This window comes from Allobosea sp. GW821-FHT03A12, assembly GCF_058986765.1.
In genome coordinates this window covers 439,589-543,499 of sequence record NZ_JBYSVZ010000007.1, presented here as the reverse complement: position 1 = coordinate 543,499, position 103,911 = coordinate 439,589, and the positions used below count along the sequence as shown (strand labels likewise).

Sequence of the window (103,911 nt, the reverse complement as noted above, 5' to 3'; positions counted from 1 at the left end):
GGCCTGCCGCCGGAGATGCTCTCGGTGGTCACCGGCAATCCCTCGACCATGGGCGATGCGATGATCACCGATCCCGACGCGGATCTGGTGACCTTCACCGGCTCGGTCCGGGTCGGCAAGCACATCGCCGCGACCGCCGGCTACAAGCGCATCGTGCTCGAACTCGGTGGCAACGACCCGCTGATCGTCATGGAGGACGCCGATCTCGACAAGGCGGCCGAGCTTGCCGTCACCGGCGCGACCAAGAACTCCGGCCAGCGCTGCACCGCGGTGAAGCGCATCCTGGTGGTCGAGAACGTCGCCGAAGCCTTCGCCAGGCTCGTCGTCGAGAAGGCCAGGAAGCTCAGATGCGGCGATCCGATGGACCCGGCGACCGATGTCGGCACCGTCATCAACGCCCGCTCGGCCGCGCTCTTCCAGGCCCGTGTCGACGACGCCGTGACGAAGGGCGCGCAGGTCCTCTACGGCAAGCGGGCGGAAGGGGCGCTGTTCCACCCGACCGTGGTCGACAGGATCCCCTACACCTGCGAGCTCGTGCACGAGGAGACCTTCGGCCCGGTCATCCCGATCATCCGCGTGCCGAACGACATCGCCGAGGTCATCCGCATCTCGAATTCGACCGCCTATGGCCTGTCGTCCGGCATCTGCACCAACCGCTACGACTACATCCAGCGCTTCGTCGCCGAGCTGGAGGTCGGTACCGTCAATCTCTGGGAGGTCCCGGGCTACCGGATCGAGATGTCGCCCTTCGGCGGCATCAAGGACTCCGGCCTCGGCTACAAGGAGGGCGTCGTCGAGGCCATGAAGTCCTTCACTAACGTCAAGACATGGTCAATGCCATGGAACGCGTGACCTAAGAAGATCAACGCAGGCGGAGCGATCCGCCTGCGTTTTTTGCATGTGAAAACAAAGAAACGTCGAAAGAGCGTTCAAACCGATCTCAACGAGGGGATGAGAACATGAAGAACTGGCTTGCTACCTGCCTCGTCGGCGCCTTTGCGCTGGCGCTTCCTGGCGTCGCCCAGGCGCAGAAGACGAAGGTCACGGTCTACACCGCCCTGGAGAACGACCAGCTCGCGCCGTTCAAGGCGTCGATCGAGAAGGCCGTGCCCGAGGCCGATGTGGTCTGGGTCCGCGATTCCACCGGCGTCATCACCGCCCGCTTCCTGGCCGAGAAGGACAATCCGCGGGCCGACATGGTGATGGGCCTGGCGGCGTCGAGCCTCCTGATGTTCGAGAAGGCCGGGCTGCTCGAAGCCTACAAGCCCGCCGGCGCCGACGCGCTGAAGCCGGTCTTCCGCGACGCCAACGAGCCCTACACCTGGACCGGCATGGACGCCTATCTCGGCGTCGTCTGCTTCAACACCGCCGAGGCCAAGGGCGTTGCGGTACCGACCTCCTGGAAGGACCTGCTCAACCCGGCGCTCAAGGGCAAGATCGTGATGCCGCATCCGGCCTCGTCCGGCACCGGCTATCTGATGGTCGCCGGCTGGCTGCAGAGCATGGGCGAGGCCGAGGGCTGGAAGTTCATGGACGGCCTGCACGAGAATATCGCCGCCTATCTGCACTCCGGCTCGGCGCCCTGCGTCCAGGCGGCGCGCGGCGAGCGCACCGTCGGCCTGGCGCTCGACATGCGCGGCGCCTCCGAGAAGAGCAAGGGCGCGCCGATCGAGGTGGTGATCCCGAAGGAAGGTGTCGGCTGGGAGATGGAGGCGAGCGCCATCGTCAAGGGCAGCAAGAACCTCGCCGTTGCCAAGAAGATCGCCGACTGGTCGGCGACGAAGGACGCCAACGAGCTCTATTCGAAGACCTATGCCATCGTTGCCGCGCGGGGGGTCGAGAACAAGCCGGCCAACTATCCCGCCAACGCCGAAGCCGGGATGATCCGGAACGACCTGTCCTGGATGGCGGATAATCGCGACCGTGTCCTTGCCGAGTGGTCGAAGCGCTACGAGTCCAAGGCGGCGCCGAAGAACTGACGCCATGGCGCCGGCCTGGCCCGCTGCGGCGGGCCAGGCCGGCGCGTTTCATGCAGGCCCCGAAGTTGTCGCTGCGCGTTCAGATGAAGGTCGGCAAGATGAGCACGAACACGGCTCCGTTTATCTCGATCCGCAAGCTCGCCAAGAGCTTCGGCGCCTTCCAGGCCCTGCGCAGCATCGATCTCGACATCCACCGCGGCGAGTTCGTCTGCTTCCTCGGCCCGTCGGGCTGCGGCAAGACCACCTTGCTGCGCGCCATCGCCGGCCTCGACTTGCAGGATAGCGGCAGCATCCAGATGGGCGGGCGCGACGTCTCCCGCGCGAGCCCTGCCGAGCGCGATTTCGGCATCGTCTTCCAGTCCTATGCGCTGTTCCCGAACCTGACCGTCGCCGACAATGTCGGCTATGGCCTGGTCAACCGCCGCCGCCCGTCGGCCGAGATCACCCGGCGCGTCGAGGAACTGCTTGCGCTCGTCGGCCTGCCCGAGCAGAGCAAGAAATACCCGATCCAGCTTTCGGGCGGCCAGCAGCAGCGCGTCGCCCTGGCCCGCGCACTCGCGACCGCGCCGGAGCTCCTGCTGCTCGACGAGCCGCTCTCGGCGCTCGACGCCAAGGTCAGGATCAGGCTGCGCGACGAGATGCGCTCCCTGCAGCAGCGCCTGGGCGTGACCACGATCATGGTCACGCACGACCAGGAGGAAGCGCTCGCCATGGCCGACCGCATCGTCGTGATGAGCGACGGCGCCGTCGAGCAGGTCGGCACGCCCGAGGAGATCTATCGCCGCCCAGGCACGCCCTTCGTCGCCGACTTCGTCGGCCACATGACCTTCCTCGACGCCATCGTCACCGGGCCGGGCCGGGTGCGGGTCGGCGAACTCGACCTGCTCGTCGCCAATGCCGCGTCCTTCACCGCGGGTACGCCGGTGCGGCTCGCCATGCGTCCCGAGGAGGTGCGAACCCGCTCGATCACGGCCGAGACGCCCAACCGCTTCGATGCGACGATCGGCGACCTCTCCTTCCTCGGTTCCTATTGCCGGGCGCATCTGGAGCCGACGAATTCGCGCTCGACCCGGATCGCCGCCGATTTCTCGACCAATGCGATGCGCGACCTCGGCATCCTGCCGGGGCAGGTGCGCACGGTCGCCTTCCCGCCGGAGTCGCTGCACGTCTTTGCCGGGGGTGGTCGATGAGCCATGCCGCGACACCGCTGACGATGACCGACGCCACCGTGAAGATCTCGCCGCCGCGGCTCAGCGAACGCCATGTCGCCGGCGTGCTGATCCTGGCGCTCTGCGCGGCGCTCATCCTGATCATCGCCTTGCCGCTCTGGGCGCTGCTCTCCAAGAGCCTCGAGGATACCCAGGGCCGTTTCGTCGGGCTGGCGAACTTCGTCAGCTATGCGACGACGCCGACGCTGCTCTCCTCGCTGACCAACAGCGTGCTCGTCGCCAGCGTGACCACGGGAATCGTGCTGCCACTCGCCTTCCTCTACGCTTATGCCTTGCGCCGCAGCTGCATTCCCGGCCGGGGCCTGTTCTATGCCGCGGCGATGGTGCCGGTCTTCGCGCCCTCGCTGCTCTCGGGCTTGGCGCTGATCTACATCTTCGGCAATCAGGGCCTGCTCAAATCCTGGATGATGGGCGCCTCGCTGTACGGGCCGGTCGGCATCATCGGGGCCGAGGCGCTCTACAGCTTTCCCCATGCCGTGCTGATCCTGGTGACGGCGCTCAGCCTCTCCGACGGGCGGCTGCGCGAGGCAGCCGAGGCGATGGGCACGACGCGCTGGCGCATCTTCCACACGATCACGCTGCCGGGTGCGCGCTATGGCGTGATCAGCGCGGCCTTCGTGGTCTTCACCCTGGTGATCACCGATTTCGGCATTCCCAAGGTGATCGGCGGGCAGTTCAGCGTGCTCGCGACAGATGCCTATCGCCAGGTCGTCGGCCAGCAGAACTTCCCGATGGGCGCCGTCGTCGGCATCATCCTCTTGGTGCCGGCCGTGCTCGCCTTCTTCGTCGACCGCGCCGTCCAACGCCGCCAGAGCGCCATGCTCTCGGCCCGCGCCGTGCCGTATTCGCCGCGGCCCGAGCGGCGCCGGGACCTTGCGCTCCTTACCTTCGTCAGCGTGATGGCGCTCGCCATCGTCGGCCCCTACGGCATCGCGATCTGGGGCTCCTTCGTCAAATACTGGCCCTATAACCTGTCGCTGACGCTGAACAATTACGATTTCGCCGCCGTCGACCCCGAAGGCTGGACGACCTATGGCAATTCGCTGCTGCTGGCCTCGCTGACGGCGGTGATCGGCACCGCGCTGATCTTCACCGGGGCCTATCTGATCGAGAAGCTGAAGCTGTTCCCGCGCCTGCGCGCCTTCGCCCAGTTCCTGGCGATGCTGCCGATGGCGGTGCCCGGGCTCGTGCTTGGTCTCGGCTATGTCTTCTTCTTCAATGCCGGCTGGAACCCGCTCAACGTTCTCTACGGGACGCTGACGATCCTGGTGATCAACACCATCGCCCATTTCTACACGGTCGGGCACATCACCGCCCTGACCAGCCTGAAGCAGATCGACGGCGAGTTCGAATCGGTTTCCGCCTCGCTCAAGGTGCCGTTCTGGTCGACCTTTCGCCGCGTCACCGCGCCGATCTGCCTGCCGGCGATCCTCGACATCGCCGTCTATGTCTTCGTCAACGCGCTGACCACGGTCTCGGCCGTGATCTTCCTCTACGGGGCCGACACCAAGCTCGCCTCGATCGCCATCGTCCACATGGACGAGGCCGGCGCCATCGCCTCGGCCGCCGGCATGGCGAGCGTGATCATGCTGACCGCCATCGCCGTCAAGCTCGCCCATGTCGGGCTCGACCGGCTGGTGTTCGGCCGCCTGCAGCGCTGGCGGCAGCGCTAGCTCTTCCGGACGCGTCGCCATGACCGGACAGACGCCGACCCAGATCCTGCTCGCGCTCGCCGGCGAGGTCGCGCTGCTGCTCTGGAGCGTGCAGATGGTGACGGCGGGCATCTCCGCCGCCTTCGGCAGCCGCCTGCGCGCCGTATTGGCGACTGGCCTCGACAGCCGCTGGCGTGCCTTCGGGGCCGGGGTGCTGGTGACGGCCGGCCTGCAGTCCAGCACCGCCACGGCGATGATGATCGCGTCCTTCTCGGGAGCGGGGCTGATCGCCTTGGCGCCGGCGCTGGCGATGATGCTCGGCGCCAATGTCGGCACGACGCTGATCGTCCAGTTCGTCAGCTTCGACACGAGCACGCTCGTGCCGCTGCTGATCCTGGCGGGCTATGCCGGCATGCGGCGCTTCGGGCGGCTGCCGGCCCGGGAAACGGCGAAGGCGCTCTTCGGCATCGGTCTGATGCTGCTGTCGCTGCGGCTGATGCAGGGCACGATGGGGCCGGTCGAGCATTCGCAGGTGCTGCGCACCGTACTCGGCTCGCTGTCCGACGACCCGCTGATCGCCCTGCTGCTGGCGGCTGCCCTAAGCTTCGCCGCCCATTCCTCGCTCGCAGCGATCCTGATCGTGATGAGCCTTGCCGCCACCGGCGTGATCGGCACGCCGACCATGCTGGCGATGGTGCTGGGCTGCAATCTGGGCACGGCTCTGAACCCGCTCGTCCAGGCGCTGAAGGGCAATGCCGCGGCGCGCCGGGTGCCGCTTGGCAATATCGCCAACCGGGTCCTGGGCTGCCTGCTCGGGCTGGCGCTATTGCCCTTGCTGACAAAGCTCGTCGGGCAGCTCGGCCTTGCACCGGCGCAGGCGGCGGCCCTGTTCCATCTTGCCTTCAACCTTGCGATGGCGGCGCTCTTCCTGGTGCCGCTGCCTGCGATCGCGCGGCTGCTGATGCGCCTCCTGCCCGAGCCTGCCCCTGAGGCCGACCCGTCGCGCTCGCGCTATCTCGACAAATCCGCTTTGGCGACGCCGACCATCGCGCTCTCCAATGCCACCCGCGAGGTGCTGCGCATGGTCGATGTCGTCGACGACATGCTCAAGACCTCGCTCGCCGCCTTTGAAGGCGACGATCTCGCCAGGGTTGCTGCGGTGAGCCGCGCCGACGATGTGCTCGACAGCCTGTTCAACCACATCCAGCTCTATGTCGGCGCGATCGCCGAGACGGCCCTGTCGGAAGCGGATGAGCGCCGGCTCTCGGCGGTGCTGGTGCTGGCGATCAACCTTGAGCATATCGGCGACATCGTCGAGAAGAACCTGATGCAGATGGCCGGCAAGCGCATCCGCGACCAGCGCCGGCTGCCGCCCGAGGCGCTGGAGCGCATCGCCGACATGCACCAGCGGCTGCGCGATCACCTGCGCCTCGCGATCACCGTCTTCATCTCCGAGGACGAGCCGACGGCGCGCCGGATCGTGCGCGAGAAGGAGACCTTCCGCGGGCTGGAGCGCGAGGCGATCGAGTCGCATCTCGCCGAGATGCGCACCGGCCAGCGCGAGGCCGTCATCGTCAGCGCGCTGCAGCTCGACATCACGCGCGACCTCAAGCGGATCGACGCCCATATCGCCGCGACCGTGCACGGGCTGCTGGAGCAGAAGGGAGCCCTGATCGGCAGCCGGCTCCTGCGCGCGGCGGAGTGAGGCGATCGCGCTAGGCGACCGCGGGCTGATCGGATCGACCGCGCAGCGCCCTCGCGGTCGCGAAGAAGGCCTGAATCGCCTTGCTGTTGCGGCGCTCGTGCAGGCAGATCAGCGCCTCCCGCATCAGGAGCGGCGGGCCGTCGAGCGGAATGCGAACAAGGCGCGGATCGTCCTCGCCGAACTCCGCTGCGGAGACGAAGCCGATACCGCCTCCCGCTGCCACGATCGCCCGGACGGCCTCGCGACCCTCCGCTTCGACCGCGTAGCTGAGCGCGATGCCACTGTCCGTCGCTCGCTGCTCCAGCATCTGGCGGGTGCGCGAGCCTGGCTCGCGCATGATCAGCGGCCAGTCGCTCAGTTCAGCCAGCGAGAGGTTCGCTCGAGTGGCAGCCGGGTGATTGCGGGCGGCGAAGGCGATGATCGGCGAGACGTTGAGCGGCAGGACCTCGAAGGGGCGCTCGTCGCCGAGTTCGCCGAGCACGCCGATATCGGCCTCGTAGCCGGTCAGCATCTCGACGATGCTGCCGGTATTGCCGCGCGCGACGCTGACCTGGATGCCGGGATGGCGCTCACGAAAGGCTGTCAGCACGTCGAGCACATGCTGGACGGAATCGGCGACGATGCGCAGCGCGCCCGTCCGCAGCGAGCGCTCCTCCTGCAGCAGCTCCAGCGCCTCGCCTTCGGCGCCGAACAGGCGGTGTGTGACGGCGAGAAGGCGGTGGCCCGCCGGGGTCAGGACGATCTGGCGATGGCGCCGGCTGAACAAAGCGACGTCGTATTCCTCCTCCAGCCGCCGGACCTGATCGGAGATCGCCGGCTGGGTGAGATGCAGCGCCTGCGCCGCCTTGGAGAAGCCGCCGGTCAGCGCGACCTGGTGGAAGGCGCGGAGCTGGACATAGCGCATGAGAACACGACCCCGTTCGGAGTGAGTTAGCATGATATCGCTGAAATTTATCAGAGGATATGAATTAACGATTTTTCAGATCGATGAGCTGCTGCCATTCTTCGTTCCAAAGCGCCGGGCAGGCGCATGAAACGGGACCTTGTCATGCGCGCCGAAGCATCTGCGATCGTTCACACTGAGGGCGAGTCCAACACCTCGCCTGCACGCGGCGACTGGAACGCCGGCATCGGCGACGCGGCGACGCGCGAGCTGCTGGCGCGCGATTCCGCAGCCTTCCTGCACCAGAGCCTGTCGAGCCCCTGCCTCACCGCCATCGCCAAAGCGGAGGGCATCTGGATCGAGGACACGATGGGGCGCCGCTACATGGATTTCCATGGCAACAGCGTCCACCATATCGGCTACGGCCATCCGCGCCTCAAGGCGGCGATCAAGCAGCAGCTCGACGATCTCTGCTTTTCGCCGCGCCGCTTCACCTGCGAGCCCGCGGTCGAGCTCGCCGAGACGCTCGGGCGATTGGCGCCGGGCGATCTCGGCAAGGTGCTCTTCACCACCGGCGGCTCGGATGCGATCGAGGTCGCGCTGCGGCTCGCGCGCGCCGCGACCGGCCGGTTCAAGACCCTGTCTTTCTGGGACGCCTTCCATGGCGCCGGCTTCGGCGCCTCGAGCGTCGGTGGCGAAGCGACCTTCCGCTCTGGCATCGCCGGCCCGCTTCTGCCCGGCGCCGAGCATGTCGCGCCCTGGGGCACGCGCAACTGCGCCTATGGCCACGACAATCTCGAAGATTCGGCCCGCGCCTGCGCCAGGATGATCTCCTATGTGCTGGCGAAAGAAGGGGACATCGCCGCCGTCGTCGCCGAGCCGATGCGGGCGACGCCCTATCCGCCGGCGCCCGGCTTCTGGAAGAGCGTGCGCGAAGCCTGCGACCGGCACGGCACGCTGCTGATCTTCGACGAGATCCCGACCGGGCTCGGCAAGACTGGGCGCTTCTTCGCCCATGAGCATGACGGGGTGCAGCCGGACATGGTCGTGCTCGGCAAGGCGCTGGGTGGCGGCATCCTGCCGATCGCTGCGGTGATCGCCCGTCGCGATCTCGACGTCGCCGGCGGCTACGCCATCGGCCACTACACCCATGAGAAGAACCCGGTCACCACCCGTGCGGCGCTGACGACGATCGAGATCATCCGCGAGGAGGGGCTGACCGAACGGGCGGCCGAGCTCGGCGCCCATGCGATGGAGCGCCTGCGGAGTTTTAGCGAGCGCTGCCCGTCGGTCGGCGATGTCCGCGGGCGCGGCCTGCTGTTCGGGGTCGAGCTGGTCAAGGACCGCGCCAATTTCACGCCGGACAATGCTCTGGCCGAGCGGGTCTATTATCGCTGCCTGGAGGGCGGGCTGAGCTTCAAGATCAGCCAGGGCAATGTGCTCACCTTGTCGCCGCCGATGGTGATCACGCAAGCTGAGCTCGACCAAGCGCTCGACATCGTCGAGCAGGCGATCCTGGCGGGCTAAGGGGCGGTGATGAAGGCTGTCCGCACAGACCGGGAACTGGAATGCCCTGAGATCGACGCTGGCCTGCGCGCCCGCGGCGTCGAGCTCGTCACGCTGCCCGACGGGATTTCCGAGGAGGCGCTGGCGCGGGAGGTCACTGAGGCCGACCTCCTGCTGATGTGCTACACGCCGATCACGGCGCGGGTGATCGCCGCGGCCGGCAGGCTCAAGGGCATCGTCAAATACGGCGTCGGCATCGACGCGATCGATATCCCGGCGGCGATGGCTCGCGGCATTCCGGTCGTCAACGTGCCCGAATATGCCGAGGAGACGGTCGCGGAAGGCGCGTTCGCCCTGATGATCGCGCTCGCCAGGCGGATGCCCGAGATCGGCCGCGCCATGCAGAGCGAGGGCTGGATCTGGCCGGCGCAGCGCTGGCTCGGCCGCGACATCGCCGGCGCAACGCTCGGGCTGGTCGGCACCGGCAAGATCGGGCGCAGCATGGCGCGGATGGCGGGGCTGGGCTTCCGGGCCAGCGTCCTCGGGTACGATCCGCATGTCGGCGCCGACGCCATGGCTGCTTCGGGAATCGAGAAGGTCGACGACCTCCACGCGATGTTGCGGCAATGCGACTTCATTTCGCTGCATAGCGTCCTGAACGACGCGACCCGTCATATCCTCGGCCGGGCGGAACTGGCTTGCCTCAAGCCCGGCGCCATCCTCGTCAACGTCTCGCGCGGCGCGCTGATCGACGAGGCGGCACTGGTCGAGACAGTGCTGGCCGGCCGGCTCGGCGGGGTCGGCCTCGATGTCTACAGTCAGGAGCCGCTCGCCCGGCAGGGGCATCTGCTCAGCCCGCTCTTCGGGCGCGACGACGTCATCCTGTTCCCGCACCTGACCTTCTTCACCGTTGAGGCGATGCAGCGGCTCTCCGACGACACCCTGGCGCGCTGCTTCGAGGTCCTGGACGACAAGCCGGTGCAGATCCGCTCGCACGATCCGCGCCTGCGGGCGCAGAGGCGGAACGTCGTGTTTGCCTGATCAGATATGACAGAGGCGCGGGGAACCCTCTCCTGGAAGGAGAGGGCAGGGTGAGGTGTCGGCCGCTAAACCAGTTCCGCGAACGCTCACCGCGCGGCCGGGTTCAGGCCGACAATTTCCCTTCCGAACACCTCACCCCTGCCCCTCTCCTTCCAGGAGAGGGGTTCCCCGCGCCTATTCGGCCGGACCTCGGCATGGAATGATGGGAAAGGTCGACCCAAAGTGTGCTATGAGCCGCGGTCCAGCGGCGCCGCGAGGCTGGCAGTGACGGGAACCGTGGTCCCGGCGAGGTCGATCGCCCAGCTGCGGGCATCGAGCCAGGCCTGGTCGATCGCCTCGTCGCCCTGCGCCCAGCCGAGCGCGACGATGCCGTCGAGACTCGCGCCGAACGCTGCTGAGGTGATCTCGCCGACCGGCTGGCCGTCGGCCAGGATCGCCTCGCCGCCCCAGGCCATCTGCCCGTCCGGGCAGGGCCCGACCAAAGCGATGAGACGCTTGCTCCGCGGCGCCGCGCGCGCAGCCACCAGCGCCTCGCGGCCGATGAAGTCGCCCTTGTTCAGCTTCACCGCGAAGCCGAGCCCGGCCTCATAAGGGTTGACGTCGGGAGTCAGCTCGCGCCCCCAGGCGCGGAAGCCCTTCTCGATGCGTAGCGAGTCGACCGCGTAGTAGCCGACATCACGGAGGCCGAGATCGGCACCCGCCTCGTGCAGCGCCTCGTAGATCGCGGCTGTGAACTCGGCGGGCACATAGAGCTCGAAGCCATCGCCGAGATAAGAGCGGCGGCAGGCCCATGTCGTGGCATAGCCGATCGTGATCTGGCGGATGGCGTTGGCCGGGAAGTCGGCGAGGTCGAACGAGACCGGGCTGACGCGGCTGAGGATTTCCGCCGCCTTCGGCCCGGCGAGCGAGAGCACGGCATAGGCGGAGGTCACGTCCGTCAGCGTCGCGCCGTCCGGCAGTTGCCGCCTGATCCAATGCGCGTCGCGCGTCGCCTGGGCGGTGCCGGTCAGGAGCAGATAGGCATCGGGCGCGATGCGGGCGGCGGTGAGATCGCTCTCGAAGGTGCCGCGCCCGTTGAGCAAGGCGGTGTAGACGGAGGTGCCGACCGGCACGGCGACGTCGTTGGCGGCAAGGCGCTGCAGTGCGGCCTCGGCCTGCGGTCCCTGCAGCAGGAACTTGGCGAAGCTGCTCATGTCGACGAGCCCGGCGGCCTCGCGGCAGGCACGATGCTCGGCAGTCACCGTCTCGAACCAGTTCTGCGGCCCGAAGGAGTAGCGGATCGTGCGCTCGTCTGCGCTGCGGGCAAAATAGTTGGCGCGCTCCCAGCCCATCTTCGAGCCGAAGACGGCGCCCTTGGCGGCGAGGCGATCATAGAGCGGCGAGCGTCGGAAGGGCCTTGCGGTATCGAGCTCGCGGTTCGGCCAGGGCATGGCGTAGTGCAGGCCGAGCGTCTCCTTGATGCGGTCCTTCAGCCAGGCCGGATTGTTGTTGAAATCGGCGAAGCGGCGGATGTCGACCGGCCAGAGATCGCTGGTCGCCTCGCCCGCGACGATCCATTCGGCCAGCGCGCGGCCGGCGCCGCCGGCCGAGGCGATGCCCATCGAGTTGAAGCCCGCGCCGACATAGACGCCGGCGACCTCCGGGGCCTCGCCGAGCAGGAAGTTGTTGTCGGGCGTGAAGCTCTCGGGGCCGTTGAGGAAGGTCTTGATCTGCGCCGTCTCCAGAGCCGGCACGCGCTGCAGCGCGTTCTCCATCAGGATAGCGAACTGGTCCCAGTCGTCGGACAGGAGCTGGAATTCGAACGGGTAGGGGATGCCGTCCATGCCCCAGGGCTTGGCGTCCGGCTCGAAGCCGCCCATGACGAGGCCGCCGACCTCCTCCTTGTAGTAGGTGTAGCCGTCGGGATCGCGCATCACCGGCAGGTCGGGCGTCACGCCCTCGATCTTGCCGGTGACGATGTACATGTGCTCGGCCGAGTGCAGCGGCACCGAGACGCCGCACATCCGCCCGACCTCGCGCGACCACTGCCCGGCGCAGATCGCCAGCACCTCGCACTCGACGCGGCCCTGGTCGGTGAGCACGGCCTTGACCCGGCCCTTCTCCGTTTCCACGCCGGTGACGCGGACGCCCTCGCGCACGATCGCGCCGCCATTGCGGGCGCCGCGCGCCAGCGCCTGAGTGATGTCGGATGGATTGGCCTTGCCGTCGCCGGGAAGCCAGACGCCGCCGACGAGATCGTCGGTGCGCATCACCGGCCATTTGTCGCCGGCCTCCTTCGGGCTGAGCTCCTCGATCTCGACGCCCTGGGCGCGGGCCGCCGAGATCGTGCGGCGCAGCTGGGTCATGCGCTCGGGCGTGCGGGCGACCGAGACCGAGCCGCAGCGCTTCCAGCCGGTAGCGAGCTCGGTCTCGCTTTCGAGCGAGGCATAGAGTTCGGTCGAGTAGCGGATCAGCCGGGTCATGCTGGACTGGCTGCGCAGTTGGCCGACGAGGCCGGCCGCATGCCAGGTGGTGCCGCAGGACAGGCGTCCCTGCTCCAGCAGCAGCACGTCGCGCCAGCCGAGCTTGGTCAGGTGATAGGCCAGCGAGCAGCCGATGATGCCGCCGCCGATGATGACGACACGGGACTGGGTGGGAATGGACATGGAATGCCTCCGCGATGGAGGACAGTCTAGCGGGCTAGACTCATAAAACAACAAAAAACCACAAAAACGGGCAAATCAAGAAATCCGCACCGCGGCCCCTCGTTCCGCCAGTTTTGCGGCGATGGCCGCGGGTGGAGCCTGGTCGACGAGGAGGCCGGCGCAGGGTTCGTCGCCGCCGATGCGGCTGGGCAGGACGAGCCCGAACTTGCTGGCGTCGGCCATCAGGAAGCCCTGCTCGGCTGCACCCAGCAGCGCGCTGCGGATCGCCGCGCCGGCGCGGGTGTAGTCGGTCAGGCGCCCATCGGGATCGACGCCGCCGACGCTGACGAAGGCGATGTCGGCGGAGAGACGGGCGATCGCCCGCAGGGTCTCGGCGCCGCTGGTCGCGTCCTCGTTGCGGTCGAATTCGCCGCCGATCAGGAAGACGCGGGCGCCGGCCAGCCGGCTGATCAGCCGCGCGTTCTCGAGCGAGGTGGTGTGCACGATCAGCCGCTTGCGGTCCGAGCGCGCGATAGCGCGGGCGAGGGCCTCGGTCGTGGTGCCGGAATCGAGCAGGACGGTCATACCGTCGCCGAGCAGCGAGACGGCGAGATCGGCGATCTTCTCCTTGCCCGTGCGGTTCACCGTCCGGCGGCTGGCGAAGGACGCCTCCGAACGCTCATGCCGGACTGCGCCGCCATGGACGACCGAGAGCAGGCCGCCCGCTGACAGCGCCTTGAGGTCGCGCCGGACCGTCTCGCGCGAGACGTTGAGCGCCTGGGCCAGCTCCTCGACGGTCACCGAGCCCTGCTGGTCGAGAGTGGCCAGGATGGCCTGATGCCGCCGCGCAGCGATGTCGCGTGTCATGGAAGCGAGACCGGGAGTCCTGGCCAGCGGAAGTCCTGGCCAGCGAGGGAATAGACCCGATCGGACATATGGAGTTGCCACGCGCTTGGCAATCGAACCGGCGCGGGGCGGCATACGCGCTCCGCCTATCTCAATTTTACGCATCGATTACGATTTAACCGTATAAGTTGCATAAGGCGAGATCATCCAACCAAGCAGATGCGTCCGCGGTCTCGCCCGATGCCCGGAGCTTAGATGTCACTGCTCGAACCGCCGACAGCCGTTCACGCGCGCCTTTCGCGCAAGGGTGTGGTCCGGCCGATGACCGGGGCGGATGTGCCCGCAGTCGCCCGGTTGTTCCTGAAGATCTTCAGGGGTGCGGACAGGCCGGCGGATCAAGAGCTTCAGCACTATCTATGCACCCTGGCCCTGACCTCTCCGTCCCATGACGAGAGGCTGGGCACGCAGGTCTATGAGCAGCAGGATGGGCGCATCCGCAGCGCACTGCTGGCCGTGCCGATGCGATTCGTCGCTTGCGGAAACGTTCTGCCGGGTCGGCTTCTCGGCGTCTTCATGGCCGATGCCGAGGCCGCCGGGGCGGCGCAGCTCATCCTCGCCTTGCGGCCGCGGCGCGCTGATTTCGCTTTCTGCGACAGCGCCTCGCCGACGAGCCGCGACCATCTCCTCGCGATCGGCGGCAAGCCGATCCCGGTGCAGAACCTGGAATGGGTGCGCAGCTTCCGTCCCGTGGGGGCCCTGGTCGGGCGCTTCGCCAAGCGCTTCCTGGGCGGCCGGCGCTTCGGCCTTTCCATCCTCGCGCGTCCTCTCGACGGGCTGCTGCGGCGTCGGTCGCCTGATGCGGGCACCCCGGAGCCTGGTGGCGCCGAGGTCGTCGAGATGTCCGTTCGCGATTTCCTCGTGCACGCGCCGCGGCTCGTCGCCCATTACGCGGTGCGCCCGCTCTGGAGCGAGGAGGAGCTCTCCTGGCTGGTCGCGCTGGCGGCGCAGAACACCGGGATCGGCGCCTTCACGATCCGCGCCGTCGTCGATCGCACCGGGGCGGTGATCGGCAGCATCGTCTACTACGCGGCGCCGGGGCGCACCGCCCATATCCTCAACGTCCTGTCGCTGCCCGGCCAAGAGCAAGCCGTGCTCGGCGCGATGTTCCGCCATCTCGACGAGACCGGCCATGTCGAGGCGCGCGGCCGGGCGCAGTTCGCCCTGATGGCCGGGCTCTCCTCGCAGCGCTGGCTCGTTTTCCGGCACCGGGCCTTTGCCGTCGCGCTGACGCGGGTTCCGGAGATCAATGACGCGGTCGCGCGCGGCGATGTCTATGTCGGCGGCCTCGCCGGCGAGGACTGGAGCCGGCTCCTCGGCGACTTCAACTGAGGCGGGGCGATGACGGTCTCGGTCATCCTCAAGACGCTGAACGAGGAAGCGCGGATCGGCGCCGCGATCGAAAGCGTGCTGGCGGCGCTGGAGGGGATTGGCGGCGAGGTGATCGTTGCCGATGGCGGCTCGCGCGACGGAACGCTCGCCATTGCGGCGCGCTATCCCATCCAGGTCGTCCAGCTCGAGCCGAGCATTCGGCCAAGCTGCGGCATCGGCCCCCAGCTCGGCTTCCAGTACAGCCGCGAGCCGTTCATCTGCCTGATGGACGGCGACATGCTGCTCGATCCCGGCTTCCTGCCCGAAGCGCTGTCATATCTCAGCGCCAATCCCCGCGCCGCCGGCGTGACCGGTCATGTCGAGGAGATGAACGACACCAGCCTCGAATATGTCAGGCGCGGGCGCCGGGTCTCGCCGGAGAACCGGATCGGCACGATCGACCGCATGAATGGCGGCGGCCTCTATCGCCGGGCGTCCATCGAGCTGGCCGGCTACCTGTCGGATCGCAATCTGCACGGCTATGAGGAATTCGACCTCGGCCTGCGCCTGCGGGCGCGCGGCTGGAGCCTGCATCGTCTCGACCGACGCTTCGTCCGCCATTTCGGCCACGCGATCAACGCCTATGCGCTGCTGCTGCGGCGCTGGAGATCAGGCTATCTGCGCGGCATCGGCGAAGTGCTGCGCGCCGCGCTCGGCCAGCCGCAATGGCAGCGGCTGGTCGACGAGCTGCCCGAGCTGAAGCTCTGGGGAATCGTCTATCTCTGGCTGGTGGCGATGATCGCGCTGCCCTTCGTGCTGCCGAGCCCGGCCCTAGGACTTGCGATCGATCTCGCCCTGACCGCCGGCATCATCGGCTTGATGAGCCTGCGGCAGAGGAGCCTGTCGCTCGGCCTCTATGCGGTCGTCGCCTGGCTGTTCCACGCCGCCGCCTTGCCGCTCGGTTTTATCCAGGCGCGCAAGGCGCCGGGGGCCTGGATCGAGAGCCGGGTCGTCAGCGAGGGGTCATGAGGGCAGGGGGCTGTCCCCTGCGGGCTGGGTCGTCCGCAGCCGGCTCTGCCGAGCGAGGCGGAGCAGCACCAGCCAGGCCGCGATGACGATGGCGCCGTCGATCACATAGAGCGCGACGAAGGTGCCGATCGGGGCGGCCAATGCGGTCGCGGCTGCGATCAGCACGCTGCCGGCGAGGTTGGCGCTGTTGAGGATCCAGGCCCGCATATCCTGCCGGCCCGAGGCGCCGAGCAGGTCAACCGCCGCAGCCCAGGCGCCGACGAGGATGATGGTGCCGCAGAGGCAGCGCAGGAAGAATGGCAGATCGTGGTAGTCGCGGCCGAACAGGGTCGGTAGCCAGGGCGCCAGCATGAACAGCGTTAGCGCCGTCGCACCGCCGAGGGCGAGCGCCGCGAGCAAAGCTCGCTTGGCCGTGGGCAAGGCGAGATGCAGGCCGTCGCGGCTCTCGCGCGCCAGGCGCGGATAGAGCAGCCGGTTGAGCGCATCGATCGAAAGATAGCTGGCGTCCATGATCCGTCTCGCGACGCCATAGCTGCCGACCGTCTCGATCGGGGTGAACAGGCCGATCACCAGTAGGTCGACATTGGAACGGATGGCCCGCCCGACGAATTGCGATGCGAACAGCAGGCCGGCGCGCAATTCCTCGCGCAGGATCGCGAGCCGGGGCCGGCGGAACGGCAAGAGCGATACGGCTGCGAGCAGGGCGTAGAGCAGGTTTCCGCCGCACTGCCAGAGCGCCCAGTCCGACAGGCTCGAGACCTTGAACAGCAGGCAGGCGAGGGCGGCTGTGGCCGTACGCGCGACGGCGAAGCCGACGACAGAACGGTTGGCGGCATGAACCCGGCCGAGCCCGAGGAAGGCGGTCTCCACGAGCAGGATCAACCGCACGAGAACGACATTGCCGAAGAACAACAGCGCCAGGGTCGGAATGTCGACGGAGGGGCCTGAACCCAGGCGGGTCCAGAACGACATCGCTGCGACGCCGCCGATGACGAGCACGGCTCCGCTGAGGCCGATCAGCAGGAGGTTGTGGCCGAGCAGGCTCGGATAGCTCTCGGGCTCGCGCGAGACCCGGCGAAGCAGGCAGTCGGACGCGCCCAGGCCGCAAAACTGGACCGCGATCGCAGTCACGGCAGAGATCTGCACAAACAGGCCGAATTCGGCCGGTCCGAGCGCGCGCGCCAGGATGGTGAAGGTCAGCAGTTGCGAGATTCCGGCCGATGCCAGCGATCCGCTCGACAGAAAGTAGTTGACGAAGCTGGGGCGAGCGATTCGAAGGCTCTGGCCGATATCCTTCGCGATTTTCACCAAATAATTCTCCGTGAGTTTGGTTTGGTAATCGCCTTCTGTCTCACTTCGCTCACGTTGTTTATATCTGAAATTATGTAATCAAACCATCGCATTCGATAGAATTATTGCCAGGTAATCGAATATTTATTTCATGTTTACCCGCTTTTTCTTCTGAAAACGTACAAGGCGCAGCCGGCGCTGCCTCCTCGTTAAGGTAAACATTTAATTGAGAAATCTACCTAAGGTTGTCTTTCCTTGATCAAATCTGGATTGTCACAACCTATAAGTGCAGTCGTGAAAAAATCGCGAATACGGGGAGTTCCATGATCACGATCGCGGCCGCTGGCCCTGTCCCGGTCATCGCTATTGCTGGTGAGGCAAGGTCAGCGCGGGCAAGGCACGTCTTCGAAGGTCTCGGGACCTGGTCGGCAGGGCTGAAGCGCAGCTCCGCGATCTCCAAGACGTGCATGCCCTCTCGTTGAGGCAGGTCGCCATGTACCTTACGACCGACAGCAGCAGGATGCGGTCCGGGGACGACGTCCCTTATCGCCCGGCCACCGAACCAGCCTCTTCGCCCGTCCGCACGATCACGCTTCTCCAGATGCTGGGCTGGCTGCGGCGCGGCTGGCTCTGGATGCTGGTCGCGGCGCTCGTCGGCGCGGTCGCGGCGGTCGGCGTCAGCCGCCTGCTGACGCCGCGCTTCACCGCGACGACGGAGCTGACGATCGCGCCATCCAACCTGCTGGTCACTCCGAACGACCTCTATTCGGCGAATGTGCAGAGCGACAGCCAGATCCTGGATGTCGAGAGCAAGATGCGGATGATTTCCTCCGGCAATGTCCTGCGCCGGGTCGTCGACCAGCTCCAGCTGAAGAGCGATCCGGAGTTCGCGGCCAAGCCGGCACTGTTCGGCCTTCTGGGCGCATCCGATCAACAGCTGGCCGATGGCGCCGATCTCGCCGCCACTCTGGCGCGGCGTATCACCGTAACCCGGCAGGAACGCTCCTATGTCGTCTCCCTCTCGGTCTGGGCGAGCGACGCGGCGTTGGCGGCCCGGCTGGCGAACGCCGTCGCCGAGACTTTCCGCGACGAGGTCGTGCGGGCCGATGCGGAGCGGGTGGGGCGTGCGGCGCAGGGGCTGACCGCCCGACTCGGCGAGATCAAGGCCGCCGCGACCGAGGCGGAAGACCGGGTCGAGGCCTTCCGCCGCGAGCATGGCCTGCAGCAGAACGCCTCCAGGCAGCCGCTTAGCGCCGAAGCTCTGGAACGGATGAGTGGCAAGCTGACCGACGCCAAGGCGCGGCTTGCCGAGGCGGAGGCGCGCTATGCCGAGGTTTCGCGCGCAGTTTCCCAGCATGGCGTGCAGGGCGGCGGCGTCCAGTCGCAGATCCTGGCCGGGTTGCTCGCCGACGAGGCGGCCCTGCGCCGGCAGGTCGCGGTGCTCTCCAAGACGCTGGGCCCGCGCCATCCCTCGCTGACAAGCGTGCTGACCGAGGCTGATGCGCTGGCCAAGGCACTCAAGGCCGAGACCGAGCGGCTGCGGCGCACGGCCCGCATCGAGGTCGACCAGGCCCGGAAGGCGCTCGACGCACTGAGCGGCGAGACGCGCCTGCTGCGCGGCAGCGTCTCGGTCGACGACCAGGCCCAGGTGAAGCTGCGCGAGCTGGAGCGCGAGGCGGCCGCCAAGACCGCGCTCTACCAGACCTTCCTGACCCGGGCGGGCGAGGCCGCCCAGCGCCAGCAGATCGACGCCACGGATGTCCGCGTGATCACCGCCGCGACCGCCCCTTCGCGCGCGACCTGGCCGCCCCGGCCGATCGTCGCGGCGGCCGCCGGGCTGGTGCTCGGCCTGCTGCTCTCGGCGGGCGCGCTGCTGGGGCGCGGCTATCTCGATGAATTCCGGTCCGGGAGGAGCGCAACGCCATGACACAGGCCATCGAGAGGCGCGCGTATTCGACCGCCGGCACCCTTGGGCCAGTGCTCTTCACGGCGACGCTGCTGTTCTACCTGGTCACGCTGACGCCGTTCATCGACCTTTCCGCTGCCGGTTCGAGCGACGCCGCGACGGCCAAGTCGAACACGATCAACCAGATCATCTATCTCGGCCTGACCGCGGCACTGTGGCTGACGGTGTTCAAATCGCCGGCGCGCCATCTGGTGGCGCGGCCACGCGGCCTCCTGATCGTGCTGCTGCTCTGGTTCGCGGTGGTTTCGGCGGTCTCGGCCCAGCCTGACCTCGCGCTCAAGCGCGTCTTCCTGGCGACGCTGACCATCGTGAACGGCAGCATAGTCCTGCTGCTGCCGCGCTCCGAGCGCCAGTTCGCCGGCATGCTCGCATTCTGCTGCCTCGGGGCGCTCGGGCTCGCCTATGCCGGCGTCGCGCTGATGCCGCAGCTGGCGATCCACCAGGCCAGCGAAGTCCGCGAGCCGATGAATGCCGGGTTCTGGCGCGGCCATTTCGCCCACAAGAACGTCGCAGCCGCGGCCATGGTGATCATCAGCTTCGCCGGGCTCTATCTGTTCGGCACCGGCCGGCGGCTGCTCGGCGCGGCGGTGGTGCTGCTGGCGCTCGTCTTCCTGACCCGCACCGGCGGAAAGTCGGCCGCTATGGCGCTGCCGGGCATCCTCGCCGTTGCCTGGGTCTTCGAGCGCTGGCGGGCCGTCCGCACCCCGATGGTCGTGCTGGGCATCGCCGCGGTCAACATCCTGACGATCGGCTGCTCGGTATCGCCGGCCATGCGCGAGCTGGTCGCCCAGCTCGGCATCGATCCCAGCTTCACCAACCGCACCGACATCTGGAAGATCGGCGCCGGCGCTGCCATGGACAACCCGCTGACCGGCTACGGCTTCCAGCTGTTCTGGCAGACCGATGCGATGGTCCACAAGGGCGGCGCCGCGGCGAGCTGGGCCTTCGCCGCTTTCAACGGCCACAACGCCTATCTCGACATGGCGATCACCACGGGCCTTCCCGGCCTAGCCTTGACGCTGGTGCTGCTGGTCTGGCTGCCGCTGCGCGACATCGCCCGGGCCGAGGCGACGGCGAACGATCCCGCCCTGACGCGCTTTTTCGTGCGGATATGGCTCTACGGCATCTTCGTCGCCTGCGTCGAGAGCCTGTTCTTCCAGTCGGGCAGCCTGATCTGGTTCATGCTGGTCGTCGCGATCTTCGGCCTCCACCTCCAGGCCAACGCGCACGAGATCCGCGAGCCGGCCCAGCATCGCCGCGGCATGGAGCCGGCCCATGCGTAGTGCGTTCACGCTTCCGTTCCAGCCGGAGCGCATCGCCCGTCTGCCGGCCCTGATCGACCGCTTCGCCGGCCGCCTGGAAAACCGGCTGCTGCGGGCCGCGCCCTGGCAGCTCATGCAGGTGCCGACCCGGGAGCCGATCGTCTCCTTCACCTTCGACGACGTGCCTGCATCCGCCCTCGACAAGGGCGCGGCGATCCTCGAAGCGGACGGCGTGCGCGGCACCTTCTACATTTCCGGGGGCCTCGCCGGGCGTGTAGAACCGGGCCGCACGCTGATCGACCAGGCGGGCTGCCGGGAGCTCGCCGCTCGCGGCCACGAGATCGGCTGCCACACCCACGCGCATCGCGACCTGCGCCATGTCGACGGCGAGGCCCTGGCCGAGGATCTCGCCCGCAATGCCCGCTATCTCAACGCGATCGATCCCAGGTCCGGCCGGCGCAATTTCGCTTACCCCTACAATAGCGGCTCGTTCGGAACGCGGGCGATCCTCGCCGACACCTTCCGCAGCTGCCGGGCCGGCGGGGAGGGGATCAATCGGGGGCCGACGGACCCGAGCTTCCTGCGCGCGGTCGAGATCAGGCAGCCGCAGCGGCATGTGCTCGGGCTGGCGCGCTGGATCGACACCGTGGTCGCCAATCCCGGCTGGCTGATCTTCTTCACGCACGACATCGCGCCGCGGCCGACACCCCATGGCTGCACGGCTCCCGGCTTCCGGCTGCTGGTCGGCTATGCGCTGGCGCGCGGCTGCCGGGTGCTGACCGTCGACGGCGCGCTCGACCGCATGGGCTTGCGGGAGCAGGCGAAATGACAAGCTCTCCGCGGCTCCTCGCCATCAACAACTACTTCTATCGCCGCGGCGGCGCCGAGAGCGTCTTCCTGGACCAGATCGAGCTGTTCGCGGCGGCGGGCTGGGAGGTCGTGCCCTTCGCGATGCAGCATCCCGCCAATCTGCCGAGTGCCTGGTCCGAATATTTCGTCTCCGAGATCGAATATGGCGGGGCGGGCGGGCCGCTCACCAAGGCGAAGCAGGCCGCCAAGGTCGTCTTCTCGCTGGAGGCGCGCCGGAACATCCGGGCCCTGATCGGGCGGGCGCCGCCGACGATCGCGCATGCCCACAACGTCTATCACCACATCTCGCCGTCGATCTTCGGCGCTCTCAAGGCCGAGGGCGTGCCGCTGGTGATGACGGCACACGACCTGAAAATCGCCTGCCCGGCCTACAAGATGCTGAGCCAGGGCCGTGTCTGCGAGCGCTGCCAGGGCGGGCGCATCCATAACGTCCTGCTCCGTCGCTGCGTCAAGGATTCGGCTCTGGTCAGCGGGCTCGTCCTGCTGGAGACGCTGGTCCACCGCAGCTTCGGCCTCTATCGCGACACGATCGACTGCCTGGTTGCCCCGAGCCGCTTCTATCGCGACAAGCTCATCGCATGGGGCTGGGACGCGGGCCGCATCGCCTACATTCCGAACTGCATCGATACCGGTCGGTATCCGCTGACGCAGTATGAAGGCGACTACTTCGTCTATGCGGGACGGCTCGCGCCGGAGAAGGGACTGACAACGCTGGTGCGCGCCGCGGCGCTGTCGCGCCAGCGGCTGGTCCTCGCGGGTAGCGGACCGGAGGAGCCGGCCTTGCGCAAGCTCGCCGAGGAGCTCGGCGCCGAGGTCGCCTTTACCGGCCATCTCGAAAAGCCGGCGTTGCAGCGGCTTGTCGGCGAGGCGCGGGCGCTGGTCCTACCCTCCGAATGGTATGAGAACGCGCCGATCAGCGTCCTCGAAGCCTACGCCCTCGGGCGCCCGGTCATCGGCACGCGGATCGGCGGCATTCCGGAGCTGGTTGTCGATGGGCAGACCGGCGCGCTGGTCGAGCCGGGCAATGCCGAGATGCTGGCCGAGGCGCTGGCCACGCTCGCGAGCCTTTCCTCCAGTGCACGCGCCAGCCTCGGCGCGGCCGGCCGTGCTTGGATCGCCTGGGAGTTCTCGCCCGACCGCTACCGCGACCGCACCCTGGCTCTCTATGAGGCGCTGCGCTGATGTACACACTGATGCCGCCCATCGGCGCAAGGCCGCCCGAACGCAGCGTGATCTTCGTCGGCCTGCGCGGCGTCCCCGAGATCCAGGGCGGGGTCGAGACCCATGTCGCGGCGATCGCGGCGCGTTTGGCGGAGCGCGGCTGGCGGGTCGAGGTGCTCGGCCGGGCGCCCTATCTGCCGTCGCGACGGCCCTATGCCTGGAAGGGTGTCACCGTCACGCCGGTCTGGGCGCCGCGCTCGCGCAGCTTCGAGGCGCTGGCGCATACGGCGCTCGGCTTGATCGTTGCGGCCGGGCGCAACCCGGATCTCGTCCACATCCATGCGATCGGGCCGGCCCTGCTGACGCCGCTCGCGCGTCTGCTCGGCCTGCATGTCGTGGTGACGCATCACGGCTTCGACTATGAGCGCCAGAAATGGGGGCGCCTGGCGAAATCCGTCCTGCGGGTTGGCGAGGCGCTGGGCATGCTGTTCTCCCACGCCAATATCGGCGTGTCGAAGGGGATCGTCGACAGCGTCCGCCGCAGGTTCAGCGTCGGCGCGACCTTCATCCCGAACGGCGTCGAGAATCCGTTCCCGCAGCAGGATGCGTCCTATCTCGACCAGATCGAGGTCGCCCCGTACCGCTATGTGCTGAGCGTCGGCCGGATCGTCGAGGAGAAGCGGCATCTCGACCTGATCCAGGCCTTCGCGCGCCTCGGCGATCCCGCGCTCAAGCTCGTCATCGCCGGCACGGCCGACCATGCCGGGCGCTATCAGCGCGCCGTCGAGGCGGCCGCCGCGACGACGCCCGGCGTGGTGATGGCGGGCTTCCAGCGCGGCGAGGCGCTGTCCCAGCTCTACCGGCATGCCGGGCTGTTCGTCCTCCCGTCGAGCCATGAAGGCATGCCGATGGTGCTGCTGGAGGCCCTGAGCTACGGCGCGCCCTGCCTCGCCAGCGACATCGACGCCAATCTCGCGCTCGACCTCGGGCCGGGCAGTTACTTCCCCCTCGGCGACGTCGATGCGCTCGTGGGGGCGATGCAGGTGAAGCTCGCTGCGCCCAACCCGGCCGAGGGCGCGGAGCGCGCCGCCCGGGTGCTCGATTCCTTCGGCTGGGGCGCGATCGTCGACCGCACCACCGACGTCTACGAGAGCGCGCTGCTCGGCTGGGGAGTGGGCAAAGCCCGCCATGGCGGAGCCGACTTCCGGCCGCGCATCGAATTCGGAGGCCGATGATGCTGCCTGCCCTGCGCAATCTCGAAATGACGATCCTCGGCCTCGGCTTCCTCGGCCTCGCCTGGGGCAAGAGCAGGCTCAGCGGCTACACCACGCCGAACGGCGTGGCGAAAGCCGACGAGGAGGGCAAGATCGCCTATCTCCTCGACATCTTCGCCTCGCTGCGCCGCGTCCTGCCGCCGCACTTCGACCTGCGCGGGCGCGACGTGCTGGAGCTCAGCCCCGGCTCCTCGCGAGGAAACGGCGTGCTTTTCCTGGCGCTCGGCGCGCGCTCCTACCACGCCATCGACGTCTTCGATCTCGCCGGCGACGAGGACCCGGTCTTCTACGACCGACTGCTCGATCGCTTCCCTGAAGGCCGCAGGGCCGCTCGGGAGCGTGCCCGGGCCATCGCCCGTGGCGCCGGTGCGCGTGAGTTCGGCTATGCCGTCGGCCGGGATTTCGACATTCGCCGCCTCGCCGGCCAGCGCAGCTTCGACCTGATCGTCAGTTGCGCGGCCTTCGAGCATTACGATGATCCGGCGCAGGCGATTGCGAGCCTGACGCAGGTCGCCCGGCCGGGCTGCGTCAGCGTCCACATCATCGACCTGCAGACGCATTCGCGCTGGATCCGCGAGCACGACCCGAACAACATCTATCGCTATCCCGAGCGGCTCTATCGCCTCTTCCGCTTCCCCGGGCAGCCCAACCGGCGCCGTCCCGCCGATTATGTCGGCAGTTTCGCGGCCGAGGGCTGGAGCGATGTCCGTTTCGTGCCGTCGCGGACCATCGACCCCGCGCTGCGCGAGGCTTCGCTGCAGGGCCTCGCCGCGCCCTTTGCCGGCCGGGACGACATGAGCATCCTCGATGGCGCCCTGACGGCGCGCTATCCCGGGCCGGGCGGCAATCGGGGGCTGGCGTCATGACCAGCCGCCGCTCGGTTCTCGGAGGTCTCGCCGGCATCACGGCACTCGCTTCCTTCGGGACGATGCGCGCCGCAAGCGAGCCCGGCGGCGACATCCCGCTGTTCCGCCGCGGCATCGGCGTCTCGCATGCGCTGGGCTGGGCCGAGGTCGAGGCCGACGGCTCCTATGGCGAGGCGCCGTTCTCAGGCCCGCGCTTCCGCTTCGACAAGGCTCAGCGCCGGGCGATCCGCGCCGCGGGCTTCGATTTCGTGCGGCTTGCCGTCGATGTCGGGCCTTTCCTGGCGTTCACTGGGGTGGCGCGCGACAGGCTCGACGAACTCCTCATCGGCACGGTCCGCGACCTCGTCGATGCCGATCTCGGCGTGATCGTCGATCTGCATCCGAGCGCGATGAAACAGGCCTACCGGCCTGCCGCGCTGACCGCGGGCGTCGAGACGCCGAATTTCCAGGCCGTGCTCGGCTTGCTGCAGCGCCTGGCCGGGCAGCTGGAACAGCTCGGGCGGGGCAGGGCGGCGAGGCTCGCATTGGAGCTGATGAACGAACCGGAGCTGCCGCAGACGGCCTGGCAACCCATGCTCGAAGCCGCCTACCGGGCGGCGCGCAACGGCTCGGCGACGCTGCCGCTGGTGCTGGGTGGTGGTTCGATGAACGCGCCGGCGGCGCTCACCGCGTTCGACATGCGCCTATTCGCTGGGGATGCCCGCCTGATCTACACCTATCACGACTATTCGCCCTGGCAGTTCACGCATCAGGGCGTGCGCGGAAGCCCCGCTTTTGCTCTGGATGCGATCGCCTATCCGGTGCCGCCCTCGGCAGCGGCGATGATGGCCGCGACCCGGCGGCGCACCGTCAATCTCGGACTCGACGGCGCAGCCCTGGAGCAGGCAGAGCAGGCGAAGCGGACGCTCGCGCGCTATGCCGGCTTCGATCGCTCCGACCTCGAACGAACCTTCCGGCAAGTGAGCGCCTGGCGCAGCGCGCAGCGCCTGCCGGCCCATGCCATCCTGCTCGGCGAATTCGGGGTGCACAGGACTCCTTATCTGGAGACGCTCGAGGGGGCGGCGGCGCGCGAGCGCTGGCTGCGTGACATGCGCGAGCTCGCCGAGGCGCATGGCTTCGCCTGGGCTTGCTGGACCTATGCCGGAGCAGGTGGGTTCGCGCTGGCACAGGACGAGACCGGCCCGGGCTTCAATGAACCGACCCGTCGCGCATTGGGGCTGCGATCGCCATGAACCCCGCCATGCCCTGCCAGCGCTATGCCCATCTCGACGCGCTGCGGGCGGTCGCGGCGCTCGCCGTGATGGTCGAGCACCTGTTCGGCGACCTGCTCCGGCAGGCTCCGGCCGCGACGGGGCCGATGAGCGCGCTCGCTCGGTCAGTCGTTGAAAACCTCAGTCTCGGCCGGTTCGGCGTGGTGCTGTTCTTCCTGATCAGTGGCTTCGTCGTGCCCTTCAGCATCACCGGCGAGCGCCCGCTCCGGCATTTTGCGATCTCGCGCCTGTTCCGGCTCTATCCGGCGTTCTGGCTGGCGCTGGCGGTGCTCGCGGCGATGGGCTGGCTCTCCGGCGACGTGCTGGGGACGGCGACCGTGCTCGCCAACCTGACCATGGCGCCGCCGCTCTTCGGCCAGCCCTGGCTCTCGCCGATCCACTGGACCCTGTTCGTCGAGCTCTTGTTCTACGGCCTCGTCGCGCTGCTGTTCGCGGTGGGGGCGCTGCGACAGATCGGCGTCCTGCTTGCCTTGAGCCTTGCCTTGATCGCCGCGACAGTGCTTCCGGTGCAACTGCGCACGCATGGTGTCGCCAACCTCCCGGTCCAGTATCTCGGCCTGCACCTGTCCTTCCTGCTCCTCGGCCTGCTGCTGCGGCTCTGGCTGGTCGAGGAGAGGCGGAGAGCGCGGCTCGCGGCGCTGGTTCTCGTGCTCGCGCAGCTCGCGGGGGTGCTCTCGGTCGCGCAGTTCTCGCTGGCGCGCGGCGACAATTTCATCATGGAGGGGATGAAGCCGGTCCTGGCGGCCTATGTGCTCGCCCTGGCTGTCTTCCTCGCCGCGATCCGGCTGGAGCGGCCGCGCTCCCTCCTGCTCGCGCGGATCGGGCTGACCAGCTATTCGATGTATCTGTTCCACGGCAGCGTCAACGCGCTGGTCTATCGCGTCCGGCCTCTGACCGGCGAGTTCGGCGACATCGCGACGATACTCGCCTGCATCGGCCTGACCCTGGCACTGTCCTGGCTCGTCTATCTGATGGTCGAGCGCCCGATGATCAGGCTCGGGCGCCGGATCGCGTCGCCGCGCGCGGTCCCGCCCTTGCCCGACATCGCCGTCGCGGCCGTTCCTGAACACCGGGGCGGCGACAAGCTCGTCAGCGCGGTCCTCGGCATGGCCATCGCCGCTGTGACGCTGAGCTGGTTCGCGCTGCTCGGTTATCTCGGCTGGACGATCGCCGAGTCACTGTGATCGCTCGCAGTTGCGTTCGGAGCAGCTTGCTTCCGTGCGCGGAAACCGAGGCGATCGAGCGAACCGCCTCGGCCAAGTCATCGCGTGGACCGTGCCGGCGAAAAGCGCCTACCGGCTCGGCTCACAAGGTCTTGCAGGGCGCGGCGTTGATCGCGACCTTGCGTTGCTCCACCGCCGGCAGGAACTTGCTGGTGAAGGTCTCGTCGACCGTGGGCTGCCGCGGCAGCTTGCGCTGCTCGGCGGTGAGCTTCAGCACCGCCTCCATGCGGGCCTTGTCGATGTCGCCGACGCCGCTCGCGAGCGTCGCCTTGCCACCCATGTCCTCCATGACGGTGTCGACCAGCCGGCCGCGCTCGTTGACGGGGTCGCTCTTCGGGCTGCGCTTCATCACCGCGGCGATCGCCTCGTCGGGCTGGCAGACAGCCGCCATCACGCCGCGGTTGACCGCGTTGACGAAGCGTTTGGCCAGTTCCGGATCACGCGCGACCGCGGGTGAGACCATCACCGCATTGCCGAGCAGTTCGGGCGCGACGTCCGGATAGCGGAGGAAGCGGATTTCCGAGGCGACCTGCTTGCCGGCGGCGCGGACGCCGACCGAGATGGTCGAGTAGTAGCCGAACAGGGCGTCGGCCTTGCCCTCGGCGATGACGCCGAGCAGCGTCTTCCAGTCACCGTCGTTCTTGACGATGCGGACCGACGACCCGTCGATCCCCGCCCGTTTCGCATATTGCTCGAAGGTGTTGAGGGCGACGTCGGTGGTGTGGCCGGTGATGGTCAGCTTTTCGAGGTCGCCCGGCGTCTTGACCTTGGAGCTTACCGGCACCGCGACCACCGAAGGCGAGCGGTCCATCAGCATGTAGACGCCGATCGGAGCGGTCTTGGGATCGGCGGCGGCCTGCTCGATCAGGGCCTGCATGTCGCCATAGCCGACATCGAAGCCCTCGCTCGCCATGCGGGGCGCCGCCGTGAAGGCGCCGCGTCCGTCGACGAACTCGATCTCGAGACCCTCATCGCGGAAATAGCCGCGATCATCGGCGAGCAGGAACCAGGCATTGGCGCCGGTATAGCCGGAGTTCAGCAGGAATTTGAGCTTGCGCAGCGGTTTGGCGGCATCGCCCGCCGGTTGTGATTGGGCCTTCGCCTCGGTGAGGACGAGACCCGTTTCGTGCATGTTCAGAAATCCCGCCAGCAGTGCAAGCAGTGCGGTGTGCTTTTTCATGTTCTGTTTCCCCCCAAACATGAAAATTTCAAGGATGTCGACGGCTGTCGCAAAGGTTCAGCCGATCGCTGCGATAGGTTCGCCTCGCCTGTTCTCCTTTCCTGTTGTGTCGTGGGGAGCGATCGAAGCAGAGTTCACGGCACCCGCCAATGCTCAGGATGCGGGAGCAGGCGGCGATCCGCACGGACTGGTAGATTGATCGGTCGCGGGAGTGGTCGTCGTCCGGCGGCATTCGACGCCGCCGGGAGGTGGCAATGTGGGCCTCCGCCGTAGTCAGCCGGCTGGCGTCTGCGGCAGCATGAAAGCGGCGAAAAACGCGGCCAGGCCGGCGTGATCGTCGAGCGGCAGGACGTTCGCGACGTATTGGTCGGGACGCACGATCACCAGGCAGCCGCGCTCGCGGTCGATGCCGCGCAGGTCGAAGATGTCCTGGCCGCTTTTGAGGTCGGGGCAGAACACCTTTTCGTAATCGATCAGGCCGAGGCGGCCCTTGCGCGGCAGGAGCAGGCTCGGAAGGGCTTCGACGGCGACCTCGCGATGGGGCTGCTGCAGGATCGCGCGCAGGTCGATGACCACGTCGATGTCGTCGCCCGGCTTGGTGTAGCGGTGCAGAGGAGAGGCGGGAGAATCCGCCAGGACATCGCAGAGCGCGCGCAGACGTGATGTCGGCGAGGACGGGTCGGCCTTGTCGGCGAAGGCGTAGAGGCGCCAGCGGCCGTCGGCCTGCGCGACATGGCCGAGCTCGACCGGCTTGGCGTCGCCGAGGCGGATCACCGGGGCGGACTGGAAGCGCGCGCCGATCGGCAATCCTGTCGCCAGATGCGCATGAGTGGACTCGCCCGTCAGGGCTGAGGGCGCGTAGCGGGTCGCGGTCCCCGCCGTGTAGCGCCCATGCTTGACGAAATAGGCTTCGACCTCCTTGGGATCGACGCCGTCACTGGTCTCCGAGGTCTTCAGGGGGGCGCTCAGCATCTTCGCCCATTCCCGGTCGAAATCGATCAGCTCCTTGGCGATCGCCTGGCGCTCGGCCGAGTAGCTGTGCAGCAGCTCCGGCGGGCATTGCCTGCCCAGGACCGCGGCCAGCTTCCAGCCGAGGTTGAAGGCGTCCTGCATCGAGACGTTCATGCCCTGGCCGGCCTTCGGGCTATGGGTATGGCAGGCATCGCCGGCGATGAAGACGGAGGGCAGGCGCTGTCCGACCTCGGCCTCCGGCACGTCGTCGAACTTGTCGCAGAGGCGCTGGCCGATCTCGTAGACCGACCACCATGCGACCTCCTTCACCTCGAAGCTGTAGGGACGCAGGATGCGCTGCGCCGCGGCGATCAGGTGCTCGACGCCGATATTACGGCTGGCGACGCGCTCGTTCTGCGCGAGCTTGTCGAGCTCGACATAAATGCGGATCAGATAGCCGCCCTCGCGCGGAATGATCAGGATGGTGCCTTCGCCGGCTGACTGGATAAGCGCCTTCAGCCGGACATCCGGGAAATCGGTGACCGCGAGGACGTCCATGACGCCCCAGGCCTGGTTGGCGGAATCGCCCTGCAGCGTGCGGCCGATCGACTTGCGTACGGCGCTGCGGGCGCCGTCACAGCCGACGACATAGCGGGCCCGGACGGTCTCGATCTCGCCTTCATGAGAGGGATCGACACGCTCCAGCCGCACCGTCACCGGGTGCGACGCGGCGTTGTCGATCTGGAGATCGACGAGGCGCCGGGAATAGTTGGGCTCCAGCCGGCTCGGCGAGTTACGCATCACATCGAGGAAGAAGTCGTGAATCCGCGCCTGGTTCAGGATGACATGCGGGAATTCGGAGAGCCCATCCTCGACGTCCTGGATACGGCCGCTGCGGGTGATCGCCTCCGGCCGGACTGCATCCGGCTTCCAGAACACCGTCTCGTTGACCCAGTAGCTCTCCTTCAGCACCCGTTCCGAGAAGCCGAAGGCGTTGAACATCTCGATGGTGCGGCAGGCGATGCCGTCAGCCTGCCCCAACTCCAGCGGCCCGGGCTTCCGCTCGACGATCCGGGTGGTGATCCCGGGGAAGGCCGAGAGCTGGGCTGCCAGCGTCAGGCCGGCCGGGCCGCAGCCGACGATCAGGACGTCGACCTCCTGCGGCAGGGTAACGCTGGCCGCGGATGCGGCGGGGCCGTTGGCGGGCTCGGACATGGCGGGATCGCCGACCCGGAAGCCGTTGAGATGGAATTGCATGGCAGCCACCTTCAGCGAGGCAGGATGATCATGGAGAAAGGGATGCGGACCGCGCCTCAGCGCCGGCGGGTGCGGGCCTGTTCGAGCCACATCTCCCAGGGACGGTGGACCTGCGCCTCGATGCTGGCGACGCAGGCGCGGCTTTCGCCCTCGGTGAGATAGGTGACCTCGCCGAGCTGCATCGCCTGGAGCTGGTAGCGCGCATTGAGCTCGGCATAGACGGCGCGATAGACCGCCTGCTTGATCGAATAGCCGACCACGGTCGAGCCATGGCCGCGCATCAGCACGATGTCGTGCCCGTCGAAATGCTCGGCCAGCGCCCGGCCGAGATGGTTGTTGCTGATCAGGAGATCGGTGGCATCGCCGCCGGCCTCGCGGATCTCGAAGACCGGCGCGCCCTGGCCGACGAAGCCGGCCATGTGGAACATCGCCCGAAGCCGCGTGCCCTTGACGACGCTGAGCGGCACGATCGAATGCGAGTGGCTGTGGATCACGGCCATCACGTCCGGGCGCTTGCGGAAGATCTCGGCGTGGATGAAGCGCTCGAGATAGACCTTGCGGCCATTGGCGTTGACCGCCTCGCCATCGAGCGTGAACTCGACGATGTCCTCGGCCGCGACCCGGCTCGGCGCCATGTTGCGCGCCAGCAGGAAGCGGTCGGGCCGCTTGTCATGACGTACGCTGACATGGCCGAACGCGTCGACGACGCCCTGGTCGAACAGGATGTGGTTGGCGGCGACGAGCTCTTCGACGACCTCCGGCGAGGGGGCGACCGAAGCGGCGGCCGTATCGGCCACATCGACGGCGATGGGTTGATTGCCATGGTCCGCGGTGCACATTGCTCGCTCTCTCCGAAATCGCCTTGATCGAAACGTTATGGGCCAGCCCTTGCCGGCAAGGCGGCCTGACCGCCGAGCCGGGCAGATGATCAGAGAGGCGGACGAGCGCGCAAGCTGCTTGCAGCCGCATGTGCGGCTCCCGGCTTCCAGCCGCTGGAAACCGCAAGCACCAACCTCCCATCCGGCGATCTCCGATAGATCGTCCGTATACTGATTAACAGGATACTCACATATTTTCCGGTGTCAACCAGAAGTGGGGCGGTTTGACCGCTTACGGACTGAAAGCATACGATCTATAGCGGAGACGCAGCGGTCGAGCCGGGCACTATCGGCAGACGAAGAGCCGGCGGCGCAGACATTCGAGCGGCGAAATCCATCTGCCGCCCCAGCAAGGCAAAGCGATGATGTCGATGGACGATATCTACCATATGCCCGGTCATCTCATCCGGCGCGCCCAGCAGATCGCGGTTTCGATCTTTCTCGAGGAGTGCGCGCCGGTCGATCTCACCCCTGTCCAGTTCGCGGCCCTGGTCACGGTACGCGACAATCCCGGCATCGATGCGACCCGCCTGTCGGCCCTCGTCGCCTTCGACCGCTCGACGCTCGGCAATGTGCTGGAGCGGATGGAAGCGAAGGAGCTGATCGAGCGCTCGGGCAGCAAGGACGACAAGCGCGTCAAGGTGCTGCACCTCTCGCCCAAGGGCGAGCGCATCCTGAAGGAAGCCGAGCCGCTGGCGCAGCGGGCTCAGGAGCGCATCCTGGCGCCGCTGGCGCCGGAAGATCGCGAGGCCTTCATGCGCATGCTGGCGCAGCTGGTCGAGCTCAACAACGAAGCTTCGCGCGTGCCGCTGCGGCTCGCGGCGGGGCGTTCGACCGAGGCCGCCTGACGGCCTGACATTCTCTTTCTGCGAAAGGCCGATCGTCTTGGCTCCTCCCTTCCCCCTTGTGGGGAAGGGCTGGGGATGGGGGTGGTTCCGCCTGGTGATGGTTGGCAGGAAGAGGAGCTTGGCAGTTACGACAGCGCCACGGCGATCTTCCGCCCGCTCCGGCTTTACGACCCCCACCCCTACCCCTCCCCACAAGGGGGAGGGGGCTCGCCCGTCACGCCTTTCGCGGATCAAGTCTGTCCGACTTGCGATCATAGTCGTTGCCCGCCGCGCCAAGCGACGCAGGCCGGATTTGACAGCTTCAAGATGTAATGCATACTGATAATAAGTATGCGTTCTTATCTTGCTGAACAGTCTGGCGGAGCTGCCGGTGACGTCGCTCCGACGCGTGATCAGGACCGCAGACGGCCATTCGAGACGAATGAGACCGCGGGCAACGCGGCCCCATCCGGAGGAAACCAGGTGATCATCACACGACGTGCCGCCTTGACGGGGCTCGCGGGCGCTGCGCTCGCGCCCCATGCCGCCTTCGCCCAGCGCAAGATCGTCAGGCTGATCGTGCCGGCCGCCGCGGGCGGGGCGATCGACGTGATCGGCCGGCTCTATGCCCAGCGTGTCGCCCCGGCGCTCGATGAATCCTGGGTGGTCGAGAACAAGGCCGGCGCCAGCAACACGCTCGGCGCGGCCGAGGTCGCGCGGGCTGCTCCGGATGGGACGACCTATCTGACCAATGCCGACATCCACATCATGGCCAGGCATGTGATGCGCAGCGTGTCCTATGACCCGCTCGCCGATTTCACGCCGATCTCGCGCTTCGCGACCTCGCCGATGGTGCTGATCGGCTCGACCAAGACGCCGGAGACCATGTCGGCGTTGATCGCGCAGATGAAGGCGAAGCCCGGCGAGTTCACCTTCGCCAATTCTGGGCTGGGCAGCATGGGCCATCTCGCCACCGAGAGCTTCAAGCTCCGCACCGCCACGAGCGCGGAACTGGTCAACTACCGGGGCACGGCCCCGGCGATCACCGATGTCGTCGCCGGCCAGGTGCCGCTGATGGTGGCCCCGCTCGGCTCGGCCCTCTCCTTCATCACCGACGGCAAGGTCCGGGCGTTCGCGATCATGGGCGCGCAGCGCAGTGCGCTCCTGCCGAGCGTGCCGACCGCCGGCGAGCAGGGGCTGTCCGATCTCAACTTTACGCTCTGGTACGGGCTGTGGGGGCCGAAGGGGCTGCCGGCCGAGACGGTGCAGCGCGTCAACGCGACGGTGCAAGCGGCCTCGAAGGACCGTGAGATCGTCGAGAAGCTGACGGCGCTCGGCGCGGAAGCCGTGACCGAGGACCCGGCGAGCTTCGCCAAGTTCATCGAGGCCGAGATCCAGCGTGCCAACCGCGTGGTCGAGGAAGCCGGTATCAAGCCGGGCTGACGGCCGCTATTCCCCGACCAGTCAGCCTATTCACGCCGCCGTGCCGGCCAGTTCCTTCTGCCGGATGCAGGCGACGCTGTGGCCGGGTCCGACCTCCTCGATCGCCGGGATCGCGCTGGCGCAGGCGTCGATGACATGCGGGCAGCGGGTGCGAAAGACGCAGCCCGAGGGTGGGTTCAGCGGGCTCGGAATGTCGCCCTTGAGGATCACGCGCTCGCGCTTGACGCTCGGATCGGGCACCGGCGCGGCCGAGAGCAGCACCTTGGTGTAGGGATGGCGCGGATTGGCATAGACCTCCTGCGCCGGGCCCTTCTCCATGATCCGGCCGAGATAGAGCACGACGATGTCGTCGCAGAGATACTCGACCACCGACAGGTCATGACTGATGAAGACCATGGTCAGGCCGAGCTCGCGCTGGAGCTCCTGGATCAGGTTGAGCACCTGGGCCTGGACGGAGACGTCGAGCGCCGAGACTGGCTCGTCGGCGATGATCAGCTCCGGCTCGACCGCGAGCGCCCGGGCGATGCCGATGCGCTGGCGCTGGCCACCCGAGAACTCATGCGGGTAGCGCCTGGCATGGTCGGGATTGAGCCCGACCCGGCCGAGCAGTTCGGCGATGCGCGCCTCGCGGGCCTTGCCCTTGGCGAGGCCATGCGTGTCGATCGCCTCGCCGATGATCTCGCCAACGCGCATGCGCGGGTTGAGGCTGGAATAGGGGTCCTGGAAGATGATCTGCAGGCGGCGGCGATAGCCGCGCAGGGCCTTCTCCGGCAGGCCGAACAGGTCGGTGCCGTCGAAGACCGCTTCGCCCCCGGAGGGCTCGACCAGACGCAAGATGCAGCGCCCGACCGTGGTCTTGCCCGAGCCGGATTCGCCGACGATGCCGACGATGCTGCCGCGGCGGACCTCGAAGGAGACGTCCGAGACGGCGCGGACATCGCCGCCGCGGGTCGAGAAGACCTTCTGGAGATTGCGGACGGAGAGCAGCGGCGCTTCCGCCTGGACATTGCTTGCGGCGGTCATAGCGCGTCATGCCTCCAGCAGCGGGTGAGATGGGCGGCCGCAACGTCGATCAGCGGCGGCGTGTCCTTGGTGCAGCGCTCCTCGACCAGCGGGCAGCGCGGCGCATAGGAGCAGCCGGGCGGCAAGGCCAGCGGGCTCGGGACATTGCCGGGGATGGCGTTGAGCAGGGCCCGGCCCTGGCCGGGGATACGGTCGCGGCGCGCATCGGGGATGCAGGCGAGGAGGCCGCGCGTATAGGGGTGGCGCTGGCGGGCGAACAGATCAACCACCGGCCCCTGCTCGACGACGCGGCCGGCATACATCACCGCGACCTCATGGGCGATCTCGGCAACGACGCCGAGATTATGGGTGATGAACAGGATGCTCATGCCGATGTCGGCCTGGAGCCGGCGCAGCAGATCGAGGATCTGCGCCTGGATGGTGACGTCGAGCGCCGTGGTCGGCTCGTCGGCGATCAGCAGCGAGGGATTGCAGGACAGAGCAAGCGCGATCATCACGCGCTGACGCATGCCGCCCGACATCTCGTGCGGATACTGCGCGAGGCGTCGCTCGGCGGCGGGGATCTCGACCAGCTCGAGCATCTGCTTGGCCCTCACCCGCGCCTGGCTGCGCGACATATTCTCGTGCAGCAGGATCATCTCCATGATCTGGTCGCCGACGGTGAAGAGCGGATTGAGGCTCGTCATCGGCTCCTGGAAGATCATGGCGATCTCGCTGCCGCGGATGGCGCGCATGCGCTTCTCCGGCACCTGCGCGAGATCGACTGTCTCGCCGCTGCGTTGGCGGTAGAGGATGCGCCCGCCGACGATCCGGCCGGGATGGGCGAGCAGCCGCATGATGGTGAGGCTGGTCACCGACTTGCCGGAGCCGGATTCGCCGACCACCGCCAGCGTCTGGCCGCGGCGCAGCGAGAAGCTGACGCCGTCGACCGACTTGATCGCGCTCGAGCCGATCAGGAAGTGGGTCTGCAGGTCCTCGACCTTGAGCAGGATGTCGTCGTCGGTGCGGGCTGCGGCGACGGCGGCTTGTTCCATGGTCGCCATCGTCACAGATCCTTTCGCAGGCGCGGATCGAGCAGGTCGCGCAGGCCGTCGCCGACGAGCTGCAGCGACAGCACGGTCAGCACGATCGCGGCGCCGGGGAAGAGCATCATCCAGTCGGCCTGGCCGATATACTGGCGTCCGCCGGCGATCATCGTGCCCCAGGTCGGGATCTCCGGGCTGACGCCGACGCCGAGGAAGGACAGGCTCGCCTCTGCCAGCATCGCATAGGCGAAGATGAAGGTGGCCTGGACCAAGATCGGCGAGACCAGGTTGCGCAGGACATGGCGGGTCATGATCCGCCATGTCGGCACGCCAAGCGCCCGCGCCGCCTCGACATAGGGCAGCTCGCGGATGATCAGCGTCGAGGCGCGCACGATGCGGGCGAGGCGCGGCGCATAGACGATGCCGAGCGCGACGATGACGGTCGCGAGCGAGGGGCCGAGCGCCGCGACCAGCGAGATCGCCAAGAGGATGTCGGGGAAGGCCATCATCGCGTCGATGATGCGGGCGATGACGCCGTCGGCCTTGCGGAAGAAGCCGGCCATGAGGCCGAGCGTGATGCCGAGCACCGCAGCGAGCACGGTCGCCGCAGCACCGACCAGCAGCGAGAGCTGGCCGGCATAGATGGTGCGGCTGAAGATGTCGCGGCCGAATTCGTCGGTGCCGAAGAACCAGCGCTCGCTCGGCGGCTTCAGGCGATTGACCACCGAGAGCCGGCTCGGCGAGTACGGCGCGATCAGCGGCGCCAGGATCGCCAGCAGCGCGATGACGGTGAGGACGATGAGGCCGATCAGCAGCGTCTTGCGCTGCAGGATCAGGCTGGCGAGCCGGGGGCGGCCAGCGGGAGCGGAGGAGGCGGCCATCAGTAGCGCACCCTTGGATCGATCGCGAGGTAGAGCATGTCGATCAGGAAGTTGATCAGCACGTAGAGGGCGGCGATCACTAGGAGCGCGCCCTGGATGACCGGATAGTCGCGGCGCAGCACCGCGGAGACGACGAGGTTGCCGATGCCGGGCAGGCTGAACACCGTCTCCGTCACCACCGCGCCCGAGATCAGCAGCGCCGCGGTCAGGCCGATCACGGTCAGCACCGGGATCAGCGCGTTCTTGAAGGCGTGCTTCATCACCACGCCCCATTCGCCCATGCCCTTGGAGCGGGCGGTGCGGACATAGTCGTCATTGAGCACGTCGAGCATCGAGGCCCGGGTGAAGCGGGTGATCAGCGCCGAGGAGACGATGCCCAGCGCCAGGGCCGGCAGGACGAGATGGCGCAGCCGCTCCAGGAAGGAGGCGTCGGGGCCGCCATAGCCGGAGGCCGGCATCCAGCCATAGCGCACGGCGAAGACCTGGATCAGGATCAGGCCGAGCCAGAAGCTCGGAATGCTCGCGGCGAACATGGCGAAGGTGGTCGCGACCTGGTCGAACAGCGTGCCGCGCTTGTAGGCTGAGAGGATACCGACCGGCAGTGCGATCGCGCTGGCGATCAGGATCGAGAACAGGGTCAGGAAGAAGGTCGGCTCGGCCCGCTCGGCGAGGGCGCTGAGCACGGGCATGTTGAGGAAGATCGACTGGCCGAGATCGCCGCGCAGCAGCTGGCCGAGGAAGAGCACATATTGCGTCGGCAGCGACTGGTCGAGGCCGAGCCGGGCGCGCAGGCCGGCGATGTCGGCGGCCGTGGCGTCAGGGCCGAGCATAACGGCTGCGGGATCGCCCGGCGCGACGCGGACGATGACGAAGACGATCGTCACGACGGTGAACATCACCGCCAGCATGCCGAGGATGCGCTGCATCACATATCGCGTCATCGCCTGCCCCCCTTTTCGTGTTTCTTGAAGCGTTTCTCGCTTGCCCGCGGCGGCGCGTTTGGCGCGGCCGCGGGTATCTCGCGAGCGGCCTGGCGGCCGCGTCAGCCGCTCAGGGCTTGAGCGAGGCGTTCCAGAAATACGGCCAGGGCGAGGCCGTGTAGCCGGCAAGGCGCGGGGCCTTGGCGCTGAGGGCGGCGAAGTCGCCGACCTTGTAGAAGGGCGCCTCGTCGAAGATCAGCTTCTGCAGATCGGCGAAGATGGCGATGCGCTTCTTCTCGTCCGACTCGGCGTTGAGGGCCGAGAGCAGCTTGTTCTTGGCTTCGCTCGCCCACCAGCCGGGATAGCTGTCCGGCAGCGGCGCGATCAGGGCGGGCTCGGCGAGGAACGGGCTGTGGGTGATGAAGATGTCCCACAGGGCCGGCTCGGCCCGGCGCTGCACCAGGGTTGCCCAGTCGACGACCTGCAGGTCGACCTTGAGGCCGGCGGCCTTCAGATACTCGGCGGCGACCTGCGCCATCTTGTAGTGGAACTCGTATTGCCGGCTGGTCAGGATGCGGATCGGCGCGCCGTCGTATTTGGCGGTCTTGGCGAGGGCCTTGGCCTTGTCGGCATCGCCCTGGTTGTAGGCCTTGATGCCGGCGTCGCTGCGCCAGGCATAGCCCTCCGGGTACATGGCGCCGTCGAGCTTGTAGAATTCGGGTTTGCCGAAGGCTGCGGCCAGCATGTCCTCGGCGTTGAGCGCCGTCTGGACAGCCTTGCGCATGTCCTTGTTGGTCATCATGCCCTGCTTGTTGTTCATGATGAACATCGGCCAGCCGAAGCCCTGCATCAGCACCGGCTCGGTCTTGGCCTGGCCCTTCAGCCGGTCATAGGCCTCGACCGGGATCAGGTCGGCGAAGTCGAACTGGCCGGCGAGCGCACCCTCGACGCGGGTGTTGGCATCCGGCACCGGCACGAAGCGGATCTCGTCGAGATACTGCTTGCGCGCGCCGCCGAAACCGTCGGGCTCGCCCTGGCGCTGCTTGTAGCCGTCGAAGCGGGTCAGCTGGATGTACTGGTCGGGCTTGCGCTCCTTGAGCTGGTAGGGCCCGGTGCCGATCACCTCCTTGATCGGGTTCTCCATCTTGTCGGCCGGCATGATCACCGCGGCCGAGTTGTTGAAGGCGAGCAGCGCGACGAGCGGCGCGAACGGGGCCTTCAGCGTGATCTTGACCGTCTTCTCGTCGGCGGCCTCGATCGCAGCGATGTTGTCGGCGACGAGCTTGCCGCGCGAGGCCAGCTCGGTCCAGCGCTTCAGCGAGGCGACGACGTCCTGCGCGGTCATCGCCTTGCCGTTGTGGAAGGTGACGCCCTGGCGCAGCGGGATGGTGTAGACCTTGCCGCCGTCGCTGATCTGCGGAAGCGTCTCGGCCAGCAGCGGCGTCAGCGCCCAGTTCTTGTCGAAGGTGTAGAGCGTCTCGTAGAAGTGCTGGGTGATCATGCCCAAGAGGTCGCCGGCGGCGACCATCGGGTCGAGCGTGTTGGGCTCGCCGATCGTGGCGACGTTGATCGCGCCGCCCTTCTGCTGGGCGAGAGCCGGTGCTCCGGCGACTGCAACGGCGAGCGCCGCTGCGCCAATTCGGGCCAATTTCTGCAACATCTCAAGTCCTCCCAGTTTTCTTGGCTGTTGGTCTTCGGAAAATTGCGCGTGGTTTGTCAGCGTCGGCTGATCGTCTCCACGACATGGGTCAGTTGCTCGACCACGGCGGCGGTGATGGCCTGCCCCTTCTCGCGGGTGGCCAGCGAGGGATCGCCGACGACCCCGGTGCCGCCGGACATCTCGTGCATCGAGCGGAAGAGGGCGCCGCGGGCCGGCAAGATCATGTCGGCATTGGCCCAGTCATGGGTCTCGACATAGCTCATGCCCGAGACCAGCTTGGTGCGGACGCTTTCGGGCGCGCCGAGCAGCATCAGCGAGGTCTCGAACTCGCAGGCATGGTTGACGCCGGCGAAGGCGCTTTCGCGGATGGCGCCGAGCTCCTTGGCGGCGAGCCGCCACCAGGTCAGGAAGGCGACGCGGCAGTCGCGGTGCCTGGTGCCGAAGCTCTCCAGCAGCACCTGGCCGATCGCCTGATTGCCGCCATGGCTGTTGAACAGCACGATGTTGCGGAAGCCGTGGCGGGCGACGCTTTCGAGGATATCTCCGACATAGGCCAGGAAGGTCTCGTGGCGAACGCTGAGCGTGCCGGCGAAATCCATATGGTGCTCGGAGCAGCAGACTTTCACCTGCGGCAGGATCAGGACCCGATCGCCGAGGCGCTGCTCCAGCGCCTGTAGAAAGTGGTCGCCGATGACGGCGTCGGTCTCCAGCGGCAGATGCGGGCCGTGCTGCTCGATCGCAGCCACGTTCAGCACGACCGGAATGTCGCGATCGAGCGCGGCGACCTCGTTGGTCGTCAGGGTTTCCCAACGCATGGATCTGAGCTCGCTATTCAGGAGATGGTGCGGCCGCCGACGCGGAAGCGGGCGATGGCGGCTTCGTCGAGGGTGATGCCGAGGCCCGCTCCCTCATCGGGGATGCGCACATGCGGCGGCTCGAAGGTCAGCGGCTTGGCGAGCAGATCGTGGCTGCGGATCATCCGGCCGAAGATGTCGCTCGGCCAGACGCAGCTCTTCGCCGCCGCGGCCTGATGCACATACATCGCTTCGAGGATGCCGAGATCGACCTCGGAGCCGTGCCAGCAATAGACGCCGGCGGTCGAGGCGATGTGGTCGAGCGTCTGGAACTTGGCGAGGCCGCAATTGAAGTTGAAGCCGTCCACCGCGCCGTGGGCGATGGCGTTGATGGCGTCATGCGGGCGCTGGCCCTGATAGACGTAAGGCAGGGAGACGTGCAGCACGATCGGGATCGAGGAGAAGCGGCGGAGTTCCGCGAAGTCCTGCAGCATCCAGCGCGGCAGCGGGTCTTCCAGCAAGAGGACGTTGCCGACCTTCTCCAGCTCCTGGATGATCGGGCGGGCATTGCCGGAATTCTCCCAGCGCTGGTTGGGATCGAAGATCACCTTCATCCCGGGTGCGTATTCCTTGATGCGCCCGCACCAGCCGGCGACGTCGTCCTCGAGGTCGCATTTGAACTTGATGACCTTGTAGCCCTGCTCGAAATAGCGCTTCACCCAGGGGCCGACCTCGTCCTGGGTGCGATGGCTCGACCAGGCGCTGACATTGACGTGGTCGCGGATGGCGCCGCCGAGCAGGCGATGCATCGGCACGCCGAGCGTCTTGGCATAGGCGTCCCAGATCACGCATTCGAAGCCGTCATATTCGCGGCAGAGCGGCAGCGGCAGGTCCTGGAGCGGCAGGTCGAACACCGACTGGCCGAGAAGGTTGGCGCAGATCGCCTCGATGCGCGGCCATTCATGGTCCCGGTAGAACTCGCCGATGCCGACGACGCCGTTCTTCAGCGTCATCCGGACGATGAGCTTGGGCAATTCGTCGAACTGCACGCTCCAGCTCGCCTTGCCGCCGACGGGCAACATGTGCAGGGGCTTGGCCAGGCTGTCCGAGTTGATCACGCCGGGATGGGCGGGAACCACGACCTCATCGAACTGGAAGGAAACGATCGTTCCATCGGCAGATTGCATGGCTTGGCTCGTCTTCTATCGTTGGCACATGACGCGGCGCCCGGCTATGTAGCTAAATTACATTTATTGTCAATCGAGAAGATGAAAGCCTGTGCAATCTGCTCATCCGTGCCTTGTCGGGCGAGCTTTCGTGCTGCCGCTCAGGGCGCCGCCAAGGGCTCGCGCTTTGGCAAGGCGGCCTGGTTTATCCTATTGATATAGTTTATTTCTGGCGTGTGTTTTCGCGCGGAGGGATCGCGCCTGGCTGTCGTGTTCCATTCACTGGAACTGAAAATGTAGTAAAACTACTAAACCCGAGTCAATCGCCGATTGGTTGGCCCTCGGTGCTGCCGTGCAGGGCGATCAGGGTGGCGCGGGCACGCCAGAGCTTCTTCGAGACGATCTTCATGCGGCGGGCGCCCAGCAGCGTCGCCATGCAGTCGAGCAGGAAGAGCTGTCCGTAGCGGCCGCGATTGGGCATGTAGAAGAACTTCTCCTCGTCGAACGCCTGAAGCGGCACCAGGACGCTGGCGAGCGCGGCAAGCGGACTCGGCGGATCGGTGACGGCGACGACCCCGGCGCCCTGGCTGCGGGCGATCTCGGCGCTGTCGAGCAACGAGCGCGGCTTGCCGGTGACCGAGAAGATCAGGAGGACGTCCTCCGGCCCGCAGGTCGCGGCCATGACGCGCTGCTGGTAGGGATCGGCGGTCGAGGAGGCCGCGACATCGAGGCGGAACAGCCGGTTCTCCGCCTCGGCGGCGACATTGGCCGAGCTGCCGCCGACACCGAAACAGAACACCCGGCGCGCCTTGTCGAGCACGTCGACGGCCGCTTCGATCGCCTGTGGGTCGTGGTCGTTGAAGGCCATGGCCAAGGCCTGCACGGTCGCATTGTAGACGTGCTCGGCGACCTGGTTGCCGGTGTCTGCCGGCTGCTGGCGCTCGGCGGCGAGATACATCCGGCCGATCGCATATTCCTGAGCCAGCCGGATCTTGAAGTCGGTGAAGCCGTCGCAGCCCATGCGGCGGGCGAAGCGGACCACGGTCGGCTCGCTGACCTGCGCCTGGGCGGAGAGGTCGCGTGTGCTGATCCGTGTCGCGCCGTCGATATCCGCCAGAATGATCTCGGCGACGCTGCGGTCGGCCCGGTTCATCTCGGGCGCTTCGAGCCGCATGCGATCGATCAGGCTGGTCACGTGGCGCATCGTCCTGTTCCCGGCGCTCGCAACCGCGGCGCGACGCACGTCTTGATCTGCGTGTCTTGGCATGTGTGGGCGGATTCGGCCAAGCCAAGGCCTTCGACACGCTATCGTACGCGCTTGTTCTGCCGCTTGTCAGTCAGGCTGGATCTCGTCCGATCCGGTTCTGACCAGGTAGGCCACGGCCCCTGCACTCATCAAGGCCAGGCAGAACCAGGTCAGCGCATAGATCAGATGGGTGTTGCGGAAGCCGACCTGGGTCATGCCGCCCTGCGGCAGCGGGCCGGGCTCGGCGGTGGCGTCGGCGTCGACGAAATAGGGAGCGACCGGGCCAAGCTGCCGCGCCAGCGCGATCGCCGCGACGTCGCGGGAATACCAGCGCCCCGCCGCGGGATCGTTGGCGCGCAGGAAGCCGCCGCCCGGCTCGCTCAGCCGCAGAAGCCCGACCAGTTTCGCCTCGCTTCCGGCAGCCATGCGTCTCGCCTCCGGCGTGCGCTGGTCTTCCGGCACGAAGCCGCGATTGACGAGGACGGTGAAGCCGGCATCGGCCCGGAACGGCGCCAGCACCCAGAAGCCGGGGCCGCGTTCGGTCACAGCCATGGTCAGCGTCTCCGCCGCGTCGAGGTAACGGCCTTGCAGGGCGACGCGGCGATACTCGTCCGTCCGGGCGGTGATCGCCGGCCAGTCCGCCGGACCGGGGGCGGTGACCGGCGCGGCCCGCAGGCGTTCCTCGGTGCGGGCGATCAGGTCGAGCTTCCAGCTGCGCCGCTGGACCTGCCAGATGCCGAGCCCGGCGCAGACCAGCGTGATGAGGCAGAGCCCGGCAACGAAGATCGTTCGGGCGGCGGCGCCGCGCCGTCGCTCCGCGCCGGCCGACACCGGCCTTAGCCTCACATCCGGTGCATGTCGGGCATCATGTTGGTGTTGAGGTGGAACATCACCCAGAGCGAGCCGGCGAGCGCGATCGCGACGACGATGATGGTGAAGATCAGCGCCAGCATGGTCCAGCCACCCTCCGAGCGGCTGTTCATGTGCAGGAAGTAGACCATGTGCACGACGATCTGCACGGCGGCGAACAGCATGATCACGATCGCCGTCAGCGTCGAATTACCCAGCACGTCGTTCATGACGAGCCAGAACGGGATCGCGGTCAGGACGACGGAGAGCAGGAAGCCGGTGATGTAGCCGCGCAGGCTGCCATGCGCTGCGCCATGGGAGTCGTGCCCGTCATGATCGTGGCCATGGGCCTCGGCAGGGGTCTGGCTAGCGCTCATTTCAGCACGCCCATCAGGTAGACGAAGGTGAAGACGCCGATCCAGACGACGTCGAGGAAGTGCCAGAACATGCTGAGGCACATCAGCCGGCGCCGGTTGGCCTCGATCAGCCCGAGCCTCGAGACCTGCGTCATCAGCACGGTGAGCCAGATCAGGCCGAAGGTGACGTGCAGTCCATGCGTGCCGACCAGCACGAAGAAGGAGGAGAGGAAGGCGCTGCGCATCGGCGTCGCGCCTTCGTGGATCAGGTGCGCGAACTCGTAGAGCTCGATCGCGAGGAAGGCGAGGCCGAAGAGGGCGGTGACCACCAGCCAACCCTGCATGGCCGCCTGCCGGCCCTTGTCCATCGCCAGCATGGCGAAGCCATAGGTGATCGAGGAGAACAGCAGCATGGCGGTGTTGACCGCCACCAGCCGCAGGTCGAACAGGTCGGCGCCGGAGGGCCCGGCGGCATAGTTACGCCCGAGCACGCCATGGGTCGCGAAGAGGACTGCGAAGACCAGGCAGTCGCTCATCAGATAGAGCCAGAAGCCGAGCATGGTCGAGCCGCCCGGGTGCGCGTGCTCTTCCTCGGTGACGTAGAATGCCGGGGCGGTGCCTGCGGCCTGCGCTGTCGGATTAGCCATCATCGCCCCTCAGGCCCGGCCCAGAAGCTGGGTGCGCGCATCTTCCGCCTGCACGACCTCGTCGGCCGGGATGTTGAAGTCGCGATCGTAGTTGAAGGTGTGGATGATCACGGCCGCGAGCACGCCGACGAAGGAGAGCGCCGCCAGCCACCAGATGTACCAGATCAGGGCGAAGCCGCAGAGCGTCGCCAGCCCGGCGATGATCACGCCGGCGCCGGTGTTCCGGGGCATATGGATCGGCCGGAAGCCTTCGAGCGGGCGGCTATAGCCGCGCTTTTTCATGTCGGCCCAGGCGTCGTGGTCATGCACGATCGGCGTGAAGGCGAAGTTGTAGGCCGGCGGCGGCGAGGAGGTCGACCATTCCAGCGTGCGCCCGTCCCAGGGGTCGCCGGTCGTATCGCGCAGCTGCTCGCGGCGCAGGATGCTGACGCCGATCTGGATCAGGAAGCAGAGGATGCCGGCCGCGATCAGCAGGGCGCCCGCTGCCGCGATTACGAACCAGATCTGCAAAGACGGGTCCTCGAAGCGGCTGAGGCGCCGCGTCACGCCCATCAGGCCGAGGATGTAGAGCGGCATGAAGGCGACGTAGAAGCCGATCACCCAGAACCAGAAGGAGAGATGGCCCCAGAACGGCTCGAGCCTGAAGCCGAAGGCCTTGGGGAACCAGTAGGCGATGCCGGCGAAGACGCCGAAGACCACGCCGCCGATGATGACGTTGTGGAAATGGGCGATCAGGAACAGGCTGTTGTGCAGCACGAAATCGGCCGGCGGCACCGCGAGCATGACGCCGGTCATGCCGCCGATGACGAAAGTGATCATGAAGGCGAGGAGCCACATCATCGGCAGTTCGAAGCGGATGCGGCCGCGATACATCGTGAACAGCCAGTTGAAGATCTTCGCTCCCGTCGGGATCGAGATGATCATCGTGGTGATGCCGAAGAAGGAGTTCACGCTGGCGCCCGAGCCCATCGTGAAGAAGTGGTGCAGCCAGACCAGGTAGGACAGGATGGTGATGACCACCGTCGCATAGACCATCGAGGTGTAGCCGAAGAGGCGCTTGCCGCAGAAGGTCGAGGCCACCTCGGAATAGACGCCGAAGATCGGCAGGATCAGGATGTAGACCTCCGGGTGGCCCCAGATCCAGATCAGGTTCACGTACATCATCGGGTTGCCGCCGAGATCGTTCGTGAAGAAATTGGTGCCGACATAGCGGTCGAGCGTCAGCAAAGCGAGCGTCGCCGCCAGGATCGGGAAGGTCGCGACGATCAGCACGTTGGTGCAGAGCGACGTCCAGGTGAAGACCGGCATCTTCATCATGTCCATGCCGGGCGCGCGCATCTTGACGATGGTCGCGATCAGGTTGACGCCGGACAAGGTCGTGCCGATGCCTGCGATCTGCAGGCCCCAGAGATAGTAGTCCATGCCTACCCCGGGCGAGTAAGCGGCCCCCGACAGCGGCGGATAGGCGAGCCAGCCGACCTTGGCGAACTCGCCGATGAAGAGCGAGGCCATGATCAGCACGGCGCCGCCGACGGTCATCCAGAAGCTGAAATTGTTGAGGAAGGGGAAGGCGACGTCGCGGGCGCCGATCTGCAGCGGCACGACATAGTTCATCAGGCCGGTGACGAAGGGCATCGCCACGAAGAAGATCATGATCACGCCATGGGCGGTGAAGACCTGGTCGTAATGGTGCGGCGGCAGATAGCCCTCATTGCCGGCGAAGGCGATCGCCTGCTGACCGCGCATCATCAGCGCGTCGGAGAAGCCGCGCAGCAGCATGACGACACCGAGGATCATGTACATGACCCCGATCTTCTTGTGGTCGACGCTGGTGAACCACTCGTGCCAGAGATAGCCCCAGAGCTTGTAGCGGGTGATCAGCGCGACGAGCGCGATCCCACCCAGCGCCACGCCGATGAAGGTCCCGATCAGGATCGGCTCGTGATAGGGGATCGCTTCGAGGGTGAAGCGTCCGAAGAGAAGCTTCCACCAGTCGGGATAGGAAGTCATCGGTCCCTCGGCTCGCGAGTGCGGCTCAGTTGACGGCGCGGGCGGTTACGCCCGCAGCGCCGTAGACATCGGTCGGCGTGCAGATCGCCATCACGAAGGGGCGTGGCGGCAATGGCTGCCCGCCGCGGCGCACGCTCTTGTCGTATTCGAGCGCTGTGACGGTATGGATGCCCTCCTTGCCGCCGCCGCCCCTGGCGTCCATCGCCATCATGTCGCGCGTGCACATCTTGGCGCGGTCGACGCACATGTTGAGGATGGCGGTGAAGAGATCGGATGGGATGTCACGGAAATGGCGGACCGGCTCGCGCTCGCTCGGCCGCTCCAGCACGAGGTATTCCTCGCGCCCGAGCGTGGTGCCGCCCCGGATCGCGCCCTGCACCCAGTCGCCGAAGGCCGCATCGTCGACGCCGCGGAAGCGGAAGCGCATGTCGGAGAAGCCGGCGCCGCTGTAATTGGCCGAGAAGCCCTCGAATTCGCCGGGATGGTTGATCACGGCGTTGAGCTTGGTCTGCATGCCGGGCATGGCGTAGATCTGGCCGGCGAGCGCGGGAATGAAGAGCGAGTTCATCACCGCGGAGGAGGTGATGCGGAACTCGATCGGCTGGTCGACCGGCGCCACCACCTCGTTGAGCGAGGCGATGCCCTGCGCCGGATAGAGGAAGAGCCATTTCCAGTCGAGCGCCACGACCTGGATCACCAGCGGCTGCTTCCGGATCGCGGTGCTGCCCGCCCGCGCCTCGACCACCGGCTTGCTGGCGCTGATGCGGTTGAGCGGCCGGTAGGGATCGAGCAGGTGCGTGCCCATCCAGGTCATCGCGCCGATGACGATGATGATCAGCAGCGGCACCGACCAGATCACCACCTCGAGCGGCAGCGAATGGTTCCAGTCGGGATCGTAGGTCGCCCTGGCCGAGGCGCGATAGCGCCAGGCGAAGAAGATCGTCAGCGCCATCACCGGGATGATGACGAGCAGCATCAGCGCCGTGGAGGCCAATAGGAGGTTTCGTTGCTGCAGCGCAACATCGCCTGACGGTGCCAGCAGCACCCACTGGCAGCCGCCGAGCAGCGCAAAGAGCGGCAGAACCGCTATCGCTCGAAAGATCCGCAAGAGAGTCGAGACCTCCCTGTTCCGGGGACCGCCGTTCTCTAGGTCCATTCTTTCGCGCCGCACATAAGACAATCTGTCCCATTGCGGCAGTTTGACGTGTTGCTTCTATCCACCGTATCCATTTGTCAGAGGTGCGGGCAAGTCCGGTCTCTCCGGACGGCCGCCAGCTTAGGAATTCGCGGTCATGAGCGCTGACGCGACGGTCCAGTCATCGGCCCTTCCGGCGGAGGATCACGGGCGGGACCACGTCACCCCCGCCGATATCGCGCTCGGCGTCATCATCGGGCGAACCTCGGAATATTTCGACTTCTTCGTCTTCGGCCTCGGCTGCGTGCTGGTGTTCCCCGAGCTGGTCTTTCCCTTCGTCGACCGACTCACCGGCACGCTCTACTCGTTCGGCATCTTCGCGCTCGCCTTCGTGACGCGGCCGCTCGGCTCGGTGCTGTTCTTCGCGATCGACCGCAATTTCGGTCGCGCGGCCAAGCTCACTGCGGCGCTTTTCCTGCTCGGCGGCTCGACGGCGGCCATCGCCTTCCTGCCGGGCTACCAGACGATCGGCATCTGGTCCTGCGTCATCCTCGCGGCCTTCCGCCTGCTGCAGGGCATCGCGCTCGGCGGCGCCTGGGACGGGCTGGCATCGTTGCTGGCGCTGAATGCGCCTGCGAATCGGCGCGGCTGGTACGCCATGCTGCCGCAGCTCGGCGCGCCCTTCGGCTTCATCCTCGCCGCCGGTCTCTTCGCCTATTTCGAGGGCGCGCTCTCGAAGCAGGATTTCCTCGACTGGGGCTGGCGCTATCCCTTCTTCGTCGCGCTGACGATCAACGTCGTCGCGCTGTTTGCCCGCTTGCGCATGGTCGCGACGCATGAATTCGCGGAACTGATGCAAACGCGCGAGCTCGTGCCGGTGCGGACCTCCGAGCTGATCCGCGCCCATGGCAGCACGCTCATCCTCGGCGCTTTCGTGCCGCTGGCGAGCTTTGCGCTCTTCCACCTCGTCACCATCTTCCCGGTCAGCTGGATCAACCTCTTCACCAACCGCTCGGTTTCGGAGTTCCTGCTGGTGCAGGCGGCCGGCGGCGTCGTCGGGGCCGGGGCGATCGTCACCTCCGGCCTGATCGCCGACCAGATCGGGCGCCGCAACACGCTGCTGCTCTCCGGCGCGATGATCGGCCTGTTCAGCCTGTCGAGCATCGTCGCGCCGCTGCTCTTCGGCGACAGCCAGGCGGGACAGACGATCTATGTGATCATCGGCTTCGGTCTGCTCGGCCTGTCCTATGGCCAGACGGCCGGCGCGGTCGCGAGCAGCTTCGGCGCGAACTACCGCTACACCGGCGCGGCGCTGACCTCCGACCTCGCCTGGCTGCTCGGCGCCGGCTTCGCGCCGCTGGTGGCGCTGACGGTGTCGAGCGGCTTCGGTCTCGCCTGGGTCGGCGTCTACCTGCTCTCTGGCGCGCTCTGCACGCTGGCGGCGCTGACGATCGATCGGCGGCTGGAAGCACGCTACGAGTGAGCCGGCGCTGCTCCGCCGAGGAAAAGCCGGATCTCGTCGGTGAGCCAATCGCGGACGGCGCGGACTTTGGGATGGTCCTGGTTGCCGGGGCGATAGACCAGATCGTAGCCGCGCTCCGCCTTGAGCGTCAGCTGCGGGAAGGGGGCGACGAGGCGTCCAGCGACGAGGTCCTCTGCCACGAGCACGCTGCGCCCGAGCGCGACGCCTTCGCCGCGCAGCGCCGCTTCGATCGCGAGGCTGCCATGGCTGTAGGCCGGGCCGCGGCTGCGCAGCTTCGCCAGGCCCGCCAGAGCGAACCACTGCTCCCAGTTCGCCAGCATGCGGTCCTCATGTAGCAGGATGCAGCCCGTCAGCTCCGTCGGCGACACCCGGGCGCCGATCTCGCTCAAATAAGCGGGGCTGCACACCGGCGTGACGGTCTCGTCGAGGATCCGCTCCGCGACGGCGTTGGAGTATTGCCCAGTGCCGTAGCGCACGGCCGCATCGATGCGCCCGTCGGCCAGCTCGACATTGATGTCGGTGACGTCGAGATGGACGTCGTAGTCCGGCACGCGCACCATCAGCCGGTGCAGCCGCGGCGCCAGCCATTTGCTGGCGAGGGACACGCTCGTGCTGAGCGTCAGGCGCGTCGCGACGTTCAGGCTGCGCAGGCGCTCGGCTTCGCGCGTCAGCTCGGCCAGGCTACGGGCGACGACCGCGAGGAACTCGGCGCCGGCCTCGGTCAGCACGATCCGCCGGGTCATGCGTTCGAACAGGGCGACGCCCAGATGCGCTTCCAGCGTCTTCACATGGCGGCTCACCGCGCCGTGGGTGAGGTTCAGCTCCTGCGCCGCCAGCGTCATGCTCGACAGCCGCCCTGCGGCCTCGAAGGCGCGGAGCGTCTGCAACGGTGGAAGGCGCGCGAAGATCGACATCATGCGTGAGTTTGGCTCACTCGTTACGTGACGACAAATGGTTTGTCGGACGGCGCCGGACGACCTACAGGCTGCGATCGCGCAATCCTTCGCCGTCACGCCTCCCAAGCAAGACAGACCGTCTCATGAGCCAAACGGCACTGGCCACCCGCTACAGCCCATCCGCCGGCAGCTTCGCGGCGATGCTGCTGCTGGCGCTGATGTGGGGTGTTTCGATTCCGATCACCAAGCTCGGCCTGCTCACGCTGCCGCCGCTGACACTGACCGCGCTGCGCTTCGGGATCGCCCTGCCGCTGATGTTCCTGCTTGTCATCGGCAAGCAGCGCCTGCCGCGCCGGGCGCTGCCGCGCGTCGCCGCGCTCGGCGTGCTCGGCATCGGCATCGGGCAGGTAGCGCAGACCTTCGGCGTCGTCGGCACCTCGGCCTCGGTCGCGACCATCATCTCCGCGACCATTCCGATCTTCGTCGTCGTCTTCGCGGCGGCGCGCTTGCGGCAACCGGTGTCGGGCCTCCAGGCGCTGGGATTGCTGGCGGCCTTCGCCGGCATCGCACTGGTCGCCTCAGGCCGTGGCGACGCGGCCGTTGCTACGTCGCAGACTACGCTCGCCAGTGCGGCGCTGGTGCTGCTCTCGGCCCTGACCATCGCCTTCTACTATGTCTGGAGCGTCGAGCTCACCGAGCAATACGGCACTGCGACCGTCGCTGCCTGGAGCACCGTCTTCGGTTTCCTGGCGCTCCTGCCCTGGGCGGCCTGGGAGATGTGGCATGTGCCGTTCCAGGTCACGACCACGGGCCTCGCGACGGCGGTCTATCTCGGCATCGTCGTGACGGTGGCGGGGCTGTTCCTCTGGCTGCACCTGCTGCGCACGGTGCCGGCACGGATCGCCGCCGGCATCCAGTATCTCCAGCCGGTCGTCGGCGTCGCGGCCGCCGCCGTGATGTTCGGCGACGAGCTGGGATTGTTCTTCGTGCTCGGCGTCCTGCTGGTGCTTGGAGGGCTCGCGCTCACCGTCACCGAGCGGCGCAAGGTTGCGTAGAGCTTTTTTGCCCAAGTGCCCTTGTCATTCCGGGGCGACGCGAAGCGTCGAGCCCGGAACCCAGAACCGATGTCGGTCGTGATGATGCTGCTGCGATCGATGCGCGTTTCCGGAGATCGCATCGGTTCTGGGTTCCGGGCTCAGGCCTTTGGCCTGCCCCGGAATGACGGGGTCTCTGAAGATCCTGCCTCAGCTCTCGAAATAGGCGGTGTTGCGCCCGCCGATCACGATGTCCCAGCGATAAAGCGCCTCGCCGTTGGGGCCTTGCCCGGTCAGGTTGCCGAAATGGCGCGGCTGCGCTTCGCCGAGCAGGATGAACATCGGGTCGCGGGCCAGATGCGGATCGCCGGCGAAATACATCTGGGCGATCAGCCGCGCCGAGCCGCCGCGGATCGAGACATGGACATGGGCCGGGCGCCAGCGGTCGATATCCGGCCGCGCCAGATAGGAGCCGGGCATGATGGTGCGGAAGCGGTAGCGCCCGGCCTCGTCGGTCATCGTCCGGCCGAAGCCGAGGAAGTTCGGATCAAGCCGCTCGCGCACCGGGTCCTTCACATGGGTGTAGCGGCCCCATTTATTGGCGTTCCAGACCTCGACCAGCGTGTTGCGGACTGGGCGGCCGAACTCGTCGAGGACATGACCGGAGATCTCGATGACCTCGCCCTGCGCCTGCGGCCGGCCCGGCGCGATCCGGGTCAGGTCGTTCTCGCCGAGCTTGAGGCCTGGCAGGTCGGCGACCCAGGGCACGAAACTGCGCCGCGCGGCTTCCGGAATGAGATGCAGCCGTTCGCTCGGCACGCGCCGCTCGGCTGCCCCGTCGGTGGGGCCCGGCAGCATCAGGCGGCCGCGGTCGATGATCAGGGACATCGCTTGCCCTCCGCTCAGCTCGAAAGATCGTCGAAGAAGGGCGTCTCGCCCGGGCCGCGCATCACGATCGCGATCTCGTAGACGACAGGGCCGTCCGCCGGCGCCTCGACCCGCCTGGCGATCAGGCGCTCTCGCAGCTCCGCCGGCAGGCTCGCGAGCAGCGGGTCCTGCGCATTCGCCTCCGGCTCGTCGTCGAAGAAGACCTGCGTGACCAGCCGCGTGATGCCGTCGGAGAACATCGTCACGGTGATGTGCGGCGCGCGCGCCGCCAGGCCGCCCTCGGCAGGAAGCGCGCCGGGCTTGATCGTCCTGAAGGCGAAGGGCTGAGTCGTGGTGATCAGCCGGCCGAAGCCATCGAAGAACGGGTCGAGCAGTGGGTGGCCGCCATTGTCCGGCGTGCGCAGGATGCCGGCGGCGTTTGCCTGCCAGAACTCGACCAGCGCGTCGTCGACGATGGCACCGTCGCTATCGAGCAGGCGCCCACGCAGGACGATCTGCTGCCCTTGCGGGCCGACGCTCAGCCCATGATGCAGGTGCGTCAGGTCGCTGCGGTCGCCGTCGATGAAGGAATAGGGGTAGTAGGGACCGACCGTGTCCTCGGCCAGCGGCGCGAGCCGGTTGGTGGTGACGGGCGCCTCGCTCATCGCGCGACCTCGATCGACGATTCCTGCGACATGCCGTCCCTCCCTTGGTCAGGTTTGTTTATATACAAAACTCTGTTTGATCAACGTAGCGCCAAGATCAAGCCGCCGCTGAGGCCGCCGTCGCGAAGCGGCCGGGATCGAAGAGCGGCAGCTCCGGCTCGCGGCCGAGGATGAGGTCGCCCATCAGCGCGCCGATATAGGGGCCGATGGTGTAGCCGCCGCGGACGCAGCCGAGCAGGAAGGCATTGTCGATGCCGGGCGCGGAGCCGGCGAGCGGGTAGAAATCCGGCACATTGGCCTCGAAACCGGTCCAGGAGCGCACCACGCGGAAACGATCGAGCCCCGGCACAGCGAACATGGCGAGCCGCAGATTGGGTAGCAGCGTCGCGGGATCGACCGAGCCGCGGCCCTCGTCCGGCGAGCCGGTGCCCTGCCAGCCGCCGCCGATCAGGACGCTGCCATTCGGCTTCTGCTTCAAGGTGAGCAGGCCGGTCGCGTGGCCGATCACCGTGCCGACGAGGGCCGGGCCGCGCTCGGTGACCGAGACAGTGTTGACGCGGGCGCGGACCGGCAGGTCGAGCCCGATCATCGTGCCGGCTCTCCCAAGCCAGGCGCCGCAAGCGAGCAGCAGACGGGTCGCGCGGATCGTTCCCGCTGGCGTCGCGAGCTCGAAGGCGCCGCTGCGGTCGATCGCCGTGACCGGCGTACGTTCGCGGATCTCGACGTCAGCCGCTTCGAGCAAAGTGCGGTAATAGGCGCCGGACAGGCTGGCATTGGCGTAGCCGTCCTCGGCGCACCAGCTCGCCGCGACCACCTTGCGCGACAGATTGGATTCGAGCTCGGCGACGCGCGCCGGCGTGATCAGCTCGATTGGCGCACCGGCCTCGCGCTTCAGCGCCATGCGCTCATGCAGCAGCTCGGCCTCACGCTGGTTGAAGGCAAGGGTGATGCCGCCGGTCTTGTGGAAGCCGACGCGCTCGCCAGCCTGCTCCCAGAGCTCATGGCCCTTGATCGCATAGGGCATCAGCTTGACGCGCTTGATTTGCAGCGAGAGCGTGCCGGCATTGACGCCCGAGGCGCCGCTGCCGAGCGTCTGCCGCTCGACGACGATCGTGCGCATGCCGCCTTCCGCGGCGCGGCAGGCGGCGGCGCTGCCCAGAATGCCGCCGCCGATGACGGCGAGATCGTAGAGCGTGCTCATAGCGGAGCCGGGGCCGGGATCGGCAGGTCGTCATAGTCGAACGCGCCGGTGATCGCGGCGAGCGGCACCGGTCGCAAGGGCGGACGGGCGCTCGGCTGGCCGATCGTCTGACGATCCCAACCGGTTGCGGCGGCGATCAGCATCGCTGCCGCCTCGCCGCAGACGCGGCCGCCGCAGGGCCCCATGCCGCAGCGCGTCGTCGCCTTGAGATCGGCGAGGGTCCGAGCGCCGGCCATGATCGCAGCGTCGAGGGTGGCGCGGGTGAGGCCTTCGCAGCGGCAGACGGTCGTCCCGGCAGCGATCATCGCGGTGGCGCCGGGCGGCGGCATGGCGAGCGCCGACATCGCTGCGCCGAAGCGTGCCGATCTGTGCCAGGCGGCTTCAATCTTCGTCGCCTCGCTGGCGAGTTCGCCGCCACGCCCGAGCCGTCGCAGCACGCCGAGCGCCGCGAGCTCGCCGGAGAGCGGGGCGGCATCGGCTCCGCGCACACCAGCGCCATCGCCGGCGACGAAGAGGCCGGGCACGGAGGTTTGCAGCGAGGCGTCCACGGCGGGGATCCAGCCACCCAGTACGGGCTCATAGCGATGCTCGGCGCCGAGCAGCCGCGTGACCTCGGTCGCGGGCAGCAGACCGAAGCCGAGGCAGACGGCATCGGCTCCAATTGTCCGCTCGGCAGCGTCGACTGGCCGCCACTCTCGATCGACGGGGCCGATCGTGACAGCTTCGACGCCGTCGGTGCCGTGGATGGTGCGGATCGCCGCGCCGGAATGAATCGGAACCCGCGCCTTCAGCAGCGTGAGCAGCCAGCCCGCACCTTTCGACATCAGATCGGGCCGCGCCAGCATGGCGCCGGCCCGGGCGAGCCAGCCGGCGCGCGGCGCGGCATCGATCACGGCGGCGACCTCGCCATCGGCTGCGATGATCTTGCTGGCGACAAGCAAGAGCAGCGGGCCGGAGCCGGCGACGACGACACGGCGCCCCGGCAGCACGCCATGGGCCTTGAGCAGGATGGTGGCGCCCGCCAGCCCGATCACGCCGGGCAAGGTCCAGCCGACGACCGGGATATGCCGCTCGACGGCACCGGCGGCGACGATGAGATTGGGCGCTTGGAGCGTCAGCGGGCCGTCGGGACCGATCGCGATGACGGAGAAATCCGGTGTCAGCGACCAGACACGATGGCTAGCGTAGAGAACGGCGCCGCTGGCGGCGAGGCTTGCCCGCAATGCATCACCTTTCGCGCGGTCGGCATCGGGCTGCGTCGCCGTCAGTGCGGGGGAGGGCGCGCGGTAGACCTGGCCGCCGGCTGCCTGTGCTTCGTCGATCACGGCGACGGAAAGGCCGAGGCTGCGGGCCTTGATCGCCGCGGCCGCTCCGGCGGGGCCGGCACCGAGCACGATGAGGTCGTAGTCGCTCATCGCACCGACTCCACGACCAGGCCCTCATGCACCGGCGTGCGGCAGGCTTCCGTCAGCCGCCCGTCGATCGAGACGACGCATTCCTGGCAAACGCCCATGAAGCAGAAGGCGCTGCGCGGGCCGCCATCGTCGCGGCTCATGCGCAATGTGCGCCGTCCCTGCGCATAGAGCGCGGCGGCGAGCGTTTCGCCTTCCCGCGCGGTCAGCGTCTCGCCGTCGAAACGAAAGCTGACCGTCCGCGTCCAGGCGGAGCCGATGCGCAGGTCGCCTGCCATTTCAGTGTCCGGGAAGCAGGCCGAGTTCGTCGAGGATGGCGCGGAGCTTGTCGAGTTGGGCGCCACCGAGCGGCAGCAGCGGGTCGCGCGGCACGCCGGCCGGCAGGCCCTGCAGGTTCAGCGCCGCCTTGAAGGAGGACGGCCAGGTACCGAGCGACATCAGCGTCTCGTAGACGATAGTCAGTTTCTGGTGGGCGTCGACATAGTCGGCATCGGGCGCCTTGCGGCCGATCTCCATCAGGCGGCCGGCGGTCTTGCCGAGCAGTTCGGGACCGGTGGCGATGAAGCCGGGCGCGCCGAGCGCACTGCCGATGAGGATATAATAAGCCGGGCCGACCATCACTGCGATCCGGTCGCCCATGCGGCGGATCAGCCGGGTGAGGTGGCCGATGTCGCGGTTGGATTCCTTGATGCCGACGACCGGGGCGACGCCGGCGATCGCCTCGACATCGTCGATCGAGAGCTCGATCACGGCGCGGCGCGGCGAGTTGTAGAGCACGATCGGCATGTCGACTGCCTTGCCCAGCAGCTCGAAACGCTGCAGCAGTTCCTCGCGCGTCGCCTTCAGCACATAGGTCTGCGGCATCACCAGGATGCCGCTGGCGCCGGCCTCTTTCGCCGCCTGCGCATACTGGATCGTCTGCCGCGAGCCGGGGGCAGTGCAGCCCATCATCACCGGCACGCGCCCCGCGCTGCGCTCGACGGCGATGCGGGTCAGGCGGGCACGCTCGTCGCGGTCGAGTGCCCAGCTCTCGCCATTGTCGCCGGCGACACAGATGCCCTGCGCGCCGATGCCGATCAGATGCTCGACGATGTCGGAGAAAGCGTCGGCCATGATCTCGCCGCGCGCGTCGAAGGGCGTGACGATGGCCGGCACGAAGCCCCTGAGCGTGTCCTTCGTCAGCATGGTCATGAGCGATGTCCTGAAGCGGAGCCTGCGAGAAGCGTGGCCATGGAAATGCGGAAGACGCTGCCGGTCTGCGCCTCGACGATCAGCAGCGTCGACTGGTCCGGCGAGAAGGCGCAGGAGGTCGTCCAGAGCCCGCCCGGCGTGTGGATCATAGCCAGGGGATCGCCGAGCGCATCGACGAGATAGAGCCGCCCGGCCTGCGCCTGGGCGATGGCGAGCCGGCCGGATGCATCCACCGCCAGCCCGTCCGGGCCGAGGCCGCCGGAGAGCTGGAGAAAGGTGCCGACCATCGGCCAGGCCGGATCGGGCGCCTCGGCCATGAAGCGCCAGACCGCATTGGCGCGCGTCGCGGCGAGATAGACCAGCTTGCCATCCGGCGAGAGCGCGATGCCGTTCGGATAAGGCACGTTCGCCAAGATCAGCTCGGGCTTCGTCTCGCCCCGGCGCAGCCGGTAGACGCGCCCAGTTGGGTCCGACAGGCTGGTGCGGCCGGAATCGGTGAACCAGACATCGCCGTTCGGCGCGACGGTGAGGTCGCTGAGGCCGCGGAAGGGCTCGGTGTTGACCCGCGCGCACAGTGTCGTCACCGAGTTCGCGGCGGGATCGAAGGCGAGCAGGCCGTGGCGGTAGTCGACGATCAGCCAGGTTCCGTCGCCGCGCGGGCGCAAGCCATGCGGCTCGCCATCATATTGGAAAGTGAGCTGCCAAGTGCCGTCCGGCGCGATCCTGAATAGGCGGCCATAGGGCACGTCGACCAGCCAGAGGTTGCCGTCCGCGTCGAAGCAGGGGCCTTCCAGGAAGGAGTGCAGGCGCTGGCCCGGCCGCGTGATGCGGACCCAGTCGGTCGGCTCGCCGGTCCAGTGCAGGGCTTCAGGCAGGCGGGTGAACAGCTCGGCCTCGTGCCGGGGAAAGGTGGCGGCGATCATGCGATCACGCCCCGCGCCCTCAGGGCATCGACCTCGGCCGGCGAACGCCCGATCTCACCGAGGATCTCGGCGCTGTGCTCACCGAGCCTTGGCGGGGGGCGGTCGATCGCCGGGCCGGCGGCTGCATAGGTGAAGGGAGCGAGCGGAACCGCAACGGGGGCGGCGCCGGGCAACGCGGCATCGAGCCTATGGAAGAAGCCGCGCTCGCGCAGATGCGGCAGGCGGGCGGCTTCGTCCAGCGCGCGGACGCGCTCGGCTGGGATGCCGATGGAGTGCAGATAGTCCTCCCATTCCGCTGCGGTGCGGGTACGCATGATCGGCACCAGCGCCTCCCGCATTGCCTGTGCGGCGCCCCAGAGCGCAGGCCAGCCATCGAGCGCGGCGAAGTCGGGCCGGCCGAGCGCCTGCCAGAGCCGCTTGTTCTGTCTGGCGTTGAAGGCGCCGAGCATCAGCAGGCCGTCGGCGGTCTCATAGGTGCCGATCCCAGCCTCTTTCGGGCGCGATTGGCTGGCGCCTTCATAGAGCGCAGCGGCAGCTTCGGGCGCCATCAAGGTCAGGGCGGTGTCGAACATCGCGCAGTCGATGACCTGGCCCTTGCCGCTGGCATGGCGATGGAACAGGGCGGCCGAGATCGCGAAGGCGGCGGCATAGCCGGTGGCGTAGTCGATGAAGGAGGCGCCGGATTTCACCGGCTCGCCTGAACGCCCGGTGGTGCGCGCCATCACGCCCGAGGCCGCCTGGATGACGTTGTCATAGGCGTTGACCGCCTCGCGCTCGTGGCCGCGGGCGAAGCCGGTGATCGAGCAGTGGATCAGCCGCGGGTTACGGTCGCAGAGAGCTTCCGCCCCGAGCCCGAGAGCCTCCAGCGCGCCGGCGCGATAGTTCTCGACCAGCACGTCGGCGCCGTCGACGAGATCGAGCAGGATCGCCCGGCCTTCCTCGCTCGCTAGGTCGAGCGCGAGCGAGCGCTTGTTCGAACCCTGCACGAGATAGTTGATGCCAAGGCCGGCGGCGTTGAGCGCGTCGTCCGGCCCACGGCCGCGCGCCGTGTCCGGCATCTGTGGCGGCTCGATCTTCACGACATCGGCGCCGAGCAGAGCGAGCTGGTAGGCGCAGAACGGGCCGGCGAGCACATGGGTGAGGTCGAGCACCCGGATGCCGTGAAAGGGACGCTGCCGTGGTGGGCTCAAAGATCGCGGGCTCAAGGCTCGGCCACTCCGTTCTTGTTTCTCATACGAAAATGTGTTTTGCATATCAACAGAATTCTTCTGGTTGCGAGGAATGCCATGTCACAACCAAGCCCTCGGGCGAACGCGTCCGCGGTCCTCCATCGCAACCTCCGCAGCACGCCGCAGCTCGCACTGGCGGGAGACGGCGTCCACCTCGTCGATGCCGAAGGCAGGCGCTATCTCGACGCCAGCGGCGGCGCGGCGGTGTCCTGCCTCGGCCATGGCCATCCGCGCGTCACCGCGGCGATCATCGCCCAGCTCGGCAAGCTTGAATACGCCCACACCTCCTTCTTCACGAACGAGCCGAGCGAGAAGCTGGCGCAGATGCTGGTCGAGCGCGCGCCGGCCGGCTTCGGAAAGGGGCGTGTCGCCTTCCTCGGCAGCGGCTCGGAGGCGATGGAAGCGGCGCTCAAGCTGGCGCGGCAGTATTTCGTCGAGATCGGCCAGCCGCAGCGCAGCCGTTTCATCTCGCGGCGGATGAGCTATCACGGCAATACGCTCGGGGCGCTCGCGGTCGGCGGTCATGCCGGGCGGCGGGCGCTGTACCAGCCGATCCTGATCGAGACCTCGCAGATTGCGCCCTGCTACGCCTATCGCGGCCAGCGCGCGGGCGAGACGGAAGAGGCCTATGGCCTGCGCGTCGCCGACGAGCTCGATGCCGAGATCCGTCAGCTCGGACCGGAGAACGTCGCCGCCTTCATCGCCGAGCCGATCGTCGGGGCGACGCTCGGCAGTGTCACTGCGGTTCCCGGCTATTTCGCCCGCATCCGCGAGATCTGCGACCGCTATGGCGTGCTCTTCATCGCCGACGAGGTGATGTGCGGCATGGGCCGCGCCGGGGCGATGTTCGTCAGCGCGCAGGAGGGCGTGCGGCCCGACATCATCACCATCGCCAAGGGGCTGGGCGCCGGCTACCAGCCGATCGCCGCGACGATGGCGAGCGAGCGCGTCGCCGGGGCGATCGAGGCCGGTTCGGGCCTGCTCGCCAATGGCCACACCTATATGAGCCATGCCGTCGCCTGCGCGGCCTCGATCGCGGTGATCGAGACGATCGAGGATGAGGGGCTGCTCGACAATGTCCAGCGTATGGGCGCGCTGCTGTCGCGCCGGCTGGGCGAGGCCTTCGGCCAGCATCCGCATGTCGGCGACATCCGGGGCAGGGGCCTGCTGCAGTCGCTCGAACTGGTCGCCGATCGCGACAGCAAGCAGCCCTTCGCGGCGAAGGAGGGGCTTGCCGCCAGGATCAAGCGGACGGCGCAGGGCCTCGGCCTGATCTGCTACCCGTCAAGCGGCACGGCCGACGGCGTCAATGGCGATCATGTCCTGCTGGCGCCGCCCTTCACCATCGATGCCGGCCATGTCGACGAGATCGTCGAGAAGCTCGGGGCGGCGCTGGCCGCGACCCTGCCTGCCGCCCGCAGCGCCGCCTGAGGAGCCGCTGCCATGTCGCGCCAGACCATCCTGACCTGCGCCGTCACCGGCAATCTGACGACGCGCGAGCAGCATCCCGGCCTGCCGGTGACGCCGGCCGAGATCGCTGCCGCCGCCATCGAAGCCGGCAAGGCCGGCGCGGCGGTGGTGCATCTGCATGCCCGCGATCCCGCCACGACCAAGGGCACGATGGACCTCGCCCTGTTCACCGAGATCGTCGACCGCATCCGGCAGTCCGGCTCGGATGTCATCCTCAACCTCTCGACCGGCGAGGGTGGGCGCTTCGTGCCGGGGATCGACGATCCCAAGGTCGCGGCGCCCGGCACGACGCTGACCACGCCGGAGCGGCGGGTCGCGCATGTCGAGGCGCTGAAGCCCGAGATCTGCACGCTCGACCTCAACACCATGTTCTCGGGCAGCGCGGTGGTGATCAACACGCCGCGCAACGTTACCGAGATGGCAAGGCGCATCTATGCGGCCGGCGTGCTGCCCGAGCTGGAGCTGTTCGATGGCGGCGACCTGCAGCTCGCCAAGGCCCTGCAGGCGGACGGGGTGCTGCGCAATCCGCTGCTGATCCAGATCGTGCTCGGCGTGCGCTATGGCGCGATCCCGAACCCGCAGACGCTGGTCTATTTCGCCTCGCAATTGCCGCCGGACTGCATCTGGGCTGCCTTCGGTATCGGGCGGCACGAATTCCCGCTGCTGGCCCAGGCCTTCCTGCTCGGTGGCCATGTCAGGGTCGGGCTCGAGGACAATGTCTACATCCGCAAGGGTGTGCTGGCGCGCGATAATGCCGAGCTGGTCGAGAAGGCCGGCACGATCATCGAGAATCTCGGCGGCGCACTCGCCACGCCGGCCGAAGCGCGGGCGATCCTCGGCCTCTAGCCAAGGCGCTCGGAAATCCGCTTGGCTGCGGCCCTGACCGCGGCAAGGTAGCGGCCGTCGATCTGGTCGAGGTCGAAAGCGGAATCCGGACCGGAGATGTCGATCGCCGCGACGACCGTGCCGCGCCGATCGATGATCGGCGCCGAGATCGAGCTGCCGGCCGCCTCCATCACACCGCGGCTGACGACATGGCCGCGCGATGCCGCTGCCTCGACCGTGGTGATCAGCTCCGGCGTCGAGGTCGGGGTCTGGCTGGTCAGTGGTACGAAGCGCTCCTTGCGGAAGAGCTCCTCCAGCTCCGGTTGCGGGAGACCCGCCAGCAGCAGCCAGCCCATCGGCGAGGCATAGGCCGGCACGCGCGAGCCGACATTCATGTTGCTGAGGAAGCCCGAGCGCGTCTGCACGCAGCTGAGATAGAGCACGTCGCGCTCGTCGCGGATCGCCAGATGTGCGGAGACCAGGGTCTCATCGCGCAGCGCCTCCAGCTCGGGGCGGGCGATCTCGATGATGTCCTTCGAGGCCAGGAAGGCGAAGCCGATATTGAGGACGCGCGGCCCGAGCGCGAACTGCTTCGACTGCTCCTCCTCGAGGAAGCCCATGTGCCGGAGCGTATAGATCAGCCGGAAGACCGAGGAACGCGTCAGCCCGAGCTCCGAGGCGATCTCGGTGATGCTCAGGGGCCGGCGAGCCGCGGCGACGATTTCGAGGACACGCAGGCCGCGATGCAGGCCGGGCACGAAATAGACCGCGTGGTTCTTGTGCTGCGTTTCCGCATCCGCCGCATCGTCCATGCGCTGCCTATCCGCTTCAGGGGTCACCGTTCCATTTGCATGTAAAACAGTTGGGCGCTGCGGTCACGTGCGGGGGCGGGGTTGCTCGCCTTGGCTCCTCCCTTCCCCCTTGTGGGGAAGGGTTGGGGATGGGGGTGATGCCGCTTGGTGATCGGGTAGCAAAAGAAACTGGCAGCAGCGACAGTGCCATCAGGGTTCGCCGATCGTTCCAGCTTTGCGACCCCCACCCCTGCCCCTCCCCACAAGGGGGAGGGGTTCGCGCGCAGCGTACGTCCCTCGGCCCCTCAGGCCGGCAGCACCTTGCCGGGGTTCATGATGTTGTCGGGGTCGAGGCTCGCCTTCAGCGTGCGCATCACCTCGACGGCGGCGTCGCCATGCTCCTTGCGCAGGAACTTTGCCTTGCCGTAGCCGACGCCGTGCTCGCCGGTGCAGGTGCCGCCGAGATCGATGGCGCGGTTGACCAGCAGGCCGTTCAGCCGCTCGGCCTCGCGGATCTCCTCGGGCGAATCCATCCTGATCAGGAAACCCATGTGGAAATTTCCATCGCCGACATGGCCGAGCGCCGTCACCGGGAAGGGTGCATCCTTGGCATGCTGCTTGATCTCGGTGATGCAGGCGGCGAGCTGGGAGATCGGCACGCAGGTGTCGGTGCCCCAGCTGCTGGCGCCTGGACGCAAGGCAAGCAGCGCGTAATGCATGTTGTGCCGGGCCTGCCAGAGCTTGTTGCGCTCCTCGGCGCTGGTGGCGAAGCGCCAGCCTTCACCACCATGGCCCTCGGCGAGCATCTGCACGGTCTCGGCCTGCGAGACCACCGCCGCCTCCGTGCCGTGGAACTCGAGGAAGAGCGCGACCGTCTCGGGATAGCTCAGATTGTTGTGGCGGTTGATGGCGCGCATGCAGGTCTCGTCGAGCAGTTCGACGCGAGCGACCTGGATGCCGCACTGGATCGTCTCGATGGCGCAATTGACGGCGCTGGCGATGTCCGGGAAGGAGCAGACCGCGACCGAGCTCGCCTCCGGGATGCCGTAGAGGCGCAAGGTGACCTCGGTGATGACGCCGAGCGTGCCCTCCGAGCCGACGAAGAGGCGGGTGAGGTCATAGCCGGCCGAGGATTTGCGGGCGCGGCCGCCGGTCTTCAGGACGGTGCCGTCGGCGAGCACGACGGTCAGGGCCAGGACATTGTCCTTCATCGTGCCGTAGCGCACTGCATTGGTGCCCGAGGCGCGTGTGGCGGTCATGCCGCCGAGGGTGGCATCGGCGCCGGGGTCGACCGGGAAGAATAGGCCGGTGTCGCGCAGATGCTCGTTGAGCTGCTTGCGGGTGACGCCGGCTTCGACGGTGCAGTCGAGATCCTCGGCGTTGACCGCCGTGATCGCGTTCATGCGCGAGAGGTCGATGCAGACGCCGCCATGCAACGCAACGACATGGCCTTCGAGCGAGGTGCCGGCGCCGAAGGGAATGACCGGCACTTTCGCCTGATGGCAGAGCTTGACGATGTTGCTCACCTCTTCGGTGGTCAGCGGATAGCAGACCACGTCGGGTGCCTTGGTCGGGTGATAGGATTCGCCATGGCCGTGATGCTCGCGCTCGCTGTCCGAGGTCGAGCAGCGCGGGCCGAGGAGGTCGCGGAGCGAGGCGGTCAGGCTGTCGAGGGCGGGATGCCGAGAGGTGCCGGACGTGGTGGCGGGCGCGTTCATTGGTCTTCGATCCTCGTGCACGTCTTCGGCGCGGCTACGGCAGCAATCTCGGCCAGCCCGTCGTCTTCGGCCACCGCCGATGCAGCATGAGCGCTCTGCAACGGCAGGGGAAGTAGGGCGTCAGGCCGAGTGGTCGCGCCCGGCGACGCCGAGCAGGTACTGGCCATAGCCGCTCTTCGACAGGGCCTGCCCGAGCGTGCGCAGTTGCTCGCGGTCGATCCAGCCGTTCTCGAAGGCGATCTCCTCGGGGCAGGCGATGCGGAAGCCCTGGCGACGCTCCAGCGTGCGTACGAATTCGGAGGCCTCGACCAGGGAATCCGGCGTGCCGGTGTCGAGCCAGGCATAGCCGCGCCCGAGCCGCTCGACGCTGAGCGCGCCGCGTTCGAGATAGGCGAGGTTGACGTCGGTGATCTCGAGCTCGCCGCGGGCCGAGGGCTTGAGCTTGCGGGCGATCTCGACGACCTCGGCATCGTAGAAATAGAGGCCGGTGACCGCCCAATGCGAGCGCGGGGCCTTGGGCTTTTCCTCGATCGAGAGCGCCTTGCCGGCGGCATCGAAGGAGACGACGCCATAACGCTCGGGATCGCTGACGCGATAGGCGAAGACGGTAGCGCCGCTGCTGCGGGCCGCCGCGCGGTGCAGCACATCGGTGAGGCCGTCGCCGTAATAGAGGTTGTCGCCGAGGATCAGCGCGGAGGGTCCCCCGGCGACGAAATCGGCGCCGATATGATAGGCCTGCGCCAGACCCTCCGGCTTCGGCTGGACCGCATAGGAGAGCTTCAGCCCCCAGTGCTCGCCGGTGCCGAACAGAGCCTCGAAGCGCGGCGCATCGTCCGGTGTCGAAATGATCAGGATCTCGCGGATGCCGGCGAGCATCAGCGTCGAGAGCGGATAATAGATCATCGGCTTGTCGTAGACGGGCAGCAGCTGCTTCGACGTCACCATGGTCATCGGGTGGAGCCGCGTGCCGCTGCCGCCGGCGAGGATGATCCCCTTCATGATGGCTCCTTCAGCTTCGCGATTGCGCGAGCAGCGTGGCAACGCAGGTTTTCACCGAGTCCTGCCAGGGCGGCAGGCGCAGGCCGTGTCGCTCGGCCAGCAGGCCGCAATCGAGCCTGGAATTGGCCGGTCGCCGGGCAGGTGTGGGATAGTCCGATGTCGCGATGCGCCTGACGCGGGCGCTCGGGCCACCAAGCGCGGCCGAAGTGGCGAAGACCATCTCCGCCAGATCGGCCCAGCTCGCTTCGCCCGTGCCGGCGCCGTGGAAGACGCCGCGCAGCGAGGCATCGCGGGGACGGGTGACCAGCGCAATCGCCACCGCGATGATCGCCTCGGCCAAATCGGGAGCGCTGGTCGGCGAGCCCAGCTGGTCGGAGACCACGCCGACCTCGTCCCTGGTCTCGGCCAGGCGCAGCATGGTCTTCACGAAATTCCCGCCATAGGGGCTGTAGACCCAGGCGGTGCGCAGGATCGTCCAGTCGGCGCCGGAAGCGATGACCGCGTCCTCGCCGGCGAGCTTCGAGCGGCCATAGGCCGAGAGCGGGCCGGTCGGGTCGCTCTCCAGCCAAGGACGCGGCGCCATGCCGTCGAAGACATAGTCGGTGGAGAGCTGGATCAGCGGCACGCCGAGAGCTGCTGCTGCGGCGGCGACCGCGCCGGCACCATCGCCATTGATGCGCATGGCGAGGTCAGGCTCGGTCTCGGCCTTGTCGACGGCGGTGTAGGCCGCAGCGTTGACGATGCAGCCGGGCTGCGCTGCGGCGAGCGCCGGCTGAACGCCTTCTGGCTGCGCCAGATCGAGCTCGGGCCGGCCGACCGGGATGACGGTCACGCCTGCCGTCTTGGCACGGGCGAGGAGGGATTGGACGACCTGCCCGGTTCGTCCGGTCACGGCTATGCGCATCGGGCCTTCGCGATTCGGAGCATGATGCGGTCCGGTCCCGCGCCGCCCCGGAATGCGCAGCGCTTGCATGTCATGGCTGTCGATCTAAAGCATGGCCGGAAGAGGCTCAACCCGCCGGCAAGGACACCCCTCTGGCCGAGGTGCATAAAAGGACGCCGCCGCGTGACCGCCCTGTCCCCGATCGTCATCGTCGACGGCGTCACCAAGCGGTTCGGCGCGTTGAAGGCGCTCAATGCTGTCTCGCTCTCGGTGATGCCGGGCGCGGTGCAATGCATCATCGGCCCGCCCGGCTCGGGCAAGTCGACGCTGCTGCGCTGCATCGGCCAGCTCGAGACCATCGACGCCGGCGCCATCACGGTCGCAGGCGAGCCGATCGGTCATCGTCGCGTCGACATCGCGTCCCAGCGCCTCAAGACCGCCATGGTCTTCCAGCACCCCGACCTGTCCGATCACATGACGGTGCTGCAGACCCTCATCGAGGGTCCGCTCTCGCTGCTGAAGCGGCCGCGGCGCGAGATCATCGCCGAGGCGATGGGGCTGCTCGACCGCGTCGGCCTCGCCGAGAAGCGCGATTCCTATCCGAGCGAGCTCTCCGGCGGTCAGCAGCAGCGCGTCGCGATCGCCCGCGCGCTGGCGATGAGGCCGCAGGTCATGCTGTTCGACGAGCCGACCTCGGCGCTCCATCCCGAGTTTGCCGGTGAGGTGCTGGATGCGATGCGCGACCTCGCCGCCACCGGCATGACCATGATCGTCGCGACCCATGAGCTCGACTTCGTCCGCGAGGTCGCGAGCGATGTCGCCGTCATGGACAAGGGCGAGCTCGTCGAGCAGGGCCCGCCGCAGCAGCTCTCCGGGCGCGCCTTTATCCGGTCCGCGGGAGGAGGGCGCTGACGGCGGACCGTAAATCTGTTATACATTCCGTACAACAGATGAGCGCTGGAGCCTGTCATGAACAAGCCCGAAAAGCCCGCCGGCGAGCAGGCCATGGTCCTGCAGGTCCGCAAGATCGGCAATTCGGTCGGCATCATCCTGCCAAAGGAACTGCTGGCGCGGCTGAAGCTGGCGGAAGGCGACAAGCTGACAGTAGTCGAGCAGCCGAACAGCGGCTTCAAGGCCGTGAAGCAGACGCCTGATTTCGACAGAGCCATGGCTGCGGCCCGTCGCGGGATGAAAATCTATCATAACGCTCTGGCTGAGTTGGCCAAGTGACCGAGCCCTCCTGGCTTTCGGAGGAGGTCATCATCGCAATCCATGACGAGCAACTCGCCATTCATGGTGGAGGCGCCGGGCTGCGCGATGCTGGTATGCTCGCTTCCGCGTTGGAGCGGCCCATCAACAAATGGTCGTACGAGGGTGCTGCTTTGCCGGAGTTGGCGGCCGCTTATGCCTTCGGATTGGCAAAGAACCATCCCTTTATCGACGGTAACAAGCGCACCGCACTGCTGGCACTCTACGCGTTCCTCTTCATCAATGATGTCGACTTCATTGTGCCGGAAGCGGATGCCGCCGCGATCATCCTCGCGCTCGCCGCCGGCGAGGTCGAGGAGGAAGGGCTGACGCGCTGGATCCGCGACAACTGGCCGAAGGACGCGCCCGATCCGGGCTGAAGACCGATCGCCGCATTGGCGTTCGGCCCGGCAACGCCTACATCGGGACAACCTGCCGCCTGACCGCGAGCCGCAATGTCCGAACGCGATAGCGAAGCCAACCGATTCTCCGCCCGCGCGGCGCGTTATGCCCGCGTCGGCGCCAATGTCGGCGGGGTGGCGGCGCGGATCGCCGGCACCAAGCTGTTCGGACTGGAGGGCCGCAACGCCACCAATGCCGAGGCGCTGGCCAAGGCGCTCGGCGGGCTGAAGGGCCCGCTGATGAAGGTGGCGCAGCTCGTCGCCACCATTCCCGACGTGGTGCCGCCGGAATACGCCGCCGAACTGCAGAAGCTGCAATCGGAGGCGCCCCCGATGGGGGCCGCCTTCGTCAAGCGCCGCATGCAGGCCGAGCTCGGCGCGAGCTGGCGCGAGCGCTTCGGCGAATTCGACCTCAAGCCGGCCGCCGCCGCGTCGCTCGGGCAGGTGCACCGGGCAACGACGCATGACGGCGCACCGGTCGCCTGCAAGCTGCAATATCCGGATATGGAATCGGCTGTGGAAGCCGATATCTCGCAGCTCGAAATCCTGTTCGGGCTGCACCGGCGCATGGGCGCGGTGATCGACACCAGCGAGATCGCCAAGGAGATCAGCGCCCGTGTCCGCGAAGAGCTCGACTACCGCCGCGAGGCCAAGCATGTCGCGCTCTACCAGCAGATGCTCTCAGGGACGCCCGAAGTGCGCGTGCCGGACGTCGTGCCGGAGCTGTCGACGCGGCGGCTCCTGACCATGGGCTGGCTCGACGGCGACAAGATCCTGAACCACAAGCAGGCGAGCCAGCAGGTTCGCGACCGGATCTCGACCGCGATGTTTCGGGCCTGGTGGCGGCCGTTCAGCCATCACGGCGTGATCCATGGCGATCCGCATCTCGGGAACTACACCGTCTTCCAGGACGGCGGCGAGCCGGGTGGCATCAACCTGCTCGACTATGGCTGCATCCGCATCTTCCCGCCGAGCTTCGTCGGCGGCGTCGTCGATCTCTATCGCGGGCTGCTCGAGGGCGACGACGCCCGGGTCGTTCATGCCTATGAGGTCTGGGGCTTCAAGGGGCTCAACAAGGAGCTGATCGACACGCTCAACATCTGGGCGAAGTTCATCTACGGCCCGCTGCTGGAGGATCGCACGCGCCGGATCGCCGAGGGCGTCAGCCCGGCTGAATACGGCCGCAAACAGGCGTTCCAGGTGCATTCGGCGCTGAAAGCGCGCGGTCCGGTGACGGTGCCGCGCGAATTCGTCTTCATGGACCGCGCCGCGATCGGCCTTGGCGGCGTCTTCCTGCATCTCGATGCCGAGCTGAATTTCCACCGGCTGTTCGAGCAGGAGATCGAGGCGTTCAGCGTCGACAAGGTGGCGAGCGAGCAAGGCGCGGCGCTGGCGGCGGCCGGTCTTCAGGGTTCCTGACGATCAGAATCGCCGGTGCAGCCGCGATCCGGCGTCTGTCCGGCCGAGGCTGCTGCCATAAGTCGCGCCGCCTGAATCAGGACCTGAAGCGCTACAATCGGCGCGGATTGCGCTTTTTTCCCGGCATAGTCTTGCCAGCGCTTACAAAATAGTCGCTGCCGCTCCAGCGCTCCGTTGCCGACCCCTTGCAGGTGCGATACAGGGCATCGGACAGGGTTTGAATTCGGGACTTCCTTCATGGCCGACCACGGACACGCCGCCGACATTCCGCAGATGGACTATCCGGAGCACGAGCGCACCTATGTGGGCTTCGTCCACTTCGCCGAGGTTGGCACGCTCGCCTGCCTCGCCATCGTCGCGGCGCTCGCGGTCGGCGGCACCAAGCATGCCTGGGGCACGGCCATCATCGGCACGCTGCTGACCCTGGTCGGCACCGGCGTCGGCATCGCCGCCCCGTCGATCGGCTGGCGCGCCACGCTCGTCCCCTTCGTCCTGATGCTGCTGGCGCTGCTGCTCTACTGAGTGGCGAAGCCACGGTACTGACGAAATCGTCAAGGCGGCGGCGCAGGTGAGCCGGCGCATCCGTCATTGGAACGTCGTAAAGGGCCGGCTCGATGCCGGCCCTTTCGTTTGGGCGGCCGAAGGTCACGGATGATGCGCAGGATCCTGAAGCTTCTCGCCGTAGCCGCGCTCTGTGCCTATGGCGGCGTGCTGGCGCTGCTCTACGTCAAGCAGCGCGAGATGATGTATCCGCGCAATCCGGCCCGGGCCGAGATCGCCAGCGCCAATCTGCCGGGCGTCGAGGAGACGATGCTGACCGCAGCCGACGGCGAGAGGCTGATCGCCTGGGTGGTGCCACCGCGCGAGGGCAAGCCGGTCCTGCTGTTCTTCCATGGCAATGCCGGCAATTTCGGCCGGCCGATCCGGCAGACGCGTTTCCGCGCCTTGACCGAGGACGGCACTGGCCTGTTCGCTGTGAATTACCGCGGTTATGGCGGCTCGACTGGCTCGCCGACCGAGGATGGGCTGGCGCAGGATGCGCGCGCCGCCTATGCGGCGGCCGTGGCGCGCTTCGGCGCGGAGCAGCTGGTCGGCTATGGCGAGTCGCTCGGCACCGGCGTGGTGGTGAAGCTGGCGGCGGAGGTTCCGCTGAAGGCGGTGATCCTCGAAGCGCCCTATCTCTCGACCGTCGCGGTGGCGCAGCAGCTCTACCCTTATGTCCCGGTCGGGCTGTTCATGCACGACCAGTTCCATTCCGACCGGGCCATCGGCAAGGTCAAGGCGCCGCTGCTGGTGCTGCACGGCCAGCGCGACGGCGTCATCCCGTTCAGCCAGGGCGAGGCGCTGTTTTCGCTCGCCAACCCCCCGAAGCGCTTCATCCGCTTCCCGGACGGCAACCACGAGAACCTGCCGGCGCATGGCTCGGTGCCGGAGATCCGGCGCTTCCTCGCCGATCTCGGCACCAGCCGCCTGGCCGGGAGCGAGACAGTGACCGCCGCGGCGCAATAGGCGAGAGAAGCGAGTGCGCGAAGCTTGTCGTCTACGCCACTCCCTTCCCCCTTGTGGGGAAGGGTTGGGGATGGGGGTGGTGCCGCTCGGCGACCGGCGGACGAAAGTGAATCTGGCAGCAGCGGCAGCGGCAGCGCCATCGCGATCTTCCGTTCGCTCCGGCTCTGCGACCCCCCACCCCTGCCCCTCCCCACAAGGGGAGGGGTTCGCGGGTGCGTCAATCGCAGTAGGCTTGGAAGCGCCTCAGAAGCGGAACATGCCGCCACCGCCGCCGACACGGGCGGCGCCGGCGCGGGCGATCTGATTGTTGCCGTCGAGGCCGAGGGCGCGCTGATAGGCCTCGCTCGCCTCGGTCTTCTTGCCCTGCTTCTCGAAGGCGAAGCCGCGGCCGGCCCAGGCGGCGGCATTGCGGTTGTCGACATTGAGCGCGGCGGTGAAGTCCTCGAGCGCCGAGTCGTATTTGCCGAGCGCGTTCAGGCTCTCGCCGCGGGCGATATAGGGCGGGGCGGTATAGGGGTTGCGGTCGATCACCGAGTCGAAGTCGGTGACGGCCTGCTGGTGCTGGCCTTCCTTCTGGTAGACCAGCCCGCGGGCATGGAAGGCTTCGGGCGATTCCGGGTTGAGGCGGATCGCGGTGTTGAGGTCGCCCAGGGCCTGCTGGCTGTTGCCCTGCAGGCGCAGCAGGTTGGCGCGGGCAACGAAGGCCGGGGCGTAGTTCGGATTGGCGGTGGTGGCGCGGTTGAAATCCTGGAGCGCGGCGTCGTTACGCCCGCTCTGGCGCAGTGCCAGGCCGCGATTGGTGTAGGCCGGCGCGAAATTGGCGTCGATCTGCACCGCCTTGGTGAAGTCGGAGATGGCGTCGGAGTAACGGCCGATGCGGGCATAGGCCGCGCCGCGGGTGTTGTAGGCCTGCGGGTCGTTCGGGTTGCGATTGATCACCTCGCTGAGCGAGCCGATGTTGACGCTCGCGGCCTCGGTGTTCTCGGTCTGCAGCTCGGCGACGCCAGCGCCGGAGCTCATGCTCACCGTGTCGCAGCCTGCGAGCGCGAGCGCGAGGCCCGTCGCGATCAGCCAGTTCCGGCCTGTGAGCATGCTATTGTCCATCGCCTCGAACTCTCGCCTGTCATGCGGCGCGACCGCCCCGGTGCGCCGCCATCCTCCAAAACGCCCAAGCCCTGACAAAGTTTGGTTAACGACGCTACAAAAATGACAGCGCCCGGAGAAGCTCCAGGCGCTGACGAAGATCAGAATGGCACTGGGCGGCGGCTGCCGGATCCTTGCGAGGTCAGACCGCCGGCCGAGCGGGACGCTCGGGGCGCTTCGGCTTGACCGGAGCCGGCAGCAGGCCTTCGCGCTGCAGCTTCTTGCGGATCAGCTTGCGGGCGCGGCGGACGGCCTCGGCCTTCTCGCGCGCTTTCTTCTCGGACGGCTTCTCGTAATGGCCGCGGAGCTTCATCTCACGGAAGATGCCCTCGCGCTGCATCTTCTTCTTCAGCGCCCGCAGCGCCTGATCGACGTTGTTGTCGCGAACAAGAACCTGCACGTCTTCAGTCCGTCGTTGTCGGTGGTCCGGAATCGGGGCGGCGACCTCCCGTCTGAGAGATCGCCGCGAAGGTCGTGCGGATACCAGAATTCCCGGAGCCTGTCCACGCTGCAGCGCGGCGAAACCTGCGGAAATACGCGGGTTTCGCGAGGTGGGGCGCTCCGTCGTTCAGTTCGCCTCGGGGAGGACGCGGGTGACGTGGCCCATCTTGCGGCCGGGCCGCGCTTCGCGCTTGCCGTAGAGGTGAAGATGGGTGCCGGGCTCGGCCAGGATGGCGCGCCAGTCATTCGCCTGGTCGCCGATCAGGTTCTGCATGGTGACGCGCCCGCGCCGCGCCGTCGCGCCGAGCGGGAAGCCGCAGACGGCGCGGACATGCTGGTGGAACTGCGAGGTCTCAGCACCCTCGCTGGTCCAGTGTCCGGAATTATGCACGCGCGGGGCGATCTCGTTGACGACGACCTCGTCGCCGCCCTTGCCCTCGACCAGGAAGTACTCGACGGCGAAGACGCCGACATAGCCGAGCGCCTCGCCGATACGCCGTGCAGCCTCGATCGCAGCGTCGGCTGCGGCCGGGCCGATGCGGGCGGGAATCTGCGTCAGCGCCAGGATATGGTCGCGATGCTCGTTCTCGCAGACGTCGAAGGCGGCGAAGGAGCCGTCGGCGGCACGGGCCGCGACGACCGAGACCTCGCGCGCGAAGGTGACGAAGCCTTCGAGGATCGCCGGGAAATGGCCGATCTCGTCCCAGGCCTCAGCCAGGTCGACGCCCTCGGCGATCTTGACCTGGCCCTTGCCGTCATAGCCGAAGCGCCGCGTCTTCAGCACGGCGGGGCGGCCGAGCTTGGCGACGGCCTTTTCGAGATCGGCGAGCGAGTCGACCGGCTCGAACGGCGCCACGGCAAGGCCGAGATCGGCAACGAAGCGCTTCTCGGTGAGGCGATCCTGCGTCACCGCGAGCGCCCTCGCGCCGGGATGCAGCGGGGTGCGGGCGGCGAGGAAGGCGGCGGTCGCGGCCGGGACGTTCTCGAACTCGTAGGTCACGACGTCGACGGCGTCGGCGAAGCTGGCGAGGGCCGCCTCGTCCTCATAGGCGCCGATGGTGTGGCGGGCGGCAACCTCATAGGCCGGGCTGTCGGGCTCGGGCGCGAAGATATGGACGCGCACGCCGAGATCGGCCGCGGCCAGCGCCAGCATGCGGGCGAGCTGCCCGCCGCCGAGAATGCCGAGGACGGCGCCGGGGCCGAGGCCGCGCGGATCGGGCCGGCTCATGCCTCGTCCTTCGGGCGTTCGGCGACCGCGCCGCTCAGCTTGGCGCGCCAGGCGTCGAGCCGTTCGGCGAGAGCATCGTCGGAAAGGGCGAGCACGGCGGCGGCGAGCAGGGCGGCGTTGATTGCGCCCGCCTTGCCGATGGCGAGCGTGCCGACCGGGATACCGCCGGGCATCTGCACGATCGAGAGCAGGCTGTCCTGGCCTGAGAGCGCCTTGGATTCGACGGGGACGCCGAAGACGGGCAGGGGGGTGAGCGAGGCCGTCATGCCCGGCAGATGCGCCGCACCGCCGGCACCGGCGATGATGACCTTGAAGCCTTCCGCTCTGGCGCCCTTGGCGAAGGCGTACATCCGATCGGGCGTGCGATGGGCCGACATGATGCGTGCATCGAAGGCGATGCCGAGTTCGGCGAGCGTGTCGGCGGCATGGCGCATCGTCGCCCAGTCGGACTGGCTGCCCATGATGATGGCGACGGGTGGGGTCGGCTCGGCCATGAAATCAGCGCTTCCCGGCAGGAGGGAGGAAGCGCGCGATCTAGACCGGCCGCCGCGTCACAGGCAAGCGCCGAATCGGGATTCCTGCGGAATTTCCGCCTCTTGCTTCTAGTTTAGAGACCGCTTTGCCGACCGGCTTGTGGAGAGGCCGATCGGAGCGGGCTCTAAGCGATGATATCGGGCGTCAGCTGGTCTTCGAGATAGGAGATGCGGTCGCGCAGATAGAGCTTGCGCTTCTTCAGGCGCTGGATCTGGATCTGGTTGACCGGGCCGAGCCTTTCGAGCGCGTCGATGGCGCTGTCGAGATCGCGGTGCTCCTCGCGCAAACGCGCGAGCTCCGCCTGCAGGACCTCGATCTCCTCCGCGCTCAGTTCGAATCCCATGAAGCCGTCTCATCATCGCCGCGATCGCGGCCGACTATGCGCAGGCGCGGGCGGCCCGGCAAGGGCATCGCCGGCGCGATGCGGGCCGGCTCGCTCGCATTCATGCGCCTCGGGAAAGGTCTCGGAAGGGATCACAGAAACTCATGGTGCAGTGCACGTCTGCCCCGCAGACGTGAAGCCGGCTCTGTGTCAGACTTCTCTTGCTAGAACGCTCATCAGGAGGATCCAGATGTCGCTGCAGACACATCTCGCCGAGCTCGAACGCAAGCATCGCCAGCTCGAGGAAGCCATCGCCCAGGCGGTCGCCAGCCCCTCGTCGAACGATCTTGGCGTCGCCGAGCTCAAGCGGAAGAAGCTGCTGCTGAAGGATGAGATCGAGCGCGTGCGGCTGACCATGCCGGCACCGACACTACACTGAGATGACAGAGCGGGCCGCGGCGGTCCGTGACGAATTCGCGCAAGGCGCGCTTCACCGGCCCCGAAAGGGGCCGGCTTTTTTTGGCCACGAGCGCTGCACCTGCCGCCGGCGCTCTCCAGGAGGCCGGGCTTGGAGGAGATCGCAAGATCGTGCGAGAATGCGCCGAGCCCAGAGGGATACGCCGTTGGCCCGTGTCGATAGACACAACACCACCCGCTACTGGAACGCGACCGGCGTCGATGGGCTGAGCTGCCTGCACGCCGACTTCACCACGCATGACTACGCGCCGCACCAGCACGACGCCTTTGTCGTCGCGGTGACCGAGAGCGGCGGCTCCGAGTTCAAGAGCCGTGGCCGCAGCGACGAGGCCCGCGAGAGCGTGCTGCTCGTCTTCAATCCCGCCGAGCCCCATTCCGGCCGCATGGGCTGGAGCAGAAGCTGGCGCTATCGCTCGCTCTATCTGACGCAGCCCGCCATCGATCAGGTAACGGCCGACCTCGGCATCGCCCGCCCGGCGTACTTCATGCGCAATGTCCTCGGCGATCCCGATCTGATCGCGGCTTTCGGCCGTCTGCACCGCAGCCTCGAAGACGGCCATGACCCGCTCGAAGAGCGCGAGCTCCTTGTCGCCAGTTTCGGCCAGCTTTTTGCGCGCCATGGCGACGGTGTCCGCGCGATCCCGACAGCGCCGCGAGACGAGGCCGCGCTTTCGCGCGTGATCAGGCGGATGGTCTCGCAGCATGCGGAAAGCGGGCTCAGCCTCGAGGAGATGGGGCTCTGGGTCGACATGACCCCGTTTCAGCTCATCAGCCTTTTCAAGCGTACAGCCGGGCTGACGCCCCACGCCTATCTGACCCAGCTCCGGCTGAAGTCGGCGATCCGGCAGTTGAAGGCGGGCGCGCCCATTGCTGACGCGGCGCTGGCCAGCGGCTTCTACGACCAGAGCGCGCTGACCCGGCACTTCAAGCGCTCCTTCGGGATCACGCCCTTGCAATACCAGCGGGCGGGCGCTGCCGGCGTTGCCCGCTGACCTTTCAATTTCTGCCAATACCGCGCTGCCCTGGACCGCCAGACTCCCCTGAAAAGGAGTCTTCGCGTGACGCACTATTTCTGCCTGGACGAGCCGGAGGTGTTCGGCCTCGAAACTACGGTGACAGCCGCCGAGCCGGGCCGTGTCCGGCTCGATCGATCGCCGTTCTATCCCGGCGGCGGCGGCCAGCTTCCCGACAAGGGCGCCTTGCAATGGTCGGGCGGCGAGGTTCCGATCGCTGGTTTCGAGACGCAAGCCGATGGCATCTGGCATCTGCTGGCTGAGCCGATCACGCTCTCGGGCGCCGTGGTTGCCGAGGTCGACCGCCCGTTCCGGCAGCTCATGCGCGAGCTTCATACCGACCTGCATATCGTCAATGCGCTGGTCTACCAGGGCTTCGACGGCGCGCTCGTCACCGGCGTCCAGATGAACGAGGACGGCACGGCGCGGATCGATTTCGATCTGCCCGAGGCCGACAATGAGCGCCTGCGAGGGCTCGAGGGCGCCATCAACGACGTGATCAGGCAGGACCTGCCGGTTCGCGAAACCTATGTCGGAGAGGACGAAGCGTTCGACGAGCCTGGCCTGATCCGCTCGCGCTCGGTGACGCCGCCGCCGACGGCGGACGGCCGGATCAGGGTCGTCGAGATCGCCGGGCTCGATCGCCAGGCCTGCGGGGGCACGCATCTGGCGTCGACCGGAGCGTCGCGCCCGCTGCGCATCCTGAAGATCGACAATAAGGGGCGGCACAACCGGCGCCTGCGCATCGGCCTCGACGGTCTGTGAGGCCGCCATGTCCGCGCTGTTGAAAGGGCTCTGGGCGCGTCCGCTCCTGCTGCTCTGGCTGCCGCCGCTGTTCTGGGCGGGGAACCTCGTGCTCGGGCGCGCACTGGGGCCGAGCTTTCCGCCGGTCTCGCTCGCGGTCGGGCGCTGGCTCGTGGCGCTGGCCTGCCTTGCTCCCTTCATCGGCCGGCAGGCCTGGCGAGAGCGGGCGCTGCTGCGGCGGCACCTTGGTCTGATCGTCGCCTGCGGCGCCTTCGGTATCGCCGGCTACAATGCGCTCGGCTATCTCGCACTGCAGACGACGCCGGCCGCCAGCGTCGCCTTCCTGAACTCGACCCTGCCGCTGATGGTGCCTCTCGCGGCTGTCGCGCTCGGCGTCGAGCGTGTCTCCGGCCGGACCCTCGCCGGCATTGCGCTGTCCTTCGCCGGGGTCGTCTGGATCGTCGCGCGCGGCGACCTGCAGCAGCTCGGCGGATTGCGGGCCGATGGCGGCGAGTTCCTGGTGCTGATCGCCGTCGCCAATTATGCGATCTATTCCGTCCTGCTGCGGCGCAAGCCGGTAACCGTGAGCCCGCTGGTGTTCCTGGCCGCGACCATGGCCGCCGGCCTGCTGGTGCTCGCGCCGTTCTGGGCCTTCGAGCTGGCGCAGGGCGCGCGCATCCCGACAGATGCGGGCTCGGTCGCAGCCGTTCTCTATATCGGCGTGTTCGCCTCGCTACTCGCCTTCATCCTCTGGGGGCATTGTGTGGCGACCCTCGGGCCGAGCGTCACCGGCGTCTCGTTCCATCTGGTCGCGCTGTTCACGGCGCTGCTCGCGGTCGCGGTGCTGGGCGAGCCGGTGCGCGGCTTCCACCTCGTTGGCATGGCGCTGATCCTCGCCGGGTTTTTCCTCGCGACCGGGAAGTGGGCAGGCGCTCGGCTGCAGCCGGCACGGCAAGCGGGCTCTTAGGCCGTCATGGATACCACCGAGATCCTGCGCAGGCTCGTCGCCTTCGACACGACGTCGCGGCGTTCCAATCTCGATCTGGTCCATTGGACTGCTGACTATCTTGAAGGTGCGGGGGCGCGGATACGCCTGACCAGCGACGCCTCGGGTGAAAAGGCCAACATCCTGGCGACGATCGGGCCGGACGAGCCGGGCGGCATCATCCTCTCCGGGCATACCGACGTCGTTCCGGTCGACGACCAGGACTGGGCGAGCGATCCATTCGTGCTCGCGAGCCGGGATGGGCACCTATACGGCCGCGGCGCCGTCGACATGAAAGGCTTCGTTGCGGCCTGCCTCGCCGCCATCCCAGGCTGGCGAGCCTGCGAGCTGCGGCGGCCGATCCATCTGGCGCTGTCCTATGACGAGGAGGTCGGCTGCCTAGGCGTCCCGCTGCTGATCGCCGACCTGCTCGCGCATTGCCCAGTTCCGGCACTCGCCATCATCGGCGAGCCGACGCAGATGCGCATCGGGCTCAGCCATCGCGGCTTCTACGGCTATCGCAGCGTCTTCCATGGCCGCGCGGCGCATTCGAGCGATCCGCGCCTCGGCGCCAGCGCGATCGCGCCGGCGGCGGCGCTGGTCGCGGCACTCGCTGGCCTCGGCGACGGCAAACGCGGAACCACAGCCAACATCGGCAGAATCGCGGGCGGCAGCGCCATCAACATCGTACCGGAGCGCTGCGAGGTCGTCTGGGAGTTCCGGCCGCCGGACGAGGCTGCCGTCGACGCCGTGCTTGCCGAGGTGGCGGGTTTCGTGGCGGGACTGCCTTGCGATGTGAGCGTCGAGACGATGCCGCTGGCGCGCGTGCTGCCGCTCGACTGCGCTGCGGAGAGCCCAGCTGTCGGCATGGTGCGCGAGTTCGGCGGCCTGTGGCCACCGCTGGCGATGCCTTTCGGGACAGAAGCCGGCTTCTTCCAGCAGGCGGGGATTCCGGCGCTGGTGTGCGGACCCGGCTCGATCGCGCAGGCGCATCAGCCGGACGAGTGGATCGCGATGGCCGAGCTCGACGCGGCGGATCGATTCCTTGCGCGCGTCGGCACCTGGGCTGCGGCCGAGCTATGAGCTGCCGCTGGTGGATGGCAGCAGGCCGCTTTCGACTGCCCGATTTTACCGGCCGCTAAAGACTCCAGCGTAGCTTTCCATGCGGAATGCGGTGCGCATGGCAGAGTTCGACGACATCATCGAGAGTCTCTTCGAGACCAGCGGCACGCTCGTGGCGCTGTTCGATCCGCAGGACATCCTGCGGCGGTCGAACGCGGTCTATCGCGCGGCCTATGGCATAGCCGAGGGTGAGACGATCAGCTGGGCAGAGATCGTGCGGCGCAATTTCGAGCAGCGCCACGGCGTCGCCTTCGCCACAGACGATTTTGAGCACTGGCTGACCTCTGCCCGTTCCCGCCGAGGGAAAACCCCGTACCGCGCCTTCGAGACCGATATCACCGATGGCCGCTGGCTCTGGATGACCGAGACGGTGTCAGCGGCCGGCTGGATGCTGTGCATCGCGTCCGACATCACCGAGCTGCGGACGGCCGAGCGCAGCCTTCGGCAGGACCGGGACAGCGCGCGCAAGGCTTCGCAGACTGACGAGCTGACCGGCATCTCGAACCGGCGCCACTGCATGAGCGTGCTGCATGAGATGATCGCCAAGGCGAATGCAGGCGAGGTCGGCGAGACTTGCGTCGCACTGCTCGACATCGATCGATTCAAGCAGATCAATGATCGTTTCGGCCATCAGTTCGGCGACGCCGTGCTGATCGACTTCGGCACGAGCGTGCAGCGAAACCTGCGCCCCGCGGACAGCTTCGGGCGGGTCGGCGGGGAGGAGTTCCTGCTGATCCTGCCGCAGCTCGGACCAGCAGCGGCCGAACTCCTGATCGAGCGCCTGTTCAAGCGGATCGGACGGCCCGGCTGCCTGCCCTCGGAGCCCAATTTCCATTACTCGTTCTCGGCAGGCCTGACGCAGATCCGCTCCGGTGATACGCTGGCCGAAGTCTATCACCGCGCTGATGCCGCCCTCTACGAGGCCAAGATCGGTGGCCGCGGCCGGCAGATGTCCGCTTGAGTGGCTGGCGAGCGAACAGGAACAGACTGTGGACTACACCGGACTCATAAAGCGCATCCCGCTGCCCGCTGAGTTTGTCCCACCCCCGACGCTGCTTTTCGACGATCTGGTCGCGACGGTCCTAAGCCGCGATCATCTCGCTGACGACGTTGCCGGCATCAACGCGAGCATCGAACTGATCCAGAAGACCCGTGGTGGTGGCTGGCCGATGGCTGCAGTCACCGAAGATGGCAACTTCATCGATCTCGTCTGGCACGAGTGCGAATTTCGCGAAGGGTTCTCATTCAGCTACGCTGTATACACCCTTGAACGGGAGTATCTCGGCTGCTGCTATCTCTATCCGCTGGGGAGGCGCACACCGCTTTCAGAAGAACTGGCGGAGTGCGAGGTCGATATCAGCTGGTGGGTCACGCCATCGGCCTACGAGAGGGGCTATTACGAAAAGCTCTTCCGCGCGCTGCGACAATGGGCGAGCAAGGATTTCCCATTTTCCGCCGTACACTATTCCAACATGTTGATCCCGAGCTGATCGTCGACAAGCTATCGGGCAGGCTAGCTGCCCAAGTCCCAGTTGTTCCCCGCCCTGCCGAGCTCTCCGCGTGCTCCAGCGAGAGTTGCAAGCGCGCGGAAACCGGCCTTGGCTGGCAGGGTGGGGTCCTGCTTCAGGGAACTGCAGCGAGGGAAATCTCACGGCGACGTGGACGCTCGCTGACTGCCGGGGCTTCGACGTGGCAGGTGTCGTCCGCCGATGGCCTGGTGGTCGTTCTGGTCAGGTCGAATCTGGAACACAGCTTGCCGTAGCCAGGTGTATCCACGGTTCCCGACATGTCGGCGCCGCCTTGCCCGACCCGGCCGTGGAGATCGACGGTGATATAGCCATTGGGCCGCTTGATCCATTTGGAGCCGGTGATGTCGAGCGCTCCGCTGCTTCTGATCCGGCCCGAGACCGTGAAGCATCCCTCGGGCACGGTGATGTTCTCGCGCAGCGGGTAAAACTGGAAGACACCGGAAAACGTGCTGCCGTCCTGCCGATCGATCGTCAGGGTCAGCCCGGTCTTGCCCTGTGCGCAGACATAGCTGCCCTGCCAGTTTCCAATGAGCCCAGGGGACGCCTCCTGAGCCCGAAGCGTTGGCGCCAGCATTGCCATGAATGCGAGCCCCAGAGCCGTGACCGAGCGCGCCATCACAGCGCCCGCGCCATCTCGCGCAGCTTGAATTTCTGGATCTTCCCCGTCGAGGTCTTCGGCACCTCGACGAAGACCACTGTCCGCGGGCATTTGAACGAGGCGAGCAGGGTCTTGCACCAAGCGATGATCTCGTCCTGGGTCGCTGTTTGCCCCAGCTTCAGCTCGACGAAGGCACAGGGAGTCTCGCCCCATTTTTCGTCGGGGCGGGCGACGACGGCGGCGGCCTGCACCGCCGGGTGCTTGTAGAGCGCGTCCTCGACCTCGATCGAGGAGATGTTCTCGCCGCCGGAGATGATGATGTCCTTGGAGCGGTCCTTGAGCTGGATGTAGCCGTCGGGATGCATCACGCCGAGATCGCCAGAATGGAACCAACCGCCCTCGAAGGCGGCCTTGGTCGATTTCGGGTTCTTGAGATAGCCCTTCATCACGACATTGCCGCGGAACATCACCTCGCCGAGCGTCTCGCCATCATGCGGCACGCGCTCCATCGTCTCGGGGTCAAGCACGTCGAGCCCTTCCAGCGCCGGATAGCGCACGCCCTGGCGCGCTTTCAGCGCCGCCTGCTCGCCGCCCGGCAATGCATCCCAGGCGCCGTTCCATTCATTGACCACGGCGGGGCCGTAGACCTCGGTCAAACCGTAGAGATGGACGACGTTGAAGCCGGCCTGCGCCATGCCGGCGAGCACGGCTTCGGGCGGCGGGGCGGCGGCGGTGAAGAAATTCACCTTCTGCGGGAAGCTGCGACGCTCGGCCTCGGGCGCGTTGAGCAGCGTCGACATCACGATCGGGGCGCCGCACATATGAGTGACGCCATGGTCGGCGAGGGCGTCGTACATCGCCTTGGCCCGGACCTGGCGCAAGCAGACATGGGTGCCGGCGAGCAACGAGATCGTCCAGGGGAAGCACCAGCCATTGCAGTGGAACATCGGCAGGGTCCAGAGATAGACCGGGTGCCGGCCCATGCCGCCGGTGAGCACATTCGAGGTCGCGAGCAGGTTGGCACCGCGGTGGTGGTAGACCACGCCCTTGGGATCGCCGGTGGTGCCCGATGTGTAGTTCAGCGCGATCGCATCCCACTCGTCTGATGGCATCAGCCAGTCGAACTCGGGATCGCCCTGCTTGAGGACATCCTCGTATTCGATGCTGCCGAGGCGCTCGCCGGGGCCGTCATAGACGGGGTCGTCATAGTCGATGACCAGCGGCTTCGCCTTGCAGAGCGCCAGCGCCTCCTTGACCGTCCCGGAGAATTCGCGGTCGGCGATCAGCACCTTGGCCTCGCCATGGTCGAGCGAGAAGGCGATGATCGCGGCGTCGAGGCGGGTGTTGAGCGTGTTCAGCACTGCGCCGCACATCGGCACGCCGTAATGGCATTCGAGCATGGCTGGGGTGTTCGGCAGCATCGCCGCGACCGTGTCGTTCTTGCCGATGCCGTGCTGCTTCAGCGCTGAGGCGAGCCGCCGGGTACGGGCGTAAAGCTCGGCATAAGTCCGCTTCAGGGGGCCGTGGATGACGGCAACGTGGTTCGGGAAGACGCTGGCGGCGCGCTCGAGAAAGGGCAGCGGCGAGAGCGGCTGGAAGTTCGCCGGGTTGCGATCGAGGTCGGTGTCGTAAGGTGAGAGCGGCATGGCGTTCGGCGTTCCCGGCGGTTGTTGCCGGCCAGCCTAGAAGCGTGCTCCGCCTCCCGCAATCAGCCGAAGAGCGGACGCAGCCCGTCGAAGACCAGTTTCAGCCCGACCGCGATGAGCAGCCAGTAGATGATGGTGTAGAAGCGCTCGGCGGGGACGCGCCGGACCAGCCAGACGCCGGCGATGGTCGAGAGGATCGCGACGGGGGCGAGCGCGGCCGAGGCCATCAGGTTCTGCTGGCTGAACTGGCCGAGGATGAAATAGGGCAGCACCTTGATCCAGTTCATCAGCGCGAAGAACAGCGCGCCGGTGCCGACGAAGACCGCCGGGGGCAGGCGCTGCGGCATGGTGTAGATCTGGAAGGGCGGCCCGCCGGCATGGGCGATCATACTGGTGAAGCCGCAGATCGCGCCCCAGACCGTACCGGCCGCGTAGTTGGCCTTGGTCTCCGGCTGGGCCGTCGTCTTGCCAGCGAGGAGGCGGCGTAGCGCAAAGCCGATCGAGATCACGCCAACCGCGAGGCCGACGACGGCGTCGGAGACCTTCGCCGCCAGGAGATAGCCGGCGAGCACGCCAAGCAGCATGCCGGGGATCAGCGTCGCGAGATTCCGCCGGTCGAAGTCGCGGCGATAGGACCAGACCGAGACGACATCCTGGATGATCAGGATCGGCAGCATGATCGCCGCGGCCTGCACCGGCGAGACGATCAGCGCCATCAGAGGCAGCGAGAGCAGGCTGAGGCCGGAGAAGCCGCCCTTGGACAACCCCATCAGGATGACGGCCGGCACCATGACGGCGAAGAAGGTGAGGTCGAAGGTCATTCAGGTCGAAAGGCCATGCCTTAGCAAAGGCGGGATGTGCAGCGCAGCCCATCCGGTTGCGCTGAAAGTCTGACAGACGAATGCTTGCACGCAAGCGGCGGACATGGGCACGATCCCGCGCCAAATCCGGCCCGCAGACGGCCAGCCCGGAGTTCAGCTCTAGGCGCAATACCCGGCGAAGAGGAACGCTTTTCATGACTGCCAGCCATGCAAGCCGCTATGCTGAGATCTATGCCGCCTGGCAGCGGGACCCCGAAGCCTATTGGGGCGAGATCGCCAAAGGCATCGAGTGGATCAAGCCGCCGCAGCAGATCTTCGATGCAAAGGCCGGCATCTATGGCCGCTGGTTTCCTGACGCGAGCTGCAACACCTGCTTCAACGCGCTGGATAGGCATGTCCGCGACGGCCGGGCCGAGCAGACGGCGCTGATCTATGACAGCCCGGTCACCGGCACCAAGGCGAGCTTTACCTACGCGCAGATGCTCGACGAGGTCGCGACGCTGGCGGCTGTGCTGCAGGACCAGGGCGTCGGCAAGGGCGACCGCGTCATCATCTATATGCCGATGATCCCGGAAGCGGCCTTCGCCATGCTGGCCTGCGCCCGCATCGGCGCGATCCATTCGGTGGTGTTCGGCGGCTTCGCGGCCAAGGAACTGGCGACGCGCATCGACGATGCCACGCCGAAGCTGATCATGACCGCGACCTGCGGCATCGAGCCGACCCGCGTTGTCGAATACAAGCCGCTGCTCGACGCGGCGATCGATCTGGCGACGCACAAGCCCGATGCCTGCATCGTGCTGCAGCGGCCGCAGGTCGATGCCTCCATGCATGTCAGCCGCGACAAGAACTGGCGCACGCTCGTCGCCGCAGCCCGCGCAAACGGGCGCAAGGCCGACTGCGTCGAGGTCGCCGCGACCGACCCGCTCTATGTGCTCTACACCTCCGGCACGACGGGGCGGCCCAAGGGCGTGGTGCGCGACAATGGTGGCCACATGGTCATGCTGGTCGCGACCATGACGCAGCTCTACGATGTCAGGCCCGGCGAGGTGATGTTCACCGCCTCCGATGTCGGCTGGGTCGTCGGTCACAGCTACATCGTCTACGGGCCGCTGATCCAGGGCGCGACCTCGGTCCTCTATGAAGGTAAGCCGGTCGGCACGCCCGATCCCGGCGCCTATTGGCGGGTGATCTCGGAGTACAAGGCGGTGGCGATGTTCACCGCGCCGACGGCCTTCCGGGCGATCCGCAAGGAGGATCCGCAGGCGACCTATCTCAAGGATTACGACCTCTCGCAGTTCCGCACGCTCTTCCTCGCCGGCGAGCGCGCCGATCCCGACACGCTGAAATGGGCCGAGGAGGTGCTCGGGGTGCCGGTGGTCGACCATTGGTGGCAGACCGAGACCGGCGCCTGCATGGTCGGCAATCCCGTCGGCCTGGGCCTGTTGCCGATCAAGCACGGCTCGCCCAGCGTGCCGCTGCCGGGCTACGACATCCAGTGTCTGGACGAGGGCGGCAGGCCGGTGCCGGCCGGCACGATGGGTGCGATCGTCGCCAAGCTGCCGTTGCCGCCCGGCGCGCTGCCGACGCTGTGGCACGACGATGAGCGCTTCCGAAGCGCCTATCTCGAGACCTATCCTGGCTTCTACAACACCTCTGACGCCGGCTTCATCGATGCGGACGGCTATGTCTTCATCATGGGGCGCACCGACGACATCATCAACGTCGCCGGCCACCGGCTCTCGACCGGCGGCATGGAGGAGGTGCTGGCCTCGCACCCGGCCGTGGCCGAATGCGCCGTGGTCGGCATCAAGGACGCGCTCAAGGGCGAGCAGCCCTGTGGCTTCGTGGTGATGAAGGCGGGCGTGACGCAGTCGCCGGCCGAGGTCGAGAAGGAGCTGGTCGGACTGGTGCGCGACAAGATTGGCCCCGTCGCCGCCTTCAAGCTTGCGATCACGGTGGCGCGCCTGCCGAAGACCCGCTCTGGCAAGATCCTGCGCGCGACGATGAAGAAGATCGCCGATGGCGAGGAGTATGCGATGCCGGCGACGATCGAGGATCCGGCGGTGCTGGGCGAGATCGGCACCGCGCTGAAGGGCAGGGGGCTGGGCTGAGGGCGCTACCGCGCAGTACAACGAAAGTACAACTTTACGTTGTTTTAAACAAAATCGTTCAGGATCGCAGGCGCTTATCCCGCCGGATTTAAACGATGGCGCCTCGCCCACGCGTCGGATTGCTGGCCTTGGCGATCGGTGCGTTGCTGGCGCCGGTCGGTGTCGTTCTCGCGCCGCGCGACGGAGCGATTGTTCTCGTGCTCGCGGCAAGTTCTGCGACGGCCGCCGAAGCGGTGAGCCGGGCGGACGGCGTCATCCTGGCCCCGATCGGCCGCTTCGGCCTGCTGGCCCGCTCGGACACTCCCGGCTTTTCAACGCGTCTCTATAGCTCTGGCGCCGCGCTCGTCCTGGCAGGGCTGGGCGGCGGCTGTTCCGGACGGGCGCGCGATTCCCTCATCCCAGCGAGACGGTCCCCATGAGCCAGAGCCTCGACACGTTCCGCCGCGCCTTCGCCAAGCCACTGATGACGGGGCAATGGCTGCTGGTGCCGGTGACCTGCGCCGTCGCCTGGCTCGCCGGCCATCCGGCGTTGCTCGCGATCGGACTGGTCTCGATGCTGCTCGCCGCGGCGACCACCCTGGCCTGGCGCTCGGACGGGATCGGCCTGTCGACTCGCCTGATCTCGACCATCGCGATCAACGGGCAGGTGGCACTGCTGGTCTTCGCCGCTGAGGGCACGCGCTACCAGATCGACATGCACATGGCCTTCTTCGCCGCGCTGGCGGTGATGACGGCCTGGTGTTGCTGGCGCTCGATCCTGGCCGCGACGGTGGTCGTGGCAGTGCATCATCTCGTGCTCAACTTCGCCTATCCGGCGGCCGTGTTCCCCGATGGCAGCGAGTTCGCCCGCGTCGTCGTTCACGCCGTCATCCTGCTGGCCGAGGCGGGGGCGCTGATCTGGATCGCACAGCGGCTGGCGGCGGCTCTCAGCCAGGCCGACGAGGCGGCGTCGACAGCCTTGGCCAATCAGCAGCGCGCGGAGACGCTCCGGCATGACGGCGAGGCGAGCGAGGTCGAGCGGACTGCGGTCGAAGCGCATCTGCTCGAAGCCGTCGCCGGCGTCGTCGATGCGGCCAAGCGTGGCGATTTCTCGGCCAGGACCGTTCGCAGCGACGATCTCGGCCGATTCAGCGCGCTGGTGAGCGGCATCGACGAGCTGACGCAGGCTTGCGAATCCTTCCTGGACGAGGCCGATCACGCGCTCTCGGCGTTGGCCGATGGCGATCTGAGCGTGCGGATGTCGACCGGCTTCGAGGGGCGGCTCGCCGCCGTTGCCGGCAACTTCAACCGCTCCGCCGAGGCGCTCGCCGGAGCGCTGGCGGCCGTGGCTGACAATGCCGCGCAGACGCGCAGCGCCGCCGACGACATCCTTTCGGCGACGCTCGACCTGTCGCAGCGCGGGCAGAGTCAGGCCAATGCGCTGCAGGACACTTCCAGCGTCGTCGAGGAGATCGCGGCGACAGTGCGCCAGACCTCCGGCATCGTTCAGGCTGCCGCGCGCAAGGCGCGCTCGACCGCCGACGATGCCGGGGCGGGCGTCGCGGTCGCTGGCCGCGCGGTCGAGGCGATCGACAAGATCGATCAGCAGGCGCGCCGGATCGTCGACATCGTCGAGGTCATGGACGGGCTCGCCTTCCAGACCAATCTCCTGGCGCTCAACGCCTCGGTCGAGGCGGCGCGGGCTGGCGAAGGTGGGCGCGGCTTCGCTGTGGTCGCGACCGAGGTCCGGCGGCTCGCCCAGCAATCGGCCGATGCGGCGCGCGACGTGCGGGCGCTGATCAACGAGACCAAGATCCATGTCGACGAGGGCGTGAAGCTGGTGCGCGCGGCCGGTGCCAGCCTCAATGCGATCTCCGGCGAGGTCGAGGAGGTCGCGCAGGCCTTCGGCGAGATCAGCCAGGCGACGGCCGAGCAATCGCAGGGTGTCGGCGCGATCGAGCGGGCGCTGGTCGAGATGGACGCCGCCACGCAGGACAATGCCCAGGCGGCGGAACGCACGGCTGCCGCAGGACGCGGCATGGCAGAGGCGGCCGAAGCGGTGGCGAGGCTGGCGGGAGGCTTCCGGCTCGCGGCTGGGCCGGCCAGCGTGGGCGCGCGCCGGGCGGCCTGAGCGACCGGGCGCGTAGAGCGCGGCAGGCGCGCCGCGCCTGCCGTTACCTGAACGGTTTCGGCTCAGTAGCCGCCGTCGTCGTCCTCGTCGGCCGGGCGCTTGAGCTGCTTCAGCTTGGCGAAGACCGAATCGACGTCGATCTTCTCCTCGTCCTGCCGCTTCGGCCGGCTCATGTCGGCGAAGGGCTGCGAGGACGGCGCCGGCTCAGGCGCGGTGGTCTCCTCCGCCGGGAGCAGGGTCGAGCCGGTGTCCTGCAGGACCATGGCCGGACGCTCCTTGGCGGCGCGGGCCACCTCGAAGTCGAGGTCGATCTGCGAGGTCAGGCCGAGGCTGACCGGGTCGATCGGCTGCAGCTGCTGGGTGTTCCAGTGCGTGCGGTCGCGGATCTGGGCGATCGTCGTCTTGGTCGTGCCGATCAGGCGGATGATCTGCGCGTCCTTGAGCTCGGGATGGTTGCGCAGCAGCCAGAGGATCGCGTTCGGGCGGTCCTGGCGCTTCGAGACCGGGGTGTAGCGCGGGCCCTTGGTGCGCTTGATCTCCGGCACCTTGACCTTGCGCTCGGCCAGCTTGAGCTGATGCGCCGGGTTCTTGGCGGCGCGCTCGAGCTCTTCGCGAGTGAGCTGGCCGGAGGTGATCGGGTCGAGGCCCTTGATGCCGGCTGCAACCTCGCCATCGGCGATGCCGCGCACTTCCAGCGGATGCAGTTTGCAGAACTCGGCGATCTGCTCGAAGGTCAGCGAGGTGTTTTCGACCAGCCAGACCGCAGTGGCTTTCGGCATCAGCGGCGTTTGTGACACGGGCCGTCTCCTGGAATGTCGCGGGCAATAGCTCTCGGGCGCAGACCGGCCGCCCCGGCCGGTCATCCAAATCATCGACGATGAGGAGGATGGCGCCTTATAGGCAAAGCCGGGATGGCTGTCCAATCAATCCGATAGCTCAAACCACCAGCACGATCTTGCCGATATGGGCGTTGCTCTCCATCAGCCGGTGGGCTTCTGCGGCCTGCGCCAGCGGGAAGCGTGCGTGGATCACCGGCTTGCAGCGCCCTTCCGTCAGCAACGGCCAGACCTTCTCTTCGAGCTCGCGCGCGATCGCCGCCTTTTCGGCGATGGTGCGCGGGCGCAGCGTCGAGCCGGTATGGGTCAGCCGCTTCATCATCAGGCGGCGGAAGTCGACCTCGGCCTTCGGCCCATTGAGGAAGGCGATCTGGACGATGCGGCCGCTCTCTGCGGCGGCGTCGTAATTGCGATTGATGTAATCACCGCCGACCATGTCGAGGATCAGGTTGACGCCGCGCCCACCGGTCGCGGCCTTCGCCGCGGCGACGAAATCCTCGGTGCGGTAGTTGATGGCGTGGTCGGCGCCGAGCTCGCGGCAGGCGGCGCATTTGTCGTCCGAGCCGGCGGTCGCCAGCACGGTTGCGCCAAAGGCCTTGGCGAGCTGGATCGCGGTGGTGCCGATGCCCGAGGTGCCGCCATGCACCATGAAGCTCTCGCCCTTCTTCAGCCCACCACGCTGGAAGACATTGGTCCAGACGGTGAAATAGGTCTCGGGGAGCGCGCCGGCTTGCTCCAGCGACAGCCCGGAGGGAATCGGCAGGGCATTGTCCTCATGGACCACCGCGTACTCGGCGTAGCCGCCGCCGGCGACGAGCGCACAGACCTGATCGCCGAGCTCGTAGCGCGACACGCCCTCGCCGAGCGCGACGATCCGGCCGGCGATCTCCAGTCCGGGAATGTCGGAGGCGCCGGGAGGTGGGGCATAGCCACCCATGCGCTGCAAGACATCAGGCCGGTTGACACCGGCAACCGCGACATGGACCAGGATCTGGCCGGGACCGGGCTGCGGCATCGGGCGCTGCTGCGGTTTCAGCACATCTGGGCCGCCGGGGGCATCGAAACCGATGGCGGTCATGGTCTGGGGCAGGGTGGTCATGCAGCGTCTCCTCGCCTGTGGTCTCAGCGCTCCCGTCCGATTAAGCTCCCGCGCTCCGAGGATGCAAGGCGAGGCTATGATGGCTGGATTTCTCGACGACGACCGTCCGGCGCCGAAGCGGGCCCATGAGATCGGGCAGGACCTGTCGCAACTCTCCGTCGCCGAGCTCGGCGAGCGCATCGCGCTGCTGGAAGCGGAGATCGAGCGGCTGAAGGAAGCGCGCGAGAAGAAGTCCGCATCGCGTTCCGCCGCCGATTCCTTCTTCAAGAAGGCCTGAGGCGAAACCGCGGCGGTCAACAGCTATCGTGAGCGCTGCCGTCATTCTGGAAGCGATGAGTCCTTCCTGCCACGCGACAAGATGCGCCAGCAGATGAACGGATATTCATCTTCGCAAAGCGGGCCGAAGCACTTATCCTGAGGACGTGGACAGAAGGCGGCCGAATGCCGCCCGCCCGTGCCGACGCAATGTCTCGGCCGGGACCGCTTTAGACAATGACAGCAGGTGGAAACGAAGCCGAGCAGCAGCCCTGATGCTGCGCGCGATCGTGCGCCTGCCTTTCGACAGGAGACAAGACGATGCGCTTCGTCGCACTCGCCATGGCCTTGCTCGCCGCAACGCCTGCCATCGCCGTGGAGGATACCGCCCGGATCGGGTTGCGCGAGGATGGCGGCAAGCCGCTCGCCGCCTTCCAGCTGCGCTGGCCGCAGACCGTCGTGATCATGCAGGCGCCGGTCACGGTGCTCGGCGGCCACAGCATCGAGATCCGGCGCGAGATCGCCCCCAGCGTCAGCCTGGGGGGCACCTATCGCTATTCGCTCGGCGAGCGCTTCGTCAGCGAGCGCTTCGGCCTGAAGCTGACGGTGACGCGCTGAGGAAACGAAGTGCGTCAGGATCGTTCGAATTTGTCGCATTTTCGGGCGGCGTTAACGGCCGCTTAACGATTCCGAATTATGAATCGCATCATCCAGTTTGTCTGGATGTCGAGTGGCTCCTGCCCACTCTGTTTGACGCCTCCCTGTTGACCTTCGAGCCGCCTTCGGGGCGGCTCTTTTTTCGTCTGGTGCCCGGATTAGCGGGCAGGGCGGGGGCGTCGCCGGGCCGGACCATGGCACCGTTAACCTTAATGATACGTTACCGCGGCGCCGATAATGCGATGGCGTTATCCTTGCGATGTCCCGGCCAGTCCGGCGTCGCGTCTCTCGATCGCGCGCCATTGTGCCGATTGGAGACATCGGATGACCGATTTGACGATGCTGAGGCCCGAGGCCGAGGACGGCGCGATCTCGTTCGCGCGCGGCTTCGTCAAGTCCGACGCGTTCATGCAGCTGTTTCGCGAGGGGATGGGGCTGGTCGAAGCCACCGCCTCCTATCTCGACGGGGATGGGCGAGCCGAATCGGCGGCGCTGCCGCGCGAGGTCTCGCTGACCTATGCGACCGAGAGCATGCGCCTGACCACGCGGCTGATGCAGATCGCCTCCTGGCTGCTGGTGCAGCGCGCCGTCGCCGAGGGCGAGATGAGCGCCGAGCAGGCGCGCAACGAGCATAACAAGGTGCGCATCGCCGAGCCGATGCTGCAGCCGAGCAGCGCCGAGGCGGCGCGCCTGCCGCAGCGCTTGCGCGATCTGATCGCCCACTCGATCCGCCTGCAGGAGCGCATCCGCAATCTCGACGCGCAGATGTCGGGCGCCGTTCGCCCGGCTCCGGTGAATCCGGTGCGCGGCCAGATCGAGAGCCTGCAGGCCCGGCTCGGCCTGCTGCGCTGAGAAGAGCACGTCATGCTCGGGCTTGACCCGAGCATCTCGCGCCGGAGGAGGCTCCCAACGGGCCTTCTCGTCCTGAGATTCTCGGGTCAAGCCCGAGAATGACGATGAGCTCGACCGCGGCCTATCGTCGCCATCAACGCAAAAAGCCCGGCCGCGAGGCCGGGCTTTTCTGTTGCTGTCGCGGCCTGAAAGGGCCGCGAAAACGCGGATTACTTCTTGCCGAGGGCGCCCAGCGCGCCGAAACGCGAGTTGAAGCGCGAGACGCGGCCGCCGCGGTCCAGCATGTGCTGGGTGCCGCCGGTCCAGGCCGGGTGGGTCTTCGGGTCGATGTCGAGGTTGAGGGTGTCCCCCTCCTTGCCCAGCGTCGAACGCGTGAAGTATTCGGTGCCATCGGTCATGACGACCTTGATGGTGTGGTAGTCGGGATGAATGCCGGTCTTCATGGCGAAATCCTCAATTCGAAAAGCGGGCGGCCGGAACTCGGCGCGCATCGCCGGCTCTTCGAACAATTCGTATGAGCCTGTCGTGAAGTGGGCTGCCCATAGCGCAGCCGCGGCGGCGGTGCAAGCTTTTCAGGACGAGTGAGCGTGGCGAACGAGAACAACGAAGACCAAAAGGCGCGGCCGGATTTCAAGGCACTGCGCTCATTCTGGCCCTATGCGCTGGCGCAGAAGCAGCGGATCGCCTTCGCGCTCGTCGCGCTGATCGTGGCTTCGCTGGCGACGCTGGCGCTGCCCATGGCGGTCAGGCGCGTCATCGATGTCGGCTTCTCCGGCGGCGAGCAGCAGCTGGCGAACTCCTATTTCGCCCTGCTGATCGGTGTCGTCGCCGTGCTGGCGCTGGCGAGCTCGTTCCGCTTCTACCTGGTGATGACGGTCGGCGAGCGCGTCGTCTCGCAACTGCGCGCCGACGTCTTCGCACATCTGACCCGGTTGGAGCCGGCCTTCTTCGACGCCAGCCGGGCCGGCGACCTGGTCTCGCGCCTGACCGCCGATACCACGCAGATCAAGTCGACCTTCGCCTCGACCGCCTCGATCGCGCTGCGCAACGGCATCATGTTCCTCGGTGCGCTGGCGCTGATGGTCTTCACCAGCCCGCAGCTCTCGGCGATCGTGATCGGCGCGATTCCGCTGGTCGTGCTGCCGCTGGTCTTCTCCGGGCGCAGCGTGCGCAAGCGCGCCCGCGCCGCGCAGGACCGTCTCGCCGATGCTTCTGCCTTCGCCTCCGAGGCGATCGGCGCGATCCGGACGATGCAGTCCTTCGGCGCGGAGCGCGACACGACGGCGCGCTTCCAGGGCGCCTCGGACGGCGCCTATGCCGCCTCGCGCGATGCGACGCGGTCGCGCGCCTGGCTATCCGGCATCGCCATCTTCCTGGTCTCGGCCAGCGTCGTGCTGGTGCTCTGGGTCGGCGCGACCGAGGTTTTTGCCGGGCGGATGAGCGGCGGGCGCCTGTCGCAGTTCGTGCTCTACGCCGTGCTGGCGGCCAGCTCGCTCGGCCAGCTCTCCGAGGTCTATGGCGACATCTCCGCCGCGGCCGGCGCCGCCGGACGGCTCGGCGAGATCCTCGCGACCAGGCCGGCGATCGCCGCGCCGCCTCATCCCAAGGCGTTGCCGACGCCGCCGGTCGGCGCGCTTTCCTTCGAGGGCGTCTCCTTCCGCTATCCCGGCCGCAGCAATCTCGCGCTGGCCGATCTCGACCTTGCGATCAAGCCGGGCGAGCGGGTCGCGCTGGTCGGCCCGTCAGGCGCCGGCAAGAGCACGGTGCTGCAATTGGCGCTGCGCTTCTACGACCCCTTCGCCGGCCATATCGTCGTCGATGGCGTCGCCGGGCCGGAAGCCGATCCGACCGACTGGCGCAGCCGCTTCGCGCTGGTGCCGCAGGAGCCGACCGTGTTCGGCGTCTCGGTGGCGGACAACATCGCCTATGGCCGCCCTGGCGCGAGCCGCGCCGAGATCGAGGACGCCGCCCAGCTCGCCGCCGCCGACGGCTTCATCCGCGCCTTGCCCGATGGCTACGACACCGTCATCGGCGAGCGCGGCGTGACCTTGTCCGGCGGCCAGCGTCAGCGCCTCGCCATCGCCCGGGCCGTACTGAAAGACGCGCCGATCCTGCTGCTGGATGAAGCGACCTCGGCGCTCGATTCGGAAAGCGAGCGGGCCGTGCAGGACGCGCTCGACCGGCTGATGCAGGGGCGGACGACGCTCGTGGTCGCGCACCGTCTTGCGACCATCCTCTCCGCCGACCGCATCTTGGTGATGGAGGATGGCCGCGTGGTCGAGGAAGGCACGCACGCCGCCCTCGTTGCCAAGGGCGGGCTCTATGCCCGGTTGGCAGCGCTGCAGTTCGGGCTGGAGGCGGCCTGAATCCTTCTCCCCTCGTGGATTTCCCTACGAAACGGGATGAGGCGCGGGAACCCTCCCCCTTGTGGGAGAGGGGCAGGGGTGGGGGTCGCAAAGCCGTAGCTACAGGCAGAACCAGACGGCGTTGCAGCTGCTGCCAGATCTTTCTGGCCGCCGGTCACCAGGCGGTACCACCCCCATCCCCAGCCCTTCCCCACAAGGGGAAGGGAGGAGCCCAGGCGATCAGCCTTGCGCGGAAGAATCCCTTGGGAGAAGGGAGTTCTCCAGCGATGCTGCAGCGTCTAGCAGCCCTCTCTGGCGCGCGACCTGTGCCGGCGTCAGCCCTTCGGCGTTCTGCACCTTTGGATCGGCCCCTGCCGCCAGCAGGAATTCGACGAGATCGCAGGCGCTGGTATCGTCGTCGGGCAGGCAGAACAGCGGCGGCTCGCCCGAGCGCGCCGGCGCCTTGGCCAGCGCCGGCTCCTCTGCGAAGAGCGCCTCCAGCCGCTCGATCTCGGCGGCCTGGCACAAGGCTTCGACATCGCGGCTGCGCGAGGCCAGATAGATTTGCGCGGCGCTGGCGCCTTGATGGCGCGCCCAGCCGAGCGGGGTCGAGCCATAGCGGCGCTCGATCGGATCGATCTCAGCGCCAGCCTCGACTAGGAGCGCGACGATCTCGATCGCATCGCTCCCGGCCGCCTCGTGCAGGGCGTGGACGCCATCGCGTATCTGTGCATCCGGCGAGACGCCAAGGCGCAAGGCGAGAGCTGCAATTTCCGGCTTGCCTTGCCTGATCGCGACGAACAGCGGCGCCGGAGTGGCCACGAGGTCCGGATTGCCGGAGAACAGTTGGCGTGCCTCGGCTTCGTCGCCTCGCGCGACCGCGGCAGTGAAGGCCTCCTGCCCATCGAGCTCGACCGGGCTCGCGCCATTGTCGACGAGCAGGCGCACGAGATCGCTGCGGCCGTCGAGCATGGCCTGCTTGACCAGGCTTTGCTTGGAATAGGCGTTGAGTGCTTGCGCATTGGCGCCATGGGCAAGGAGCCAGGCGGCGCGCCTGGGCTGGCGCGGCACGGCGTTGCCGAGGAGGTAATCGAGCGGTGGCGCCGGCAGCTCGCGCACCGGCTCGCGCCAGCGCTGGGTTTCGCTGCGTTTGTCCGTCTCGCTCCAGAGCAGATCGAGCCAAGTGACGTCGTCGGCGCCGAGCGAGGAGTTGTAGAGCGCCTGGCCATTCACCGGATCGGCGCCACGCGCGATCAGGAGCCGCGCCAGCGCCTCCGCCTGCGGATGCGGCGGCTGGTTGCTCTCGCCGCCGCCGATGAGGCCGGTCAGCGGGGTGAAATGATTGCTGCCGTCGCTGAACAGAGCGTTGGGATCGGCACCGTGATCGAGCAGGAGCAGGGCGATCGCGACGGCATTACGTGACAACGCCTCGTTCGGCAGTCGAGTGAAGGCGAGGCGGACGAGCGGTGTCCAGCCATCGAATTCGCTCGGCTTGTCCGCGAGCGCGGCATCCTTGCGCAGGAGGGTGCTGATGGCATCGAGATCATGCGCAGCGACGGCGGCATGGATGTTGTCGCTGATGATCTCCGGATGGCGTTCGAGCAGTCGCTGCGCCAGTGCACCGCGCGCCGGCCGGTCGGCTTCGTACTCGCCCCAGCTCTGCGTGCCCGGCCGGACGCCGTAGCGCAGTGCCGCCTTCTCCAGGAACAGGGCAACCAGCGCGGCGTGGCCCCGCGCCGCTGCCTCGCGAGTGATGAGCTCCTGCTTCAGCGCCGCCCAACTCGCCAGCCCGTAGTCGCGGGCGAGGGCGTGCTGGACCTCGCGCAGCTTGGCCACGTCGGCATGGTTCGGGATCAGCTTGCGGAAGCGGTCAAGGGCCTGCGCATCGCCGGCCTCGATCTCCTTCAGCCAGCGCTTGGCCTGACGGCGGATCGTTTCGAGGGTCGAGCGGGACGTGAGTTCGCGGGCGGGATCGGACATGGGTCTTCCTTCCGAGGAAAGCCTGATGTCCGCTCGACAGGCCGGAAGAAAGCGATGATGCGATGTCGTCGCTTGGATATGGGTGGGAGCAGGCTCCCTTGCCGCGGACTGGTGGCGCCCCATGCGCTCTGCGGCGATGAAAAGCGCATGGGGGTGGGGAAGTCAATCGGTGTCGCGAGATGCCGATGCCATGCGCGGGGAACCCTCTCCTGGAAGGAGAGGGATTCTGCGTCGAGTGTCCCGCGCTCAGGAATAGCGTCAGGTCACTTCGCCCGCTTGGCGCCCACCAGCTCGTCCCACTTCCTGAACGCCACGACCATCTTGTCGGGCTTCAGTGGAAGTTCGATCGGGTTGTTGGCGATGAGGTCGGCATATTCCGGCCGGCCGAACTCGGCGATCACCTTCTGGCTCGATTCCGGCGCCAACGAGAGCGGCACGTTCTTCACGGCCGGACCGGGATAGAGATAGCCCTCGTCATAGGAATAGGCCTGCATCTTCGGCGTCAGCACATGCGCCATGATGTCCAGCACGACGGCGAGCCGATCATTGGGCAGGCCCTTGGGCACGCACATGAAGAAGGCGTCCGAGACCCAGTGGAAGCCCTTCAGGGTCTGGATCTTGGCCTCCTTCGGCACGATGCCGAGGGCGCGCGGATTGATGTCCCAGCCGGTGGTCGAGATGATGATGTCGCGCGAGCCGTCGCCGAACTCCTTCATCGTCGCGCCGGTGCCGGCCGGATAGTACTCGATGTACTGGCCGAGCTCCTGCAGATAGGCCCAGGTCTTGTCCCAGCCGCCGACCGGATCCTGCGGGTCCTTGTCGCCGAGGAGATAGGGCAGGCCCATCATGAAGGTGCGGCCCGGGCCTGAATTGGTCGGGCGGGCATACATGAACTTGTTCGGATTGGCCTTGGCCCAGGCGAGCAGCTCCTCGGCCGTGGTCGGGACATTCTTGACCCGGTCGGGCATGTATTCGAGCAGCGGGCCGGACGGGTAGTAGTTGACCACGACGCCGAAGCCGTCGCCCTGCGCCTTGTGCAGGTTGAGCGCGGCCGGCTCGTAATTGGCCTCGATGTTCGGGAACTTGTCGGAAAAGTCGGGCAGGATCTTCTGCCAGAGCTTCTGGTCGAGGCCGGCGGCAAGGCCGTCGCTGCCGGTCAGGATCAGGTCGAGATCGACCTTGCCGGCATCCTGCTGGGCCTTGAGCTTGCTGGCGAGCTCGGGGGCAGGGGCCTTCACGAAGGCGATGCGCGAGACCAGCTTGGGATTGGCGGTGCGGTAGTCCTCGAAGGCCTTCTGCATCAGCGCCAGCGCGCCGCCGACATCCATGACGCTGATCACAACCGGGCTGGTCGGCAGCGGCGGCGAGGCGGCGAGCGCCGGTCCGCCGGCGGCGAGTGCGCCGAGGCCACCGAGCACGGTGCGGCGGTCGATACCCTGAAGCTTCCTGGTCATTGCCTTCCCCTCTTGTTGTTGCGCCGTTTTGGCTGTGGTCATGCGTGGTAGCGACGTTCCTGATCGGCGAGACGCACGCGCCGGACGAAAAGCTCATCCGACCATTCGACCTCGCCCTCGGCAAGCACGATGCCATGCGCCGACAGAGCCGGCCGGATCGCTGCGAGCGCATGGTCGGAGGCCATGGCGAAGGCCTGGGCCGGCGTCGCGATGCCCCAGGCGACGACATTGCGCACCGCCTCGTCCAGGCAGAGCGCCGAGCCGGCGAGCAGCCCCGCCTCCTGCCGCACTGAGCCATCAGGCATGCGATCGACCGCCATGCCGGCGAAATGGTAGCGGCCGACCGGCGCGGCGGCGGCGACCACCGCATCGGTGACCAGGATCGAGCGCTCGAAACCCTTGGCCCGGATCAGCGCGGCGAGCGCCTTGGGGTGGATATGGATGCCGTCGGCGATGAAGCCGGCCATCAGCCGGTCCTCGGCGAGCTGGGCGAAGATCGGGTTGGCGAGCTTGTGCAGATTCTGCGGCACGCCATTGCCGAGATGGGTCGAGAGCGAGAGCCCCACATCGGCAGCGGCAGAGACCTCCGCGAAATCGGCGGCGGAATGGCCGATGGCGACGATCTTGCCGGCCTCGGCCAAGCTCTTCGTCAGCGCGACGGCGCCTTCGCTCTCGGCGGCGAGCGTCACCATCAGGATTGGCCGCGACAGGCCGCGCTCGACCTCGGCGATCAGCTCGGGCCTCGCCCCCGTCATCGCCTGTGGCGGATGGCAGCCATGATAGCCGGGCGCCGGGTTCAGGAACGGCCCTTCGAGATGGTAGCCCGGGCACATCAGCGGCCCGAGCCTGCTGCCGGCGACGGCTTTGTCCAATGCCTGGAAGCGATCGATCAGCTCGTGCGGATGGGCGGTGATGATCGTCGGCAGGCAATGGGTGACACCGGTCGCGAGCATCGCCTCCAGCGCCCGGTCGAGATCGGCCGCCGTGATCGCCGGGTCGTTGAAGTCGACGCCGGCGAAGCCGTTGATCTGGAGATCGACCAGGCCGGGCGAGACGGGCATATCCGCCTCAGCCCTTCTTCAGCAGCGAGGCTGCCGGCGGGTCGAGGAACAGCACCGTATTCGGATGGCGCTGCAGGATCGAGGCCGGGTGCAGCGGCGTGATCTCGCCTTCGAGTGCATCCTTCACCGCCTGCGCCTTGCGGGCGTCCGGCACTGACAGCACGATCAGTTCGCTCTTCAGGATCTGGCGGATGCTCATCGAGATCGCCTGCTCCGGCACCGCGTCGAAGCTCGCGAACCAACCTTCGCCGAATTGCTGGTTGCGGCAGGCTTCGTCGAGCGTGACGACGATATAGGGTTCCTCGGTCTCGAAATCGGCCGGGGGATCGTTGAAGGCGAGGTGGCAGTTCTCGCCGAAGCCGGCGAAGCAGAGATCGATGCGGCGCCCGGCGATCAGCGCGTTGAGGCGCTTGGTCTCGGCGGCGGGATCACCCTCGCCATTGACGAAATTGAAGGCCGGTTTGACCGCGAGCGGGGCGAGGAAACGCTCCTTGAGGTAGCCGCGGAAGCTCGCCGGATGGCTTTCGGGCAGGCCGACATACTCGTCGAGATGGAAAGCGGTGACCTTCGACCAGTCGATGCCTTCGGCCACAACGAGGTTCTGCAGCATCTCGAACTGGCTCGCGCCGGTGGCGACGATGATCGTCGCCTGCCCATGGCGGGCGATCGCCGCCCGGATCGCCTCGGCGCCGAGTGCCGCGGCCTGCCGGCCGAGCTCGTTCTTGTCGGGGGTGATGCGGATGTCGATCATGCTGCTCCTGCCCGGCACGGCTGCGGCGGTCTACGTCTGGGATACTACCATACCAGCGCGAGCCTAGCATGGGCGCGGGGCGATGCACCTAGCGTGAAGGCATGGCACTTCGCAGCTTTTCGCGGGGCTTGCGCGCATAGGTTTGGGCTCAACCGACGCCACCGCCCATGCCGGGCGCTGTCATGCAACCAATTAATTGCATGATGACCAACTGCATGCTAGCAACACCCCATGGACTTCGACCATCTGTTTCGGGCGCTGGCCGATCCGACGCGCCGGCGCATGCTGGACGAGCTGGCGGAGCGCGACGGCCAGACGCTGTTCGAACTGCATGTCCGCCTGATCAGCTGGCACGGGGCGAGCCTGTCGCGGCAGGCGCTGTCGAAGCATCTGCAGGTGCTGGAGGAAGCCGGCCTGCTGCGAACCGAATGGCGTTGGCGCAGCAAGCACCATTTCCTCGAACGCTTGCCGCTACGGCAGATGTGGGATGTGTGGATGCGGCCGCTGGCCGAGCCGCCGGAGAAGGAGACAGTAGATGCCAATCAAGATCGTCGTGACGAGCCTGCTGGTCGATGACCAGGAGAAGGCGCTGCGCTTCTACCGCGACATTCTCGGCTTTGAATTGAAACACGACATCCCGATGGGCCATCATCGCTGGCTGACCCTGACCTCATCAGGCGATCCCGAGGGCGTCGAGCTCTTGCTTGAGCCGGACGAGCACCCAGCCGCCAAGCCGTGGAAGACCGCGCTCGTCGCCGACGGCATCCCGGCGACCTCGTTTGGCGTCGAGGATGTCCATGCCGAGCACAAGAGGCTTTCCGCGCTCGGAGTCGCCTTCACCCAGCCGCCGGTCCATCTCGGCCCGGTCACGACAGCGGTCTTCGACGATACCTGCGGCAACCTGATCCAGATCGCGCAAAAGCATTGAGGGGGCGCCGGAATAACCCGAGCCCTCATCCTGAGGAGGCCGCGTGAGCGGCCGTCTCGAAGGATGCTTCAGGAGGCTCCGGAACCAGCTGGAGCATCCTTCGAGACGCGATCTGCAATCGCTCCTCAGGATGAGGGCTGGAGTTTCAGAACCAACAACTATCCGTCCGTTTCACCGCTCGGTGATCTTGAACTCGATCCTGCGGTTGCGGCGCCAGGCGTCGTCATTGTTGGCGACGTCGAGCGGCTGGAACTCGCCGAAGCCGGTCGCGGCGATGCGGTCGGCGGGAATGCCCTTGCTGACGAGGTATTCGACCACGGCGACGGCACGGGCGGTCGACAGGCTCCAGTTCGACGGGAATTGCGGCGAGCGGATCGGCCGGTTGTCGGTATGGCCGTCGACGCGCAGGATCCACGGCAGGTCCGGCGGCATTTCGCGGGCGAGATCGGCGATGATCGCTCCGAGCTTGTCGAGCTCGCCGCGGCCTTCCGGCTTCAGCACGGCCTGGCCGGCATCGAAGAACACCTCGGACTGGAAGACGAAGCGGTCGCCGACGACGCGGATGTCCGGACGGGTGCCGAGCACCTGGCGCAGGCGGCCGAAGAAATCGGAGCGATAGCGCGCCAATTCCTGCACGCGCTGGGCCAGCGCGACGTTGAGGCGCGAGCCGAGCTCGGAGATGCGCGCCTGCGATTCCTTGTCCTTGGCCTCGGAGGCGGCGATCGCTTCTTCCAGCGCCGCGAGCTGGCGGCGCATGGCGACGATCTGCTGGTTGACCAGTTCGACGGTGGCCTGCGCCTTGGCGGAGAGCTGCTTTTCGGCGTCGAGCGCTTTTTGCGTGTCGGCGAGCTGGGTCGGCGCGTTGGTGCGGGCGGCGCCGTCGAGCAGGCCCTGGACGCGGGCGCGCTCGGCCTGCTCGCTGGCGAGCGAGGATTGCAGGAGGGCGAGCGAATCCTTTGCCTCCTTGCCGCTTGAACGTTCGAGCGCGAGCAGGTCGCTGAGCTCGGCGATCTGGCGGTTCAGCCGGTCGAGCACCGTGTCGCGGCCGGAAATCTCCTGCGACAGGAAGAACTGGCCGAGGACGAAGACGGACAGCAGGAAGACGATGCCGATCAGCATCGTCGAAAGCGCGTCGACGAAGCCCGGCCAGAAATTGACCTCTTCCCGGCGATGCGAACGCGACAAGGCCATGCTCAGCCTTTCCAGCGATCAGCGCCTGCGATGCCGCAGCACCATGGCAGGCTCATGACTCGCTCACCCGCTCGGCGGCGAGGCGCTCGATCAGGCGCTTCAGGTCCTTCTCGCGCGCGGCCTGCGCCTCGACCCAGTCGCGGATCAGCTGCTGCTCGGAGCGCATGTGCTGGACGAGGCCCTGGATGCCTTCGGCGAGATTGGCCAGCGCCTGCGTCGCGGCGCGGTTGTTGGAGCCGTCCTGCATGGCGGCCTGGAGCTTGTCGAGCCGCTCGACCACGAGATCGCCCGCGACAGTCGGGCTTGCTGCGATCGGCATCGCCAGGGGAATCGTCGCGGAATGGGCCGTGGCGGTGCCGAGATAGCCCTCGACCTCGTTGCGGAAGCGGCGCTGGCCCTGGCCGACCTGCAGATCGAGGAAGCCGAGGATCAGCGAGCCGGCGATGCCGAACAGCGAGGACGAGAAGGACAGGCCCATGCCGGCGAGCGGGGCGGCAAGGCCGGCCTTGAGCTCGTCGAAGAGCACGCCGGCCTCGGCGCCGGTGCGCAGGCTCTTGATGACGTTGCCGACCGAGGAGACGGTCTCCAGCAGGCCCCAGAAGGTGCCGAGCAGGCCGAGGAAGACGAGCAGGCCGGCGAGGTAGCGCAGCACCTCGCGGCCGTCGTCGAGCCGAACCGCGATCGATTCGAGCAGGCTCGCGGCCTGGCTGGGGGCAAGGTTGCGCTGCTCCAGCGCCGGCAGCACGGGGGCGAGCGGGCTGATCACCTGGTTGCGCCGCAGCGTTACGCCAGCCGGATTTGCGGCAAGGCGGGTGGCGGCGCGGGCTTCGCTGTCGACGCGCCAGAGCTCGCGCAGCGACAGGAGGACGCCGACCGCGAGCGCGCCGGTGATCAGGCCGTTCAGGCCCGGATTGGTCATGAAGGCGGTCAGCAAGCCCGCCTGCAGGATGAAGATCAGGAAGCCGATCAGCGCGAGGAAGACCAGCGCGCGGAGGAAATAGCGCAGCGGGCGGGAGAAGCGGAACGTCTGCGGCCGATTGGGTACCGTCGCTGGGGGCTCCAGCGGCGGGACCTCCGGGGCCGCCTCGTCATTGGCCATGCCTGCTCACCCGATCCGGTTTCGTAGCGGGGCGACTGTCGCCTCCCGCCACGCAGGGATCAAGCTGAAAACCGCCTCGGTTTCGTCAAAGAACGGTCTTGAGGACTGCGCGCAACGCCGGCTCGCCGGCCTCGTTGCCGCAGATCACGTCCTTGGCCGAGGTCGGCTGCTTGCCGTCGAGCGTGCCGAAGGTGCCCCCGGCCTCGCGCACCATCACCGCGCCGGCGCCGAAATCCCAGGTGTTGAGGCCGCGTTCCCAATAGGCGTCCATGCGGCCGGCGGCGACATAGGCGATGTCGAGCGCAGCCGAGCCCATGCGGCGGACATTGGCGAAGCGGCTCATCACCGCGCCGAGCTCCTTGAGGAAGAGCGGGTGGCCGCCCTTGCCGATATGGGGCACGCCCATGCCGATCAGCATGTCCGCCGATTCGCGCCGGCCGGAGACGCGCAGGCGGCGATTGTTGACATAGGCGCCCTTGCCCTTCTCGGCGATGAAGAGCTCGTCCTTGGCGGCGTCGTAGATCACGCCGGCGATGAACTGGTTGTCGCGCTCCAGCGCCACCGAGATGTTCCAGTGCGGGATGCCGCGCAGGAAGTTGTGGGTGCCGTCGAGCGGGTCGATATGCCAGCGATTGCTCTCGTCGGTGCCAGCGACGACGCCGCTCTCCTCCATGACGAAGCCGTAGCCGGGGCGGGCCCTCTCCAGCGACGCGCGCAGGATCTCCTCGGCCTTGTGGTCGGCCTTGGAGACGAAGTCGCCCGGGCCCTTGGCCAGGACCTGCAGGTTCTCGACCTCGCCGAAATCGCGCTTCAGCGAGCGCGACGCCTTCATCACGGCATCGGTCATCACGGTCATCAGGGGGGAGCGGATCATTGTACGAACCTCGAAGCGCGCGACGCGCGGCAGAAGAGAACAGGCTATCAAAGAGCGGTAGCGGTGGGGCGACGCCAGCGATGCGGCGCGAATTTCGCCGTCACTTGCTCGGTTGGCTCGGCGCCGTCAAGGCCGTGGCCTCGATCCGGTCGGCGGCGAGACGGGCGGCGCGCTCGCGCTGCTCCGGCGAAAGCCGCTCCAGAACCTGGTCGAGCGTGGCGTCGGCAAGCCCCTGGGCGCGCGCGGCGAGGTGCCAGGCGGCGGCTTCCGAGAGATCGGGCGGAACGGCGCGGCCGAACTGGTAGAGCTTGGCCAGCCGGTTCTGGGCGATGGCATTGCCCTTGTTGGCGGCGCGGATGAAGAGCCTGGCCGCGGCCCGCTCGTCCTTGGCGACGCCGTCGCCGTTGAACAGCATGATCGCGTATTCGACCTCGCCGGCGATCAGCCCGCTGGCGGCGGCCTTGCTCATCCATTCGGCCGCCATGGCGTCGTCCTGCGGCACGCCGCGGCCCATCTTGTAGAGCACGCCGAGCGCGTGCTGGGCGTCGCCGAGATCGGCGGCCGCTGCGATCCTGAGGCCGGCGATGGCGCGCTGGTCGTCCTGCGGCCGGCCGGTCGCGAGCAGGGCGAGGGCGAGATTGTAGTTGGCGGCCGGGTGGCCGGCGGCGGCGGCCTTCTCCAGCAGGGCGCCGCCCGCCTTCGGATCACGCGCCAGGCCGCGCCCTTCCAGCATCGCCATGCCGAGGGCGAAGATCGCGTTGACGTCGCCCTTGTCGGCCGCGAGCCGGTACCAGTCGGCGGCGGCCTTGGGATCGTTGCGGACGCCGAGCCCCTGCCGATAGATCTCGCCGAGCAGCGTCATCGCCGCAGCGTCCTTGGGATCGGCCTCGAGCCGCTTCAGCGCTTCCGACTGGGCCCGGCGGTAATGGCCGGCCTGATAGGCGCCATAGGCGAGGTCCGGCTCCACCGCCGCGGCGGGGAGAGCGAACGTCAAGGCGAGCGCGGCAAGCGCAAGCCTCATCGCGCCGTCCTGCGGGCGTGCTGTGCGGCGATCGCCGCATCGGCCGCAGTGACGGCGGCGCGGATGTCGACGCCCTCGGCGAAGACCCATTCGCCCAGCGCGATGAATTCGGCGCCGGTCTCGACCAGCGCCGGAACCGACTCGGCATCCGGGCAATAGGCGATGCAGGGCGTCTCGAAGATCTCGGCCCACCAGGAGGCACGCTCGATCACCGCCGGCAAAGGCGGGAGCGAACCGTCCGGCCGCGGCTCGCCGAACATCACATAGTCGACGCCGGCCTCGCCGATATCCATGGCGTCATGGCGCGAGCGCAGGCCGCCGGCGCCGATGATGCGCTCCTGCTTCAGGCTGGAGCGGGCATCGGCGATGGCCTCGGCCCCCGCGGTCAGATGGACGCCGTCGGCGCCGCCGCGGCTGGCGACCTGGGCCGAGGCCTCGACCACCAGAGCGACGTTCTGCGCCTGCACTGGCGGCGCCAGCGCCTTGACCCGTTCGGTCAGGCTGCGCTCGTCGCCGGGCACGAGGCGCAGCAGCACGGCGGCGACATCGCCGCCGGCGAAGGCCTGCATCAGGCGAAAGGAGATGGCGCCGGGATCGGAGATCGGCGGCGTGACGAGCATCAGGCGGGTGCGGGGGACGGATGTGTTCATGATCGTCCGCGCAAACGGCCCGCGGCGTGGTCCAATGTCAAGACCATAAGCCCGGCGACCAGGCTCCAGAAGGCGGAGCCGACCCCGAACAGCGACAGGCTGGAGGCCGCGACGGCGAAGGTGACGACCGCGGCGAAGCGGTCCTTGTCGCTGCCCATCGCCTGGCCGAGCGCCCCGGTCAGCGAGCCGACGAGGCCGAGCCCGGCGACGGCGACGATCAGCGCCTTCGGCATGGCGAGGATCAGCGCGAGCAGCAGGCCGGCGGTGGCGGCGACGATGAGCCAGAGCAAGGCGTACCAGATTCCGGCCTTCCAGCGCTCCTTAGGGTCGGGATGAGTGTCGGCGCCGGTGCAGATCGAGGCGCTGATCGCCGCCATATTGACCATATGGGCGCCCGTCGGGGCGGTCAGGGCGGACATCAGCCCGGTGACGAACAGGCAGGATGCCGTCGGCGGCTGGTAGCCCGAGGCGCGCAGCACGGCGAAGCCCGGCAGGTTCTGCGCCGCCATGGTGACGAGATAGAGCGGGATGCCGATGCCGACGATCGCGGTCAGGTCGAGATGCGGGACGATCAGCT

Annotated in this window: 99 protein-coding genes (1 of these 99 running past the window's edge); 45 read left to right on the top strand and 54 right to left on the bottom strand. The window is 67.6% G+C overall.

The genetic code is table 11. The annotated features are described in order from the left end of the window. The 5 genes from AC3WLC_RS27920 to AC3WLC_RS27900 all read left to right on the top strand — a co-directional run. Positions 1–852 (top strand): aldehyde dehydrogenase family protein (locus tag AC3WLC_RS27920; protein WP_493687146.1); only part of this gene is annotated, 852 nt, incomplete at its 5' end. Positions 853–959: 107 nt separating this feature from the next. After that, complete coding sequence (locus tag AC3WLC_RS27915) at positions 960–1,979, top strand: putative 2-aminoethylphosphonate ABC transporter substrate-binding protein (RefSeq protein ID WP_493687145.1); 1,020 nt, start codon at positions 960–962, stop codon at positions 1,977–1,979. Between the two features lie 50 nt (positions 1,980–2,029). After that, entirely contained in the window at positions 2,030–3,169 is a 1,140-nt protein-coding gene (locus AC3WLC_RS27910; protein WP_493687144.1) for a putative 2-aminoethylphosphonate ABC transporter ATP-binding protein, read from the top strand. Beyond that, complete coding sequence (locus AC3WLC_RS27905; RefSeq protein ID WP_493687143.1) at positions 3,166–4,881, top strand: putative 2-aminoethylphosphonate ABC transporter permease subunit; 1,716 nt, start codon at positions 3,166–3,168, stop codon at positions 4,879–4,881. The genes AC3WLC_RS27910 and AC3WLC_RS27905 overlap by 4 nt, the downstream gene beginning before the upstream one ends. 19 nt (positions 4,882–4,900) lie before the next feature. Then, positions 4,901–6,565 (top strand): Na/Pi cotransporter family protein, encoded by a 1,665-nt coding sequence (locus tag AC3WLC_RS27900; protein ID WP_493687142.1) that lies wholly within the window; start codon positions 4,901–4,903, stop codon positions 6,563–6,565. Positions 6,566–6,575: 10 nt separating this feature from the next. Here the strand turns inward: AC3WLC_RS27900 and AC3WLC_RS27895 are convergent, their stop codons facing one another. Beyond that, entirely contained in the window at positions 6,576–7,469 is an 894-nt protein-coding gene (locus AC3WLC_RS27895; protein WP_493687141.1) for a LysR substrate-binding domain-containing protein, read from the bottom strand. Between the two features lie 144 nt (positions 7,470–7,613). On the opposite strand from AC3WLC_RS27895, the gene pbfA reads away from it, so the two are divergent. Continuing rightward, on the top strand, positions 7,614–8,975 hold the full coding sequence (pbfA, locus tag AC3WLC_RS27890; RefSeq protein WP_493687140.1) for a (R)-1-hydroxy-2-aminoethylphosphonate ammonia-lyase: 1,362 nt from the start codon (positions 7,614–7,616) through the stop codon (positions 8,973–8,975). Between the two features lie 9 nt (positions 8,976–8,984). Beyond that, positions 8,985–9,995 carry a 2-hydroxyacid dehydrogenase gene (locus AC3WLC_RS27885; protein ID WP_493687139.1) on the top strand — a complete coding sequence of 337 codons (1,011 nt, stop codon included), beginning with the start codon at positions 8,985–8,987 and terminating at the stop codon, positions 9,993–9,995. A gap of 227 nt (positions 9,996–10,222) precedes the next feature. On the opposite strand, the gene AC3WLC_RS27880 is transcribed toward AC3WLC_RS27885, so the two are convergent. Continuing rightward, positions 10,223–12,640, bottom strand: coding sequence for a GcvT family protein (locus AC3WLC_RS27880; RefSeq protein WP_493687138.1), 2,418 nt, complete (start codon positions 12,638–12,640; stop codon positions 10,223–10,225). A gap of 75 nt (positions 12,641–12,715) precedes the next feature. After that, complete coding sequence (locus tag AC3WLC_RS27875) at positions 12,716–13,486, bottom strand: DeoR/GlpR family DNA-binding transcription regulator (protein WP_493687137.1); 771 nt, start codon at positions 13,484–13,486, stop codon at positions 12,716–12,718. Positions 13,487–13,720: 234 nt separating this feature from the next. Between AC3WLC_RS27875 and AC3WLC_RS27870 the strand changes: the two genes are divergently transcribed. Further along, entirely contained in the window at positions 13,721–14,854 is a 1,134-nt protein-coding gene (locus AC3WLC_RS27870; protein WP_493687136.1) for a GNAT family N-acetyltransferase, read from the top strand. A 9-nt stretch (positions 14,855–14,863) separates the two neighbouring features. Continuing rightward, the gene (locus AC3WLC_RS27865; RefSeq protein ID WP_493687135.1) at positions 14,864–15,862 is read left to right on the top strand and encodes a glycosyltransferase family 2 protein; all 999 of its coding nucleotides are present in this window, start codon (positions 14,864–14,866) and stop codon (positions 15,860–15,862) included. Here the strand turns inward: AC3WLC_RS27865 and AC3WLC_RS27860 are convergent. Continuing rightward, positions 15,857–17,170 carry a lipopolysaccharide biosynthesis protein gene (locus tag AC3WLC_RS27860; protein ID WP_493687134.1) on the bottom strand — a complete coding sequence of 438 codons (1,314 nt, stop codon included), beginning with the start codon at positions 17,168–17,170 and terminating at the stop codon, positions 15,857–15,859. The genes AC3WLC_RS27865 and AC3WLC_RS27860 overlap by 6 nt on opposite strands. Positions 17,171–17,645: 475 nt before the next feature. Here AC3WLC_RS27860 and AC3WLC_RS27855 point away from each other — a divergent pair, with 475 nt between their 5' ends. From AC3WLC_RS27855 to AC3WLC_RS27820, 8 genes are read left to right on the top strand one after another with little or no spacing between them, the layout of a single operon-like run. Further along, positions 17,646–19,079 (top strand): GumC family protein, encoded by a 1,434-nt coding sequence (locus AC3WLC_RS27855; protein ID WP_493687133.1) that lies wholly within the window; start codon positions 17,646–17,648, stop codon positions 19,077–19,079. Beyond that, positions 19,076–20,401, top strand: coding sequence for an O-antigen ligase family protein (locus AC3WLC_RS27850; protein ID WP_493687132.1), 1,326 nt, complete (start codon positions 19,076–19,078; stop codon positions 20,399–20,401). The genes AC3WLC_RS27855 and AC3WLC_RS27850 overlap by 4 nt, the downstream gene beginning before the upstream one ends. Next, positions 20,394–21,209, top strand: a complete 816-nt coding sequence (locus tag AC3WLC_RS27845; RefSeq protein ID WP_493687131.1) for a polysaccharide deacetylase family protein — start codon at positions 20,394–20,396, stop codon at positions 21,207–21,209. Before AC3WLC_RS27850 ends, AC3WLC_RS27845 begins: the two co-directional genes overlap by 8 nt. Then, positions 21,206–22,432: a glycosyltransferase family 4 protein gene (locus AC3WLC_RS27840; RefSeq protein WP_493687130.1), complete on the top strand. Its 1,227-nt coding sequence runs from the start codon at positions 21,206–21,208 to the stop codon at positions 22,430–22,432. Before AC3WLC_RS27845 ends, AC3WLC_RS27840 begins: the two co-directional genes overlap by 4 nt. Beyond that, the gene (locus tag AC3WLC_RS27835) at positions 22,432–23,646 is read left to right on the top strand and encodes a glycosyltransferase family 4 protein (RefSeq protein WP_493687129.1); all 1,215 of its coding nucleotides are present in this window, start codon (positions 22,432–22,434) and stop codon (positions 23,644–23,646) included. Before AC3WLC_RS27840 ends, AC3WLC_RS27835 begins: the two co-directional genes overlap by 1 nt. Then, the gene (locus tag AC3WLC_RS27830; protein ID WP_493687128.1) at positions 23,646–24,551 is read left to right on the top strand and encodes a methyltransferase domain-containing protein; all 906 of its coding nucleotides are present in this window, start codon (positions 23,646–23,648) and stop codon (positions 24,549–24,551) included. Before AC3WLC_RS27835 ends, AC3WLC_RS27830 begins: the two co-directional genes overlap by 1 nt. Beyond that, positions 24,548–25,783: a glycoside hydrolase family 5 protein gene (locus tag AC3WLC_RS27825; protein ID WP_493687127.1), complete on the top strand. Its 1,236-nt coding sequence runs from the start codon at positions 24,548–24,550 to the stop codon at positions 25,781–25,783. The genes AC3WLC_RS27830 and AC3WLC_RS27825 overlap by 4 nt, the downstream gene beginning before the upstream one ends. Continuing rightward, positions 25,780–27,006 carry an acyltransferase family protein gene (locus AC3WLC_RS27820; RefSeq protein WP_493687126.1) on the top strand — a complete coding sequence of 409 codons (1,227 nt, stop codon included), beginning with the start codon at positions 25,780–25,782 and terminating at the stop codon, positions 27,004–27,006. The genes AC3WLC_RS27825 and AC3WLC_RS27820 overlap by 4 nt, the downstream gene beginning before the upstream one ends. A 121-nt stretch (positions 27,007–27,127) precedes the next feature. Here the strand turns inward: AC3WLC_RS27820 and AC3WLC_RS27815 are convergent, their stop codons facing one another. The 3 genes from AC3WLC_RS27815 to AC3WLC_RS27805 all read right to left on the bottom strand — a co-directional run bounded on the left by AC3WLC_RS27815 (position 27,128) and on the right by AC3WLC_RS27805 (position 31,272). Further along, complete coding sequence (locus tag AC3WLC_RS27815; protein ID WP_493687125.1) at positions 27,128–28,225, bottom strand: ABC transporter substrate-binding protein; 1,098 nt, start codon at positions 28,223–28,225, stop codon at positions 27,128–27,130. Between the two features lie 273 nt (positions 28,226–28,498). Then, positions 28,499–30,433 carry an FAD-binding monooxygenase gene (locus tag AC3WLC_RS27810; protein ID WP_493687124.1) on the bottom strand — a complete coding sequence of 645 codons (1,935 nt, stop codon included), beginning with the start codon at positions 30,431–30,433 and terminating at the stop codon, positions 28,499–28,501. A 56-nt stretch (positions 30,434–30,489) separates the two neighbouring features. Next, a complete protein-coding gene (locus AC3WLC_RS27805) occupies positions 30,490–31,272 on the bottom strand; it encodes a class II aldolase/adducin family protein (protein ID WP_493687123.1) in 783 nt (260 codons plus the stop codon). Positions 31,273–31,676: 404 nt separating this feature from the next. Here AC3WLC_RS27805 and AC3WLC_RS27800 point away from each other — a divergent pair, with 404 nt between their 5' ends. Beyond that, a complete protein-coding gene (locus AC3WLC_RS27800) occupies positions 31,677–32,159 on the top strand; it encodes a MarR family winged helix-turn-helix transcriptional regulator (RefSeq protein WP_493687122.1) in 483 nt (160 codons plus the stop codon). A gap of 462 nt (positions 32,160–32,621) precedes the next feature. Continuing rightward, on the top strand, positions 32,622–33,581 hold the full coding sequence (locus AC3WLC_RS27795) for a Bug family tripartite tricarboxylate transporter substrate binding protein (protein ID WP_493687120.1): 960 nt from the start codon (positions 32,622–32,624) through the stop codon (positions 33,579–33,581). A 30-nt stretch (positions 33,582–33,611) separates the two neighbouring features. On the opposite strand, the gene AC3WLC_RS27790 is transcribed toward AC3WLC_RS27795, so the two are convergent. The 13 genes from AC3WLC_RS27790 to cyoA form a co-directional block, all read right to left on the bottom strand. Continuing rightward, positions 33,612–34,604, bottom strand: coding sequence for an ABC transporter ATP-binding protein (locus tag AC3WLC_RS27790; protein WP_493687119.1), 993 nt, complete (start codon positions 34,602–34,604; stop codon positions 33,612–33,614). Then, the gene (locus AC3WLC_RS27785) at positions 34,601–35,647 is read right to left on the bottom strand and encodes an ABC transporter ATP-binding protein (protein WP_493687117.1); all 1,047 of its coding nucleotides are present in this window, start codon (positions 35,645–35,647) and stop codon (positions 34,601–34,603) included. Before AC3WLC_RS27785 ends, AC3WLC_RS27790 begins: the two co-directional genes overlap by 4 nt. A 2-nt stretch (positions 35,648–35,649) precedes the next feature. After that, a complete protein-coding gene (locus AC3WLC_RS27780; RefSeq protein ID WP_493687116.1) occupies positions 35,650–36,510 on the bottom strand; it encodes an ABC transporter permease in 861 nt (286 codons plus the stop codon). Continuing rightward, positions 36,510–37,451 (bottom strand): ABC transporter permease, encoded by a 942-nt coding sequence (locus AC3WLC_RS27775; RefSeq protein ID WP_493687115.1) that lies wholly within the window; start codon positions 37,449–37,451, stop codon positions 36,510–36,512. Before AC3WLC_RS27775 ends, AC3WLC_RS27780 begins: the two co-directional genes overlap by 1 nt. Positions 37,452–37,560: 109 nt before the next feature. Next, complete coding sequence (locus tag AC3WLC_RS27770; protein ID WP_493687161.1) at positions 37,561–39,078, bottom strand: ABC transporter substrate-binding protein; 1,518 nt, start codon at positions 39,076–39,078, stop codon at positions 37,561–37,563. Between the two features lie 68 nt (positions 39,079–39,146). Next, complete coding sequence (locus AC3WLC_RS27765) at positions 39,147–39,905, bottom strand: creatininase family protein (protein ID WP_493687114.1); 759 nt, start codon at positions 39,903–39,905, stop codon at positions 39,147–39,149. Between the two features lie 17 nt (positions 39,906–39,922). Next, a complete protein-coding gene (locus tag AC3WLC_RS27760; protein ID WP_493687113.1) occupies positions 39,923–41,071 on the bottom strand; it encodes a mandelate racemase/muconate lactonizing enzyme family protein in 1,149 nt (382 codons plus the stop codon). A gap of 298 nt (positions 41,072–41,369) precedes the next feature. Then, the gene (locus AC3WLC_RS27755) at positions 41,370–42,254 is read right to left on the bottom strand and encodes a MurR/RpiR family transcriptional regulator (RefSeq protein ID WP_493687112.1); all 885 of its coding nucleotides are present in this window, start codon (positions 42,252–42,254) and stop codon (positions 41,370–41,372) included. 129 nt (positions 42,255–42,383) lie between these two features. Continuing rightward, positions 42,384–43,127, bottom strand: coding sequence for an SURF1 family protein (locus AC3WLC_RS27750; protein ID WP_493687111.1), 744 nt, complete (start codon positions 43,125–43,127; stop codon positions 42,384–42,386). 11 nt (positions 43,128–43,138) lie between these two features. Continuing rightward, positions 43,139–43,522: a cytochrome o ubiquinol oxidase subunit IV gene (gene cyoD, locus AC3WLC_RS27745; protein ID WP_346362877.1), complete on the bottom strand. Its 384-nt coding sequence runs from the start codon at positions 43,520–43,522 to the stop codon at positions 43,139–43,141. After that, complete coding sequence (gene cyoC, locus AC3WLC_RS27740) at positions 43,519–44,148, bottom strand: cytochrome o ubiquinol oxidase subunit III (RefSeq protein ID WP_493687109.1); 630 nt, start codon at positions 44,146–44,148, stop codon at positions 43,519–43,521. Before cyoC ends, cyoD begins: the two co-directional genes overlap by 4 nt. Positions 44,149–44,157: 9 nt before the next feature. Further along, positions 44,158–46,158: a cytochrome o ubiquinol oxidase subunit I gene (gene cyoB / locus AC3WLC_RS27735; RefSeq protein WP_493687108.1), complete on the bottom strand. Its 2,001-nt coding sequence runs from the start codon at positions 46,156–46,158 to the stop codon at positions 44,158–44,160. 25 nt (positions 46,159–46,183) lie between these two features. Further along, the gene (gene cyoA / locus AC3WLC_RS27730) at positions 46,184–47,266 is read right to left on the bottom strand and encodes a ubiquinol oxidase subunit II (RefSeq protein ID WP_493687107.1); all 1,083 of its coding nucleotides are present in this window, start codon (positions 47,264–47,266) and stop codon (positions 46,184–46,186) included. A 184-nt stretch (positions 47,267–47,450) separates the two neighbouring features. Here cyoA and AC3WLC_RS27725 point away from each other — a divergent pair, with 184 nt between their 5' ends. Further along, positions 47,451–48,776, top strand: coding sequence for an MFS transporter (locus AC3WLC_RS27725; RefSeq protein WP_493687106.1), 1,326 nt, complete (start codon positions 47,451–47,453; stop codon positions 48,774–48,776). On the opposite strand, the gene AC3WLC_RS27720 is transcribed toward AC3WLC_RS27725, so the two are convergent. After that, the gene (locus AC3WLC_RS27720) at positions 48,767–49,693 is read right to left on the bottom strand and encodes a LysR substrate-binding domain-containing protein (RefSeq protein ID WP_493687105.1); all 927 of its coding nucleotides are present in this window, start codon (positions 49,691–49,693) and stop codon (positions 48,767–48,769) included. The genes AC3WLC_RS27725 and AC3WLC_RS27720 overlap by 10 nt on opposite strands. Positions 49,694–49,815: 122 nt before the next feature. Between AC3WLC_RS27720 and AC3WLC_RS27715 the strand changes: the two genes are divergently transcribed. Continuing rightward, the gene (locus AC3WLC_RS27715) at positions 49,816–50,727 is read left to right on the top strand and encodes a DMT family transporter (RefSeq protein ID WP_493687104.1); all 912 of its coding nucleotides are present in this window, start codon (positions 49,816–49,818) and stop codon (positions 50,725–50,727) included. A 189-nt stretch (positions 50,728–50,916) separates the two neighbouring features. On the opposite strand, the gene AC3WLC_RS27710 is transcribed toward AC3WLC_RS27715, so the two are convergent. The 8 genes from AC3WLC_RS27710 to AC3WLC_RS27675 form a co-directional block, all read right to left on the bottom strand. Then, positions 50,917–51,594 carry a dioxygenase family protein gene (locus AC3WLC_RS27710; RefSeq protein WP_493687103.1) on the bottom strand — a complete coding sequence of 226 codons (678 nt, stop codon included), beginning with the start codon at positions 51,592–51,594 and terminating at the stop codon, positions 50,917–50,919. A 14-nt stretch (positions 51,595–51,608) separates the two neighbouring features. Then, the gene (pcaG, locus tag AC3WLC_RS27705; protein WP_493687102.1) at positions 51,609–52,238 is read right to left on the bottom strand and encodes a protocatechuate 3,4-dioxygenase subunit alpha; all 630 of its coding nucleotides are present in this window, start codon (positions 52,236–52,238) and stop codon (positions 51,609–51,611) included. Between the two features lie 97 nt (positions 52,239–52,335). Continuing rightward, positions 52,336–53,439, bottom strand: coding sequence for an NAD(P)/FAD-dependent oxidoreductase (locus tag AC3WLC_RS27700; RefSeq protein WP_493687101.1), 1,104 nt, complete (start codon positions 53,437–53,439; stop codon positions 52,336–52,338). Next, the gene (locus tag AC3WLC_RS27695) at positions 53,436–54,854 is read right to left on the bottom strand and encodes an FAD/NAD(P)-dependent oxidoreductase (protein WP_493687100.1); all 1,419 of its coding nucleotides are present in this window, start codon (positions 54,852–54,854) and stop codon (positions 53,436–53,438) included. Before AC3WLC_RS27695 ends, AC3WLC_RS27700 begins: the two co-directional genes overlap by 4 nt. Beyond that, the gene (locus AC3WLC_RS27690; RefSeq protein WP_493687099.1) at positions 54,851–55,129 is read right to left on the bottom strand and encodes a (2Fe-2S)-binding protein; all 279 of its coding nucleotides are present in this window, start codon (positions 55,127–55,129) and stop codon (positions 54,851–54,853) included. Before AC3WLC_RS27690 ends, AC3WLC_RS27695 begins: the two co-directional genes overlap by 4 nt. 1 nt (position 55,130) lies before the next feature. Further along, the gene (locus AC3WLC_RS27685; RefSeq protein ID WP_493687098.1) at positions 55,131–56,042 is read right to left on the bottom strand and encodes a dihydrodipicolinate synthase family protein; all 912 of its coding nucleotides are present in this window, start codon (positions 56,040–56,042) and stop codon (positions 55,131–55,133) included. Next, on the bottom strand, positions 56,039–56,965 hold the full coding sequence (locus AC3WLC_RS27680) for an SMP-30/gluconolactonase/LRE family protein (protein WP_493687097.1): 927 nt from the start codon (positions 56,963–56,965) through the stop codon (positions 56,039–56,041). Before AC3WLC_RS27680 ends, AC3WLC_RS27685 begins: the two co-directional genes overlap by 4 nt. Continuing rightward, complete coding sequence (locus tag AC3WLC_RS27675; RefSeq protein WP_493687096.1) at positions 56,962–58,170, bottom strand: CaiB/BaiF CoA transferase family protein; 1,209 nt, start codon at positions 58,168–58,170, stop codon at positions 56,962–56,964. The genes AC3WLC_RS27680 and AC3WLC_RS27675 overlap by 4 nt, the downstream gene beginning before the upstream one ends. Positions 58,171–58,251: 81 nt before the next feature. Here AC3WLC_RS27675 and AC3WLC_RS27670 point away from each other — a divergent pair, with 81 nt between their 5' ends. Further along, positions 58,252–59,625: an aspartate aminotransferase family protein gene (locus AC3WLC_RS27670; RefSeq protein WP_493687094.1), complete on the top strand. Its 1,374-nt coding sequence runs from the start codon at positions 58,252–58,254 to the stop codon at positions 59,623–59,625. Positions 59,626–59,637: 12 nt separating this feature from the next. Further along, entirely contained in the window at positions 59,638–60,510 is an 873-nt protein-coding gene (locus tag AC3WLC_RS27665; RefSeq protein ID WP_493687093.1) for a beta-keto acid cleavage family enzyme, read from the top strand. Here the strand turns inward: AC3WLC_RS27665 and AC3WLC_RS27660 are convergent. The 4 genes from AC3WLC_RS27660 to rfbD all read right to left on the bottom strand — a co-directional run bounded on the left by AC3WLC_RS27660 (position 60,507) and on the right by rfbD (position 64,901). Then, positions 60,507–61,301, bottom strand: a complete 795-nt coding sequence (locus tag AC3WLC_RS27660) for an IclR family transcriptional regulator (protein ID WP_493687092.1) — start codon at positions 61,299–61,301, stop codon at positions 60,507–60,509. The two genes, AC3WLC_RS27665 and AC3WLC_RS27660, sit on opposite strands and share 4 nt — an antisense overlap. 284 nt (positions 61,302–61,585) lie before the next feature. Then, positions 61,586–62,998, bottom strand: a complete 1,413-nt coding sequence (locus tag AC3WLC_RS27655; RefSeq protein WP_493687091.1) for an FAD-binding oxidoreductase — start codon at positions 62,996–62,998, stop codon at positions 61,586–61,588. Between the two features lie 120 nt (positions 62,999–63,118). Next, the gene (rfbA, locus tag AC3WLC_RS27650) at positions 63,119–63,997 is read right to left on the bottom strand and encodes a glucose-1-phosphate thymidylyltransferase RfbA (RefSeq protein WP_493687090.1); all 879 of its coding nucleotides are present in this window, start codon (positions 63,995–63,997) and stop codon (positions 63,119–63,121) included. A gap of 10 nt (positions 63,998–64,007) precedes the next feature. Next, positions 64,008–64,901, bottom strand: coding sequence for a dTDP-4-dehydrorhamnose reductase (gene rfbD, locus AC3WLC_RS27645; RefSeq protein WP_493687089.1), 894 nt, complete (start codon positions 64,899–64,901; stop codon positions 64,008–64,010). A 171-nt stretch (positions 64,902–65,072) separates the two neighbouring features. On the opposite strand from rfbD, the gene AC3WLC_RS27640 reads away from it, so the two are divergent. The 6 genes from AC3WLC_RS27640 (at position 65,073) to AC3WLC_RS27615 (ending at position 69,457) form a co-directional block, all read left to right on the top strand. Then, positions 65,073–65,792, top strand: coding sequence for an amino acid ABC transporter ATP-binding protein (locus tag AC3WLC_RS27640; protein WP_493687160.1), 720 nt, complete (start codon positions 65,073–65,075; stop codon positions 65,790–65,792). 57 nt (positions 65,793–65,849) lie between these two features. Then, complete coding sequence (locus tag AC3WLC_RS27635; protein ID WP_493687088.1) at positions 65,850–66,110, top strand: AbrB/MazE/SpoVT family DNA-binding domain-containing protein; 261 nt, start codon at positions 65,850–65,852, stop codon at positions 66,108–66,110. Continuing rightward, a complete protein-coding gene (locus AC3WLC_RS27630) occupies positions 66,107–66,508 on the top strand; it encodes a type II toxin-antitoxin system death-on-curing family toxin (RefSeq protein ID WP_493687087.1) in 402 nt (133 codons plus the stop codon). Before AC3WLC_RS27635 ends, AC3WLC_RS27630 begins: the two co-directional genes overlap by 4 nt. Before the next feature lie 75 nt (positions 66,509–66,583). Next, positions 66,584–67,948, top strand: coding sequence for an ABC1 kinase family protein (locus AC3WLC_RS27625; protein WP_493687086.1), 1,365 nt, complete (start codon positions 66,584–66,586; stop codon positions 67,946–67,948). A 237-nt stretch (positions 67,949–68,185) separates the two neighbouring features. After that, on the top strand, positions 68,186–68,470 hold the full coding sequence (locus AC3WLC_RS27620) for an aa3-type cytochrome c oxidase subunit IV (protein ID WP_291673698.1): 285 nt from the start codon (positions 68,186–68,188) through the stop codon (positions 68,468–68,470). Between the two features lie 132 nt (positions 68,471–68,602). Beyond that, the gene (locus AC3WLC_RS27615) at positions 68,603–69,457 is read left to right on the top strand and encodes an alpha/beta hydrolase (protein ID WP_493687085.1); all 855 of its coding nucleotides are present in this window, start codon (positions 68,603–68,605) and stop codon (positions 69,455–69,457) included. Positions 69,458–69,700: 243 nt separating this feature from the next. On the opposite strand, the gene AC3WLC_RS27610 is transcribed toward AC3WLC_RS27615, so the two are convergent. From AC3WLC_RS27610 to AC3WLC_RS27590, 5 genes are all read right to left on the bottom strand, one after another. Then, complete coding sequence (locus tag AC3WLC_RS27610) at positions 69,701–70,549, bottom strand: tetratricopeptide repeat protein (RefSeq protein ID WP_493687084.1); 849 nt, start codon at positions 70,547–70,549, stop codon at positions 69,701–69,703. Between the two features lie 193 nt (positions 70,550–70,742). After that, positions 70,743–71,000: a 30S ribosomal protein S21 gene (gene rpsU, locus AC3WLC_RS27605; RefSeq protein ID WP_092161278.1), complete on the bottom strand. Its 258-nt coding sequence runs from the start codon at positions 70,998–71,000 to the stop codon at positions 70,743–70,745. A 168-nt stretch (positions 71,001–71,168) separates the two neighbouring features. Further along, positions 71,169–72,269, bottom strand: a complete 1,101-nt coding sequence (locus AC3WLC_RS27600; RefSeq protein ID WP_493687083.1) for a 5-(carboxyamino)imidazole ribonucleotide synthase — start codon at positions 72,267–72,269, stop codon at positions 71,169–71,171. Next, the gene (purE, locus tag AC3WLC_RS27595; RefSeq protein ID WP_493687082.1) at positions 72,266–72,763 is read right to left on the bottom strand and encodes a 5-(carboxyamino)imidazole ribonucleotide mutase; all 498 of its coding nucleotides are present in this window, start codon (positions 72,761–72,763) and stop codon (positions 72,266–72,268) included. Before purE ends, AC3WLC_RS27600 begins: the two co-directional genes overlap by 4 nt. A 164-nt stretch (positions 72,764–72,927) precedes the next feature. Next, positions 72,928–73,146, bottom strand: a complete 219-nt coding sequence (locus tag AC3WLC_RS27590) for a YdcH family protein (RefSeq protein WP_493687081.1) — start codon at positions 73,144–73,146, stop codon at positions 72,928–72,930. 229 nt (positions 73,147–73,375) lie between these two features. Here AC3WLC_RS27590 and AC3WLC_RS27585 point away from each other — a divergent pair, with 229 nt between their 5' ends. The 7 genes from AC3WLC_RS27585 to AC3WLC_RS27555 all read left to right on the top strand — a co-directional run bounded on the left by AC3WLC_RS27585 (position 73,376) and on the right by AC3WLC_RS27555 (position 78,956). Continuing rightward, entirely contained in the window at positions 73,376–73,564 is a 189-nt protein-coding gene (locus tag AC3WLC_RS27585; RefSeq protein WP_152012182.1) for a YdcH family protein, read from the top strand. A 184-nt stretch (positions 73,565–73,748) separates the two neighbouring features. Further along, the gene (locus tag AC3WLC_RS27580; protein ID WP_493687080.1) at positions 73,749–74,594 is read left to right on the top strand and encodes a helix-turn-helix domain-containing protein; all 846 of its coding nucleotides are present in this window, start codon (positions 73,749–73,751) and stop codon (positions 74,592–74,594) included. 66 nt (positions 74,595–74,660) lie between these two features. Then, complete coding sequence (locus AC3WLC_RS27575; RefSeq protein ID WP_493687079.1) at positions 74,661–75,380, top strand: alanyl-tRNA editing protein; 720 nt, start codon at positions 74,661–74,663, stop codon at positions 75,378–75,380. 7 nt (positions 75,381–75,387) lie between these two features. Continuing rightward, positions 75,388–76,326: a DMT family transporter gene (locus AC3WLC_RS27570; protein WP_493687078.1), complete on the top strand. Its 939-nt coding sequence runs from the start codon at positions 75,388–75,390 to the stop codon at positions 76,324–76,326. Positions 76,327–76,332: 6 nt separating this feature from the next. Beyond that, a complete protein-coding gene (gene argE / locus AC3WLC_RS27565) occupies positions 76,333–77,427 on the top strand; it encodes an acetylornithine deacetylase (protein WP_493687077.1) in 1,095 nt (364 codons plus the stop codon). Positions 77,428–77,524: 97 nt separating this feature from the next. Continuing rightward, a complete protein-coding gene (locus AC3WLC_RS27560) occupies positions 77,525–78,427 on the top strand; it encodes a GGDEF domain-containing protein (RefSeq protein ID WP_493687076.1) in 903 nt (300 codons plus the stop codon). A 28-nt stretch (positions 78,428–78,455) separates the two neighbouring features. After that, entirely contained in the window at positions 78,456–78,956 is a 501-nt protein-coding gene (locus tag AC3WLC_RS27555; RefSeq protein WP_493687075.1) for a GNAT family N-acetyltransferase, read from the top strand. A gap of 133 nt (positions 78,957–79,089) precedes the next feature. Here the strand turns inward: AC3WLC_RS27555 and AC3WLC_RS27550 are convergent, their stop codons facing one another. From AC3WLC_RS27550 to AC3WLC_RS27540, 3 genes are all read right to left on the bottom strand, one after another. After that, entirely contained in the window at positions 79,090–79,611 is a 522-nt protein-coding gene (locus tag AC3WLC_RS27550) for a hypothetical protein (RefSeq protein WP_493687074.1), read from the bottom strand. Beyond that, complete coding sequence (locus AC3WLC_RS27545) at positions 79,611–81,239, bottom strand: acyl-CoA synthetase (RefSeq protein WP_493687073.1); 1,629 nt, start codon at positions 81,237–81,239, stop codon at positions 79,611–79,613. Before AC3WLC_RS27545 ends, AC3WLC_RS27550 begins: the two co-directional genes overlap by 1 nt. 62 nt (positions 81,240–81,301) lie before the next feature. Further along, positions 81,302–82,060, bottom strand: a complete 759-nt coding sequence (locus tag AC3WLC_RS27540; protein ID WP_493687072.1) for a sulfite exporter TauE/SafE family protein — start codon at positions 82,058–82,060, stop codon at positions 81,302–81,304. 194 nt (positions 82,061–82,254) lie between these two features. Between AC3WLC_RS27540 and AC3WLC_RS27535 the strand changes: the two genes are divergently transcribed. The 3 genes from AC3WLC_RS27535 to AC3WLC_RS27525 all read left to right on the top strand — a co-directional run bounded on the left by AC3WLC_RS27535 (position 82,255) and on the right by AC3WLC_RS27525 (position 86,281). Continuing rightward, on the top strand, positions 82,255–84,171 hold the full coding sequence (locus AC3WLC_RS27535) for a propionyl-CoA synthetase (protein ID WP_493687071.1): 1,917 nt from the start codon (positions 82,255–82,257) through the stop codon (positions 84,169–84,171). Between the two features lie 128 nt (positions 84,172–84,299). After that, complete coding sequence (locus AC3WLC_RS27530; RefSeq protein WP_493687070.1) at positions 84,300–84,590, top strand: hypothetical protein; 291 nt, start codon at positions 84,300–84,302, stop codon at positions 84,588–84,590. Then, positions 84,587–86,281, top strand: a complete 1,695-nt coding sequence (locus tag AC3WLC_RS27525; protein ID WP_493687069.1) for a methyl-accepting chemotaxis protein — start codon at positions 84,587–84,589, stop codon at positions 86,279–86,281. The genes AC3WLC_RS27530 and AC3WLC_RS27525 overlap by 4 nt, the downstream gene beginning before the upstream one ends. 62 nt (positions 86,282–86,343) lie before the next feature. Here the strand turns inward: AC3WLC_RS27525 and AC3WLC_RS27520 are convergent, their stop codons facing one another. Together AC3WLC_RS27520 and AC3WLC_RS27515 are read right to left on the bottom strand one after the other, a co-directional pair. After that, positions 86,344–87,078, bottom strand: a complete 735-nt coding sequence (locus tag AC3WLC_RS27520) for a DUF1013 domain-containing protein (RefSeq protein WP_493687068.1) — start codon at positions 87,076–87,078, stop codon at positions 86,344–86,346. A 139-nt stretch (positions 87,079–87,217) separates the two neighbouring features. Then, entirely contained in the window at positions 87,218–88,216 is a 999-nt protein-coding gene (locus tag AC3WLC_RS27515; protein WP_493687067.1) for an NAD(P)H-quinone oxidoreductase, read from the bottom strand. Positions 88,217–88,295: 79 nt separating this feature from the next. Here AC3WLC_RS27515 and AC3WLC_RS27510 point away from each other — a divergent pair, with 79 nt between their 5' ends. The 3 genes from AC3WLC_RS27510 (at position 88,296) to rcdA (ending at position 89,980) form a co-directional block, all read left to right on the top strand. Next, on the top strand, positions 88,296–88,493 hold the full coding sequence (locus tag AC3WLC_RS27510; RefSeq protein WP_493687066.1) for a DUF1192 domain-containing protein: 198 nt from the start codon (positions 88,296–88,298) through the stop codon (positions 88,491–88,493). Between the two features lie 299 nt (positions 88,494–88,792). Continuing rightward, positions 88,793–89,089: a hypothetical protein gene (locus AC3WLC_RS27505; protein WP_346360028.1), complete on the top strand. Its 297-nt coding sequence runs from the start codon at positions 88,793–88,795 to the stop codon at positions 89,087–89,089. A 363-nt stretch (positions 89,090–89,452) separates the two neighbouring features. Further along, entirely contained in the window at positions 89,453–89,980 is a 528-nt protein-coding gene (gene rcdA / locus AC3WLC_RS27500; RefSeq protein ID WP_493687065.1) for a protease adaptor protein RcdA, read from the top strand. A 209-nt stretch (positions 89,981–90,189) separates the two neighbouring features. Here the strand turns inward: rcdA and rpmE are convergent, their stop codons facing one another. Further along, positions 90,190–90,423 carry a 50S ribosomal protein L31 gene (gene rpmE / locus AC3WLC_RS27495; RefSeq protein ID WP_066471911.1) on the bottom strand — a complete coding sequence of 78 codons (234 nt, stop codon included), beginning with the start codon at positions 90,421–90,423 and terminating at the stop codon, positions 90,190–90,192. A 144-nt stretch (positions 90,424–90,567) separates the two neighbouring features. Here rpmE and AC3WLC_RS27490 point away from each other — a divergent pair, with 144 nt between their 5' ends. Continuing rightward, entirely contained in the window at positions 90,568–92,346 is a 1,779-nt protein-coding gene (locus AC3WLC_RS27490) for an ABC transporter transmembrane domain-containing protein (protein ID WP_493687064.1), read from the top strand. Between the two features lie 219 nt (positions 92,347–92,565). Here the strand turns inward: AC3WLC_RS27490 and AC3WLC_RS27485 are convergent, their stop codons facing one another. From AC3WLC_RS27485 to AC3WLC_RS27470, 4 genes are all read right to left on the bottom strand, one after another. Then, positions 92,566–94,305 carry an ankyrin repeat domain-containing protein gene (locus AC3WLC_RS27485; RefSeq protein WP_493687063.1) on the bottom strand — a complete coding sequence of 580 codons (1,740 nt, stop codon included), beginning with the start codon at positions 94,303–94,305 and terminating at the stop codon, positions 92,566–92,568. A gap of 263 nt (positions 94,306–94,568) precedes the next feature. Then, complete coding sequence (locus AC3WLC_RS27480) at positions 94,569–95,759, bottom strand: ABC transporter substrate-binding protein (RefSeq protein ID WP_493687062.1); 1,191 nt, start codon at positions 95,757–95,759, stop codon at positions 94,569–94,571. A gap of 38 nt (positions 95,760–95,797) precedes the next feature. Then, positions 95,798–96,820, bottom strand: coding sequence for an N-acetylglucosamine-6-phosphate deacetylase (locus tag AC3WLC_RS27475; protein ID WP_493687061.1), 1,023 nt, complete (start codon positions 96,818–96,820; stop codon positions 95,798–95,800). Positions 96,821–96,827: 7 nt separating this feature from the next. Beyond that, positions 96,828–97,571 carry a glucosamine-6-phosphate deaminase gene (locus AC3WLC_RS27470; protein WP_493687060.1) on the bottom strand — a complete coding sequence of 248 codons (744 nt, stop codon included), beginning with the start codon at positions 97,569–97,571 and terminating at the stop codon, positions 96,828–96,830. Between the two features lie 231 nt (positions 97,572–97,802). Here AC3WLC_RS27470 and AC3WLC_RS27465 point away from each other — a divergent pair, with 231 nt between their 5' ends. Both AC3WLC_RS27465 and AC3WLC_RS27460 read left to right on the top strand, forming a co-directional pair. Next, positions 97,803–98,147: an ArsR/SmtB family transcription factor gene (locus AC3WLC_RS27465; protein WP_493687059.1), complete on the top strand. Its 345-nt coding sequence runs from the start codon at positions 97,803–97,805 to the stop codon at positions 98,145–98,147. After that, positions 98,107–98,499: a VOC family protein gene (locus tag AC3WLC_RS27460; RefSeq protein ID WP_493687058.1), complete on the top strand. Its 393-nt coding sequence runs from the start codon at positions 98,107–98,109 to the stop codon at positions 98,497–98,499. The genes AC3WLC_RS27465 and AC3WLC_RS27460 overlap by 41 nt, the downstream gene beginning before the upstream one ends. A 171-nt stretch (positions 98,500–98,670) precedes the next feature. Here AC3WLC_RS27460 and AC3WLC_RS27455 read toward each other — a convergent pair whose 3' ends face one another. The 6 genes from AC3WLC_RS27455 to AC3WLC_RS27430 form a co-directional block, all read right to left on the bottom strand. After that, positions 98,671–99,690: a peptidoglycan -binding protein gene (locus AC3WLC_RS27455; protein ID WP_493687057.1), complete on the bottom strand. Its 1,020-nt coding sequence runs from the start codon at positions 99,688–99,690 to the stop codon at positions 98,671–98,673. 52 nt (positions 99,691–99,742) lie between these two features. After that, positions 99,743–100,789: a flagellar motor protein MotA gene (locus AC3WLC_RS27450; RefSeq protein ID WP_493687056.1), complete on the bottom strand. Its 1,047-nt coding sequence runs from the start codon at positions 100,787–100,789 to the stop codon at positions 99,743–99,745. Positions 100,790–100,874: 85 nt separating this feature from the next. Then, entirely contained in the window at positions 100,875–101,663 is a 789-nt protein-coding gene (locus AC3WLC_RS27445) for an inositol monophosphatase family protein (protein ID WP_493687055.1), read from the bottom strand. A gap of 100 nt (positions 101,664–101,763) precedes the next feature. Beyond that, the gene (locus AC3WLC_RS27440; protein WP_493687054.1) at positions 101,764–102,684 is read right to left on the bottom strand and encodes a tetratricopeptide repeat protein; all 921 of its coding nucleotides are present in this window, start codon (positions 102,682–102,684) and stop codon (positions 101,764–101,766) included. Beyond that, positions 102,681–103,334, bottom strand: coding sequence for a thiamine phosphate synthase (locus tag AC3WLC_RS27435; RefSeq protein WP_493687053.1), 654 nt, complete (start codon positions 103,332–103,334; stop codon positions 102,681–102,683). The genes AC3WLC_RS27440 and AC3WLC_RS27435 overlap by 4 nt, the downstream gene beginning before the upstream one ends. Beyond that, a protein-coding gene (locus AC3WLC_RS27430) for a benzoate/H(+) symporter BenE family transporter (protein WP_493687052.1) crosses the window boundary here: on the bottom strand, positions 103,331–103,911 show its 3' portion. It continues 574 nt past the right edge of the window; 581 of the gene's 1,155 nt are visible here — the last part of the coding sequence; the start codon falls outside the window, past its right edge; the stop codon is at positions 103,331–103,333. Before AC3WLC_RS27430 ends, AC3WLC_RS27435 begins: the two co-directional genes overlap by 4 nt.

What these genes read in the sequence shown, in the direction of transcription:
- AC3WLC_RS27840 (WP_493687130.1), top strand. Translation starts at nt 21,206, where the DNA reads ATGACAAGCTCTCCGCGGCTCCTCGCCATCAACAACTACTTCTATCGC.
- AC3WLC_RS27790 (WP_493687119.1), bottom strand. Translation starts at nt 34,604, where the DNA reads ATGACCGCCGCAAGCAATGTCCAGGCGGAAGCGCCGCTGCTCTCCGTC.
- cyoD (WP_346362877.1), bottom strand. Translation starts at nt 43,522, where the DNA reads ATGAGCGCTAGCCAGACCCCTGCCGAGGCCCATGGCCACGATCATGAC.
- AC3WLC_RS27635 (WP_493687088.1), top strand. Translation starts at nt 65,850, where the DNA reads ATGAACAAGCCCGAAAAGCCCGCCGGCGAGCAGGCCATGGTCCTGCAG.
- AC3WLC_RS27800 (WP_493687122.1), top strand. Translation starts at nt 31,677, where the DNA reads ATGTCGATGGACGATATCTACCATATGCCCGGTCATCTCATCCGGCGC.
- AC3WLC_RS27545 (WP_493687073.1), bottom strand. Translation starts at nt 81,239, where the DNA reads ATGCCGCTCTCACCTTACGACACCGACCTCGATCGCAACCCGGCGAAC.
- AC3WLC_RS27775 (WP_493687115.1), bottom strand. Translation starts at nt 37,451, where the DNA reads ATGACGCGATATGTGATGCAGCGCATCCTCGGCATGCTGGCGGTGATG.
- AC3WLC_RS27815 (WP_493687125.1), bottom strand. Translation starts at nt 28,225, where the DNA reads ATGAAAAAGCACACCGCACTGCTTGCACTGCTGGCGGGATTTCTGAAC.
- pbfA (WP_493687140.1), top strand. Translation starts at nt 7,614, where the DNA reads ATGCGCGCCGAAGCATCTGCGATCGTTCACACTGAGGGCGAGTCCAAC.
- AC3WLC_RS27845 (WP_493687131.1), top strand. Translation starts at nt 20,394, where the DNA reads ATGCGTAGTGCGTTCACGCTTCCGTTCCAGCCGGAGCGCATCGCCCGT.
- AC3WLC_RS27805 (WP_493687123.1), bottom strand. Translation starts at nt 31,272, where the DNA reads ATGTGCACCGCGGACCATGGCAATCAACCCATCGCCGTCGATGTGGCC.
- AC3WLC_RS27720 (WP_493687105.1), bottom strand. Translation starts at nt 49,693, where the DNA reads ATGATGTCGATCTTCGCGCGCCTTCCACCGTTGCAGACGCTCCGCGCC.
- AC3WLC_RS27620 (WP_291673698.1), top strand. Translation starts at nt 68,186, where the DNA reads ATGGCCGACCACGGACACGCCGCCGACATTCCGCAGATGGACTATCCG.
- AC3WLC_RS27465 (WP_493687059.1), top strand. Translation starts at nt 97,803, where the DNA reads ATGGACTTCGACCATCTGTTTCGGGCGCTGGCCGATCCGACGCGCCGG.
- AC3WLC_RS27780 (WP_493687116.1), bottom strand. Translation starts at nt 36,510, where the DNA reads ATGGCCGCCTCCTCCGCTCCCGCTGGCCGCCCCCGGCTCGCCAGCCTG.
- AC3WLC_RS27700 (WP_493687101.1), bottom strand. Translation starts at nt 53,439, where the DNA reads ATGAGCACGCTCTACGATCTCGCCGTCATCGGCGGCGGCATTCTGGGC.
- AC3WLC_RS27485 (WP_493687063.1), bottom strand. Translation starts at nt 94,305, where the DNA reads ATGTCCGATCCCGCCCGCGAACTCACGTCCCGCTCGACCCTCGAAACG.
- AC3WLC_RS27830 (WP_493687128.1), top strand. Translation starts at nt 23,646, where the DNA reads ATGCTGCCTGCCCTGCGCAATCTCGAAATGACGATCCTCGGCCTCGGC.
- argE (WP_493687077.1), top strand. Translation starts at nt 76,333, where the DNA reads ATGGATACCACCGAGATCCTGCGCAGGCTCGTCGCCTTCGACACGACG.
- AC3WLC_RS27525 (WP_493687069.1), top strand. Translation starts at nt 84,587, where the DNA reads ATGAGCCAGAGCCTCGACACGTTCCGCCGCGCCTTCGCCAAGCCACTG.
- rpmE (WP_066471911.1), bottom strand. Translation starts at nt 90,423, where the DNA reads ATGAAGACCGGCATTCATCCCGACTACCACACCATCAAGGTCGTCATG.
- AC3WLC_RS27470 (WP_493687060.1), bottom strand. Translation starts at nt 97,571, where the DNA reads ATGATCGACATCCGCATCACCCCCGACAAGAACGAGCTCGGCCGGCAG.
- AC3WLC_RS27615 (WP_493687085.1), top strand. Translation starts at nt 68,603, where the DNA reads ATGCGCAGGATCCTGAAGCTTCTCGCCGTAGCCGCGCTCTGTGCCTAT.
- AC3WLC_RS27905 (WP_493687143.1), top strand. Translation starts at nt 3,166, where the DNA reads ATGAGCCATGCCGCGACACCGCTGACGATGACCGACGCCACCGTGAAG.
- AC3WLC_RS27610 (WP_493687084.1), bottom strand. Translation starts at nt 70,549, where the DNA reads ATGCTCACAGGCCGGAACTGGCTGATCGCGACGGGCCTCGCGCTCGCG.
- pcaG (WP_493687102.1), bottom strand. Translation starts at nt 52,238, where the DNA reads ATGAGCGAGGCGCCCGTCACCACCAACCGGCTCGCGCCGCTGGCCGAG.
- AC3WLC_RS27435 (WP_493687053.1), bottom strand. Translation starts at nt 103,334, where the DNA reads ATGAACACATCCGTCCCCCGCACCCGCCTGATGCTCGTCACGCCGCCG.
- AC3WLC_RS27685 (WP_493687098.1), bottom strand. Translation starts at nt 56,042, where the DNA reads ATGACCATGCTGACGAAGGACACGCTCAGGGGCTTCGTGCCGGCCATC.
- AC3WLC_RS27625 (WP_493687086.1), top strand. Translation starts at nt 66,584, where the DNA reads ATGTCCGAACGCGATAGCGAAGCCAACCGATTCTCCGCCCGCGCGGCG.
- AC3WLC_RS27540 (WP_493687072.1), bottom strand. Translation starts at nt 82,060, where the DNA reads ATGACCTTCGACCTCACCTTCTTCGCCGTCATGGTGCCGGCCGTCATC.
- AC3WLC_RS27855 (WP_493687133.1), top strand. Translation starts at nt 17,646, where the DNA reads ATGTACCTTACGACCGACAGCAGCAGGATGCGGTCCGGGGACGACGTC.
- AC3WLC_RS27765 (WP_493687114.1), bottom strand. Translation starts at nt 39,905, where the DNA reads ATGCGTTGGGAAACCCTGACGACCAACGAGGTCGCCGCGCTCGATCGC.
- AC3WLC_RS27760 (WP_493687113.1), bottom strand. Translation starts at nt 41,071, where the DNA reads ATGCAATCTGCCGATGGAACGATCGTTTCCTTCCAGTTCGATGAGGTC.
- AC3WLC_RS27865 (WP_493687135.1), top strand. Translation starts at nt 14,864, where the DNA reads ATGACGGTCTCGGTCATCCTCAAGACGCTGAACGAGGAAGCGCGGATC.
- AC3WLC_RS27660 (WP_493687092.1), bottom strand. Translation starts at nt 61,301, where the DNA reads ATGGACGATGCGGCGGATGCGGAAACGCAGCACAAGAACCACGCGGTC.
- rfbA (WP_493687090.1), bottom strand. Translation starts at nt 63,997, where the DNA reads ATGAAGGGGATCATCCTCGCCGGCGGCAGCGGCACGCGGCTCCACCCG.
- AC3WLC_RS27600 (WP_493687083.1), bottom strand. Translation starts at nt 72,269, where the DNA reads ATGAGCCGGCCCGATCCGCGCGGCCTCGGCCCCGGCGCCGTCCTCGGC.
- AC3WLC_RS27710 (WP_493687103.1), bottom strand. Translation starts at nt 51,594, where the DNA reads ATGTCCCTGATCATCGACCGCGGCCGCCTGATGCTGCCGGGCCCCACC.
- cyoC (WP_493687109.1), bottom strand. Translation starts at nt 44,148, where the DNA reads ATGGCTAATCCGACAGCGCAGGCCGCAGGCACCGCCCCGGCATTCTAC.
- rfbD (WP_493687089.1), bottom strand. Translation starts at nt 64,901, where the DNA reads ATGCGCATAGCCGTGACCGGACGAACCGGGCAGGTCGTCCAATCCCTC.
- AC3WLC_RS27535 (WP_493687071.1), top strand. Translation starts at nt 82,255, where the DNA reads ATGACTGCCAGCCATGCAAGCCGCTATGCTGAGATCTATGCCGCCTGG.
- AC3WLC_RS27560 (WP_493687076.1), top strand. Translation starts at nt 77,525, where the DNA reads ATGGCAGAGTTCGACGACATCATCGAGAGTCTCTTCGAGACCAGCGGC.
- AC3WLC_RS27910 (WP_493687144.1), top strand. Translation starts at nt 2,030, where the DNA reads ATGCAGGCCCCGAAGTTGTCGCTGCGCGTTCAGATGAAGGTCGGCAAG.
- AC3WLC_RS27900 (WP_493687142.1), top strand. Translation starts at nt 4,901, where the DNA reads ATGACCGGACAGACGCCGACCCAGATCCTGCTCGCGCTCGCCGGCGAG.
- rcdA (WP_493687065.1), top strand. Translation starts at nt 89,453, where the DNA reads ATGACCGATTTGACGATGCTGAGGCCCGAGGCCGAGGACGGCGCGATC.
- AC3WLC_RS27440 (WP_493687054.1), bottom strand. Translation starts at nt 102,684, where the DNA reads ATGAGGCTTGCGCTTGCCGCGCTCGCCTTGACGTTCGCTCTCCCCGCC.
- AC3WLC_RS27785 (WP_493687117.1), bottom strand. Translation starts at nt 35,647, where the DNA reads ATGGCGACCATGGAACAAGCCGCCGTCGCCGCAGCCCGCACCGACGAC.
- AC3WLC_RS27755 (WP_493687112.1), bottom strand. Translation starts at nt 42,254, where the DNA reads ATGCGCCACGTGACCAGCCTGATCGATCGCATGCGGCTCGAAGCGCCC.
- AC3WLC_RS27880 (WP_493687138.1), bottom strand. Translation starts at nt 12,640, where the DNA reads ATGTCCATTCCCACCCAGTCCCGTGTCGTCATCATCGGCGGCGGCATC.
- AC3WLC_RS27550 (WP_493687074.1), bottom strand. Translation starts at nt 79,611, where the DNA reads ATGGCGCGCTCGGTCACGGCTCTGGGGCTCGCATTCATGGCAATGCTG.
- AC3WLC_RS27835 (WP_493687129.1), top strand. Translation starts at nt 22,432, where the DNA reads ATGTACACACTGATGCCGCCCATCGGCGCAAGGCCGCCCGAACGCAGC.
- AC3WLC_RS27915 (WP_493687145.1), top strand. Translation starts at nt 960, where the DNA reads ATGAAGAACTGGCTTGCTACCTGCCTCGTCGGCGCCTTTGCGCTGGCG.
- AC3WLC_RS27810 (WP_493687124.1), bottom strand. Translation starts at nt 30,433, where the DNA reads ATGCAATTCCATCTCAACGGCTTCCGGGTCGGCGATCCCGCCATGTCC.
- AC3WLC_RS27510 (WP_493687066.1), top strand. Translation starts at nt 88,296, where the DNA reads ATGGCTGGATTTCTCGACGACGACCGTCCGGCGCCGAAGCGGGCCCAT.
- AC3WLC_RS27515 (WP_493687067.1), bottom strand. Translation starts at nt 88,216, where the DNA reads ATGACCACCCTGCCCCAGACCATGACCGCCATCGGTTTCGATGCCCCC.
- AC3WLC_RS27590 (WP_493687081.1), bottom strand. Translation starts at nt 73,146, where the DNA reads ATGGGATTCGAACTGAGCGCGGAGGAGATCGAGGTCCTGCAGGCGGAG.
- AC3WLC_RS27460 (WP_493687058.1), top strand. Translation starts at nt 98,107, where the DNA reads ATGCCAATCAAGATCGTCGTGACGAGCCTGCTGGTCGATGACCAGGAG.
- AC3WLC_RS27480 (WP_493687062.1), bottom strand. Translation starts at nt 95,759, where the DNA reads ATGACCAGGAAGCTTCAGGGTATCGACCGCCGCACCGTGCTCGGTGGC.
- AC3WLC_RS27665 (WP_493687093.1), top strand. Translation starts at nt 59,638, where the DNA reads ATGTCGCGCCAGACCATCCTGACCTGCGCCGTCACCGGCAATCTGACG.
- AC3WLC_RS27585 (WP_152012182.1), top strand. Translation starts at nt 73,376, where the DNA reads ATGTCGCTGCAGACACATCTCGCCGAGCTCGAACGCAAGCATCGCCAG.
- AC3WLC_RS27570 (WP_493687078.1), top strand. Translation starts at nt 75,388, where the DNA reads ATGTCCGCGCTGTTGAAAGGGCTCTGGGCGCGTCCGCTCCTGCTGCTC.
- AC3WLC_RS27715 (WP_493687104.1), top strand. Translation starts at nt 49,816, where the DNA reads ATGAGCCAAACGGCACTGGCCACCCGCTACAGCCCATCCGCCGGCAGC.
- AC3WLC_RS27820 (WP_493687126.1), top strand. Translation starts at nt 25,780, where the DNA reads ATGAACCCCGCCATGCCCTGCCAGCGCTATGCCCATCTCGACGCGCTG.
- AC3WLC_RS27475 (WP_493687061.1), bottom strand. Translation starts at nt 96,820, where the DNA reads ATGCCCGTCTCGCCCGGCCTGGTCGATCTCCAGATCAACGGCTTCGCC.
- AC3WLC_RS27885 (WP_493687139.1), top strand. Translation starts at nt 8,985, where the DNA reads ATGAAGGCTGTCCGCACAGACCGGGAACTGGAATGCCCTGAGATCGAC.
- AC3WLC_RS27670 (WP_493687094.1), top strand. Translation starts at nt 58,252, where the DNA reads ATGTCACAACCAAGCCCTCGGGCGAACGCGTCCGCGGTCCTCCATCGC.
- purE (WP_493687082.1), bottom strand. Translation starts at nt 72,763, where the DNA reads ATGGCCGAGCCGACCCCACCCGTCGCCATCATCATGGGCAGCCAGTCC.
- AC3WLC_RS27450 (WP_493687056.1), bottom strand. Translation starts at nt 100,789, where the DNA reads ATGGCCAATGACGAGGCGGCCCCGGAGGTCCCGCCGCTGGAGCCCCCA.
- AC3WLC_RS27655 (WP_493687091.1), bottom strand. Translation starts at nt 62,998, where the DNA reads ATGAACGCGCCCGCCACCACGTCCGGCACCTCTCGGCATCCCGCCCTC.
- AC3WLC_RS27875 (WP_493687137.1), bottom strand. Translation starts at nt 13,486, where the DNA reads ATGACACGCGACATCGCTGCGCGGCGGCATCAGGCCATCCTGGCCACT.
- AC3WLC_RS27895 (WP_493687141.1), bottom strand. Translation starts at nt 7,469, where the DNA reads ATGCGCTATGTCCAGCTCCGCGCCTTCCACCAGGTCGCGCTGACCGGC.
- AC3WLC_RS27725 (WP_493687106.1), top strand. Translation starts at nt 47,451, where the DNA reads ATGAGCGCTGACGCGACGGTCCAGTCATCGGCCCTTCCGGCGGAGGAT.
- AC3WLC_RS27690 (WP_493687099.1), bottom strand. Translation starts at nt 55,129, where the DNA reads ATGGCAGGCGACCTGCGCATCGGCTCCGCCTGGACGCGGACGGTCAGC.
- AC3WLC_RS27445 (WP_493687055.1), bottom strand. Translation starts at nt 101,663, where the DNA reads ATGATCCGCTCCCCCCTGATGACCGTGATGACCGATGCCGTGATGAAG.
- AC3WLC_RS27870 (WP_493687136.1), top strand. Translation starts at nt 13,721, where the DNA reads ATGTCACTGCTCGAACCGCCGACAGCCGTTCACGCGCGCCTTTCGCGC.
- AC3WLC_RS27680 (WP_493687097.1), bottom strand. Translation starts at nt 56,965, where the DNA reads ATGATCGCCGCCACCTTTCCCCGGCACGAGGCCGAGCTGTTCACCCGC.
- AC3WLC_RS27850 (WP_493687132.1), top strand. Translation starts at nt 19,076, where the DNA reads ATGACACAGGCCATCGAGAGGCGCGCGTATTCGACCGCCGGCACCCTT.
- AC3WLC_RS27695 (WP_493687100.1), bottom strand. Translation starts at nt 54,854, where the DNA reads ATGAGCGACTACGACCTCATCGTGCTCGGTGCCGGCCCCGCCGGAGCG.
- cyoB (WP_493687108.1), bottom strand. Translation starts at nt 46,158, where the DNA reads ATGACTTCCTATCCCGACTGGTGGAAGCTTCTCTTCGGACGCTTCACC.
- AC3WLC_RS27505 (WP_346360028.1), top strand. Translation starts at nt 88,793, where the DNA reads ATGCGCTTCGTCGCACTCGCCATGGCCTTGCTCGCCGCAACGCCTGCC.
- AC3WLC_RS27825 (WP_493687127.1), top strand. Translation starts at nt 24,548, where the DNA reads ATGACCAGCCGCCGCTCGGTTCTCGGAGGTCTCGCCGGCATCACGGCA.
- AC3WLC_RS27455 (WP_493687057.1), bottom strand. Translation starts at nt 99,690, where the DNA reads ATGGCCTTGTCGCGTTCGCATCGCCGGGAAGAGGTCAATTTCTGGCCG.